This is a genomic window from Vogesella fluminis, assembly GCF_014652335.1.
Classification (GTDB): Bacteria; Pseudomonadota; Gammaproteobacteria; order Burkholderiales; family Chromobacteriaceae; genus Vogesella; species Vogesella fluminis.
Genome location: NZ_BMYP01000007.1, coordinates 1 through 112255, shown reverse-complemented (window position 1 = coordinate 112255; position 112255 = coordinate 1). Strand labels below are relative to the sequence as shown.

113 protein-coding genes, 1 tRNA gene and 1 riboswitch (1 of these 115 cut by a window edge) are annotated in these 112255 nt (G+C 64.2%); of the genes, 46 read left to right on the top strand and 68 right to left on the bottom strand.

The annotated features are described in order from the left end of the window. The 3 genes from IE083_RS04200 to IE083_RS04190 all read left to right on the top strand — a co-directional run. Positions 1-1423: the 3' portion of a malate synthase G gene (locus tag IE083_RS04200; protein WP_189352376.1), read on the top strand. The gene continues 749 nt to the left of window position 1, outside the view; only the last 1423 of its 2172 coding nucleotides appear in the window; the start codon falls outside the window, past its left edge; its stop codon occupies positions 1421-1423. A gap of 133 nt (positions 1424-1556) precedes the next feature. Next, on the top strand, positions 1557-1967 hold the full coding sequence (locus IE083_RS04195; protein WP_189352375.1) for a hypothetical protein: 411 nt from the start codon (positions 1557-1559) through the stop codon (positions 1965-1967). Positions 1968-2138: 171 nt separating this feature from the next. Then, positions 2139-3443 (top strand): nucleotide sugar dehydrogenase, encoded by a 1305-nt coding sequence (locus IE083_RS04190; RefSeq protein ID WP_229799593.1) that lies wholly within the window; start codon positions 2139-2141, stop codon positions 3441-3443. A gap of 151 nt (positions 3444-3594) precedes the next feature. Here the strand turns inward: IE083_RS04190 and IE083_RS04185 are convergent, their stop codons facing one another. From IE083_RS04185 to IE083_RS04165, 5 genes are read right to left on the bottom strand one after another with little or no spacing between them, the layout of a single operon-like run. Then, positions 3595-4026, bottom strand: a complete 432-nt coding sequence (locus IE083_RS04185) for a type IV pilus modification PilV family protein (protein WP_189352373.1) — start codon at positions 4024-4026, stop codon at positions 3595-3597. Then, the gene (locus IE083_RS04180; protein ID WP_189352372.1) at positions 4026-5081 is read right to left on the bottom strand and encodes a hypothetical protein; all 1056 of its coding nucleotides are present in this window, start codon (positions 5079-5081) and stop codon (positions 4026-4028) included. Before IE083_RS04180 ends, IE083_RS04185 begins: the two co-directional genes overlap by 1 nt. 55 nt (positions 5082-5136) lie before the next feature. After that, positions 5137-5727 carry a PilW family protein gene (locus tag IE083_RS04175; protein WP_268245113.1) on the bottom strand — a complete coding sequence of 197 codons (591 nt, stop codon included), beginning with the start codon at positions 5725-5727 and terminating at the stop codon, positions 5137-5139. After that, on the bottom strand, positions 5721-6278 hold the full coding sequence (locus IE083_RS04170) for a GspH/FimT family pseudopilin (protein ID WP_189352370.1): 558 nt from the start codon (positions 6276-6278) through the stop codon (positions 5721-5723). Before IE083_RS04170 ends, IE083_RS04175 begins: the two co-directional genes overlap by 7 nt. A gap of 1 nt (position 6279) precedes the next feature. Beyond that, the gene (locus tag IE083_RS04165) at positions 6280-6672 is read right to left on the bottom strand and encodes a type IV pilin protein (RefSeq protein WP_189352369.1); all 393 of its coding nucleotides are present in this window, start codon (positions 6670-6672) and stop codon (positions 6280-6282) included. 270 nt (positions 6673-6942) lie between these two features. Here IE083_RS04165 and IE083_RS04160 point away from each other — a divergent pair, with 270 nt between their 5' ends. Continuing rightward, positions 6943-7704, top strand: coding sequence for a pseudouridine synthase (locus IE083_RS04160; protein WP_189352368.1), 762 nt, complete (start codon positions 6943-6945; stop codon positions 7702-7704). A gap of 98 nt (positions 7705-7802) precedes the next feature. Further along, positions 7803-8651: a 23S rRNA (adenine(2030)-N(6))-methyltransferase RlmJ gene (locus IE083_RS04155; protein WP_189352367.1), complete on the top strand. Its 849-nt coding sequence runs from the start codon at positions 7803-7805 to the stop codon at positions 8649-8651. 199 nt (positions 8652-8850) lie between these two features. Here IE083_RS04155 and IE083_RS04150 read toward each other — a convergent pair whose 3' ends face one another. After that, positions 8851-9780, bottom strand: coding sequence for a pseudouridine synthase (locus IE083_RS04150; protein WP_189352366.1), 930 nt, complete (start codon positions 9778-9780; stop codon positions 8851-8853). An 83-nt stretch (positions 9781-9863) separates the two neighbouring features. Here IE083_RS04150 and IE083_RS04145 point away from each other — a divergent pair, with 83 nt between their 5' ends. The 5 genes from IE083_RS04145 to IE083_RS04125 all read left to right on the top strand — a co-directional run bounded on the left by IE083_RS04145 (position 9864) and on the right by IE083_RS04125 (position 16296). Continuing rightward, on the top strand, positions 9864-10277 hold the full coding sequence (locus IE083_RS04145; RefSeq protein ID WP_189352365.1) for a hypothetical protein: 414 nt from the start codon (positions 9864-9866) through the stop codon (positions 10275-10277). A 215-nt stretch (positions 10278-10492) separates the two neighbouring features. Further along, on the top strand, positions 10493-11107 hold the full coding sequence (locus IE083_RS04140) for a UPF0149 family protein (protein ID WP_189352364.1): 615 nt from the start codon (positions 10493-10495) through the stop codon (positions 11105-11107). 543 nt (positions 11108-11650) lie between these two features. After that, positions 11651-13612, top strand: a complete 1962-nt coding sequence (gene acs / locus IE083_RS04135; RefSeq protein ID WP_189352363.1) for an acetate--CoA ligase — start codon at positions 11651-11653, stop codon at positions 13610-13612. A 72-nt stretch (positions 13613-13684) separates the two neighbouring features. Next, positions 13685-15586, top strand: a complete 1902-nt coding sequence (locus IE083_RS04130) for a DUF294 nucleotidyltransferase-like domain-containing protein (RefSeq protein ID WP_189352362.1) — start codon at positions 13685-13687, stop codon at positions 15584-15586. Beyond that, positions 15583-16296, top strand: a complete 714-nt coding sequence (locus IE083_RS04125) for a 3'-5' exonuclease (protein ID WP_189352361.1) — start codon at positions 15583-15585, stop codon at positions 16294-16296. Before IE083_RS04130 ends, IE083_RS04125 begins: the two co-directional genes overlap by 4 nt. A 39-nt stretch (positions 16297-16335) precedes the next feature. Here IE083_RS04125 and IE083_RS04120 read toward each other — a convergent pair whose 3' ends face one another. From IE083_RS04120 to apaG, 3 genes are all read right to left on the bottom strand, one after another. Next, positions 16336-17100, bottom strand: a complete 765-nt coding sequence (locus IE083_RS04120) for a substrate-binding periplasmic protein (RefSeq protein WP_189352360.1) — start codon at positions 17098-17100, stop codon at positions 16336-16338. An 83-nt stretch (positions 17101-17183) separates the two neighbouring features. Beyond that, a complete protein-coding gene (locus IE083_RS04115; RefSeq protein ID WP_189352359.1) occupies positions 17184-18977 on the bottom strand; it encodes an ABCB family ABC transporter ATP-binding protein/permease in 1794 nt (597 codons plus the stop codon). A 51-nt stretch (positions 18978-19028) separates the two neighbouring features. After that, positions 19029-19406 (bottom strand): Co2+/Mg2+ efflux facilitator ApaG/CorD, encoded by a 378-nt coding sequence (apaG, locus tag IE083_RS04110; protein ID WP_189352358.1) that lies wholly within the window; start codon positions 19404-19406, stop codon positions 19029-19031. Between the two features lie 141 nt (positions 19407-19547). Here apaG and rpe point away from each other — a divergent pair, with 141 nt between their 5' ends. Together rpe and IE083_RS04100 are read left to right on the top strand one after the other, a co-directional pair. Beyond that, a complete protein-coding gene (gene rpe / locus IE083_RS04105) occupies positions 19548-20234 on the top strand; it encodes a ribulose-phosphate 3-epimerase (RefSeq protein ID WP_189352357.1) in 687 nt (228 codons plus the stop codon). Beyond that, the gene (locus IE083_RS04100; RefSeq protein WP_189352356.1) at positions 20231-20959 is read left to right on the top strand and encodes an SDR family NAD(P)-dependent oxidoreductase; all 729 of its coding nucleotides are present in this window, start codon (positions 20231-20233) and stop codon (positions 20957-20959) included. The genes rpe and IE083_RS04100 overlap by 4 nt, the downstream gene beginning before the upstream one ends. A gap of 80 nt (positions 20960-21039) precedes the next feature. On the opposite strand, the gene IE083_RS04095 is transcribed toward IE083_RS04100, so the two are convergent. Then, positions 21040-22221 carry a hypothetical protein gene (locus tag IE083_RS04095; RefSeq protein ID WP_189352355.1) on the bottom strand — a complete coding sequence of 394 codons (1182 nt, stop codon included), beginning with the start codon at positions 22219-22221 and terminating at the stop codon, positions 21040-21042. Between the two features lie 178 nt (positions 22222-22399). On the opposite strand from IE083_RS04095, the gene IE083_RS04090 reads away from it, so the two are divergent. Further along, positions 22400-23095, top strand: a complete 696-nt coding sequence (locus IE083_RS04090) for a phosphoglycolate phosphatase (protein ID WP_189352354.1) — start codon at positions 22400-22402, stop codon at positions 23093-23095. Positions 23096-23277: 182 nt separating this feature from the next. After that, a complete protein-coding gene (trpE, locus tag IE083_RS04085) occupies positions 23278-24744 on the top strand; it encodes an anthranilate synthase component I (protein ID WP_229799597.1) in 1467 nt (488 codons plus the stop codon). A gap of 73 nt (positions 24745-24817) precedes the next feature. Here the strand turns inward: trpE and IE083_RS04080 are convergent, their stop codons facing one another. Next, a complete protein-coding gene (locus tag IE083_RS04080; protein WP_189352352.1) occupies positions 24818-25402 on the bottom strand; it encodes an RBBP9/YdeN family alpha/beta hydrolase in 585 nt (194 codons plus the stop codon). Between the two features lie 136 nt (positions 25403-25538). Beyond that, a riboswitch (cobalamin riboswitch) is annotated at positions 25539-25754 on the top strand. A 98-nt stretch (positions 25755-25852) separates the two neighbouring features. On the opposite strand from IE083_RS04080, the gene IE083_RS04075 reads away from it, so the two are divergent. The 11 genes from IE083_RS04075 to IE083_RS04025 all read left to right on the top strand — a co-directional run bounded on the left by IE083_RS04075 (position 25853) and on the right by IE083_RS04025 (position 36739). After that, the gene (locus tag IE083_RS04075; protein ID WP_189352351.1) at positions 25853-26881 is read left to right on the top strand and encodes a FecCD family ABC transporter permease; all 1029 of its coding nucleotides are present in this window, start codon (positions 25853-25855) and stop codon (positions 26879-26881) included. Next, complete coding sequence (locus tag IE083_RS04070; protein WP_189352350.1) at positions 26881-27630, top strand: ABC transporter ATP-binding protein; 750 nt, start codon at positions 26881-26883, stop codon at positions 27628-27630. Before IE083_RS04075 ends, IE083_RS04070 begins: the two co-directional genes overlap by 1 nt. Continuing rightward, a complete protein-coding gene (gene cobO, locus IE083_RS04065) occupies positions 27627-28244 on the top strand; it encodes a cob(I)yrinic acid a,c-diamide adenosyltransferase (RefSeq protein ID WP_189352349.1) in 618 nt (205 codons plus the stop codon). The genes IE083_RS04070 and cobO overlap by 4 nt, the downstream gene beginning before the upstream one ends. A gap of 176 nt (positions 28245-28420) precedes the next feature. Continuing rightward, on the top strand, positions 28421-29725 hold the full coding sequence (locus tag IE083_RS04060) for a cobyrinic acid a,c-diamide synthase CobB (protein ID WP_189352348.1): 1305 nt from the start codon (positions 28421-28423) through the stop codon (positions 29723-29725). Next, positions 29719-30618 (top strand): adenosylcobinamide-phosphate synthase CbiB, encoded by a 900-nt coding sequence (gene cbiB / locus IE083_RS04055; RefSeq protein ID WP_189352347.1) that lies wholly within the window; start codon positions 29719-29721, stop codon positions 30616-30618. Before IE083_RS04060 ends, cbiB begins: the two co-directional genes overlap by 7 nt. Further along, positions 30615-31628, top strand: a complete 1014-nt coding sequence (gene cobD, locus IE083_RS04050) for a threonine-phosphate decarboxylase CobD (RefSeq protein ID WP_189352346.1) — start codon at positions 30615-30617, stop codon at positions 31626-31628. Before cbiB ends, cobD begins: the two co-directional genes overlap by 4 nt. Then, on the top strand, positions 31625-32488 hold the full coding sequence (locus IE083_RS04045) for a cobalamin-binding protein (RefSeq protein WP_189352345.1): 864 nt from the start codon (positions 31625-31627) through the stop codon (positions 32486-32488). Before cobD ends, IE083_RS04045 begins: the two co-directional genes overlap by 4 nt. A gap of 237 nt (positions 32489-32725) precedes the next feature. After that, complete coding sequence (locus IE083_RS04040) at positions 32726-34210, top strand: cobyric acid synthase (protein ID WP_189352344.1); 1485 nt, start codon at positions 32726-32728, stop codon at positions 34208-34210. Between the two features lie 159 nt (positions 34211-34369). Continuing rightward, positions 34370-35071, top strand: a complete 702-nt coding sequence (locus IE083_RS04035) for a glutamine amidotransferase (RefSeq protein ID WP_189352343.1) — start codon at positions 34370-34372, stop codon at positions 35069-35071. After that, positions 35068-35751: an MOSC domain-containing protein gene (locus IE083_RS04030; RefSeq protein ID WP_189352342.1), complete on the top strand. Its 684-nt coding sequence runs from the start codon at positions 35068-35070 to the stop codon at positions 35749-35751. The genes IE083_RS04035 and IE083_RS04030 overlap by 4 nt, the downstream gene beginning before the upstream one ends. 379 nt (positions 35752-36130) lie before the next feature. Continuing rightward, positions 36131-36739: an SAM-dependent methyltransferase gene (locus IE083_RS04025; protein ID WP_189352341.1), complete on the top strand. Its 609-nt coding sequence runs from the start codon at positions 36131-36133 to the stop codon at positions 36737-36739. 75 nt (positions 36740-36814) lie between these two features. On the opposite strand, the gene IE083_RS04020 is transcribed toward IE083_RS04025, so the two are convergent. The 10 genes from IE083_RS04020 to IE083_RS03975 all read right to left on the bottom strand — a co-directional run bounded on the left by IE083_RS04020 (position 36815) and on the right by IE083_RS03975 (position 47623). Further along, complete coding sequence (locus tag IE083_RS04020; protein ID WP_189352340.1) at positions 36815-37567, bottom strand: DsbC family protein; 753 nt, start codon at positions 37565-37567, stop codon at positions 36815-36817. Positions 37568-37585: 18 nt separating this feature from the next. Next, positions 37586-38740, bottom strand: coding sequence for a UbiH/UbiF family hydroxylase (locus IE083_RS04015; protein WP_189352339.1), 1155 nt, complete (start codon positions 38738-38740; stop codon positions 37586-37588). Between the two features lie 54 nt (positions 38741-38794). Beyond that, entirely contained in the window at positions 38795-39961 is a 1167-nt protein-coding gene (locus IE083_RS04010) for an FAD-dependent oxidoreductase (protein WP_189352338.1), read from the bottom strand. A 35-nt stretch (positions 39962-39996) separates the two neighbouring features. Then, positions 39997-41289: an aminopeptidase P N-terminal domain-containing protein gene (locus IE083_RS04005; protein WP_189352337.1), complete on the bottom strand. Its 1293-nt coding sequence runs from the start codon at positions 41287-41289 to the stop codon at positions 39997-39999. Positions 41290-41421: 132 nt separating this feature from the next. Next, positions 41422-42378, bottom strand: a complete 957-nt coding sequence (locus IE083_RS04000) for a PA2778 family cysteine peptidase (protein WP_229799592.1) — start codon at positions 42376-42378, stop codon at positions 41422-41424. Positions 42379-42389: 11 nt separating this feature from the next. Next, positions 42390-42785: a PA2779 family protein gene (locus IE083_RS03995; protein ID WP_189352336.1), complete on the bottom strand. Its 396-nt coding sequence runs from the start codon at positions 42783-42785 to the stop codon at positions 42390-42392. Between the two features lie 253 nt (positions 42786-43038). Continuing rightward, positions 43039-44244: an SEL1-like repeat protein gene (locus IE083_RS03990; RefSeq protein WP_189352335.1), complete on the bottom strand. Its 1206-nt coding sequence runs from the start codon at positions 44242-44244 to the stop codon at positions 43039-43041. A gap of 258 nt (positions 44245-44502) precedes the next feature. Next, positions 44503-46506: a helicase-related protein gene (locus IE083_RS03985; protein WP_189352334.1), complete on the bottom strand. Its 2004-nt coding sequence runs from the start codon at positions 46504-46506 to the stop codon at positions 44503-44505. Between the two features lie 125 nt (positions 46507-46631). After that, positions 46632-47294 carry a YecA family protein gene (locus IE083_RS03980; RefSeq protein ID WP_189352333.1) on the bottom strand — a complete coding sequence of 221 codons (663 nt, stop codon included), beginning with the start codon at positions 47292-47294 and terminating at the stop codon, positions 46632-46634. Positions 47295-47428: 134 nt separating this feature from the next. Then, complete coding sequence (locus tag IE083_RS03975; protein WP_047965996.1) at positions 47429-47623, bottom strand: (2Fe-2S)-binding protein; 195 nt, start codon at positions 47621-47623, stop codon at positions 47429-47431. An 87-nt stretch (positions 47624-47710) separates the two neighbouring features. Between IE083_RS03975 and IE083_RS03970 the strand changes: the two genes are divergently transcribed. Genes IE083_RS03970 through mnmA form a run of 3 tightly spaced genes read left to right on the top strand, consistent with a single transcriptional unit; the run spans position 47711 to position 49800 of the window. Next, complete coding sequence (locus tag IE083_RS03970; RefSeq protein WP_189352332.1) at positions 47711-48172, top strand: NUDIX hydrolase; 462 nt, start codon at positions 47711-47713, stop codon at positions 48170-48172. 3 nt (positions 48173-48175) lie between these two features. Then, complete coding sequence (locus IE083_RS03965) at positions 48176-48727, top strand: hypothetical protein (RefSeq protein ID WP_229799591.1); 552 nt, start codon at positions 48176-48178, stop codon at positions 48725-48727. Next, positions 48724-49800, top strand: coding sequence for a tRNA 2-thiouridine(34) synthase MnmA (gene mnmA, locus IE083_RS03960; protein WP_189352331.1), 1077 nt, complete (start codon positions 48724-48726; stop codon positions 49798-49800). The genes IE083_RS03965 and mnmA overlap by 4 nt, the downstream gene beginning before the upstream one ends. A gap of 196 nt (positions 49801-49996) precedes the next feature. On the opposite strand, the gene IE083_RS03955 is transcribed toward mnmA, so the two are convergent. Next, a complete protein-coding gene (locus IE083_RS03955; RefSeq protein ID WP_189352330.1) occupies positions 49997-50542 on the bottom strand; it encodes an NADPH-dependent FMN reductase in 546 nt (181 codons plus the stop codon). 201 nt (positions 50543-50743) lie between these two features. On the opposite strand from IE083_RS03955, the gene bfr (IE083_RS03950) reads away from it, so the two are divergent. From bfr (IE083_RS03950) to sbcB, 4 genes are all read left to right on the top strand, one after another. Next, positions 50744-51214 carry a bacterioferritin gene (gene bfr / locus IE083_RS03950; RefSeq protein ID WP_189352329.1) on the top strand — a complete coding sequence of 157 codons (471 nt, stop codon included), beginning with the start codon at positions 50744-50746 and terminating at the stop codon, positions 51212-51214. An 11-nt stretch (positions 51215-51225) separates the two neighbouring features. Next, positions 51226-51696: a bacterioferritin gene (gene bfr / locus IE083_RS03945; RefSeq protein ID WP_189352328.1), complete on the top strand. Its 471-nt coding sequence runs from the start codon at positions 51226-51228 to the stop codon at positions 51694-51696. Positions 51697-51928: 232 nt separating this feature from the next. Continuing rightward, on the top strand, positions 51929-52861 hold the full coding sequence (locus IE083_RS15990; RefSeq protein ID WP_308426733.1) for a VC0807 family protein: 933 nt from the start codon (positions 51929-51931) through the stop codon (positions 52859-52861). Then, complete coding sequence (gene sbcB / locus IE083_RS03935) at positions 52783-54177, top strand: exodeoxyribonuclease I (RefSeq protein ID WP_229799595.1); 1395 nt, start codon at positions 52783-52785, stop codon at positions 54175-54177. The genes IE083_RS15990 and sbcB overlap by 79 nt, the downstream gene beginning before the upstream one ends. Positions 54178-54198: 21 nt before the next feature. Here sbcB and IE083_RS03930 read toward each other — a convergent pair whose 3' ends face one another. From IE083_RS03930 to IE083_RS03895, 8 genes are all read right to left on the bottom strand, one after another. Continuing rightward, positions 54199-55401 (bottom strand): sugar MFS transporter, encoded by a 1203-nt coding sequence (locus IE083_RS03930; protein WP_189352326.1) that lies wholly within the window; start codon positions 55399-55401, stop codon positions 54199-54201. Positions 55402-55596: 195 nt separating this feature from the next. Beyond that, positions 55597-55803 (bottom strand): hypothetical protein, encoded by a 207-nt coding sequence (locus tag IE083_RS03925; RefSeq protein WP_189352325.1) that lies wholly within the window; start codon positions 55801-55803, stop codon positions 55597-55599. Then, entirely contained in the window at positions 55797-57176 is a 1380-nt protein-coding gene (locus IE083_RS03920) for a NarK family nitrate/nitrite MFS transporter (RefSeq protein ID WP_189352324.1), read from the bottom strand. Before IE083_RS03920 ends, IE083_RS03925 begins: the two co-directional genes overlap by 7 nt. Before the next feature lie 52 nt (positions 57177-57228). Further along, complete coding sequence (locus IE083_RS03915) at positions 57229-58482, bottom strand: MFS transporter (protein ID WP_189352323.1); 1254 nt, start codon at positions 58480-58482, stop codon at positions 57229-57231. A gap of 241 nt (positions 58483-58723) precedes the next feature. Then, a complete protein-coding gene (locus IE083_RS03910; RefSeq protein ID WP_189352322.1) occupies positions 58724-59332 on the bottom strand; it encodes an alpha/beta hydrolase in 609 nt (202 codons plus the stop codon). Further along, the gene (locus IE083_RS03905; RefSeq protein ID WP_189352321.1) at positions 59332-59640 is read right to left on the bottom strand and encodes a (2Fe-2S) ferredoxin domain-containing protein; all 309 of its coding nucleotides are present in this window, start codon (positions 59638-59640) and stop codon (positions 59332-59334) included. Before IE083_RS03905 ends, IE083_RS03910 begins: the two co-directional genes overlap by 1 nt. A 57-nt stretch (positions 59641-59697) precedes the next feature. After that, the gene (gene dnaB, locus IE083_RS03900) at positions 59698-61101 is read right to left on the bottom strand and encodes a replicative DNA helicase (RefSeq protein ID WP_189352320.1); all 1404 of its coding nucleotides are present in this window, start codon (positions 61099-61101) and stop codon (positions 59698-59700) included. A gap of 109 nt (positions 61102-61210) precedes the next feature. Further along, positions 61211-62380 (bottom strand): BaiN/RdsA family NAD(P)/FAD-dependent oxidoreductase, encoded by a 1170-nt coding sequence (locus IE083_RS03895; protein ID WP_229799590.1) that lies wholly within the window; start codon positions 62378-62380, stop codon positions 61211-61213. A gap of 115 nt (positions 62381-62495) precedes the next feature. Between IE083_RS03895 and sodB the strand changes: the two genes are divergently transcribed. After that, positions 62496-63077, top strand: a complete 582-nt coding sequence (gene sodB / locus IE083_RS03890; RefSeq protein ID WP_189352380.1) for a superoxide dismutase [Fe] — start codon at positions 62496-62498, stop codon at positions 63075-63077. Between the two features lie 62 nt (positions 63078-63139). Here the strand turns inward: sodB and IE083_RS03885 are convergent, their stop codons facing one another. The 7 genes from IE083_RS03885 to IE083_RS03855 all read right to left on the bottom strand — a co-directional run bounded on the left by IE083_RS03885 (position 63140) and on the right by IE083_RS03855 (position 71851). Beyond that, complete coding sequence (locus IE083_RS03885) at positions 63140-64972, bottom strand: SurA N-terminal domain-containing protein (RefSeq protein ID WP_189352318.1); 1833 nt, start codon at positions 64970-64972, stop codon at positions 63140-63142. Between the two features lie 189 nt (positions 64973-65161). Next, positions 65162-65431 carry an HU family DNA-binding protein gene (locus IE083_RS03880; RefSeq protein WP_189352317.1) on the bottom strand — a complete coding sequence of 90 codons (270 nt, stop codon included), beginning with the start codon at positions 65429-65431 and terminating at the stop codon, positions 65162-65164. 175 nt (positions 65432-65606) lie between these two features. Continuing rightward, positions 65607-68024 carry an endopeptidase La gene (gene lon, locus IE083_RS03875; RefSeq protein ID WP_189352316.1) on the bottom strand — a complete coding sequence of 806 codons (2418 nt, stop codon included), beginning with the start codon at positions 68022-68024 and terminating at the stop codon, positions 65607-65609. 145 nt (positions 68025-68169) lie between these two features. Further along, entirely contained in the window at positions 68170-69447 is a 1278-nt protein-coding gene (gene clpX, locus IE083_RS03870; protein ID WP_189352315.1) for an ATP-dependent Clp protease ATP-binding subunit ClpX, read from the bottom strand. Positions 69448-69463: 16 nt separating this feature from the next. Further along, positions 69464-70096, bottom strand: coding sequence for an ATP-dependent Clp endopeptidase proteolytic subunit ClpP (gene clpP / locus IE083_RS03865; RefSeq protein WP_189352314.1), 633 nt, complete (start codon positions 70094-70096; stop codon positions 69464-69466). 26 nt (positions 70097-70122) lie between these two features. Further along, a complete protein-coding gene (tig, locus tag IE083_RS03860; RefSeq protein WP_189352313.1) occupies positions 70123-71430 on the bottom strand; it encodes a trigger factor in 1308 nt (435 codons plus the stop codon). A gap of 336 nt (positions 71431-71766) precedes the next feature. Continuing rightward, positions 71767-71851, bottom strand: a tRNA-Leu gene (locus IE083_RS03855). Positions 71852-72008: 157 nt separating this feature from the next. On the opposite strand from IE083_RS03855, the gene IE083_RS03850 reads away from it, so the two are divergent. The 3 genes from IE083_RS03850 (at position 72009) to IE083_RS03840 (ending at position 74223) form a co-directional block, all read left to right on the top strand. Further along, a complete protein-coding gene (locus tag IE083_RS03850; protein WP_189352312.1) occupies positions 72009-72698 on the top strand; it encodes a Bax inhibitor-1/YccA family protein in 690 nt (229 codons plus the stop codon). Between the two features lie 164 nt (positions 72699-72862). Beyond that, positions 72863-73534 carry a hypothetical protein gene (locus tag IE083_RS03845; protein ID WP_189352311.1) on the top strand — a complete coding sequence of 224 codons (672 nt, stop codon included), beginning with the start codon at positions 72863-72865 and terminating at the stop codon, positions 73532-73534. A gap of 107 nt (positions 73535-73641) precedes the next feature. Then, the gene (locus IE083_RS03840) at positions 73642-74223 is read left to right on the top strand and encodes an HD domain-containing protein (protein ID WP_189352310.1); all 582 of its coding nucleotides are present in this window, start codon (positions 73642-73644) and stop codon (positions 74221-74223) included. A gap of 52 nt (positions 74224-74275) precedes the next feature. Here IE083_RS03840 and IE083_RS03835 read toward each other — a convergent pair whose 3' ends face one another. From IE083_RS03835 to IE083_RS03820, 4 genes are all read right to left on the bottom strand, one after another. Further along, entirely contained in the window at positions 74276-75136 is an 861-nt protein-coding gene (locus IE083_RS03835; protein WP_189352309.1) for an HD-GYP domain-containing protein, read from the bottom strand. Between the two features lie 11 nt (positions 75137-75147). After that, positions 75148-75402: a hypothetical protein gene (locus tag IE083_RS03830; RefSeq protein WP_189352308.1), complete on the bottom strand. Its 255-nt coding sequence runs from the start codon at positions 75400-75402 to the stop codon at positions 75148-75150. 153 nt (positions 75403-75555) lie between these two features. After that, positions 75556-75903, bottom strand: a complete 348-nt coding sequence (locus tag IE083_RS03825) for a hypothetical protein (protein WP_189352307.1) — start codon at positions 75901-75903, stop codon at positions 75556-75558. Positions 75904-76004: 101 nt separating this feature from the next. Continuing rightward, positions 76005-76355 carry a YkgJ family cysteine cluster protein gene (locus IE083_RS03820; RefSeq protein WP_229799589.1) on the bottom strand — a complete coding sequence of 117 codons (351 nt, stop codon included), beginning with the start codon at positions 76353-76355 and terminating at the stop codon, positions 76005-76007. A gap of 64 nt (positions 76356-76419) precedes the next feature. On the opposite strand from IE083_RS03820, the gene IE083_RS03815 reads away from it, so the two are divergent. Next, positions 76420-77634: an alkaline phosphatase family protein gene (locus tag IE083_RS03815; RefSeq protein ID WP_189352306.1), complete on the top strand. Its 1215-nt coding sequence runs from the start codon at positions 76420-76422 to the stop codon at positions 77632-77634. Further along, entirely contained in the window at positions 77627-78091 is a 465-nt protein-coding gene (locus IE083_RS03810) for a GNAT family N-acetyltransferase (protein WP_189352305.1), read from the top strand. The genes IE083_RS03815 and IE083_RS03810 overlap by 8 nt, the downstream gene beginning before the upstream one ends. Positions 78092-78112: 21 nt before the next feature. Here IE083_RS03810 and IE083_RS03805 read toward each other — a convergent pair whose 3' ends face one another. The 10 genes from IE083_RS03805 to ald form a co-directional block, all read right to left on the bottom strand. Then, a complete protein-coding gene (locus IE083_RS03805) occupies positions 78113-79099 on the bottom strand; it encodes a hypothetical protein (protein ID WP_189352304.1) in 987 nt (328 codons plus the stop codon). A 70-nt stretch (positions 79100-79169) separates the two neighbouring features. Next, a complete protein-coding gene (locus IE083_RS03800; protein ID WP_189352303.1) occupies positions 79170-79901 on the bottom strand; it encodes a pseudouridine synthase in 732 nt (243 codons plus the stop codon). Between the two features lie 97 nt (positions 79902-79998). Then, positions 79999-80802 (bottom strand): TrmH family RNA methyltransferase, encoded by an 804-nt coding sequence (locus tag IE083_RS03795; protein ID WP_189352302.1) that lies wholly within the window; start codon positions 80800-80802, stop codon positions 79999-80001. 2 nt (positions 80803-80804) lie between these two features. Further along, positions 80805-82133 carry a histidine kinase gene (locus tag IE083_RS03790; RefSeq protein WP_189352301.1) on the bottom strand — a complete coding sequence of 443 codons (1329 nt, stop codon included), beginning with the start codon at positions 82131-82133 and terminating at the stop codon, positions 80805-80807. Next, positions 82120-82872 (bottom strand): class I SAM-dependent methyltransferase, encoded by a 753-nt coding sequence (locus IE083_RS03785; protein WP_189352300.1) that lies wholly within the window; start codon positions 82870-82872, stop codon positions 82120-82122. Before IE083_RS03785 ends, IE083_RS03790 begins: the two co-directional genes overlap by 14 nt. Further along, positions 82869-83765, bottom strand: coding sequence for a flagellar motor protein MotB (motB, locus tag IE083_RS03780; RefSeq protein ID WP_189352299.1), 897 nt, complete (start codon positions 83763-83765; stop codon positions 82869-82871). The genes IE083_RS03785 and motB overlap by 4 nt, the downstream gene beginning before the upstream one ends. A gap of 198 nt (positions 83766-83963) precedes the next feature. Beyond that, complete coding sequence (locus IE083_RS03775; RefSeq protein ID WP_189352298.1) at positions 83964-85343, bottom strand: aspartate aminotransferase family protein; 1380 nt, start codon at positions 85341-85343, stop codon at positions 83964-83966. 56 nt (positions 85344-85399) lie between these two features. Further along, positions 85400-86734 carry a glutamine synthetase family protein gene (locus tag IE083_RS03770; protein WP_189352297.1) on the bottom strand — a complete coding sequence of 445 codons (1335 nt, stop codon included), beginning with the start codon at positions 86732-86734 and terminating at the stop codon, positions 85400-85402. Positions 86735-86785: 51 nt separating this feature from the next. Then, entirely contained in the window at positions 86786-87538 is a 753-nt protein-coding gene (locus IE083_RS03765; protein ID WP_189352296.1) for a gamma-glutamyl-gamma-aminobutyrate hydrolase family protein, read from the bottom strand. A 17-nt stretch (positions 87539-87555) separates the two neighbouring features. Then, positions 87556-88680, bottom strand: coding sequence for an alanine dehydrogenase (ald, locus tag IE083_RS03760; protein WP_189352295.1), 1125 nt, complete (start codon positions 88678-88680; stop codon positions 87556-87558). Positions 88681-88891: 211 nt separating this feature from the next. On the opposite strand from ald, the gene IE083_RS03755 reads away from it, so the two are divergent. After that, on the top strand, positions 88892-89437 hold the full coding sequence (locus IE083_RS03755; protein WP_189352294.1) for a cupin domain-containing protein: 546 nt from the start codon (positions 88892-88894) through the stop codon (positions 89435-89437). A gap of 48 nt (positions 89438-89485) precedes the next feature. Beyond that, positions 89486-90973 (top strand): aldehyde dehydrogenase, encoded by a 1488-nt coding sequence (locus IE083_RS03750; RefSeq protein ID WP_189352293.1) that lies wholly within the window; start codon positions 89486-89488, stop codon positions 90971-90973. 186 nt (positions 90974-91159) lie between these two features. Here IE083_RS03750 and IE083_RS03745 read toward each other — a convergent pair whose 3' ends face one another. From IE083_RS03745 to IE083_RS03735, 3 genes are read right to left on the bottom strand one after another with little or no spacing between them, the layout of a single operon-like run. Further along, positions 91160-91972, bottom strand: a complete 813-nt coding sequence (locus IE083_RS03745; protein WP_189352292.1) for a crotonase/enoyl-CoA hydratase family protein — start codon at positions 91970-91972, stop codon at positions 91160-91162. 10 nt (positions 91973-91982) lie between these two features. Further along, entirely contained in the window at positions 91983-92480 is a 498-nt protein-coding gene (locus IE083_RS03740) for a DUF4442 domain-containing protein (protein ID WP_189352291.1), read from the bottom strand. Between the two features lie 51 nt (positions 92481-92531). Continuing rightward, positions 92532-93110 carry a TetR/AcrR family transcriptional regulator gene (locus IE083_RS03735; RefSeq protein WP_189352290.1) on the bottom strand — a complete coding sequence of 193 codons (579 nt, stop codon included), beginning with the start codon at positions 93108-93110 and terminating at the stop codon, positions 92532-92534. A gap of 122 nt (positions 93111-93232) precedes the next feature. Here IE083_RS03735 and dapF point away from each other — a divergent pair, with 122 nt between their 5' ends. From dapF to IE083_RS03720, 3 genes are read left to right on the top strand one after another with little or no spacing between them, the layout of a single operon-like run. Then, the gene (gene dapF / locus IE083_RS03730) at positions 93233-94063 is read left to right on the top strand and encodes a diaminopimelate epimerase (protein ID WP_189352289.1); all 831 of its coding nucleotides are present in this window, start codon (positions 93233-93235) and stop codon (positions 94061-94063) included. A 21-nt stretch (positions 94064-94084) separates the two neighbouring features. Then, positions 94085-94723, top strand: coding sequence for a DUF484 family protein (locus IE083_RS03725; protein WP_189352288.1), 639 nt, complete (start codon positions 94085-94087; stop codon positions 94721-94723). Then, the gene (locus tag IE083_RS03720) at positions 94720-95283 is read left to right on the top strand and encodes a hypothetical protein (protein ID WP_189352287.1); all 564 of its coding nucleotides are present in this window, start codon (positions 94720-94722) and stop codon (positions 95281-95283) included. The genes IE083_RS03725 and IE083_RS03720 overlap by 4 nt, the downstream gene beginning before the upstream one ends. Positions 95284-95331: 48 nt before the next feature. Here IE083_RS03720 and IE083_RS03715 read toward each other — a convergent pair whose 3' ends face one another. The 12 genes from IE083_RS03715 to IE083_RS03660 form a co-directional block, all read right to left on the bottom strand. Beyond that, positions 95332-95793 carry an OsmC family protein gene (locus IE083_RS03715; protein WP_189352286.1) on the bottom strand — a complete coding sequence of 154 codons (462 nt, stop codon included), beginning with the start codon at positions 95791-95793 and terminating at the stop codon, positions 95332-95334. 10 nt (positions 95794-95803) lie between these two features. Beyond that, a complete protein-coding gene (gene aroF, locus IE083_RS03710) occupies positions 95804-96823 on the bottom strand; it encodes a 3-deoxy-7-phosphoheptulonate synthase (RefSeq protein WP_189352285.1) in 1020 nt (339 codons plus the stop codon). A 49-nt stretch (positions 96824-96872) separates the two neighbouring features. Then, complete coding sequence (locus tag IE083_RS03705; RefSeq protein ID WP_189352284.1) at positions 96873-97460, bottom strand: LOG family protein; 588 nt, start codon at positions 97458-97460, stop codon at positions 96873-96875. A gap of 47 nt (positions 97461-97507) precedes the next feature. Then, complete coding sequence (gene pheA, locus IE083_RS03700) at positions 97508-98581, bottom strand: prephenate dehydratase (protein ID WP_189352283.1); 1074 nt, start codon at positions 98579-98581, stop codon at positions 97508-97510. Between the two features lie 3 nt (positions 98582-98584). Beyond that, positions 98585-99175 carry an O-methyltransferase gene (locus IE083_RS03695; RefSeq protein WP_189352282.1) on the bottom strand — a complete coding sequence of 197 codons (591 nt, stop codon included), beginning with the start codon at positions 99173-99175 and terminating at the stop codon, positions 98585-98587. Positions 99176-99295: 120 nt separating this feature from the next. Continuing rightward, positions 99296-100513 carry an MFS transporter gene (locus tag IE083_RS03690; RefSeq protein WP_229799587.1) on the bottom strand — a complete coding sequence of 406 codons (1218 nt, stop codon included), beginning with the start codon at positions 100511-100513 and terminating at the stop codon, positions 99296-99298. A 141-nt stretch (positions 100514-100654) separates the two neighbouring features. Next, a complete protein-coding gene (gene serC, locus IE083_RS03685) occupies positions 100655-101740 on the bottom strand; it encodes a 3-phosphoserine/phosphohydroxythreonine transaminase (protein ID WP_189352281.1) in 1086 nt (361 codons plus the stop codon). Positions 101741-101765: 25 nt separating this feature from the next. After that, positions 101766-102212 (bottom strand): PaaI family thioesterase, encoded by a 447-nt coding sequence (locus IE083_RS03680; RefSeq protein ID WP_047966320.1) that lies wholly within the window; start codon positions 102210-102212, stop codon positions 101766-101768. Beyond that, positions 102209-102679 carry a PaaI family thioesterase gene (locus IE083_RS03675; protein WP_189352280.1) on the bottom strand — a complete coding sequence of 157 codons (471 nt, stop codon included), beginning with the start codon at positions 102677-102679 and terminating at the stop codon, positions 102209-102211. Before IE083_RS03675 ends, IE083_RS03680 begins: the two co-directional genes overlap by 4 nt. Beyond that, on the bottom strand, positions 102676-105333 hold the full coding sequence (gene gyrA / locus IE083_RS03670) for a DNA gyrase subunit A (RefSeq protein ID WP_189352279.1): 2658 nt from the start codon (positions 105331-105333) through the stop codon (positions 102676-102678). Before gyrA ends, IE083_RS03675 begins: the two co-directional genes overlap by 4 nt. A gap of 117 nt (positions 105334-105450) precedes the next feature. Beyond that, positions 105451-106194, bottom strand: coding sequence for an amino acid ABC transporter permease (locus IE083_RS03665; RefSeq protein WP_189352278.1), 744 nt, complete (start codon positions 106192-106194; stop codon positions 105451-105453). Between the two features lie 67 nt (positions 106195-106261). Further along, the gene (locus IE083_RS03660) at positions 106262-107077 is read right to left on the bottom strand and encodes a basic amino acid ABC transporter substrate-binding protein (protein ID WP_189352277.1); all 816 of its coding nucleotides are present in this window, start codon (positions 107075-107077) and stop codon (positions 106262-106264) included. A 508-nt stretch (positions 107078-107585) separates the two neighbouring features. Between IE083_RS03660 and IE083_RS03655 the strand changes: the two genes are divergently transcribed. After that, entirely contained in the window at positions 107586-107960 is a 375-nt protein-coding gene (locus IE083_RS03655) for a hypothetical protein (protein WP_189352276.1), read from the top strand. Between the two features lie 95 nt (positions 107961-108055). On the opposite strand, the gene IE083_RS03650 is transcribed toward IE083_RS03655, so the two are convergent. Together IE083_RS03650 and IE083_RS03645 are read right to left on the bottom strand one after the other, a co-directional pair. After that, positions 108056-109414, bottom strand: a complete 1359-nt coding sequence (locus IE083_RS03650) for an aspartate aminotransferase family protein (RefSeq protein WP_189352275.1) — start codon at positions 109412-109414, stop codon at positions 108056-108058. Positions 109415-109494: 80 nt separating this feature from the next. Next, entirely contained in the window at positions 109495-110832 is a 1338-nt protein-coding gene (locus IE083_RS03645) for a glutamine synthetase family protein (protein ID WP_189352274.1), read from the bottom strand. Between the two features lie 291 nt (positions 110833-111123). On the opposite strand from IE083_RS03645, the gene IE083_RS03640 reads away from it, so the two are divergent. Together IE083_RS03640 and IE083_RS03635 are read left to right on the top strand one after the other, a co-directional pair. Continuing rightward, positions 111124-111777, top strand: a complete 654-nt coding sequence (locus IE083_RS03640) for a GntR family transcriptional regulator (protein ID WP_189352273.1) — start codon at positions 111124-111126, stop codon at positions 111775-111777. 264 nt (positions 111778-112041) lie between these two features. Continuing rightward, positions 112042-112255, top strand: a 214-nt coding sequence (locus IE083_RS03635) for an alpha-crystallin domain-containing protein (protein WP_506016859.1), incomplete at its 3' end; no start/stop codon positions are given.

Here is a 112255-nt window from a genome sequence, read left to right as displayed (position 1 = left end):
CGGCGCGCAGGATGGCGCCGGGGTCAAGGACATCGTAATGGAAGCGGCCATCAGCACCATCATGGACTGCGAGGATTCCGTCGCCGCCGTCGATGCCGACGACAAGGTGGTGGTGTACCGCAACTGGCTGGGGCTGATGCTGGGTACACTGGTGGAAGAAGTAGAAAAAGGCGGCAAGACCTTCACCCGCCGCCTGAACGCCGACCGCCAGTACCAGACACCGGCTGGCGACACGCTGAGCCTGCACGGCCGCAGCCTGCTGTTCATCCGCAACGTTGGCCACCTGATGAGCAACCCGGCGATCCTCGATGGCGAAGGCCGCGAGATCCAGGAAGGCATCATGGACGCGGTGGTGACCACCCTGATCGCGCTGCACGACCGGCAGCGCCGCGGCAACTCGCGTACCGGCTCCATCTACATCGTGAAGCCGAAGATGCACGGCCCGGCGGAAGTGGCCTTCGCCGACGAGCTGTTCGGCGCGGTGGAAAGCCTGCTCGGCCTGCCGCAATACACCGTGAAGCTGGGCATCATGGACGAGGAGCGCCGCACCAGCGTCAACCTGAAAGCCTGCATCGCCGCCGCCCGCCACCGCGTCGCCTTCATCAATACCGGCTTCCTCGACCGTACCGGTGACGAGATGCACACCGCAATGGAAGCCGGCCCGATGATCCGCAAGGGCGACATGAAGACCAGCAAGTGGATCGCCGCCTACGAGCGCAGCAATGTGCAGGTCGGCCTCGCTTGCGGCCTGCGCGGCCACGCGCAGATCGGCAAGGGCATGTGGGCGATGCCGGACCTGATGGCCGAAATGCTGAAGCAGAAGATCGGCCACCCGAAAGCCGGCGCCAACACCGCCTGGGTGCCGTCGCCGACCGCCGCCGTGCTGCACGCGCTGCACTACCACCAGGTCAACGTGCAGGACGTGCAAAAAGGGCTGGAAGGCCAGGAAATCGACGTGCTGGACGACCTGCTGACCATCCCGGTGGCGGCCGACCCTCAATGGTCTGCCGCCGAGATCCAGCAGGAGCTGGACAACAACGCGCAGGGCATCCTCGGCTACGTGGTGCGCTGGATCGACCAGGGCGTCGGCTGCTCCAAGGTGCCGGACATCCACAACGTGGGCCTGATGGAAGACCGCGCCACGCTGCGCATCTCCAGCCAGCACATCGCCAACTGGCTGCGCCATGGCATCACCAGCGAGGCACAGGTGATGGAAACGCTCAAGCGCATGGCCGCAGTGGTGGACCAGCAGAACGCCGGCGATCCGGCCTACCGCAACATGGCCGGCAATTTCGAGACGTCCGTTGCCTTCAAGGCCGCCTGCGACCTGGTGTTCAAGGGCTGCGCGCAGCCGTCCGGCTACACCGAGCCGCTGCTGCACGCCTGGCGCCAGGTAGCCAAGGCACAGGCCAAGGCTCAGTAAGCGCCACCGCCAGCCGCCCCGCAAACGCGCCATCACCGATGGCGCGTTTTTTCATGCGGACACGCCGCGCAACAAGGCCGGCGCCCGCGGCGGCGCGAACTATACTGCACTGTCGCTTATCCGGGAGGACACCATGAAGCAACTGATCATCCTGCTTGGCCTGCTGGCGGCGCCGGCCATGGCGCTGGACGTCAACGACGCCAGCTACGACGAGCTGGTCGCCGCCGGTTTCAGCACTACCGACGCGCAGCACATCATTGACGCACAGCTGACCACCACCTTTAGCAGCAGCCGTGACCTGCTGGCAATCAAGGGCATCACCCAAGGCGATCTCAACCGCGTGCGCTCGTCACTGACCATCAACGGCGAGCCGGTCACCACCCGCTCCGGCACGGCACCAGCCATCCCCGGCGTACGTGCTGCCATTCCGGCTGGCAAGAGTGCTGCAGGCGATACGGCCAGCCCGGGCAAAAGCAGCAGCCGCGGCAAGAGCGGCGACAGCCAGCGCGGCGGCAACGGCGGCGGTGCCGGCAAGGGTAACTGAGCCGGCCCGGTCCGTCGCGGCACGCAATCCGTCAACGACAACCTGTTCAAGGTTGGCCGCAACGCTGCGGCACTTGTCCTTTTCAGGAGCTGGTAGCACAATTCGGGACTGACTTTTTCCGCTATTTAGACAGTGTCCGTAATGGGCACAGCTTTGTGTATTGGACTCTTGGTGAAACAGAATTTTCTCTCCCGCATTCAGGACAAATCTGCCGTGATCGGCATCGTCGGACTGGGTTATGTCGGCTTGCCACTCATGCTGCGCTTTGCCGAGGTCGGCTACAAGGTTCTCGGTTTCGACATTGACGGCAGCAAGGTCGACAGCCTGCAGCAAGGAAAAAGCTATATCGAACACATCAGTGCCGACAGCATCCGGCAGGCACGCGAGCGCGGTTTCGAAGCCACCACCGATTTCAGCCGCGCACCGGAAGCCGACGCGCTGATCCTGTGCGTGCCGACGCCGCTGAACAAGTACCGCGAGCCGGATCTGTCCTTCGTGCTGAGCACCATCGACAGCCTGGTGCCACACCTGCGTGCCGGCCACCTGGTATCGCTGGAATCCACCACCTATCCCGGCACCACCGACGAAGAACTGCTGCCGCGCATCGAATCGCGCGGTTTCAAGATAGGAGAAGATGCCTTCCTGGTGTTCTCGCCGGAGCGTGAGGATCCGGGCAATCCCGACTTCACCACCCGCACCATCCCCAAGGTGTGCGGCGGCGTGACCGAGGCCTGCCAGGAAGTCGGTGTCGCCCTGTACAGCGCGGTGATCGACAAGGTGGTGCCGGTGTCGTCCACCCGCGCCGCGGAAATGACCAAGCTGCTGGAAAACATCCACCGCGCGGTGAATATCGGCCTGGTCAACGAGATGAAGATCGTGGCCGACAAGATGGGCATCGACATCCACGAAGTGATCCGCGCCGCCGCCACCAAGCCGTTCGGCTTCGTGCCCTACTACCCCGGCCCGGGCCTGGGCGGTCACTGCATCCCGATCGATCCGTTCTACCTGACCTGGAAGGCGCGCGAATACGGCGTGCACACCCGCTTCATCGAGCTGGCCGGCGAGGTCAACTCCTCGATGCCGGATTACGTAATCAGCAAGGTGGCAGCGGCACTGAACGAGCGCAAGAAGGCGATCAACGGCAGCCGCATCCTGGTGCTGGGCATTGCCTACAAGAAGAACGTGGACGACATGCGCGAAAGCCCGTCGGTGTTTCTGATGGAAAAACTGCGCGACCTGGGTGCCGACATCAGCTACAGCGACCCGCACGTGCCGGTGTTCCCGAAGATGCGCGAGCATCACTTCGAGCTGTCCAGCGTACTGCTGAGCGCCGAAACGTTGGCCGCATACGACTGCGTGCTGCTGGCCACCGACCACGACAAGTTCGACTACGCACAGCTGCAGCAGCATGCACAGCTGATCGTGGACAGCCGTGGCAAGTACCTGCAGCCTGCGGCCAACGTGGTCAAGGCGTAAGCCGATAAACCAGATCGCAGCCTGCATTTTCCCCGGGTATTACGGTGGCAAGATGCAGGCAATAAAACAGGGCGTAACACAAAGTTACGCCCTGTTTTCATGATGGCCAATAATTCCGGACATCCTGCGGCAAGCAGAAGCCAATATCGGCTCAAGGAATCATTACCGGCGTGGCACTGACATTGCTGATCCTGGTTGACAGCACAATATCCTGCGACTGGTTTTTACTGTCCGTCCACGTTACCGTAATACTGGCATCCTTGTAATCCAGCCCGCTGCTGGCCACTGCGATTGACCAGCTGCGCTGGTAATTGGCACTACCGCCGCTGGAACTGGCGGCAGCGATGGTTTCACTCCCCGAAACCAGGCTGGCGTAGGACTGCGCCCTGAGTTCTTCCAGTTTTTTCTCACCCAGCACCACTGCCTCGCTACGCTGTTTGGACAAGGTATTGGCGTTCATGATTGCGCCGTACATGCTGCCGATGGCAAGCAGGCCGCTGGCCAGCACGATAATGGTGATCAGCATTTCCAGCAGGCTGAAGCCGGCTTGTCCTTGCTGCCGCCGGTGTCCAATACGGGCCATCAGAAGTCTCTCCATGATGCGGCCAGCTTGGCAAAAGTCTGGGCAGTGGTGGTGGTAATGGTAGGAGGCAAGGTAATGGTGCCGGTGCCACTATTTACGGACCAACCGGAAAACTCGGCATTGGCATTGAGCTTGGTAATCGACATATCTGCAACCATGCTGCCGTAAATGGTTGCCCCGCCCCAGCCATTATCCGCACAACTGCTGCCGTAATAGACCAGACCATAAATCGTGACACTGCCATTCACCTTCGGACAGCCGGCACCAATATCAAAAATCAGGATAACCGGATCACTGGCCGTGCCGATACTCTGGTGCCAGGGGCTGGGCGGTAAAACCGCGGCATCATAATAGAAAATCTTTTGATAATCGGCCGCCGCTTTCATCTGCGCCTTGGTCACGTCCGGAAATATGTAATCCCACGCGGTCCCGGCAAACGCACCATAACTGATGGTGCCGCCATGCAAATCCAAATGCCCGGTATCTATCTGGGATGAAGTAGTCGAAGACGTCACGATGGCAGCACCACCTGCGGTACTGGGATAAACATCAGGGGTACCGGTTACGCCACTCAACCCGCCATTGATCACGATTGGCGCTACCGTGGCAATATTCAGCGTATTCGGTGTGCTCGTTGATACTGTGGTAGTCCCCAGGCGGATACGCTGGCGTATGGTGGCACTGGCATCGCCGCTGGCGGTTGCGCTGACTTCCAGGATCGTCGGCACGGCAGAGTTGCGCCACAAGGATACCGCTACCGCATGATCACCGATGGTCTGGTCGCTCACCGTGGACGGGAACGACGCCGCCGTTGCTTTCTGGTTGGTGCCGCTCGGCCCCGTGGCATCCGTTACCCACGCCAGGCTGCTGGTATTGCTGCCGTTCACCAGCCACGCCATGGAGTGCTCCACGCCACCACGGGCTGCTTCCAGAGCTTTCGACTGGTATAGCTGGTTGTTGCCGGTTTTGATCTCGAACAGCATGCCGGAGCTGGTATAGAACACCATCAGGCTGGCAATGAACAATACCACCAGCGACATGGTCAGTGTGGCCATGCCCTGCTGCCGTCCTGGTTTGTCAGTCATGATCGCTTGATGCATAGTGCAGCCCTCAATTGAAGGTAAGCGGGCCATTTTCCAGCATAACCGTCTCCGTCAGTGCCTGCTTCACCTCACTGGCATTTTTCAGCTCGCCCGCAAGGGTAATGGCGATGGTGCCGGAGGCGCTGTCGGGCGCAAAGCTCAAGGCCGTGATATTGACAACGGCATCATCGGTCACCGCCTCCCAGACATTGTTTGCCCCGGGCGTGCAGCTGTAGCTCGAACCGCTACTGCGCATGTAGACTGCGCCACTCGCCTGCAAGAAGCCGTACTTTACATTATCGGGCACCGTGGCCGATGCCGTAGACCAGCGGTCATAGCTGTACAGCACGCAGCCGGCAGTGGATGTGGTCATGGTCTGGAACGGGTTGGTGGCGGACGCGGTGCTGGCCCAGTAGCCGGCCCGCCGCAGTTCGCGGCTCATCAGCATCATGGTAGAGCGCATCTCCTGATTCAGGCGGATCGCCTTCAACGTATCGCTATTGTTGCGGATATTGTTGATCAGGAAGGTGGTCAGCCCCAGCATCAGCACCAGGCCGATCACCAGCGCCACCATTAGCTCGATCAGGGTAAAACCGTGCTGCCGAACAGGTTTCAACATGCCGGATAGGTCCCCGCTAGTCCGATGCTCGCCGGTGCGCAGACACTGATGCGGCCCAGCAGCGCCAGATTCACTCGCGCCTGTTTGCCCAGCGCCGACTCCATGATCACATAACCACTTTCCGATGCCACGCCGCGCACCGGATCAAAACTGGCTTTATTGCCGCTAAAGCTGATTCCTCCCGACGCCGGGATCGACACCTTCGGGAAATCCAGATAATCGACCCGTTTTCGGTCGCAATAACCGGGGCCACTAGCTACTACCGAGCAATCACAAGCCGCCGTCCCCAGAATCATGCCGTAGCACCAGCTGGCGCCACCGCTGAAGCTGATCTGTACGTCCTGATTGCTGCGGATAGCCTCCGAGCGCGCATATTGCATGTCACCATAAATGGCATCAACCACCGCCACCAGGCGCCGCTTGTCGATCTGCTCGTTCAGCACCGGCACCGCCATTACCAGCAGGATGCCGGTAATTACCAGCGCCACCACCAGCTCGATCAGGGTAAAGCCCCGGCCAACATCTGCTGCCGTACAAGCCGGACGCTTCATGTCACTTGCTCCAGCATGCGCTTGGCGTGGCGCTGATGCTGCCTGCCGCCTGTAGCAGCTGGATCGCGGTGCAGCCGGTATCCGAGGCCTGCGATTTGCCGGAAACCGCCGTGGCCGTCACCAGATAGCCGGTGGCCGTGGCACTGCTGACCGCGATGGTGTAGTAACCACTCTCGGTCGTCGCCGGCATGCCGATATCGCTCAGTGATCCATAACTGGTGTGATTGCCGCGATACTTCTCCTGGGCAAACTGGACCGCGCGAATCGCCACCATCGCATCGGTACGCCGGCTTTTCTGGATGTAACCGGAATAAGCCGGGATGGCAATGGCGGCCAGAATGCCGACAACAGCAGTCACGATCAGCAATTCAATCAGGGTAAAACCTTTATTCATTAGCCTTGATCCGTTTATATCCGTCATGAATTGCAATGCCCCCTTTGTTGAATAGAAGCATCATGCCGCAAATAATTACAGCAGAAATCAGCATCGCAATAAAACAATACCCCTGCCGGCTAGTTTACTGTTTTTTACCGGGCCAAGCCCACCTTTCCAGCCTAGCCGTCACGACATCATTGTCAAACGGCAACCCGGACCACACACTTGACAATCGGCCCGGCGTGGCCGCGGCGCTGTTAGAATGCGCGCTTTTCGCCGGCCCCGCCCATGCTCACCATCCTCTATCGTGACCAGCACCTGATCGCCATCGACAAGCCGTCCGGCCTGCTGGTGCACCGCAGCGAGATCGACCGCCGCGAAACCCGCTTCGCGGTGCAATTGCTGCGCGACCAGATCGGGCAGCAGGTGTTTCCGGTGCACCGGCTGGATCGCGGCACCAGCGGCGTGCTGCTGTTCGCGCTGGACAGCGACACCGCACGGCTGCTGAACCAGGACTTCGCCGCCAAACAGCCGGCCAAGACCTACCTCGCGGTGGTGCGCGGCCATCCGGCCGACAGCGGCGACATCGACCACGCCATCACCCGCCAGCCGGACGAGCGCGAATACGTGCACGGCAACGCGCAGCTGAATGCGCAACCGGCCTTCACCCGCTACCGCACGCTGGCGCGCTGCACCCTGCCCTATGCCGTGGACCGCTATCCGCAAAGCCGCTACGCGCTACTGCAGCTGATGCCGGAAACCGGCCGCCGCCACCAGCTGCGCCGCCACCTGAAACACATCGCCCACCCGATCATCGGCGACGCCACCCACGGCAAGGGCGTGCACAACCGCTTCTTCCAGACACAATTCAACGTTGGCCGCATGCTGCTGCACGCGGTGGAACTGAGCATCCGCCATCCGCACAGCGGCGAGGCGCTGACCATCACCGCGCCCGTTAGCGGCGACTTTGCGCGGCTGCTGCACGAACTGGGCTGGGCCGAGGCGCTACCGGCGGCGTGGCTGGGCGACGCCGGCAGCGACCCCGGCTGACAAGGCCAGCGCACCTTGCGGCCAACGTTGGCCGCAACGGTGCAGGACGGGCGGCGAATTGCGCTACAATGTGCGGCTATTTTGTCCGAACGACCGCCATGCTTAGCTATCGCCACGCCTTTCACGCCGGCAACCACGCCGACGTGCTGAAACACCTGATCCAGGTGCAGATCATCGACTACCTCGGCCAGAAGGATAAGCCGTTCTGGTACATCGACACCCACGCCGGTGCCGGTGCCTACAGCCTGACCGAGGGCTACGCCACCAAGACCGCCGAGTACGTCGATGGCGTGGCGCGGCTGTGGCAGCGCGACGATCTGCCGCCGGCGGTGGCGCGCTATCTGGAGGTGGTGCGCAGCATCAACCCGGACGGCGAGCTGCGCCACTACCCCGGCTCGCCGTGGTTCGCCGCCGAGACCATGAACCGCAGCGAGAAGCTGCGCCTGTTCGAGCTGCACCCCAGCGATTTCCAGCTGCTGGGCGAGTGCTTCGCCGACGCCGGCCGCCGCATCAAGGTGGAGAAAAACAACGGCTTCGAGGCGCTGAAGTCCATCCTGCCGCCGCCGCCGCGACGCGCACTGGTGCTGATCGACCCGCCGTACGAGGACAAGGGCGACTACCAGCGGGTGGTGAACGCGATGCAGGAATCGCTGAAGCGCTTCGCTACCGGCACCTACGCCATCTGGTACCCGCTGCTGCAGCGCCCGGAGATCAAGGACATGGTGGCGCAGCTGAAGGCGCTGCCGTGTCACAGCTGGCTGGACACGACGCTGACGGTGCGCACGCCGTCGAAGGAAGGCTTCGGCATGCACGGCAGCGGCATGTTCATCGTCAACCCGCCGTGGACGCTGCCAGCGACGCTGAACGACACCCTGCCGTGGCTGACCACGGCGCTGGCGGTGGACAAGGGGGCTTGGCACAGCGTGGAATACCGCGAGAACAACTAAGCGCCACTGACAAAACCCCTGATCCTGCGTTGCGCCTCCTTGCCCTACCAAGTGTACTGTCTGCGTCGGCGCGCCCTGGCTCAGGTAGGCTGCGAGGTTTTGTTAGCGACGCCGAGGTAGATCGGCTGACATGAAAATGGCCCTGCACACGCAGGGCCATTTGCTTGCGGCCAACCTTTTGAAGCGGGCGGGCCGGCGGTCAGGCTTGACCGCCACCCTGCTCCGGCGCCAGCAGCAGCCGGCGTTCGCTGCTGAACTGGCGCGCCTCGCCGCTTACCGGATCGGTAAAGGCAATGCTGCGTGCCAGCAATTGCAGCGGCTGGCTGAAGTCGTCCACCGCCTTGTCCGGCAGCAGCGCCGGGTACCACGGGTCGTTGACGATGGGGATGCCCAGCGCGGTCAGGTGCGCGCGCAGCTGGTGCTTGCGCCCTGTCAGCGGCGACAGCCGGTAGTGCGCCAGCGCGCCGGCACGGGCGATCAGCTCGACGCGCGTCTCGCTGTTGGCCTCGCCGGCCACCTCGTGCATGCGGAAGCAGTCGTCGCGCTCCAGCAGGCGGCTGCGGTGTACCAGCGGCAAGACGAGATCGTCGCGCCACGGCGCGATGGCCTCGTAGGTCTTGCGCACCTCGCGCGTCTGGAACAGCCCCTGGTAGGCGGCGCGGTGCGCCGGATCGATGCAGAACAGCATCACGCCGGCGGTTTCACGGTCGAGACGGTGGATCGGCATCAGCTGCGGCAAGTCCAGCTCGCGGCGCAGGCGGCCCAGCAGCGTCTCGCGCAGGTGGCGGCCGCCGGGAATGCAGGCGAGAAAGTGCGGCTTGTCGGCGACCAGCAAGCGTTCGTCGCGATACAGCACCGTGGCCGCAAACGGCACCGGCACCTCGTCCGGCACGTCGCGGTAGTACCAGATGCGGCGGTTGGCCGGATACGGGCTGTCGAGGCGGTGCGGGCGGCCCTGGTGATCGAACACCTCGCCGTTCTGCAGCCGCGCGCGCCAGACGGCGGCGGGGATGTGCGCGAAGCGCTCGATCAGGAAGCTGCACAGGTCCGGCCAGTCGCCGGCCGGCAGTTGCAGGAAGCTCGGCGCCACACCGGCGCGCTCGGGGATGGGGGAAATGCGTTGATTCATCGCGCGATTGTAAGGCGATGCGCGCCAGTTGGCAGCAGGCGCGTTAAAATGCCGGCTTCACCGCATCGCGAAAGCGCAGAAACATGGCTGTAAAGAAGAAACCGGCCGCCGCCAAGCCGAACAAGGAAGAAAACGCGCAGCTGGCCAAACGCCTGGCGCGCGCCGATGTCACCGTCAACGCGGTGTGGTCGCTGCTGGACAGTCTGCTGGCCGACGACGGCCTCGCCGCGCAGCCGCTGGCCGAGAAATACGCGCAGATGAGCGGCGTCTATTTTCGCAAGATCCGCAACGGCCGCGTGCTGAGCCTCACCGACTACGCCATCGCCGTCGATCTGTGCACCGCCGCACGCCGTGCGCTGCGCAGCATGGACGACAGCCTGCTGTTTGCCGACCACCCGCGCGGCGAAACGCTGCGCAACGTCGCCGAACAGGCGCACCAGGTGCTGATGGAACACTACCACCTGTCCACCAAGCCGGGCCGGCCACTGCCGCCCTGAACCGGTTCACGATCTGCTGCAACTGATCTCACAGGGCGATACAGCGTTGAAAACGACTTCGGCATGCGGGTTTATATCTGGTTTAACGCCGCTTCCTCTGCCGTTTTTGCCTTGTCTCGCGTGAGCGCGCGAGATCGTGAGCACGCCCTGAACCACCGCCCTGCGGCCAACGTTGGCCGCACGCCACCCCTACCGCTTACCGCCAAGGCCAGACCATGAAATTCAAACCGATGACCGAACAAGACTACCAGCGCCTGGGCGAAACCCTGAGCCGGCTGGCACCACAGGGCGCGATGTCGCTGGAAAAGCTGGACGGCTTTTTCGCGGCGCTGCACGCCGGGCCGGAGGCGATCAAGCCGGTCGACTGCCTGCCGACCATCCTCGGCGCCGCCTTCGACGACGAGGCTGCCTTTGCCTCGCCCAAGGTGCTGGAGAAGTTCGTGACGCAGGTGATGGGCCACTGGCTGGAAATCGCCCGCACGCTGGCCAACGGCGAGGACTTCTACCCGTGGCTGGACGCCGACGAGCACGGCGTGGTGCACGGCAACGATTGGGCCGAGGGCTTCAGCGAAGGCATGCAGATCCTGTACGACGACTGGACGCTGCTGTTCGACGACGCCGAGGCCGCCGGCGCGCTGGCGCCGATCATGGCGCTGGCGTTCGAGCACCATCCCGATCCGGAAATGCGCCCCTTCCTCGACGGCGCCAGCGCCGAGCAGAAGGCGGAATGGCTGGGCGAGATCTCGGCCTCGGTAGCGCAGATCTACCGTTTCTTCGCCGTACTGCGCCAGGAAATGGAAGACGCGGAAAGCGAAGCCAACGACGACTGACCGCGGCCGCCGCAACCCTCCAGGCCGCCGCCGGCATCTGCCGCGGCGGCCTTTTCCGTTTCCGCCGCTGCCGCCGTTGCAGCGCATCATCGCCCCGCCCCGGCCGGCACTGCCCAGCCAGCCGTCGCCGCCGTGACGGCCGCCGTCCCGCCTTGCGGCCAACCCTGGTCCGACGCCGCCCTTTTCGCCCCGCAGCCGGCGCTTTGCCGGCACGTTCGCCACCGCAACGCACCATCCCCCGCAAAAACAACAGCCCGCCGGCCCCCGCCGCGCACTATTTTCACGCCGTACCGGCAGCGAAAAAATAGCAAAAACTCTAACGCAAATCACTGATAAATATCGTTTTTTGCAGTGCAACATCGCTCGGGTTGATTTTTGCTATCAGAATTTGCGATTGGTCAGCCGCCGCCCGCTTTCGTACATTCTGAAGCCATGACAAGCCCACACTGTTTTCAGGGCCATAACAAGTAAGACTGACCCGACGCGTCGAACAAACAGCCTCACCCGCTCGACCTCACTCTGCAAAGCAAAAGGAAACCAACGATGTCAGCAATCGAATCCGTGCTCAAAGAAACCCGCAGCTTCCCTCCATCCGACGCTTTCCGTGCCAAGGCCACCCTGTCCGGCATGGAAGCCTACAACGCCCAAGCCGCACTTGCCGAAGCGGACTACGCCGGCTTCTGGGGCAATCTGGCACGCGAGCTGCTGACCTGGAGCAAGCCGTTCACCACCGTGCTGGACGACAGCAATGCGCCGTTCTTCAAGTGGTTTGCCGATGGCGAGCTGAACGTTTCCTACAACTGCATCGACCGTCACCTGGCCACCAAGGGCAACAAGACCGCGATCATCTTCGAAGCCGATGACGGCAGCGTCGAAAACATCAGCTACCAGCAGCTGCACGAGCGCGTGTCGCGCTTCGCCAACGGCCTGAAATCGCTGGGCGTCGCCAAGGGCGACCGCGTGGTGGTGTACATGCCGATGGTGGCGGACGCGGTGGTGGCGATGCAGGCCTGCGCCCGTATCGGCGCCATCCACTCGGTGGTGTTCGGCGGCTTCTCCGCCGGCGCCGTGCGTGACCGCATCCAGGATGCCGGCGCCAAGATCGTGATCACCGCAAACGAAAGCGTGCGCGGTGGCAAGCAGATCCCGCTGAAAGCCACCGTCGACGAGGCGCTGACGCTGGGCGGCTGCGAATCGGTAGAAAAAGTGGTGGTCCTGCAGCGCACCAATGGCCAGGTGGCCTGGGGCGAGCGCGACATCTGGTGGCACGAGCTGACCGCCAGCCAGTCCGCCGACTGCCCGCCGGTGACCATGAACGCGGAAGACCCGCTGTTCATCCTCTACACCTCCGGCTCCACCGGCAAACCGAAGGGCATCCAGCACAGCAGCGCCGGCTACCTGCTGGGCGCACTAAGCAGCTACCGCTGGACCTTCGACGCCAAGGACGACGACGTGTTCTGGTGCACCGCCGACGTGGGCTGGATCACCGGCCACAGCTATGTCGCCTACGGCCCGCTGGCCTTCGGCGCCACCCAGATCATCTTTGAAGGCGTGCCAACCTACCCGGATGCCGCCCGCTTCTGGCGCATGATCGAAGCGCACAAGGTCAGCATTTTCTACACCGCGCCGACCGCGATCCGCTCGCTGATCAAGCTGGGTGCCGACCTGCCGAAACAGTTCGACCTGTCCAGCCTGCGCCTGCTCGGCACCGTGGGCGAGCCGATCAACCCCGAGGCATGGATGTGGTACCACGAAGTGGTTGGCGGCGGCCGTTGCCCTATCGTCGACACCTGGTGGCAGACCGAAACCGGCAGCCACATGATCGCGCCGATGCCGGGCGCGGTGGCCACCAAGCCGGGTTCGTGCACCCTGCCGCTGCCGGGCATCATCGCCGACATCGTCGATGAAGCCGGCGGCCCGGTGGAGGCCGGCAAGGGCGGTTTCCTGGTGATCAAGAAGCCGTTCCCGTCGCTAGTACGCACCATCTGGAACGACGCCGACCGCTTCAAGAAGACCTACTTCCCGGAAGAGTTCAACGGCCAGTACTACCTCGCCGGCGACTCCGCCAACCGAGACCAGGACGGTTACTTCTGGATCATGGGCCGCGTGGACGACGTGCTGAACGTGTCCGGCCATCGCCTGGGCACCATGGAGATCGAATCGGCACTGGTGGCCAACCCGCTGGTGGCGGAAGCCGCGGTGGTCGGCAAGCCGCACGAGGTGAAGGGCGAGGCGGTGGTGGCCTTCGTGGTGCTGAAGGGCGAACGCCCGACCGGCGAGGACGCGAAGAAAGTCGCCGCCGAGCTGAAGGCCTGGGTCGCGCACGAGATCGGCAAGATCGCGCAGCCTGACGACATCCGCTTCGGCGAGAACCTGCCCAAGACCCGCTCCGGCAAGATCATGCGCCGCCTGCTGCGCTCGATCGCCAAGGGCGAGGAAATCACCCAGGACGTATCGACGCTGGAAAACCCGCAGATTCTGCAACAGCTGCAAGAACCGCAGTAAGCCTCGCACGCTGTGCAGCCTCAGTCGCCCCGGCCCCGCCGGGGCGTTTTTTCGCCAGACGGGAACCGTCCCATGAGCCGTACCGCCAACGCGACACTGGTCAGCGCCACCGTTGAATTCCTGCGCAAGCACTCACCGTTCGACCGCATGGAAGACGCGGCGCTGGCCTTCCTCGGCCAGCACGCCAAGCTCGCCTACTACCCGAAAGACAGCCTGATCCTGACCCCGGACATGGGGCCGCCGCCGCACTTCTTCGTGGTGCAGCGCGGCAAGGTGCTGTCGCGCGAAGACGGCGAGAGCGCCTCCGGCAATGTCATCATCAGCAGCGGCGAGTGTTTCCCGATCGGCGCCGCCAGCGGCCAGCGCGCCACCATCTGCACCTACAGCGCCGTGGATGACGTGTTCTGCTACCAGTTGGACAACCAGGACTTCCAGCAGCTGCTGCTGATCAGCCCGGTGTTCAACCGCTTCTGCGCCAGCCACATTTCCACCCTGCTCAGCCAGTCGCGCAAGCAGATGCAGGCGCAGTTCTCGCAACGGGCGCTGGAACAGCAGTCGATGGCGACCAAGCTGCACGAGCTGTGCAAGCGGCCGCCGGTCACTGCCCGCGCCGACGATCCGCTGGAAGCGGTGCTGACGCTGATGGGCGAAACCGGCATCGGCTCCATCGTCATCGTCAGCGAGACCGGTGTCGCGCAGGGCATCTTCACCCAGTCCGACGTGCTGAAACGGGTGGTGCTGCCGAAGCTGGCGCTGGACTGCCCGATCTCGCAGGTGATGTCGCGCAAGCCGCACACCCTGCCGCAGGATGCCACCGCCTACGACGCGGCGCTGGCGATGGCGATGCACGGCATCCGCCACGTGCTGGCGGTCGACGACGACAATCTGGTGCTGGGCGTAATTTCGGAACGCGACCTGTTCGCCATGCAGCGCGTCGGCCTGCGCCAGCTGCGCTACGCGGTGGAAACCGCCGCCGACATCGACACCCTGCAACAGGTTGGCCGCGACCTGCGCCAGTTCACCATGAACATGCTGGGCCAGGGCGTCGGCGCCGAGCAGCTGACGCAATTCATCTCCGCGCTCAACGACGGCATCACCCGCCGCGTGATCGAGCTGAACCTGCAGCGGCACGACCTGTATGGCGTCGACTGGGCGTGGCTGTCGTTCGGCTCCGAGGGGCGCGAGGAGCAGACCTTCAGCACCGATCAGGATAACGGCATCATCTACCTGTGCCCGGAGGCGACGGACAAGGACCAGCTCAACATGCGGCTGCTGGATTTTGCCCGCGACGTGAACGCCGACCTCGACCGCTGCGGCTTCCCGCTGTGCAAGGGCAACATCATGGCCGGCAATCCGGAGTGGTGCCTGACGCTGGAAGAGTGGCAGGAAAAGTTCGCGCGCTGGATCCGCGCCCCGGACCCGGTGGCGCTGCTCAACGCGTCGATCTTCTTCGATTTTCGCCCGCTGTACGGCAAGCGCTACCTCGCCAACCAGCTGCACAAGCGCCTGCTCGCGCTGAGCCAGGACAACAGCGTGTTCCAGCGCATGCTGGCCGCCAACGCGCTGACGGTGGCGCCGCCGCTGGGCCTGCTGCGCGACTTCAGTACCGAGGAATACCAGGGCCAGGGCGGCTACATCGACCTGAAAAAATCGGCGGCGCGGCTGTTCGTCGACGCCGCGCGCGTGCTGGCGCTGGCCAAGGGCATCGCCGCCAGCAGCACCATCAAGCGGCTGGAACGCGCGGCGAAACAGACCGGCTCGGCACCGGAGGAAACCGCCGCCATCATCGACGCCTTCAACTTCATCCAGATGCTGCGCCTGCGCCACCAGCACCTGGAAGACGAGCACGGCCGCCCCGGCGACAACCTGATCCAGCCGGACAAGCTGAACCCGCTCGACCGCCGCATCCTGAAGGAGTCGTTCCGCCAGGCACGCAAACTGCAACAGAAACTGAAGGTGATGTACCAACTATGAACTGGCTGAGCGGCTGGCTGGACCGTTTCCGCCCTGACGGCAAACCGCAGCTCAGCGACGAGCAGCTTGAGCGGTTGCGGCACTGGCAGGCGCTGCCGGCGCACGACTGGCAGCAGGACAGCCGCAGCACGCGCTATCTGGTGGTCGATGTCGAGGCCAGCGGCCTGCAGATCCGCCGCGACCACCTGATCTCCATCGGCGCGGTGGCACTGGATCGCGGCGTGATCAACCCCGCCGACGCCTTCGAGGCGGTGCTGCGCCAGGATACGGTGTCCTCCACCGAGAACATCCTGATCCACGGCATCAGCGGCTCGGAACAGCGCGAAGGACTGGAACCGGCCGAGGCGCTGCTGCGCTTTCTGGAATACAGCCGCCACACGCCGCTGGTGGCCTACCACGCCTATTTCGACCAGGCGATGATCGCGCAGGCGATGCGCCGCTTTCTGGGCATCCGCTACCAGCCGAAGTGGCTGGATCTGGCGTGGCTGATGCCGGCGCTGTTTCCGGATCGCTACTGCAACACGGTGGCGCTGGACGAGTGGCTGGACACCTTTGGCATCGAGAACTTCCAGCGCCACAACGCGATCTCGGACTGTCTGGCGACGGCGCAATTGCTGCAGGTGGCGCTGCAACGGGCGGCGGAACGCGGCATCGACACGCCGCAGGCGCTGGCCGCCAGCGAAAGCCTGCGCCGCCGCAACAGCTGGTAAGGCCGGGCCTGTAACCCTTATTTAATCGTGGTGCGGGCCCTAGTCGCCGCTATTGGTCTGCCAGCGGCTTTCCAGCTGCCGCAACTGGCCGCTCTTGCGCAGCTGCGCCATGCCTTCGTCAAAGCGGCTGACCAGGCGCTCGACATCGGGATGCGCCCTGGAGAACGACACGTATACCGGCCCTGGCGCCAGCTTGCCCACCGGTTGCACCCAGCCGCGCAGATCGGGGTTCTGTTGCAGCATGTGGTTGACGGTGCCCTCCCACGCCACCACATAGGGGATGCGCCCGGCCTTCAGCTTGCGAAAGGCATTGATCTCGCGGGTGGAATACTCCTTGCGGATTGCGGTATTGGCATCGAATTCCTTGCCGTAGCCGTAGCTGAGCACCACGCCGACCTCCTGACCTTCCAGCGACTTCATGTCCAGATCACGCTCCGGACGGTTGCTGCGGCTGTAAATGCGGATCTGCCCCTCCAGCAGCGGCAGCTGCGCGTAGCGGTAGTAAGGCTCGTAGAAGTCGTTGCGCGAGGTGGTGAAGCAGCCGGCATAGCGGGCCGTGCGGGCCACTTCCATGCAGCGGCTGTAAGACAGCGGCTGGAAGCGCACGCTCACTCCCGGCCGCTGATAGATGGCACGCATGATGTCGACGGTCAGACCGACAGCCTCTCCGTTACGGACACCGGAATAGGGATACCAGTCGTCCTCGCTGGCGAACAGCAGCTCGCACGGTGCCAGATTCTTGGCCACCACCAGGGAGGAAACTCCGATCAGAACCACCCACACCGTCAACTGCAATCGAGTCATGACAAAAGCCTGAATTGTTTAATAACTTTATACCAAAAATATTATATCGCAATTATCTGCCCGCTATTTGACACTGGACGCAATCAGTTCTCAAGCAGCTCGTTTTCCTGCTGCAGGCGCCACATCTCCGCGTAACGGCCGCCCGCCGCCAGCAGCTGACGGTGGTGGCCGCGCTCGATGATGCGGCCGCTCTCCAGCACGATGATGATGTCGGCATCGGCAATGGTGGACAGCCGGTGTGCGATGATCAGCGTGGTACGGTTGGCCGCAATGCTCATCAGCTCGGCCTGGATCGCCTTCTCGGTACGCGAATCCAGCGCGCTGGTGGCCTCGTCGAAGATCAGCACCGGCGGGTTTTTCAGGATGGTGCGTGCAATCGCCACCCGCTGCTTCTCGCCGCCGGACAGTTTCAGCCCGCGCTCGCCGACGGTGGTGTCGTAGCCGTCCGGCAGGCTGGTGACGAAGTCGTGGATGTGCGCCGATTTCGCCGCCTCGATCACCTCCTCGCGGCTGGCGCCGGGGCGACCGTAGGCGATGTTGTAGTAGATGCTGTCGTTGAACAGCACCGTGTCCTGCGGCACGATGCCGATGTGCGCGCGCAGGCTGTCCTGCGTCAGTTCGCGGATGTCGGTGCCGTTGAAGCGGATCGCGCCGCTGCCGACATCGTAGAAGCGGAACAGCAGCCGCGACAGTGTCGACTTGCCGGCGCCGCTGGCGCCGACCACCGCCACGGTGTGGCCGGCGGGAATATCGAAGCTGACATCATGCAGAATCTGGCGCTTGGCGTCGTAGCCGAAGCCGATATTGTCGAAACGGATCGCCACCTGCTTTGCGGCCAACGTTTGCGCGGCGGGATGGTCGTCGACCTCGGCACCGACGTTCAGCAGCGTGAACATGCGCTCCATGTCGGCCAGTGAGTGCTTGATCTCGCGGTAAACGAAGCCGAGGAAGTGCAGTGGCGCCCACAGCTGGGTGATGAAGGTGGCCACCAGCACCACGTCGCCGACCGTCATCTCGCGGCTGACCACGCCGCGCGCCGCCAGCCACATGATCAGCGTCACGCCGGTGGCGATGATCACGCCCTGGCCGGCGTTGAGCATGGACAGCGACACCTGGTTCTTGATCGCGGAGCGCTCCCACGACGCCAGATTGCCGTCGTAGCGTTCGGTCTCGTAGCGTTCGTTGCCGAAGTACTTCACCGTCTCGTAGTTGATCAGCGCGTCCACCGCCTTGCTGTTGGCCTTGGAGTCGAGGTCGTTCATGGTGCGGCGGAACACGGTGCGCCATTCGGTGATGGTCAGCGTGAAGGCGATGTAGATGGCGATAGTGGACAGCGTCACCACCGCGAACCACACGTTGTAACGGTACAGCAGGATGCCCAGCACCAGCACGATCTCCACCAGCGTCGGCAGGATGTTGAACACGGTGAAGTTGAGCAGGAAGCCGATGCCCTTGGTGCCGCGCTCGATATCGCGGCTCATGCCGCCGGTCTGGCGATCCAGGTGGAAGCGCAGCGACAGCCGGAACAGGTGCGCGAACACCGCGCGCGCCACCTGTCGCACCGCGCCCTGGATCACCCGCGCAAAGATCGCGTCACGCAGTTCTCCCAGCACGCTGGACAGCAGGCGTGCAAAACCGTAGCCGGCCAAGGCCAGCACCGGTACCGCCAGCAGCGTGGCCGGAACCGATAGCTGATCGACGATATCCTTCAGGAACAGCGGCGTGATCACGCCGGCGATCTTGGCCGTCACCAGACAGGACAACGCCAGCAACACCCGCCACTTGAAGCGCCACAGGTAGGGCAGCAGGGTTTTCAGTGTTTTCAGGTCATCCCGGTCGGTCGGGGGCGGGGTATTGCTATGGGCGGCTGGTCGCATTCGGCTGGTCTTGATCGGGTACAGGGGGGCGGGTGCAGGAATAAAGGTGTCTCAGTGCAGGGTGCGCGGCGCGATCAGGTGGAATTCCGCAATCGGCGCCTCGAAGCGCGTGCCGTCATCGGCCTGCATCTGGTAGCTGCCGCGCATGCTGCCATACGGGGTACGCAGCGTGGCACCGCTGGTATAGCTGTAGCTCTCGCCCGGCTGCAGGTGCGGATGTTCACCGACCACGCCCATGCCGCGCACTTCCTGCACGTCGTTGTCGGCATCGGTGATAAACCAGTGCCGCGACAGCAGCTTGGCCGGCTGGCGTCCGGTGTTGCGCAGCGTGATGCGGTAGGCAAACACGTACTGGCCGGCACCGGCATTGGAGTATTGCGGCTGATACAAGGCTTCGGCCTCGACCACGATCTGGTAATCGTCGTTCATGGATGGCAATTCCGGCATGATGCAGGGCAACACGCCCGGCGATAGGGGGCGATTGTAGCGCCGATCCGGCGCACACGTCGCCGTCCGGCGGGGCAATGTCGTACAATGGCGGGCATTTCCAGCCCCGCCCCGAATAAAGCCATGAGCCAATTCCGCATTGCCCCGTCCCTGCTGTCCGCCGACTTCGCCCGCCTGGGTGAGGAAGTCCGCAACGTGATCGCCGCCGGTGCCGACATCATCCACTTCGACGTGATGGACAACCACTATGTGCCGAACCTGACCATCGGCCCGCTGGTGTGCGAGGCGATCCGTCCGCACACCACCGCCCCGATCGACGTGCACCTGATGGTGACCCCGGTCGATGCGCTGGCCGCCAGCTTCGCCAAGGCCGGCGCCGACATCATCACCTTCCATCCGGAAGCGTCGCACCACATCGACCGCACCCTGGGCCTGATCAAGGACGCCGGCTGCAAGGCCGGCCTGGTGCTGAACCCGGCCACCTCGCTGTCCCACCTCGACCACGTGATGGACAAGCTGGACATGATCCTGCTGATGTCGGTCAACCCCGGCTTCGGCGGCCAGAAGTTCATCCCGCAGACACTGGACAAGGTGCGCGCAGTGCGCCTGCGCATCGACGAGTACACCGCCAAACACGGCGGCGAAATCTGGCTGGAGGTGGACGGCGGCGTCAAGGTCGACAACATCGCCGAGATCGCCGCCGCCGGCGCCGACACCTTTGTCGCCGGCAGCGCCATCTACGGCCAGCCGGACTACAAGGCGGTGATCGACGCGATGCGCGCCGAGCTGGCCAAGGTTGGCCGCAAGTGAACGGCTACGTCGTCACCGGCGCCTCGCGCGGGCTGGGCGCGGCGCTCACCGCGCAGCTATTGCGTGACGGGGGTCGCGTGGTCGCCGTCGCGCGCGACTGCAGCGCGCTGCCGGCACACCCACAGCTGATCACGCTGGACGCCAACCTGACCGACAGCAGCCTGCTGCCGCTGGTCATGGAGCGCGCGCTGGCGGCGCTGGGCGACTGCACCAGCCTGACGCTGATCAACAATGCCGGCACGGTGCAACCGATCGCGCAGGTCGGCGCCTATCCACCCGGCGCGGCGGAACAGGCGATCGCGCTGAACCTGACCGCGCCGCTGCTGCTGTGCGACGCCTTTGTCGCGCACAGCGCCGGCCACGACGGCGTGCGCCGCGTGCTGAACATTTCCTCCGGTGCCGCGGCCAACCCCTACCCCGGCTGGAGCGTATACTGCGCCAGCAAGGCCGGCATCGATCACTTCACCCGCACCCTGGCCGCCGAGCAGCAAGGCGCCGCCAGGCCGCTGCTGGCGGTGTCGCTGTATCCCGGCGTGATCGATACCGGCATGCAGGGCGAGATCCGCGCCGCCGATCCGGCGCAGTTCCCGCACAAGCCGCGTTTCGACACGCTGAAGGCCGACGGGCAGCTGACTTTGCCCACCGCCGCCGCGGCGGCGATTGTCGCCTACCTGCACAGCGCGGCATTCGGCAGCGTGCCGGTGCTGGACATTCGCCAGCTGTAGGCGGGCCTCCCGTCCAAAAGGTTGGCCGCAATGCAAAACAGCCCGTCACCATGGTGACGGGCTGTTTTGCTATTGCCGTATTACTGGGCGCGGGCGACCGGTTTCGGCTTGCGCTTCGCGACCGGCTTGGCCTTTGGGGCGGCTTTTGCCGGTTTCTTGCTCGCCGGCGCCGCAACAGCGGCTTCCTCGGCCGCTTCCGCCGCCAACGCGGCCTCGTCCAGCGGTGCCTCGTCGTCACCCTCGACCGCTTCTTCCTCGTCATCGCTCGGGCGCTTGCCACCCAGCCACGACGGCGGCTGCAGCTCGGTGAAGCTGACCACATTGTTCACCGTCGGCTGCATGCTGAACACCGGCTGCTCGTGGTTGCTCAGGCGCACCGTGGACGCCATCGTCACTGCCAGTTCCTTCGCCTTGGGCAGCGAGAACTCGCGCAGCTCGCTGATGCCCAGCAGCTTGCCGCTGCGGCTGACCAGCAGGTCGGTCTGTGAGCTGGTCTGCAGCTCCTCCTGCGACGCGTCCAGCAGCGGGCCGACGGCGGTGGCGAACTCCTCCACCTCCTTCTGGTGTTCGCCGGCATGACGGCGCGCCAGCTGCAGCAGCTCCTGCACCGCCTGCTTGCTCATCTTCGCCTCGGCCAGCGGGTCCAGCGTCAGGCGGATGCGATAGCTGGCGCCGGCCTTGCGCGCCGCCTCGTCCAGCGGCTGGAAGGTGTAGGCCTTGCTGTCGACGGCGGCGTAGATGTTCTTCGCCACCTGCGGCAATTCCGCCAATACCGCGTCGATCGGCAGCTTCCTGGCCTTGTCCTGCGGCGCCTGGAACATCACGTACTTGCCCTTGTGCTCGCCGCGCAGCGCCGGGATCGCCAGATCCAGCACCGAGGCGTCCACCCACAGCGTCAGCGTGTTCAGCTCGGCCAGCATCGGCAGGCGCAGCCAGGTCTCGGCGTTCGGCCGGCTGAAGCGGAAGGTCGGCGTCATCTCGACACGACTCTTGCTCATGTCCACCGCGCCGCGCAGCTCCAGGCTGAACGATCTGGCCATTTCGCCGATCACATCGCCCGCCACCACGTTTTCCAGCTTTGCCGGCAGGCGGATGGCCTTGACGCGCACCTCGCCGTCGAAGTTGTAACGTGCCTGCCGCGCGTTCTGTTCGATGGTGTGGATCGCCGCGGCATCGGCGGTCTTGTTGGCCAGCGGCGAGGCGCAGCCGCCCAGCAGCAGGCCGGATAGCGCCACGGCAACAGCCAGTGCACGAGGTTTCATGATGTCCTTTCGATGGAAACCGCCAGCCACGCCGGCCGACAAAACCATTCATGCTACGGGTTTGTCATTTTCGCTGCAAGCAAGGCATGGCGGCGGCGGACGGGGCTTCCGGTATAATCGGCCACCATCTTCAACCCGTGGCGCCCGCCGTCACCACACCGTCCGCCCACGCCGAATCATGAATCTGACACATATCAAGGCCGTCGCCTTCGACCTCGACGGCACCCTGGTCGACTCCATCGCCGACCTCGCCGCCAGCGCCAACGCCATGCGCGCCGAACTCGGCCTCGCCCCGTTGGCCGCCGAACGCATCCAGTCCCACGTCGGCGACGGCGTCGCAAGCCTGGTGCACCGCGCGCTGACCGACAACCGCGACGGCCAGGCCGACGCGGCGCTGTGGGAAAAAGGCTTTACCTTCTTCATCCAGCACTACCACCGCCACCTGACCGTGCACACCCGCATGTACCCCGGCGTCGCCGAAGGCCTCAAGCTGCTGCACGGCTTCGGCCTGCCGCTGGTGGTGGTCACCAACAAGTCGGAACGGCTGGCGGTGCCGCTGCTGGCGCAGCTGGGCATCGACAGCGCCTTCAGCCTGATCCTCGGCGGCGACAGCCTGCCCGAGAAAAAACCGTCGCCGCTGCCGCTGCAGCATGTTGCCGAGGTGCTGGGCATCACGCCGCAGCAGATCGTGATGGTCGGCGACTCGGAAAACGACGTGCTGTGCGCCCGCGCCGCCGGCGCGCTGCCGGCGGCGGTCAGCTACGGTTACCGCGATGCGGCCAACCTGCACGCCGATCTGGTGATCGACAGCCTGGTCGAGCTGTACGCGCTGCTGAAAAAATCAGCCGAACAGCCGCAAAACCTGCGCGTATAAACGCCGCCACGCCTGCTACCTCTGTACGGCGCAGGCGTTTTTGCGCAAGAATAGCCGTTCCGTATCCGCATCGACCCTTGATAAAGCCTGCATCATGAGATTCCAGCCCGATCGTGCCAGTTGGCGATGGCGACGCTAAACGCCGCCCCGCCCCGCTCCTTTTGACCTGACACTCTGGAACCATCATGACACCGCAACAATTTGCCGAACTGGCCAGCGCCGGCTACAACCGCATCCCCGTCACCCTCGAACTGTTCGCCGACCTCGACACCCCGCTGTCGGTGTACCTGAAGCTGGCCAACCAGCCCTACTCCTACCTGCTGGAATCGGTGGTCGGCGGCGAGCGCTCCGGCCGCTACTCCTTCATCGGCCTGCCGGCCACCACCCGGCTGCGGGTGCAGGGCCTGAGCGTGCAGGTGGAATACGGCGACAAGGTGATCGAGCGCCACGAAGGCGACCCGCTCGCCTTCATCGAGGCCTTCAGCCAGCGCTTTAACACCCCGCCGATCGCCGGACTGCCGCGCTTCACCGGCGGCCTGGTCGGCTACTTCGGCTACGACACCGTGCGCTACGTCGAGAAAAGGTTGGCCGCAACGCACAAGCCGGACCCGGTCGGCACCCCCGACATCCTGCTGATGCTGTCGGAAGAGCTGGCGGTGGTCGACAACCTGTCCGGCAAGCTGTACCTGGTGGTGTACGCCGATCCGGCGGTGCCCAACGCGCTGCAGAAGGCCAACGCCCGCCTCGGCCAGCTGCGCAGCAAGCTGCGTGAGGCGGTGGCCATCCCGCTGTCGCTGCCGTCGGTCGCCACCGAGGCGGTGTCGGAATACGGCGAGGCCGCATTCAAGCAGGCGGTCAGCGACGCCAAGAATTACATCTTGGACGGCGACATCATGCAGGTGGTGCTGGCGCAGCGGCTGAGCATGCCGTTCGCCGAATCACCGCTGGCGCTGTACCGCGCGCTGCGCAGCCTGAATCCGTCGCCGTACATGTTCTTCTACCACTTCGACGATTTCCACGTCGTCGGCGCCTCGCCGGAAATCCTGGTGCGCCGCGAGAACGACACCGTCACCGTGCGCCCGATCGCCGGCACCCGCCCGCGCGGCAAGACGCGCGAAGAGGATCTGGCGCTGGCGGAAGACCTGCTGGCCGATCCGAAGGAAATCGCCGAGCACGTGATGCTGATGGATCTCGGCCGCAACGACGTTGGCCGCGTCGCCGACACCGGCAGCGTGGCGATCACCGAGAACATGATCATCGAGCGCTACTCGCACGTGATGCACATCGTGTCCAGCGTCGAAGGCAAGGTACAGCCGCAGGTGTCCAACATCGACATCCTGAAGGCCACCTTCCCGGCCGGCACCCTGTCCGGCGCGCCGAAGGTGCGCGCGATGGAGATCATCGACGAGTTCGAGCCGACCAAGCGCGGCGTGTACGGCGGCGCCGTCGGTTATCTGGGCTTTACCGGCGACATGGACCTGGCGATCGCGATCCGCACCGCGGTGATCAAGAACGAGGTGCTGTACGTGCAGTCCGGCGCCGGCGTGGTCGCCGACTCGGTACCGGAATCGGAATGGCTGGAAACGCAGAACAAGGCGCGCGCGGTGATCCGTGCCGCCGAACTGGTGCAGCACGGCCTCGACGCCTGATTCTTACCCGCTGAAAAACATTGCGGCCAACCTTGATCCAAGGTTGGCCGCAATGTTTTTCAGCGGATGAGGCTCAGGCACATGCCGGAGTGCGCAGCCGCGCCGACTGGCGGATATCGGCCAGCAGCGCCGCCAGATGGGCGAGGCCGTCCGGCCACAGTTCATGGCCGGAGGCGACATTGACATGGCCGGCATCGCGCAGCCAGTGCAGCGGGCTTTGCCACAGCGCCGCCATCCGCGCCGAGCGCAGCGGCAGGCTGAACGGGTCGCTGTCGCTGGCCACCACCCGCGCCGGAAACGGCAGCGCCAGCTCCGGCAACGGCGCAAACGGCTGCAGCGCAACCGGAGCGCCGGCGCGCTCGACATCGGCCGGCGCCACCAGCAGCGCACCGGCAAGCTTGTTGCCGTAGCGCGCCGCGTAGTGCGCCACCGTGGCGCAACCGAGGCTGTGCGCGATCACGATCACCGGCTGTGCGGCAGACGCCACCGCTGCATCCAGCGCCGCCAGCCAGTCGTCCAGTTGCGGCGTCCCCCAGTCGTGGTTAGCCACCCGCGTTGCGGCCAACGTTTGCTGCCAGTGACTCTGCCAGTGTTCGGGACCGGAATTGTTCCAGCCCGGCTGGATGATGTAGTCGAAGCCGGAAAAATCGTGCGCCATGCTGCTGTCCCCCCAAGGCATTGAAAGATTCTGCCGTCAGCATAACTGCGCCTTTATATTTCCAAAAATAATTAATTTTTGTTTTGTTATTCTTCTTGAGCATATAAAAACCGCCAGCACCAGGCAGCGATCTGCTAAAATCGCCGCCTGCCTTGGTGCTTCGCCGGTACACGCCGGCAAGTTAAACGGGAAGCAGGTGATGCCTGCGCTGCCCCCGCAACGGTGCGTTTCCATATCAGGTCTGGCGGCCCCGCCGCCACGACCGCCCTGCCCATCGCCACTGTGCATCGTCACGGGAAGGCGGGCAGACGGCGAAACCAGCCCGGATACCGGCCACGGCGAACGCACGCACTGCCCGGCGGTGCGTCCCGACACATGCTGCGGAGGGCGGCATCCGGCCAGATTCCCGATCCGTGCGCCTGCCCCTTCCGCGATTCCGATATCGCGCCCATGTCCCACAGCCTGACGCTGGACCGCCCGCTACGCGGCGCCCTGCGCTTACCCACCCTGCCCCTGTTGACGCTGCTGACACTGCTCAGTGGCGGCAGCCTGCTGCTGGCCTGCAGCAGCGGCTCCATCGCGCTGGGCGCCGGCGAGCTGTGGCTGGCCGCCAGCGGCCACGGCAGCCAGCTTGCCGATACCCTGCTCAGCCTGCGGCTGGAGCGGGCGCTGACCGCCTGGGTCACCGGCGGCTCGCTGGCGCTGGCCGGCGTGCTGATGCAGTCGCTGCTGCGCAACCCGCTGGCCGATCCTTACGTGATGGGCGTGTCCGGCGGCGCCTCGGTCGGCGCCTTGCTGGCGCTGTGGCTGGGGCTGGCGCTGTGGCAGGTGGACAGCGCCGCGGTCGCCGGCGCGCTGACGCTGTCGGCACTGCTGTTCCTGCTGGCACGCCGCGATTTCGCGCGCAGCAGCGGCACGGTGCTGCTGCTGCTCACCGGCGTGCTGCTATCCGCCGCCTGCGGTGCGCTGATCTCGCTGCTGCTCACCATCGCGCCGGACGCGCAATTGCGCGGCATGGTGTTCTGGCTGGTCGGCGACATCGCCGGCACGCCGCTGCGGCCGTGGCCGTGGCTGGCCCTGCTGCCGGCCGCGCTCTTGGCGTGGTGGCAGGCGCCGGCGATCAACCTGCTGGCGCTGCACGGCGACCACGCGCTGACGCTGGGCGTGCCGGTGGCCATGCTGCGCCGCCTGCTGCTGATACTGGCAGCCATTCTCACCGCCAGCGCCGTCAGCCAGGGCGGCAGCATCGGCTTCGTCGGCCTGATGGTGCCGCACGCCTGCCGCCTGCTGTGCGGCCCGGACCTGCGCCGGCTGATCCCCGCCGCCGTGCTCAGCGGCGCCGCGCTGCTGGTGCTGGCCGACACCCTGGCGCGCACCGTCGTCGCGCCGATGCAGCTGCCGGTCGGCGTGCTGACCGCGCTACTGGGCGTGCCGGTGCTGTTCTGGCAGCTGCAACGCACCCGCCGGAGGCTAGCCTGATGCTGCACTGTGACCAGCTCACCCTTCGCCAGGGCCGCCGCACGCTGCTTCAGCCGCTCACCTGGCAGGTCCGCGCCGGCGAATGCTGGTGGATCGCCGGCCGCAACGGCTGCGGCAAGAGCACGCTGCTGGCCACGCTGGCGGCACTGCGGCGCGCCGACGGCGGCCACATCCGCCTGTGCGGCCAACCTTTGCCGCAGCTGACGCCGCGCCAGCGCGCGCAACGCCTCGCGCTACTGCCACAGGCCAGTCACGACGCCTTCGATTACGCGGTGCAGGATGCCGTCGCCGCCGCGCGCTTTGCCTGGCCGGACAGCGGCGACACCCCGCAGCGCGTCGCCGCCGCGCTGGACGCCTTCGACCTTGGCCGTCTTGCCAGCCGCCCGCTGCAGGCACTGTCCGGCGGCGAGCGCCAGCGCGTGGCGCTGGCCAGCGTGATGGCGCAGGACGCGCCGCTGATCCTGCTCGACGAGCCGTCTAATTCGCTCGACCTCGCCCACCAGGCCGCGCTGCAGCAGCAGATCGGCCGCTGGCGTGCCGAGGGCAAGGCGGTGTTGCTGGTCAGCCACGACCTGCAGCTGGCCCCGGCCTGCGCCAGCCACGCGCTGCTGCTCGACGAGCACGGCGCGCACCGCCAGTACCCGCTGGCCGAACTTAACGCCGAACACCTCGCCGCCGTGCTCGGCTACCCGCTAACCCGACTCCACCACGCAGGCCACCCCTGCTTCTTACCCGGACACCCCTCATGAGCCACACCGACGACCAGGGCCGCACCGAGCGCCACAACGAGCGCATGGCGCGCAAGAAAGAAATCATGGATGCCAGGATCGCTGCCGCCAGCGAACACCGCGGCGTGTTCATCGTCAACTGCGGCAACGGCAAGGGCAAAAGCTCTAGCGGCTTCGGCATGGTGATGCGCGGCCTCGGCCACGAGATGCAGGTCGGCGTGGTGCAGTTCATCAAGGGCGCGATGTCCACCGGCGAAGAACGCTTCCTGCGCCGCTTCCCCGACGAGGTGCAGTTCCACGCCATGGGCGAGGGCTACACCTGGAACACGCAGGACCGCGAGCGCGACGTCGCCCGCGCCGGCGAGGCGTGGGAAATAGCGCGCCAGATGCTGCAGGACCCGGCCATCGGCCTGGTGCTGCTGGACGAGCTGAACATTGCACTGAAGTACAAATACATCGACGTGGAGCAGGTACTGGCCGACATCGCCGCGCGCCCGCCGCAGCAGCACGTGATCGTCACCGGCCGCGGTGCGCCGCAGGCCGTCATCGACGCCGCCGACACCGTCACCGAGATGACGCTGGTGAAACACGCCTTTGCCGCCGGCATCGCCGCGCAGCCGGGCGTGGAGTGGTAAACCCGATTTTTTAGCCACAGAACCCACAGAAAACACGGAAATAAAGACGGACCACCACAAACAAGTCCGTCCCAAAGAGCCGCGTGGATTGCCTCGGTTCTGTCTGTGTTTTTCCGTGGGTTCTGTGGCAAAAAGGTTTTCGCGGCACAAAAACCAACCCCATCCAGAAAGCAACCATGAGCTGCAAAGCCCTCCTCCTCTCCGCCACCGCCTCCGACCAGGGCAAGACCACCGTCACCGCCGCCCTCGCCCGCAAGCTCGCGCGTGCCGGCCAGCGGGTGCGGGTGTTCAAGACCGGTCCCGATTTCATCGACCCGATGCTGCTGGCTGCCGCCAGCGGTGGCGATGTGGACGTGCTGGACCTGTGGATGTGCACCGAGGCGCAGTGCCACGCGCTGCTGGCCGAGGCGGCGCGGGAGTGTGACTACCTCCTGATCGAAGGCGTGATGGGGCTGTACGACGGCCAGCCGTCCAGCGCCGATCTGGCCCGCCACTTCGGCGTGCCGGTGCTGGCGGTGCTGGACTGCTCGGCCATGGTCGGCACCGCGCTGGCCATCGCCCGCGGCCTGCGCGATCACGGCCGGCTGCCGTGGGCGGGGATGCTGGCCAACCGCGTCGCCAGCCCCGGCCACGCCGACATGATCCGCGCCTGTGGCACGGCGGAGTTGCCGGTGGTCGGCCACCTGCCGCGGCAGGCCGAGTCACTGCCGGAGCGCCACCTCGGCCTGCACCTGCCGTCCGAGCTGCCCGATCTTGCCGCGCGGCTGGACGCGCTGGCCGACGCGCTGCAGCTGAACGACGCGGTACTGGCGTCGCTACCGGCCTTTGCGCCGGTACCGCAGGCGCAGCCGGCCTTGCCGCCGCTACTGGCCGGCCGCACCATCGCCATCGCCCGCGACGCGGCGTTTGCCTTCCTCTACGCGGCCAACCTGCGCACGCTGACCGGCATGGGCGCGACGCTCGCCTTCTTCTCGCCGCTGGCCGACGAGGCCATTCCGGCCGACGCCGACGCCGTCTGGCTACCCGGCGGCTATCCGGAGCTGCACGCGGCGACGCTGGCAAGCAACTTGCGCTGGCAACACAGCGTGCAGGCCTTCGCGGCCAGCGGCAAACCGCTGTGGGCGGAGTGTGGCGGCATGATGGCGCTGACGGACAGCCTCACCGACACCGACGGCCAAAGCCACGCGATGGCCGGCGTGCTGCCCGGCAGCGTGCGCATGGGCAGCAAGCTGGCGGCACTGGGCAGCCAAGGCTGGCCGCACGCCGCCGGCGAACTGCGCGGCCACACCTTCCACTACTCCAGCTTCGACACGCCGCTGGCGCCGCTGGCCCACTGCCAGCGCAAGGACGGCCGTGCCGGCGGCGAGGCGGTGTACCGCCACGGCAGCGTGCAGGCGTCGTACTTCCACGCCTACTTCGCCAGCAACCCGGCCGCCGCCGCCGCGCTGTTTCTGTCGCCATCCGGAACAGCACCATGCTGAGCGTTGCCGCGCTGATGGCGGCGGCGCTGCTGCTCGATCGCCTGCTGGGCGAGCCGCGCCGCCTTCATCCGCTGGTCGGCTTCGGCCATGCGGCCAACCTGCTGGAAAAAACACTCAACGTTGGCCGCGGCCGCATCGCGCGCGGCCTGTTCGGCTGGCTGCTGCTGGTGCTGCCGCTGCCGCTGGCCCTGACCTGGCTGCTGGCGCAACTGCCGCTGCTGGCGGCGGCCGCCGTCAGCGTGGCCGTGCTGTACTTCACCCTCGGCCGGCAGAGCCTGCTCGAACACACCCGCCCCATCGGCGCGGCACTGCTGGCCGGCGATCTGCCGCAGGCGCGCGCGCTGGCCAGCCGCATCGTCAGCCGCGACCTGCAACAGGCCGACGAGGCCGCCGTCACCCGCGCCGCCGCCGAATCGCTGCTGGAAAACGGCCATGACGCGGTGTTCGGCGCGCTGTTCTGGTTTGCCGTCGGCGGCGCCCCGGCCGCGCTGGCGTTCCGCCTCGCCAACACCCTGGACGCGATGTGGGGCTACCGCAACCCGCGTTTCGGACGCTTCGGCAAGGTCGCCGCCCGCGCCGACGACGTGCTCGGCTTCGTGCCGGCACGGCTGACCGCGCTGGCCTACGCGCTGGCCGGCCACACCCGCCTCGCGCTGCGCTGCTGGCGCACGCAGGCGCCGCAATGGGACAGCCCCAACGCCGGCCCGGTGATGGCCGCCGGCGCCGGCGCGCTGGCGATCCGGCTGGGCGGCGCGGCCAGCTACCACGGCCAGCTAGAGATGCGGCCAAGCCTGGGCGATGGCGCCACGCCCGCCGCCGTCGACATCGCCCGCGCCGCGCGCCTGCTGGACCGGGCGCTGCTGCTGTGGCTGCTGCTGGCGATCCCGCTATGAACACGCTCAAACCCGTGCACGGCGGCAATCTGCACGCCGCCATCGCCACTTACGGCGGCGAGCCGGCCGGCTGGATCGACCTGTCCGCCGCGCTCAACCCGCTTCCCTACCCGGTGCCGGCCGTGCCGCCCGCGCTGTGGCACACGCTGCCGCAGCCGGATGCCGGTTTCATCGCCGCCGCCTGCGCCTACTACGGTGCGGCCAACCTTCTGCCCGTCGCCGGCAGCCAGGCGGCGATCCAGGCGCTGCCGCGGCTGCGACCGCCCGGCAGCGTCGCCGTTGCCCACCCCAGCTACGGCGAACACGGCTGGCGCTGGGCGCGGCACGGCCACGCCATCAGCCGCCATGCCCACGCCAACCTCGGCGCGCAGGCCGGCCGCGTCGACGTGCTGATCCTGTGCAATCCGGACAACCCGTCCGGCCATGCCTACCCGGCTGCCAGCGTGCTGCAGTGGGCGCAGCAACAGGCGGCGCGCGGCGGCTGGCTGCTGGTGGACGAGGCGTTTGCCGATGTCTGCCCCGAGCTGTCGGTCACCGCTCACGCCGGCCAGCTGCCCGGCCTGATCGTGCTGCGCTCGCCGGGCAAGTTCTTCGGCCTCGCCGGCCTGCGCCTGGGCTTTGTCGCCGCCGAGGCCGCCATCCTGCAGCGGCTGGACGAGGAGCTGGGGCCGTGGACCATCCCCGGCGCGGTGCAGCACATTGCCACCGCCGCACTGCGCGATGGTGCCTGGCAGCAGCAGGCGCGGGCCGATCTCGCCGCGCGCCGCGCCAGGTTGGCCGCACTGCTGGCGGCCAACGCGCTGCCGCACGCCGGCTGCGACCTGTTCTCCGGCGGCGAGTACGCGCACGCCACCGCGCTGCAGCGGCACCTGGCGACACAACACATCTGGTGCCGGCTGTTTAGCGAGCCGGCGCCGCGCTTCCGCCTCGGCCTGCCGGCCGACGAACCCCACTGGCAACGGCTGGCCGCCGCGCTGGCCAGCTTTCGTGACAAGGATTTCACGACATGAAACGACTCCTCCCGCTACTGGCCTGCCTGCCGGCCCTGGCTGCACCGGTCAGCGTCATCGACGACCAGGGCAGCCGCGTCAGCCTGCCGGCACCGGCACAGCGCGTGATCAGCCTGGCGCCGCACGTCACCGAGCTGGCCTTTGCCGCCGGCGGCGGCGCGCGCCTGATCGCCGTCGACGACAACAGCGACTACCCCGAGGCCGCCCGCGCGCTGCCCAAGGCCGGCAGCTTCCGCGCCATCGACCTGGAGCGCATCATCGCCGCCAAGCCCGACCTGCTGCTGGTGTGGCTGCACGGCCCGTCGGCGCGGCAGCTGGAGCCGCTGCGCCAGCTCGGCATCCCGCTGTTCTACAGCCAGCCGAAGCGCTTTGCCGACATCCCGTCCAACCTGCGCCGCATCGGCCAGCTGCTGGGCAGCAGCGCGCAGGCAGAACAGGCCGCGCGCCGCTTCGAGCAGGAGCTGGCCGCGCTGCGCCGGCAGCAGCAGGGCAAGAGCAGGCTCAGTGTGTTCTACCAGGTGTGGGACAAGCCGCTGTACACCCTCAACGGCCAGCACATCGTCAGCGACGCCATCGCACTGTGCGGCGGCCGCAACGTCTTCGCCCGGCTGCCGGTCACCGCGCCGGTGGTCACCGACGAGGCGGTGATCGCCGCCAACCCGCAGGTGATCCTGTCCGCCGCCATGCGCCACAACGACGACCTGCTCAAGCGCTGGCAGCGCATGCCCGGCATCGCCGCGGTGCAAAACCGCCAGTTGCACCAGGTCAACGGCGACCTGCTCAACCGCCCGACACCGCGCATGATAGCCGGCACGCGCCAGCTGTGCGCCAAGCTCGACCTCGCCCGCCGCCACCCTTAACCGCCCCGAGTCAACGACAAAAACGGTTTAGCCACGGAAAACACGGACAAAACCAGATAACCTCGACACCGACTGTTGTGCTTTAACTGTATTGGCAGGCGGCCTTCGCCTTTGTTTTTCTTCCGTGTTTTCCGTGGATTCCGTGGCTAAATCGTTTTTAGTTTTTGTTCGTGTTTTTTCGTGGATTCCGTGGCAAAAACCCCATGCATTCCGCAGCCCGATATTGAAAGATTCCCCATGACCGTCAAACCCTGGCCCTACCCCACGCTGATGGTGCAGGGCTGCACCTCGGACGCCGGCAAGAGCACCGTGGTCGCCGCGCTGTGCAGGCTGCTGGCCGACCGTGGCCTGCGCGTCGCCCCGTTCAAGCCGCAGAACATGGCGCTCAACAGCGCCGTCACCGTCGACGGCGGCGAAATCGGCCGCGCCCAGGCGCTGCAGGCCGTCGCCGCGCGCGTACCAGCGCACAGCGACATGAACCCGGTGCTGCTCAAGCCCAGCTCCGACACCGGCGCGCAGGTCATCATCCACGGCCAGGTGCGCGCCGACATGAACGCGCGCGACTACCACCACTACAAGAGCACCGCGATGCAGGCGGTGCTCGAATCCTACGACCGCCTGAGCCAGCAGTACGACGCGGTGATGGTGGAAGGCGCCGGCAGCCCGGCCGAGATCAATCTGCGCGAGCGCGACATCGCCAACATGGGCTTTGCCGAGGCGGTGGACTGCCCGGTGATCCTCGTCGCCGACATCGACCGCGGCGGCGTGTTCGCCCACCTCACCGGCACGCTGGACTGCCTGAGCCAAAGCGAGCGCGACCGCGTGATCGGCTTCGTCATCAACCGCTTCCGCGGCGACATCAGCCTGCTGCAAAGCGGCCTCGACTGGCTGGAAGCCAAGACCGGCAAGCCGGTGCTGGCGGTGCTGCCCTATTTGCACGGCCTGATGCTGGACGCCGAGGATGCGGTGCAGACGCAGCAGCAAAAAGGCGACTTCAACATCGTGGTGCCGGTGCTGCCGCGCATCAGCAACCACACCGACTTCGACGCGCTGCGCGCCCACCCCAGCGTCAACCTGCACTTCGTCGGCCCCGACGCGCCAAAGCCGCCGGCCGATCTGGTAATCCTGCCGGGCAGCAAGAACACCCGCGCCGACATGGCCTTTCTGCAGGCGCAAGGTTGGCCGCAATACCTGCAGCGCCACCTGCGCTACGGCGGCAAGCTGCTCGGCATCTGCGGCGGCTACCAGATGCTGGGCCAGCAGATCCACGACCCGCTGGGGATGGAAGGCAAAGCCGGTAGCAGTACGGGCTTAGGCTATCTCGCCATCGACACCATACTGGCCGCCGCCAAGACCCTCATCCGCCGCGAAGGCCGCTTCGTCCACGCCGACGCGGCGGTCAGCGGCTACGAAATCCACATGGGCGCAAGCAGTGGCGCCGACTGCGAGCGGCCGGTGTTCCTGCTCGACGACGGCAGCACCGACGGCGCCGTCAGCCCCGACGGCCAGATCATGGGCAGCTACCTGCACGGCCTGTTCGACCACCCCGATGCATGTCAGACACTATTGCGGTGGGCTGGCATGGACAATGCCTACGGCGTAGACTTGGCTGCGCTGCGCGAGGCGAGCATTGCGAGGTTGGCGGAGGCGAGTGAGGGCTTGTACGGGAGACTGGCGGGGATGCCGGGCCGGCCTGCCGCCGGGCGGGTTGGCGCTGGATGAAATGGCGCCCGACGCTCACCGTGGATTCAAACATGTACCGGACTTGACGATATGGTCTCTTGCCCGGTGAACACTGGGCCTCACAGGTGCCGCCCGACCTGCGGTCCTCTTGTTGCCACCCCGTGTTGGCGGCACATTTTCTGCGAAGGAGATTCCTGTATGAAATGCTTGGCGTTACGACATGTAGGTTTCGAGGACCTGGGTATCTTCGACACCGTCCTGAAACAACATGGCTATGCCATCGAATACCGCCAGGCAGGCATCGACCGGCTATCCGCTGGCGACTGGCTGGACAGCGATCTGGTGGTGGTGCTCGGCGGCCCGATCGGCGCCTACGAACAAGAGCATTATCCTTGGCTGGGCGGGGAGATCGAAGGCGTGGCGCAACGCCTGGCCAAGGGACTGCCGACGCTGGGCATCTGCCTTGGCGCACAGATCATGGCCACGGCGCTCGGAGCCAGGGTCTATCCGGGCAAGGCCAAGGAAATCGGCTGGGGTGCCGTGACGCTCACCCCTGCCGGCGCCCGGTCCAGCCTGTCGGCCTTGCAGGGAGCCCCCGTGCTGCACTGGCATGGCGACACCTTCGATCTGCCAGCCGGCGCCCACTTGCTGGCCTCCACTGAATTGACCCCGCACCAGGCTTTCGCCTACGGCAATCACGCCCTGGCACTCCAGTTCCACCCCGAGGTCGACGGCCGCCGGATCGAGACATGGCTGATCGGACATAGCTGCGAACTGCAACACGCCGGCCTGTCGGTAACCGGATTGCGTGCCGCCAGCAGCCGGGTCGCCGATGAGGCAGCCCAGGCCGGCACCCGTATGCTGGCCTCCTGGCTGGAACAGCTGGGAGCGGCCGGATGAAGGCGAGAATCGATGCGATCCTGACCGGTCTTGCCGTGCCACTGGCGGATACGCCCCACCAGAGCGGCATCCACAAAACACCCGTCACCACGCCGCTGTGGCTGTCGGTGGAAGGCCTGGCCGGAGACGAGCAGGCAGACCGGAGGGTGCATGGCGGACCGGAAAAGGCTGTCCATCATTATCCGCGGGAGCATTACCACCACTGGCGTGAGCATCTGGGCGCATTGCCCTTGCTGGCGGCACCCGGCGCCTTCGGCGAGAACCTGTCAACAACCGGCCTGACCGAAGAGCATGTCTGCGTGGGCGACATATTCGAACTGGGCGAGGCGGTGGTACAGGTATCGCAGGGGCGCCAGCCGTGCTGGAAACTGAATGCCCGTCTGGGCCACAAGGGAGCGGCCCGGCTGATGCAGGACATGGGCCGCACCGGCTGGTATTACCGCGTGCTGGAACCCGGCTTCGTGACTGCAGGTGATGCGCTCACCCTCATCGACCGGCCCGAGCCGGACTGGACCTTGAGCCGGCTGCTGGGCTTGCTGTTCCGGCGCGATCCGGGCCTTGCCGCCGAGTGGGCGGCCGCGGCAGAGCTGGCACCGCTCGCCGAGAGCTGGAAGCGCACGTTCCGGCGCCGGCTCGACACCGGGGCAGTGGAAGACTGGTCAAAGCGGCTGGAAGGCTGACGTCTGCTGTATCTGGTGCTTCCGCGCGGTGGACGGGGAAAGGGGCTGCCGCCATCCCTTTTCAATCCCCGCTCTCTCCGACGGCGCGAGACGGGGCGCGTCGCTCCGGTTCTGGCTGGCAATACGGCCGATCCCGTTACCACAGATCAGGTTGGCGCAGCGTAACCCGACATGCCTGCGGCCAACCTTGGTGTCTTTTGCTGTCGTATTTTTCGTAACCAATATCGCTTTGCCTTTGTCCGTGCCTGCCGTGTGCTTCCGTGGCAAAAAATCAGGACGCCTGTTCGCGACAACGTTGGCCGCAACGTCTTGCCTCTCCTCGCCCATCCCGCTACCGTAGCGCCACCACATCCACCGTTACCTTCTCCAAGGAGCCCCGATGAGCGATACCGCCGATTTCTGGAATACCCGTTTTGCCGTCAGCGAATTCATCTACGGCGAGGCGCCGAATGATTTTCTGCGCGAACAGTCGCCGCGCCTGGCACCGGCCAGCCGCGTGCTGAGTCTGGGCGAAGGCGAAGGCCGCAATGCGCTGTTTCTGGCCAGACAGGGCCACGCGCTGACGGCGGTGGATGCCTCGCACGAGGGGCTGGCCAAGTTACTGGCGCGCGCGTCGGCGGCCGGGGTGGACATCACCGCGGTGCTGGCCGATCTGGCGCGTTTCGAGCCGGGCGAGGCGCAATTCGACGCGGTGGTGTCGGTGTTCTGCCACTTGCCGTCGGCCTTGCGCCGCACGGTGATGGCGCGCGCGGTCGCGGCGCTGAAACCGGGCGGGCTGCTGATCATGGAAGGCTACACCCCGCGCCAGCTGGCGTTCGGCACCGGCGGGCCGAAGGATGCGGACATGCTGCTGGAGGCGGATATCGTGCGCGGCGAGCTGGCGGGGCTTGAGCTGCTGCACTTTGTCGAGCGGGAGCGCGAGGTGATCGAGGGCAGCTACCACACCGGCATGGCCAGCGTGCTGCAGGTGGTGGCGCGCAAGCCGTAAACCGTTGCGGCCAACGTTGGCCGCAATCTGTACGGCCGGCTCATGCCGGCCGATCCTGCACCGGGGAACGCTGCCTCATTTGGCCGCCAGGCGACGTTCGATCTCCGCCAGCGGAATGGCGCCGGCCACCAGCTCGCCGTTCGGGAATATCAGCGCCGGGGTGCCGCTGATACCGAGGCGCTCGCCCAGCGCCGCGATTTCGGCCAGCGGCGTCGCGCACTTGTCGCTGCCGCTCAGCGCCTTGCCCTGGCGCATGAAGCCCAGCCAGCTTGCGGCACGATCGCTGCTGCACCAGATCTGGCGCGCTTTGCGCGGTGCGTCCGGGTGCAGCTGTGCCAGCGGGTAGAGGAAGTTGTACACCGTCACGTTGTCCAGCTGGCTCAGCGATTCGCGCTCCAGCTTCTTGCAGAACGGGCAGTCCGGATCGGAGAACACCACCAGCTTGCGTTCACCCTTGCCGCGCACCTCCTTGATGGCCTTGTCCAGCGGCAGCTTGGCCCAGTCGACGGTGACCTTGTTCAGCTCTGCCAGGCGCTCTTCGGTGACGCTGGTGCGAGTCTTGGTGTCGATCAGGTCGCCGGTGATCAGGTGGTCTACGGTGGCATCGGTATACACCACGCTGTACTGCGCGCGCGCACCCTGCTTCATTTTCACCACCACCTCGAACAGCCCCGCCACCGGCGCCGGCTGCACGCTGCTGACTTCGTGCTGCGGAAACTTGCTCTTGAAGGCGGCGCGCACCTGGTCCGGCGTCTCGGCAGAGGCGGAGCAGGCCAGCAGGGGCATCATCAGGGCGGCGAGGGCAAGACGGCGCATAGGCAGATTCATGATTGTGCTTTCTTCCGGTTAAAAACCCACCGCGTGGCGGGCCAGTTGTTTTTTGATCAGGGGCAGGCGGTTGGTCAGGTTGAGGCCGGCGTTGCGCAGCCAGGCAAGACCGGGCGTCTGTTTGGCATGGAACAGCTGAAACAGCGCATCGCAGGTCAGCTGCATGGTTCTGACCGCTTCCTTGCGCGTTCGTTCGTAGCGGCGCAGCGTCAGCCATTCGCCGCAATCGCGGGTACCGGCCAGCACTGCGGCCAACCTTGCCGCATCCTGGAAGCCGAGGTTGACGCCCTGCCCGGCCAGCGGGTGCACGGTATGGGCGGCGTCGCCCACCAGCGCCACCCGCTCCGCAATCACGTTGTCCGGCGTGATCAGGCGCAGCGGGAAGGCCGCCGCCGGCGACAGCAGCGTCAGCTCGCCCAGCGCATGGCCCCCGGCCGCGGCCACTACCGCCGCCAGCCGTGCGCCATCCAGCGCCAGCAGCGGCTCCGGCTGGCTGGTCGACCACACCATCGAGATACGGTTGCCCGGCATCGGCAGCCAGGCGAGGATACCGTCGCCGAGGAACCACTGCCGCGCGATATTGCCGTGTGGCTTCGCGCAGGCAAAGTTGGCCACCACCCCGCTGTGACCGTAGGGCTTGATGCTGGCGGCGATGCCGCTCTGCTGCCGCACCCACGAGTTGGCGCCGTCGGCACCGACGACCAGCTGCGCCTGCAGCTCGCGGCCGTCGTCGAGCACGATCGCCGCCTCGCGCGCGCTGTGGCGCAGCTGCTGCGGCCGCACCCCGCTCAGCAGCGTCACGCCGCTGGCCTGCTGCAGCCGCTGCCAGATCGCGGCCAGCAGCCAGCGGTTTTCCGCGATCCACGCCAGCGCCTCGGCGCCGGCATCGGCGGCGGAAAAGGCGATCTGGCCACCCTGGTCGCCGCGCACATCCATGCTGGCGATCACGCCCAGGCGCGAGGCGTCCGGCCACGCGCCCAGCTGCTGCAAGAAGGCGCGGTTGGCGGGGCTGACCGCGTAGATGCGCGCGTCCCAGCCCTGTTCCAGCGCGTCAAAGCGTTCGGCCTGGCCTTCGACCAGCGCCACCCGTTTGCCCTGTTTATCCAGCGCCAGCGCCAGCGCGGCGCCGACCAGCCCGCCACCGACCACGATTACGTCAAACTTGTCCGACATGTTTCTCTTTCAGTTGTGTCCGGCGGCCGATGCGTGCGGCCAACGTTGGCCGCATCAGACGCCGACACCGAATACCAGATGCCCGGCGAATGCCTTGCGCAGCGGCGGCAGCGCGTCGATGGCGCTCATGCCCAGCCCGCGCAGCGCCTTCACCGCGACGCCCTGGCCGTCAAACAGCCGCACCAGGCCGTGGGTGAAACCGACCACCGCGTGGCTGTCGACGCGGCGCGCGGCACCGTAGCGGCGCAGCAGTGCGGCATCGCCCGGATCGGCGGCACCCTCTAGCGCCGCCACCAGCCCCACCGCGTCGCGCAGGCCGAGGTTGAAACCCTGCGCCGCCACCGGATGCATGGTCTGCGCCGCATTGCCTATCATCACCACGCGGCCGCTGTGAACGCTGTTGAGCTGGCGCAGCGCCAGCGGGAACACTGCGCGTTCGCCGACGCTGACGAAGCGGCCCAGCCGCTCGCCGAAGGCCTGCTGCAGCTCGGCCAGCAGTACGCTGCCATCGGCGGCGTGCAGTCGTGCCGCCTCCTCGTGGCTGCGCGTCCACACCAGCATCATCTGCTCGCCGTGCGGCAACAGCGCGAACGGCCCCTGCGCCGAGAAGCGCTCGTACGCGACATTGCGGTGCGGCTGGCTGGCCTCGACCATCGCCAGCACCGCGCTTTGCTGATAATCGTGCACATGGCGCTGGATGCCGGGCAGCGATTCCGCCAGCACCCCGCCCTCGGCCAGCACCAGCAGCCGGCAGGTCAGCAGATGCTGCCGTTCGTTCAGGGTCAGCGTCACGCTGGCGTAGCGCGCCAGCGACGCGACCTTGCTCACCCGCGCCTGCCACAGCACGCGCACGCCGGCCTGCTCCAGCGCCGTCGCCAGCGCCGCGGTCAGCGCCGGGTAGTCCACCACCGCGCCCAGATGCGGCAGGCCCAGATCCTGCTGCGTCAGCACGGTGCGGCCGAAACCGCCCTGCTGCGACACGTGCACGCTGTCGATCACCGTCGCCGGCAGCTCGTCCGGCCAGGCGCCGGCGGTGGCCAGCTGCTGGCGGCTGTACCACGACAGCGCCAGCGCGCGCGCATCGCGCAGCGGCGCATCCTTGGCCCGCGCCTCGATCAGCGTCACGTCACGGCCGGCCTGCGCCAGCCGCAATGCCGCCAGCGCGCCGACCGGCCCGCCACCGACGATGACAATCTCACTATGTTCGGGTACGCCTTGCATGCTCGTTCCGCCTGTCGCGGCGGCCTCGTTCGGAGTCAATGTTGTTTCATCAGCGCTTCGATGTCGTCGATGCGCTTCGGTACGTCGTCGGTGTACACCTGGTGCCCGTCGTCGGTCACCAGCACGTTGTCTTCGATGCGGATGCCGATGTTGTGGAACACCGCCGGCACGCGATCGTCCGGACGGATGTACAGCCCCGGCTCAATGGTGGTGCACATGCCGCTCTCGAAGCTGCGCCACGGCCCGCCCGGACGGCGGGCGCCGACATCGTGCACGTCCAGGCCGATGAAATGGCCGATGCCGTGCATGTAGAAGCGGCGGTAGTCACCGGATTCGATCACCCCGTCCACGCTGCCGGCCAGCAGTTTCAGATCCAGCATGCCCTGCACCAGCACCCGCAGCGCGGCGTCGGCCGGCGCATCGAGCCGCGCGCCGGGTTGCACCGCGGCAATCGCCGCCAGCTGCGCCGCCAGCACCACCTCGTACACGTCGCGCTGCGCGCCGCTGAAACGGCCGTTGACCGGAAAGGTGCGGGTGATGTCTCCAGCGTAGCCGTTGAACTCGCAGCCGGCATCGATCAATAGCAGATCGCCGTCGTTGAGGCGGGCATTGTTGGCCGCGTAGTGCAGCGTGCAGGCGTTGGCACCGCCGGCGACGATACTCTCGTACGCCGGCTGCCGCGCGCCATTGCGCACGAAGTGATGCAGCAGCTCGGCCTCGATCTGGTACTCCATCATGCCAGGGCGGCAGGCCTGCATCGCGCGGACATGCGCTTCGGCAGAAATGCGGCCGGCCTGTTGCAACACGGCGATCTCGCGCTCGTCCTTGAGCAGGCGCATCTCGTCGATCAGTGCCAGCAGGTCGCCGTACTGCTGCGGCGCATCCTTGCCGACGCGCGCCTGCTGCCGTGCCTGCTGCAGATAGCCGGCGATGCGCGCGTCCCAGCCGGTGTCGCGCCCCACCGCCCAGTACAGCGCCGCGTGCTCGGCCAGCAGCGGCGGCAGGCGCTGGTCCAGCTCGACTATGCTGTACGCCTCGTCAAAGCCGAACGCCTCCGCCGCCGCCGGACCGTAGCGGAAACCGTCCCAGATCTCGCTGTCCGGATTCTTGTCGCGGCAGAACAGCAGCGCCTTGCCGGCCTTGCCGTCCAGCACCAGCACCGCTTCCGGCTCGCTAAAACCGGTCAGGTACAGGAAATGGCTGTCGCCACGATAGGGATAGTGGGCATCACCGTTGCGGATCACTTCCGGCGCGGTGGGCAGGATGGCGATGGCGTCGCCCAGTTGCGCCAACAGGCGTTGGCGGCGGTGTTGAAAGCTGACATGCATGACGATCACGTCCGGCAAGGTGGAAATCGCGCTAGTTTAGCAGAACAGGCGCGCCACGCCTGCCTGCTGCCGCAGGAGGCAAGGCAGCAACGGTGATGCGGTCATCACGCTGCATGACATGGCGGTGGCGAATCAGGAGCCAGGTTGCGATATGGCCTCGATGTCACGCAGCGTGTCCAGCAGGGTGGCATGCAGCGGACCGGCCAGCACCAGGCCGCGCGCCGCCGCCTGCCTGGCCTCGGCGACATGGCCCTGTTGCAACAGGATGCGCGCCAGGTTGTTGTAGGCGGCCGCCAGCCGGTGCGTGACGGCAGCATCGCGGAACACCTGCGCCGCGGCCGGCAAGTCACCGGCGCCGTACAACGCATTGCCCAGCCCCATCGCCAGCGTGGCGTTGTGCGGCCAACGTTGCAGCGCCGCGCGATAGGCGGTGACCGCCGCCGCCGGCTTGGCATTGCGCTCGAAGGCCACCAGCGCCCGTGTCGCATCCGGTTCCGCGACACTCGCCGGCAGCCGCCCCGGCGGCAGCGCGACGAACGCCCAGTACTGGCTGCGCTGCCAGGTATGGCCGAAGGTGCGCAGCGTCATCTCCTGCCGTCGCATCGGCCCCGAGCGCAGCAGCAGCAGCTCCCGCTCAAGGTCGTAGCCGACCACCACCGCGTAGTGCCAGGACGGCGCCCACGACAGGCCCAGGTTCTGCAGCACCACTACCGGATGCCCGGCGTCGATCTCCTGTTTCAGCGCCGTCAGCGTGCCGGGGATGACCATCGCCACCGCGCCCTGCCGCCGTGCACCGCTCAGCATCTCGATCTGCAGCGTGCCCTCCCGTCCCGGCAGGAACACCTGCCCCACCAGCTGTGCCGGCGTGATCGCCAGCCCGACGGCGGACAGGCTGGTCGCCAGCGCCGCCGGGCCGCAGAAGTGGCTGTCGTCGGGGAAGAACGGGGTATCGGCCAGTTCGGCGCGGGTCGACGCACCGGGCGTGAGCGCGACCGGCTGCAGCGGCGTGCTGGCACAGGCGGCCAGCAGCAGCGTGACAAGTAGCGCCAGCCACAGCGCCCGCAACGGCCGGATCAGCATCGCCAGCATCGGCTTGCCGCTCAGCGCACGGAGCGGGTGAACGGGAACACCTTGGTCAGGCCGAGAATGTCGGTGACCAGCAGCACGAAGAACACCAGCAGGATGGCGCCGATGATGCCGCCGGCCGGCGCCTTGTCGATCTGGTCGGCGAGGCTGGCCGCTTCCTCGTCGGTCAGCGCGGCGACGCGCTCCTGCGCGCTGGCCGGGTCGATGCCCAGCCGTTCCATTTCACTGCGCACATTGTCGCGCGCCAGTACCGCGGCCAGCCGGGCGTGACCGGGGTCAGGCGCACCGGTGACCGCCAGGCGGGCCACTTCCTCGGTGCTGACCATGACGGCGTGGGCGGACTGCAGCAGGCTGAGGTTGAGCATGGAGCAGCAGACGACAAGAGCGAGCGTGCGCTGAAAGCGTTTCATGATGTGTTCCTCGTGCAGGATTAAGAAGCAAAAGACGCCGCGTCGCATGCCGTAACTCATGGGGAGGACCAGCGTTGAGCCATTATAGACAGCGCATTAGCATGGCCCGGCCCATTGCATGCCCGGGTGTAAATGCCGGCGCGGACGAAACGGAGCGGCCAAGGTTGGCCGCAACATGGCGTCATCCGCCGCGATGAGCGGCACCAGTTTCCGGGTCCGGCTTCCGCCTGGCGTAATAAAATCGGGATACGGTCTATTTCTTCAGCTTGCTTTTCGCGCTGGCCAGCCCCTGTTCGGCGGCCTTGCGGTACCACTTCCAGGCCTCTTGGGTGTTCTTGCTCACCCCCGTACCTTGCTCATACATCAGACCAAGGTGGTATTGCGCAACGGCGTGTCCCTGCTCTGCGGCTTTGCGGTACCAGTTGGCCGCCTGCGCCAGATCCTGTGGCAAGGCGTCGCCCTGCTCATAGAGCGTGGCCAGATCATATTGCGCGTCAGGATAACCTTGCCCGGCGGAGCGGTGCAGGAGTTCGAGCACCTGCGACTGGCTGCCGCCCATCATCGACAGGTAGTAAGCCATTTCATACTGTGCCTTGGCATCTCCCCGACCTGCGGCCCTGGACTGTTCTGCCAGTGCCAGCTGGTTTATTGCAGGCTGATATCCCTGCCTGGCAGCCATGCGTAACCACTTGATGGCCTCATCCTCGTTCTTGGCAACGCCCCGACCACGCAGGTACATATTGCCCAACAGCATTTGTGCACCGGGAACCCCGTTGCCGGCGGCCGCCCCGTACCACTTCACCGCCAGAGTGTCGTCCCTGCCGACACCACGGCCAGAGTGATACATATCGCCCAGATACAGTTGAGCCCTGGCATTGCCCTGCAGCGCCGCTTTACGGTACCAGCCGACCGCATCGGCCGCATCCTTGGCGACACCTTCCCCCTGTTCGCTCATCACGCCCAGGTTTAACTGCGCATCGGCATCCCCCTGTGCGGCCGCCTTCAGATACCACTCGTGCGCCAAGGCGTAACTCCGGCTGACACCCCTGCCGTGCAGATACATATCACCCAGGGCGGACTGGGCGGCGGCAAATCCCTGTTCCGCAGCAGCACGGTACCACTCGACGGCCTGCACATAATCCTGCGCCATGCCCCGTCCGTACTGGTACAGGTTGGCAAGGTCATACTCTGCCTTGGCAAATCCCTGATTTGCTGCCCGCCGATACCACTTGGCAGCCTCGGCATAATCCCGGGCAACACCTTGCCCGTGCTCATACAGCACGCCCAATCCAGTCTGTGCCCGGGCATTGCCTTGTGCCGCCAGCGGCATCAACTCCTGTAATACCACCGCATATTCGCCACGCTGGTAGGCTTCGGTCGCCTCCTCCACCCCGCCGCTGGCAGCAAGCGGGAACAGCACCAGCCCTAAAGCGATAACGGCAAACCCGGGTTTCACCATGACACCTCCGCAACATCCGGATTTCAAATACCGCAGATGGGTCGCCATCACCATTAAGAGCCTGTTCAAGGTCTTTTTGCAGCTGCGGCCGCGACACTACAATTCATTCACTATTGAACAAAATGGCCGGATTTACCGGGGAGTTTGATGCCCGGGAAGATACGCCGTCCGGTTGCCGGCAACCTGATTTGGCATACCAAAGAAAAACGCCTGCCGGATGACTCTGGCGGGCGTTTTGCGGGGCTCAGCACGGCGACATCAGCTGCGCGGCTTGCGGCCAACCTTGGGCTGACCGCTGCGGTGTGGCGGCGTGATGTGGGTCGGCTTGTGCGCCGGCTTGCGCTGCTGGCGGTGGCGGGTGTTCTGCACCTGCAGCAACGCGTCGATCTTCTCCGACGTCGACTGCATCAGGCTTTGCGCCAGCTCGCCGTGCGGGAAGGTTTCCGGCATGCGGTAGCTGAGCCAGGCGTAGGCGGAGTACAGCTTGCAGGTGTCCTCGAGGAACTGCAGCTCGTTGCGGCCGCCGCGGCCTTCCATGCGCAGCAGCGACGCCTGCTTGCCCTTGGCGCGGCACTCGGCCCAGTCCTGCAGCGCGTGTTCCAGCATCGCGATCTTGGTCGAGACCGGGCACAGGCTGAACAGGAAGCGGTCGTCCAGCGGCAGCTTCAGCGTGTCCAGCCACTTCGCCTTCTCGATCTGGTCGCTGAGGTTGGCCGGCAGGAAGAATTCGTCGTGCACGTTGATGTGCTTGGCGAACAGCTCCAGCAGTGCCTGCAGCCGCTCCTGGCCGCTGGCCTCGGCGATCTGCTGCAGGTAGGACGGGTTGGGCGCCACGTAGAAACCGGTGCTCGGCAGCGGCTCCAGCTTTTGCTGCAGCAAGGCGGCGATCACCTTGTGCGTCTTGCCGTCGAAGCCGGCGACATAGCCGGTCTCGTGCTGGCCGAAACGGCCGGCGCGGCCGGCGATCTGCTTGGCCAGCGCGGCGGCGATGGTGCCTTCGGCGTAGCCGTCCCACTTGCTGGAGGTGGTGAAGATCACCCGCCGCGCCGGGGTGTTCAGCCCCATGCCGATGGCGTCGGTGCCGACCACCACCTGTGTCTCGCCGTCGATGAAGCGCTCGGCCTGCGCCTGGCGCACTTCCGGCGACAGGTTGCCGTAGATCGCCGACACGCTCAGGCCCTGCGCGATGGCCTGGTCGCGCCAGTTCAGCACTTCGCGGCGCGAGAAGGCGATCAGCACGTCGCCGGCGCGCAGGTTTTTCAGGCTGCCCAATGGCGCCTTTTCCATTTCCAGCGGCGACTTGCGCTGCAGCTCGCGGATTTCCAGCGTGCCGCCGACGCGCTTGACCAGCGACTGGATCGCTTCCTTGGCTTCCAGCGCGCCGAGCAGGTACACCGTCTGCGCCGGCACGCCGCACACCGCCGCCGTCCACGCCGCGCCGCGATCCGGGTCGTCCAGCAGCTGGATTTCGTCGATCACCGCCACGTCCACCGCGCGGTTGGGGTTGAGCATTTCCACGGTACTGGCCACGTGGCTGGCGTGCGGGTGCAGCTTGCGCTGCTCGCCGGTAATCAGGCTGACCGCGACGTTGGCATTCAGCAGGCGCTGGTAGTTTTCCATCGCCAGCAGCCGCAGCGGCGCGAGGTAGACGCCGGTTTTCGCCTGCGCCAGGTGCTCCATCGCGGCGTGGGTCTTGCCGGAGTTGGTCGGGCCCAGCACCGCGATGAAGTGGCGCTGCATGCCGGCGGCGAGGGTGAACGACTCCGGGTACAGCGACAGGTTGATCGCGTTGCGGGTCTTCTCCGCCTGGCTGGCGGCGGCACGGGTCGCCACCAGCGCCGCGATACGGTCCAGCGCCAGCTCGCAACGCAGCCGCGCCAGCTCGTACTTGGCCTGCAGCGCGTTGAGCGCACTTTGCGGATCGACGCGGTGCTCGTTCGCCAGCGTCATCACCTGGCCGGCGCAGCGCAGCAGCTGTGCTTCGAGGCGTTCGCGCGCCTCGTCGTTCCAGCGCAGCCGGACCAGCGCCAGCCGTTCGGCGGCATCGAGCTTGCGCCACTTGCCGGTTTTGCCGAGGAAGCCGGCGTCCGGTACCAGGTGGTAAGGCACGGTGCGCTTGCCGACCTTGATCTGCCCCTGTACCGAGACGGCGTAGCTGCCCTCGGTGGTCACCAGCGTGGCGTGGTATTGCTGCAGATAGGCGTTCAGCGCGCCGATGGCGTCTTCGGACGCGGTGTCGGGGGCAATCGTGGGTTCGGTCATGGGTATCCGTCGGGGAAAATCAGCGCGCGATGCGCCAGGTGGCAAGGGCGGAACGAGGCGCCGCCGGCAAACAAAAACCGCCTGCGGGCTGCGCGCAGTCCGTCAGGCGGCGTGTTCCGGCGCGATCAGTTCTGGCCGCAGCAGGCCTTGTACTTCTTGCCGCTGCCGCACGGGCACGGATCGTTGCGGCCAACCTTGTCGCCTTCGCGACGCATGGTCACCGGTGCCTGCTCCTTGGCACGCCAGTAGCCGTACACCGCCAGTACCGCTTCGTCCAGCTCGCTCTTGAAGCTTTCCAGCTCGGCGGCGGTGAATTCCATCATCGCCGGCTCGTCGCCGTCGGCATCGAACATGCCGCCCAGCGCCATCACCGGCATCAGCAGCTCTTCGAAGCCTTCGTCGTCGGCGGCGTCGAACCAATCGGTCGGCACCACGTCCAGCGCGTACATGAAGGCATTGCACCACGGGCGGAAGTCCGGCGCTTCGCCCTCTTCCTCGCTGTACAGCGTCAGTTCCGGCAGGTCGCCGTCGGCCAGCGCCTCGGCGGTAGCATCGTAGTACTTCTGCAGCAGCGTCTTGATCTCGGCCTTGCTATCGGCGCTTTCAAAAGCCGGCACATCGCCAAGTACGTCTTGCAGCCAGTCGTCGATGGTGAGCTTGTCCGGGCCGCACGCCAGCGCGCAGAAGAAGCCCTGCACTTCGTCCGGGCGCATGGTGGTGCCGGCCTGCGACAGCGGGGTCAGCAGCGTTTCCAGACGCTCCAGATCTGCTTCATTGAATTCGGTCATGTTCGTTCTCCGTAAGGTTTGGCGCGCATTGTACGCGTGTTCCCCGGCACTGGCAGCAGGCGTGCTGTATTCAGCATAGCAAAAAGCCCGTCAGGTGCTTGACGGGCTGTGGCGACTGCGGGAGATTGCCGGACTCAGGCGGCGGCCAGTTCCGGCTCGCTGATCTGCAGCAGCGTCTGCTTGCGGATCTGGTTGGCCTGGCAGGCACAGCTGCCGCACTCGGTGGCGACCTTCAGTTCGCGCGCCAGATCGCTCATGCGCGTGGCACCATTGCAAACGGCGGCGCGGATATCGCGATCGGTTACTCCGTGGCAAAGGCAGACGTACATGGCATGAATCCTGAATAAGAATTGATCTTGATTGCCATACTAGAAGACAATGATAACGATTGTCAATTGAGGAAAGGCAAATCCGCGATGAGCAGCCCGCAATGGAAACCGAATACCACAGTCGCCGCCATCATCGAGCGCGACGGCCGCTTCCTGATGGTGCGCGAGCAGACCGACGACGGCGTCCGCCTCAACCAGCCGGCCGGCCATCTGGAGTACGGCGAAACCCTGCTGCAGGCGGTGGTGCGCGAAGCGCGCGAGGAAACCGCTCACGCCTTCACGCCGCGGGCGCTGGTCGGCATCTATCTGGCGGACAAGGCCGACAGCGACATCACCTATCTGCGCTTCACCTTCTGCGGTGACGCCGGCGCGCACGACCCGGCGCAGCGGCTGGACGACGGCATCCTCGCCGCGGAATGGCTGAGCGCGGACGAGATCATGGCCAGTGCGGCGCTGTGGCGCAGCCCGCTGGTGGGGCGCTGCCTGCAGGACTACCTGGCCGGCCAGCGCGCCAGCCTCGACCTGATCCACCACCACTTGCCGGGCTGAGCGATGAGGCCCGTCGTGCGCTGGCTGTCGATTGCGCTACTCGCGGCGCTGCCGGCCGTGGCCGCCGGTGCGGAGGTGCTGACGCTCTGTTACCATTACGGCTGCGATCGCAACCGCCGCATTGAAGTGGACGACACTGCCCAGATATGGTTCAGACAGCGGCTGGATGACGCCGCCGACGCCGACGCCGAGCGCGCGGCACTGCAGGACATCGTGTTGTCCTATTACCAGCGCGCGGCGCGCGAGGCGCCGATCGCCAGCGACCGCGGCGGCAATCAGGAGGACGCAACCAACGTTGGCCGCATGGATTGTCTCGATCACAGCCATAATGTGCTGGTGCTGTTACAGCTGCTAGCCGCCAAGGGCTGGCTGCGCCACCACCGGCTGCTGGGCCAGGTGCATCGTGCGCCGCTGCTGTTCGACCATCACGCGGCGGTGGCCGTGCGCGATGTGACATCAGGCCAGGACTGGGTAATCGACAGCTGGTTCCGGGATTTCGGGGCACCGCCGGTGGTGGTGCCTCTTGCTATTTGGAAGGAAGGATTTTCTCCGTGACGGGTAAAAAGCGTATTGTCGTCGGCATGTCCGGCGGCGTGGATTCGTCGGTCACCGCCTGGCTGCTGAAGCAGCAGGGGCACGAGGTGATCGGCGTGTTCATGCAGAACTGGGAAGACGACAACGACGACGAATACTGCTCCATCAAGCAGGACGCGCTGGACGCGATGAGCGTGGCCGACATCGTCGGCATCGACATGGAGATCGTCAACTTCGCCAAGGAATACAAGGACCGCGTGTTCTCCTACTTCCTGAAGGAGTACTCCGCCGGCCGCACCCCCAATCCGGACGTGCTGTGCAATGCCGAGATCAAGTTCAAGGCCTTCCTCGACTACGCGCTGGAGCTGGGTGCCGACTGCATCGCCACCGGCCACTACGCGCGCAAGCTGGAGCAGGACGGCGTGCACTACCTGATGAAGGGCGTCGACCACACCAAGGACCAGAGCTACTTCCTGTACCGCCTGCAGCAGCACCAGCTGGCAAAGGCACTGTTCCCGCTCGGCGACATCCACAAGACCGAGGTGCGCCGTCTTGCCGAGGAAGCCGGGCTGCCGACCGCTGCCAAGAAGGACTCTACCGGCATCTGTTTCATCGGCGAGCGCCCGTTCCGCGAGTTCCTGCAGCGCTACCTGCCGACCAAGCCGGGCGAGATGATCACCCCGGACGGCAAGACCGTCGGCGAGCACGTCGGGCTGATGTTCTACACTCTCGGCCAGCGCAAGGGCCTCAATATCGGCGGCAACAAGGACGGCAACGGCGAGCCGTGGTTCGTCGCCGGCAAGGACATTCCCGGCAACAAGCTGATCGTGGTGCAAGGCCATGACCACCCGCTGCTGCTGAAGTCGACGCTGGCGATGGACGACCTATCGTGGACGCTGCCACAGCCGCCGGCCGCAGGCGACTACGCCGCCAAGAACCGCTACCGCATGGCCGACGCGCCGTGCAGCCTGTCGCCTATCGTCGACGGCCGTGCCACGCTGACCTTCCACGACAAGCAGTGGGCGGTCACCCCCGGCCAGTCTGCGGTGCTGTACGACGGCGACATCTGCCTGGGCGGCGGCATCATCCAGTAAGAGCCACTAACAAACCCCCTGATCCTGCGTTGCGCCTCCTTGCCGTACTACTTGTACTGTCTGCGTCGGCGCGCCTTGGCTCAGGCGCTCTGCGAGGTTTTGTTAGCGGCGCTAAGCCCGGCCCTGCGGCCAACGTTGGCCGCAACGACGACACCCCGCCGCAGCGGGGTGTTTTGCTTTTGTGCCGTCGCGTGACTCAGCCTTTCAGCTGCAGATGCCAGGCCTGCAAGGCTGCCAGCAGCAGGCGGATCTTCTCCTGGATCGCGGCGTCCACCAGATTGCCGTCGCCGTCAAAGGAGGCGCTGAACGCGTTGGCGAACACCTCCGGCTGGTTCAGGACGTGCAGGTTGAGGAACACGCAGCTCTGGCGCAGGTGGTGCTGCGCGCGCGAGCTGCCCATGCCGCCGGCCGCGCCCATGATCGCCGCCGGCTTGCCGCTGAGCAGCGTGTTGTCCGGCTCGCGCGATGCCCAGTCCAGCGCGTTTTTCAGCGCCGGCGCCATCGAGTAGTTGTACTCCGGGCACACCAGCAGCAAGGCATCGGCGGCGGCAAACTGCTGCAACAGCGTCACCACCGATGCCGGCTTGACCGTGATGTCGGCATTGTAGAACGGCATTTCCGACAGATCGGCGACCACGATCTGCATGCCCGCCGGCGCATTGGCCACCGCATAACGCATCAGGCCCTTGTTGGTGGATTTCTGGCGCAAGCTGCCACATACGGCAAGTACATTGAGGCTCATCTGCTCACTCCCTGGCAAGAATCGGATATGGTGTTACCGGTATAGGCGCCAGGCCGGCAAATTGCGACTTCTGCATGTCATGACTGGCGACGGATCAAAAGGAAAATAACAAATCCGGATTCATGCCGGATTAACATCTTGCTCTTGCCGGATATTGAATTAAAATATACCAATACGATTCCAGACGAAGGAGCTCCACCCATGCAAGGCGACAAGGCCGTAATCAAGGCACTGAACAACGTGCTGTGCAACGAACTGACCGCCATCAACCAGTTCTTCCTGCACGCCCGCATGTGCAAAAACTGGGGACTGAACGGCCTCAACAAGCGTTTCTACCACCAGTCGATCAAGGCGATGAAACGTGCCGATGACCTGATCGAGCGCATCCTGTTTCTGGAAGGCCTGCCCAACCTGCAGCAGCTGGGCAAGCTGTCTATCGGCGAGAATGTCGAGGAAATGCTTGCCAGCGATATCGCACTGGTGAACGGCCACATCAGCGAGCTGCGCAAAGGCGTCACCCTCAGCGAGAAAGCGGAAGATTACATTACCCGCGAAGAGCTGACCGAACTGCTGGAGGCGGAAGAAGAATACGTGGACTGGCTGGAAACCCAGCAAACCCTGATCAGGGACGTCGGCCTTGCCAACTACCTGCAATCGCAAATGGAAGACTGAGGAGCCGCACCATGCAAGGCAGCAAGAAAATCATCGATACCCTGAACACCCTGCTGACCGCGGAAATGACCTCGGTTGACCAGTACTTCATCCACAGCGAGATGTATGGCAACTGGGGCTACAGCAAGCTGTACGAACGCCTGAGCCATGAGCGCGACGAGGAAATGGGTCACGCCAAGATGCTGATCGAACGCATCCTGTTCCTCGACGGCGTGCCGGATATCGCACCACGCAACAAACTGCGCATCGGCAAGGACGTACCGGCCATGCTGGCCAACGACCTGGAAACGGAATATGAAGTCGCCGCTGCGCTGAAAAAGGCCATCGCACTGGCAGAGAAGGAGCACGACTTCGTCACCCGCAGCATCCTGACCAAGCTGCTGGACGATACCGAAATGGACCATGCACACTGGCTGGAGCAGCAGCTACACCTGATTGAGGCCATGGGCCTCAACAACTACCTGCAATCGCAAGCCGGCTGATCGCACGATACGCCACGGCCCTGCCTGCCACCATTCAGCGGTGGCCGGCAGGGCCTGTTTTTTTTGGCCCGCGCCATCCCCAGCCACGGCAACAAGCGCTAGAATTGCGCGACCGTGCCCACCAACAGCGCGAACCATTGCCACCGCACGCACTCTAACTTTCTCGTAACCAAATACGCCCCCCCTGCGCCCCGAGAACGGCTGCAGGCTTGCCCATTGCCACAGGACAACCATGGCCGCAGCAAAGAAGAACAACCAGCTCCTCGAGCTGATCATCAACATCGTGATTCCCTCGCTGGTCCTGATGAAGCTCAGCGCGGAACAGTATCTCGGCAGCGCCAATGCACTGCTGCTGGCCTTGGCCTTTCCGCTGGGCTGGGGGCTGTACGACCTGCTGCGCAACCGCAAGACCAACTTCATTGCCATCCTCGGTCTGGTCAGCATTCTGCTCACCGGCGGCATCGGCCTGCTACACCTGGACGCGCAGTGGCTGGCGGTGAAGGAAGCCGCCATTCCCGGCCTGATCGGCATCGCGGTGCTGGTCTCGACCCGCACCCGCTACCCGCTGATCAAGACCGTGCTCTACACCCCGGCGGTGATCGACGTCGCCAAGGTGCAGCAGCACCTGGAGCAGCGCGGCAACACCCGCCAGTTCGAGGCGCGCCTGCTGAAGGCGACCTACCTGCTCAGCGCCACCTTCTTCTTTTCCTCGGTGATGAACTACGTGCTGGCGAAGTGGATCGTCACCAGCCCGTCCGGCACCGAGGCCTTCAACGAGGAGCTGGGCCGCATGACGCTGCTGAGCTACCCGATGATCGCCATCCCGTCGCTACTGATGATGATGGCGGTGCTGTACTACATCTCGCGCGGCATGCGCGAGCTGGCCGGGCTCAGCTTTACCGAGGNACGCCCGTCACCACTGGTGACGGTCGTTTTGTCGTCATGCTGCGCACAGCCGCACCATGCATCGGCACCGCGCAAGGTTGGCCGCAAGCAGCCGCAGTGCGACAATCACGTTTTCAGTGATGCGGAACCAGCATGTCAGCCCCGACCTTCTTCTGGCACGACTATGAAACCTTTGGCGCGGTGCCGCGCAGCGACCGCCCGGCGCAGTTTGCCGGCATCCGCACCGATGCCGAGCTCAACGAAATCGGCGAACCGGTGATGCTTTACTGCCAGCCGACCCGCGACTACCTGCCGGCGCCGGAAGCCTGCCTGCTCACCGGCATCACACCGCAGCGCTGCGCCGAGCTCGGGGTGCCGGAACAGCAGTTTGCCGCCGCCATCGAACGCGAGCTGGCCGAGCCGGGCACCATCGGCGTCGGCTACAACTCGATCCGCTTCGACGACGAGGTCACCCGCTTCCTGTTCTGGCGCAACCTGATCGACCCCTACGCCCGCGAGTGGCAAAACCGCTGCGGTCGCTGGGATCTGCTGGACGTGGTGCGTGCCACCTACGCGCTGCGCCCGGAAGGCATCAACTGGCCGCGCCACGACAACGGCCTGCCCAGCTTCAAGCTGGAGCACCTGACCGCGGCCAACGGCCTTAGCCACGACGCCGCCCACGATGCACTGTCCGACGTGCGCGCCACCATCGCACTGGCGCGGCTGATCCGTGACAAGCAGCCGCGGCTGTTCGCGTTCTGCCTCAGCCTGCGGCAAAAGGACGCGGTGCGCCACCAGCTGCAGTTGCACCAGCCGGTGCCGCTGATCCATGTTTCCGGCATGTTCGGCAGCGAGCGCGGCAACCTGGCGCTGGTGTGGCCGCTGGCGGAACACCCGAGCAACAAGAACGAGGTGCTGGTCTGGGATCTGGCACACGATCCGCGCGAACTGCTGGTGCTGAATGCGGCCAACGTTCGCCGCCGGCTGTTCACCAAAAGCAGCGAGCTGGCGGAGGGGGAAAACCGGCTGCCGATCAAGAGCATCCACGTCAACAAGTCGCCGTTCGTGGTCAGCGACCTGCGCGTGTTGCGCGCGGAACGGGCGCAACAGCTGGGCATCGACATGGACAGCGTGCAGCGCCACGCCGCCCACGCGCAGGCGCTGCCCGATCTGGCGCCGCTGTGGCGCGAGGTGTTCCGCCGCGAGCCAGGCGAGACGCCGGATGTCGATGAAAACCTGTACGGCGGCTTTGTCTCCAACCAGGACCGGCGCACCCTCAACCGCCTGCGCGGCCTGTCGGCACCGGCGCTGGCGGCGGCGCGCGAAAGCTTCGACGACCCGCAGCTGCAGCGCCTGCTGTACCGCTACCGCGCGCGCAACTTCCCCGACAGTCTCAGCGCGGAAGAACGCCAGCACTGGCAGCAGTGGTGCGCGCGCAAGCTGCACCTGGGCACGCCGCCGGGGCGCACCTTTACCGCGTTCCGGCAGGAAATCGCCGACCTACGCACCGGCGCCGATGCGCAGCAACTGCAGATCCTGGACCAGCTGCAACAGTGGGGAGAGCAGCTTGGCGCCCTCCTCCCGTCGCCGGCCTGACGCAGCCACGACAGGCGCCGCTCAGCGCGGTTTGTGGCCGGCAATGCCGTAATAGAAGATGAACAGGTAGCACAGCAGCGGCACCATGAATGAGAGCAGCAAACCGAGGCTGTCTGCCAGTGCCGCCTGTAGCAGCGGCATCAGCGCCCCGCCGACAATCGCCATGCACAGCACACCGGAGCCGGCGCTGGTGAAGCGCCCCAGCCCGTTGAGCGCCAACGAGAAAATGGTCGGGAACATGATCGAATTGCACAGCCCGACCGCCAGCAGGCTCCACATCGCCAGCTGGCCGCCACACAGCACCGCAGTGGCGATCAGCAGCACGCTCAGCAGCGCGTTGCAGGCCAGCACCTTGCTGGCGGCGACATGGCGCATCACCACACTACCCAGGAAGCGGCCAACCATGGCACAGCCCCAGTACACCGCCAGCAGACGGCCGGCCGCAGCCGGACTCAGGCCGCCGATGTCCGGCTGCTCCATCAGACTGACCAGGAAGCTGCCGATGCCGACCTCGGCGCCGACATAAACGAAGATCGCCACCGCGCCCAGCAGCAGATGGCGGTACTGCCACACGCTATGGGTAGCCGCCGCCGGCTGCGGATGCTCGTCCTTGATTGCCGGCAGGCGCAGCAGCGCAAACACCACCGCGATGGCGAACAGCAGGCCGGCCAGCACCAGATATGGCAACTGCACCGCACTGGCCTCGGCTGCCACACCGTCACGGCCGTCCACCAGGATCAGCACCGCACCCAGCAGCGGCGCCACAGTGGTGCCCAGCGCGTTGAAGGCCTGGGTCAGGTTGAGGCGGCTGGACGCTGTCTTCGCCGGCCCCAGCCGCGTTACGTAAGGGTTGGCCGCAACCTGCAACACGGTGATGCCCGCCGCCAGCACGAACAGCGCGCCGAGAAAAGCCGGATACGACAGACTGGCCGCCGCCGGGTAAAACAGCAGGCAACCAATGCCGGCAGTGCACAGCCCGGCAACAATACCGCGCTGGTAGCCACAGGTTTGTACCAGACGGCCCGCCGGCAGCGATACGATGAAATAGGCGGTAAAGAAACTGAACTGCACCAGTGCCGCTTGTACATAGCTCAGTGCGAATACGCCCTTGAGATGCGGCACCAGAATATCGTTGAGCGAGGTGATCAGACCCCACATGAAGAACAGGGAAGTCAGCACCGCCAGCGGCTTCCCGTATTGTTGTGCTTGGTCATGCTGTGGCATGTGACTCAGGCTCCGTATGTTGTTATGCATGGGAGCGGTAGTCTAATGACAATACGGTTTGTACTCGATTACTTTCATTATTCTTACAGAAAATGCATACCACCAAACAGACATGCAAAAATTTTTCTTTTTATTTTCAATATTTTAACGATAAACCATAATTCATACGCCAAAGGGAGCAAAAAATTGCCATCATTACATGTAAGTTTCATGTAAGAAAATTACCACGACCTGCCAGAGCCCCGTGGCAAACGGCAACACCATCTGCCAGCCCTGGCCGCACGGGTGCCACATCCCGGCAAACATTGCATTTGCCATTGCCCTGAAAATAAAAAACGCCCCGAAGGGCGTCAAGAAAGATTGCAGAGAAAGTCCGCAAACTTGGAGAAAACCTGTCAGCACGGCACTTCCGCATTCTTGCGGGCGTAGAACCAGCCGTTGATCAGCAGGCAGCTGACATAGAAGCCGATAAAGCCGTACAGCGCCGCTTCGACACCGCCAGTCAGCGCGATCGAGGTACCGTAGCTCTTCGGGATGAAAAAGCCGCCATAGGCACCGATGGCACCGGAAAAGCCCAGTACCGCTGCCGCTTCCTTGGTGGCATCGGCAACTGCCTTTTTCTGCGCCGCCTCGTTCTTGCCTGCCATGCGCTGATGCAGGGTCAGGAAGATGGTCGGCACCTGCATGAAGGTGGAGCCGTTGCCGATACCGGTCAGCACGAACAGACACAGGAACATCGTGAAGAAGCCCTGGAAGCTGCCGCCCTGGCCGCCATGCGGCAGGAAGCTGAGCACGCCGAACACGGCGGCAATCATCAATACAAACACGACCTGCGTCACCTTGGCACCGCCGACCTTGTCCGCCAGCCAGCCACCGACCGGACGCGCCAGCGCGCCGACCAGCGGGCCGAAGAATACATACTTGCTCGGATCAATATCCGGAAACTGGCCTTTCATCAGCAGCGGGAAACCGGCAGCAAAGCCGATAAAGGAACCAAAGGTGCCAATGTACAGCCAGCACATCAGCCAGTTGTGCTTGCGCTTGAAGATCACCGCCTGGTCAGCGAACGATGCCTTGGCCGAAGCGATGTCGTTCATGCCGAACCATGCGGCCAACGTTGACAGCACGATGAACGGCACCCAAACGAAGCCGGCGTTTTGCAGCCATACCTGCTTGGTGACATCCCCTTTTACCCAGGTCTGCGGTTCGCCGCCCAAGGCGCCGAACAGGCCCAGGGTGATAACGATAGGCACCACGAACTGCACCAGCGATACGCCCAGATTGCCCAGGCCGGCATTCATGCCAAGTGCGGTACCCTTTTCCGCCTTTGGATAGAAGAAGCTGATGTTGGACATCGAGGAGCTGAAGTTACCGCCGCCAAAACCGCACAGCAACGCCAGGATCAGCATGGTGACGTAACTGGTGTTCGGATCCTGTACCGCAAAACCGATACCGATTGCCGGGATCAGCAGGCTGGCCGTAGAAATCGCCGTCCAGCGGCGGCCGCCGAAGATCGGCACCATGAACGAGTAGAAAATGCGCAACGTGGCACCGGACAGCGCCGGCAGTGCCGCCAGCCAGAACAGTTGGTTGGGCGTGTAGTTGAAGCCGATGTTGGGCATATTCAGCACTGCCACGCTCCACACCTGCCAGATGGCGAAAGCCAGCGTCAGTGCCGGAATCGACAGCCACAGGTTGCGGCGGGCAACAGCCTTGCCTTCGTTTTGCCAGAACCCGGGATTTTCCGGTTCCCAGCGCTCAAGTACTTTGGACATATACAGTCTCCAGAGGGCCGTCTTCGCGGCCCGGATTTCAGGGAATCAGAACTCAAGCCTCGGCGCTGGCCAGGCGGGCTTCCGCCGCACGCGCCACCGACTTGAACGAGAAGTGCATCCACACCAGGGATACGCAAACAGTGCCGTACAGCAGCATGAAGGAGCTGGAACGAACCCCGGTCATGTCAACCAGCGCACCGAACATGATCGGCAGCAGGAAGCCACCCAGGCCGCCGGCAAGGCCGACCACGCCGGATACGGCACCAATATTGTCCGGAAATTCGTCGGCAATGAACTTGAACACCGAAGCCTTGCCGATCGCCATGGCCACACCCACGGCAAACAGGATCAGGGTGAACATGGTGGAGTTAAGGCCGATATCGAAACCTTGCGGGCCCTTGACGGTCTGGATGATGAAGTGTGTTTGCGGGTAGGACAGAATGAAGAATGCCACCCAGCATACCCACATCACACCCCAGGTAACCCGGAACGGACCCCACTTGTCGGACATCCAGCCACCCAGGGCGCGCAACACGCCACCCGGCAACGAGAAGCAGGCCGCCAGGAAGGCCGCATGCTTGATGTCAAAACCGTATTCGCCAACGTAGTACTTGGTCATCCACAGCGCCAGCGCCACATAGCCGCCGAATACTACCGAGTAGTACTGGCAATAGCGCATTACAGCCGGATTCTTGATCAGCGCCAGCTGCTCCTTGAAGCTTGCCTTGCTGGATACCACGTGCTTGGGATTGTGGTAGGAGAAAACCCAGAACAGGATGGCTGCAGCCAGCATCACTGCCGCGTAGACATTCGGCACCAGCTGCCAGCCGCCGATGGCAATCAGCGACGGAGCAATCAGTTTGGTCAGCGAGGAGCCGGCATTGCCGGCACCGAACACACCCATCGCCATGCCCTGCTGCTCCTTGCGGAACCAGCGCGCCACGTAAGGCGTACCGACCGAGAAGGAACCGCCAGCCAGGCCGACACAGAGGCCGATGGCAAGAAAGTGCCAGTATTCAGTGGCAAACTGCATCGCATAGATCGGAACCACGCAGGAAAGCATCAGCAGGAACAGCACGATGCGGCCGCCAAAGCGGTCGGTCCAGATGCCCAGTGGCACCCGTACCAGAGAACCGGTCAACACCGGCGTTGCCGCCAGGATACCGAACTGGGTTTCCGACAGGCCGAGCTGCTCCTTGATCGGAATGCCCAGTACGGCGAACATCATCCAGATCATGAAGCACAAGGTAAATGCCAACGTACTGGAGGCCAGTACGGCATATTGCTTGTAAGTATCCGAAGCCATGAGGAGCCACCAGTGCGATTAGTACGGCTCACACATTACGCCACTCACCATGCGGTCAACATTCGCCACAGGGGTAAACCCCGCGACAATTAAGGGCTAGCCACCTACGCCATCCTGCCTAGCGCAACTAGTTCAAAAGTAGGGTCGTCGTGTGGCACAAGCCCGTGCCCACTGCGACAAAAAGGTTGGCCGCAATCGCGAGATTGCGGCCAACCTTTTGTCTTGTGGCAAACCGCACGGCTTACCAGCAGCGCTTGATCACGCTCGCCAGCTGCACCAGGCGGCCGTGGAAGAAGTGACCGGCCTCCGGCAGCACGATCACCGGCAGATGCTGTGGCCGCGCCCACACCATCACGTTTTCCAGCGGGATCACCTCGTCCGCCTCGCCGTGGATCACCAGCGTGTCGGCCGGCACTTCCGGCGTCGGAATCGCGTACTTGCCCACCGCCGGCCCCATCAGCAGCAGCTTGTCGGCCTCGATACGCGCGCGGGTGCGCGCCGCGACGAAGCCGCCGAAGGAGAAACCGGCCAGCGCCAGCGGCAGTGCGCCGTGTTGCGCGCGCGCGTAGTCGACCACCGCGATCACGTCGTCAACCTCGCCGATGCCGTGATCGTGCTCGCCGCCGCTATTGCCGACACCGCGCAGATTGGGCAGGTAGCAGGTATAGCCCAGCTGCGACAGCGCCTTGGCTGCGGTCTGGATCACCTTGTTGGTATTGGTGCCGCCCTGCGTCGGGTTGGGGTGGCACACCACCGCGATGCCGGTCTGCTCGCCGACGGCAGGGATGACGATGGTTTCGAGCGCGCCGGCCGGGCCGGCGATGTCGATCTTCTGCATCGCTTTGAGCATCAGATTTTCAGCCTTTCCACGACGCGGCCATTGACCATGTGCTCTTCGACGATCTCGTCGATGTCATCCTTGTCGATGAAGGTGTACCAGGTCTCCTGCGGGTACACCACCAGCACCGGGCCCTCGTCGCAACGGCCGAGACAGCCGGCCTTGTTGACGCGGATCTGGCCGCTGCCGTTAAGGCCGCGCGCCTTGATCTGGTCCTTCATGTAATCCAGCAGTGCGCTGGAACCGTAGTTGTTGCAGCACGTCTCGCCTTCGGCGCGCTGGTTACAGCAGACAAAAACGTGTTTGTCGAAAAAGCTCATCGGGATTCCCTGTCTAGACCTGCGGCCAACCCTGCAAGATTGGCCGCAACAAATTGCTTAACCGTCGGCGTCGGCCCAGCCGGTGACGCCGTGTATCGCCGCGTTGTCGAACTTGGCGTAGTGGCCGAGGAAGGCCAGCCGCACCTTGCCGGTGGGGCCGTTACGGTGCTTGCCGATAATGGCCTCGGCCAGGCCCTTGTCCGGTGAATCGGCGTTGTAGTACTCGTCGCGGTACATGAAGATGATGATGTCGGCGTCCTGCTCAATGGCGCCGGATTCGCGCAAGTCGGACATCATTGGCCGCTTGTCGGTACGCTGTTCCACGCTACGCGACAGCTGCGACAGCGCGATCACCGGCACCTGCAGCTCCTTGGCCAGGCCCTTCAGGCCGCGCGAGATCTCGCCCAGCTCGGAGGCGCGGTTGTCGCTGCGGCCGGAGCCCGACATCAGCTGCATGTAGTCGATCACGATCAGGCCGAGCTTGCCGCCGTGCTGGCGCGCCAGTCGCCGTGCGCGCGCGCGCAGCTCCAGCGCGGTCAGTGCCGGGGTCTCGTCGATATACATCGGGGCATCGGACAGCTTGCCGATGGCGTAGGTCAGCTTCTGCCAGTCCTCGTCGCCCAGCTTGCCGGTACGCAGGATGTGCTGGTCCAGCCGGCCGACCGAGCCCAGCATCCGCATCACCAGCTGGGTGCCGCCCATTTCCATCGAGAACACCGCCACCGGCAAGCCGGCCTCGATCGCCACGTGCTCGGCGATGTTCATCGAGAATGCGGTCTTGCCCATCGACGGACGCCCGGCGACGATCACCAGGTCGCCCGGCTGCAGGCCGGAGGTCTTGGCGTCGAGATCGGTAAAGCCGGTCGGTACGCCGGTGACTTCGTCCGGGTTGTCGCGGCTGTACAGCATGTCGATGCGCTCGACCACCTCTTTCAGCAGCGCCGGCATTTCCAGGAAGCCCTGCTTGGACTTGGCGGTGGATTCCGCGATCTGGAACACCTTACCCTCGGCCTCGTCCAAGAGCTGCGCCGCGTCGCGGCCCAGCGGGTTGTAGGCCGATTCGGCGATCTCGGTGCCGACCAGCGCCAGCGAACGCATCACCGAGCGCTCGCGCACGATCTCGCCGTAGCGGCGGATGTTGGCCGCCGACGGCGTGTTCTGCGCCAGCATCGCGAGGTAAGCCAGGCCGCCGACGCTGCCCAGCTCGGCATTCTTGTCCAGGCTTTCGGACACGGTCACCACGTCCGCCGGACGCGCGATGTCGACCAGTCTGGCGATGTGCTTGAAGATCACGCGGTGATCGTGGCGGTAGAAGTCAGCCTCGGTCAGCAGGTCGGCAATCTTTTCCCAGGCGCTATTGTCCAGCAGCAGGCCGCCCAGTACCGATTGCTCGGCCTCGATCGAGTGTGGCGGCGTACGGATAGCCGCCACCGAGGAGTCGTTGAAATCGTAATCGCTCATAAAGCTTGGGGTATCCGGTGATGCCAGTTAGCCGTGGCGCGGCCAACCGCTGGCGTGCGCCGGCGCACGCGACAAGGTTGGCCGCAGCCAGGCAGGAGAGAGCGTGATTCTAACAGTTTTTGCCGGCGACAAAGCCGGAAGACCACGCCCACTGGAAGTTATAACCGCCCAGCCAGCCGGTGATGTCGACCACCTCACCGATGAAGAACAGCCCCGGCACGTCGTTCGCCATCATCGTCTTGGATGACAGCGCCCTGGTGGACACGCCGCCACGGGTGACCTCGGCCTTCTTGTAGCCCTGGGTGCCATTGGGCAGCACGCGCCAGTTGTGCAGCGCCTGTGCCAGCTGGCTGCGCTTTTTCGGTGCCAGATCCTTGCCGCGCACATTGGCACCCTGCCCGTCCAGCCACGCCTCGGCAAAACGCTTCGGCCAGCCCAGCTCGGCCATGGCGTTGGCCAACAGTTGTTCGCTGCTAGCACGCTCTTCCAGCCACGCCTCGGCATCCAGATCCGGCAGCAGGTCGATCACGATCTCCTGCCCCGGCTGCCAGTAGCTGGAAATCTGCAGGATGGCCGGCCCGGACAGGCCCTTGTGGGTGAACAGCACGTTCTCGCGGAAGCGCACCTTGCCGATGCGGACTTCGGTATCCAGCGACACCCCGGCCAGCGGCGCAAAGCGCGCGGCGTCCTCCACGTGGAAGGTCAGCGGCACCAGCGCCGGATCGAGCTTTGTTACCGGCAGGCCGAACTGCTCGGCGATCTGGTAGCCGAAGGCGGTGGCTCCGATCTGCGGAATCGACAGCCCGCCGGTGGCGATTACCAGCGACTCGCAACTGAAATCGCCGGCGCTGGTTTCCAGCTGGAACATTTCATTGCGGCCAACCTTGTGCACGGCCACGCCCATGCGCCGCTCAACGTTGGCCGCACAGCACTCGGCATCCAGCATGTCGATCAGCTGCTGGCTGCTGTCGTCACAGAATAGCTGGCCCAGTTTCTTTTCGTGATAAGCGATACCGTAGCGCTGCATCAATGCAATGAAATGCTGCGGCGTGTACTGTGCCAGTGCCGAGCGGCAAAAATCCGGGTTCTCCGATATATAGCAGTCATGACGGACATGCAGATTGGTGAAATTGCTGCGCCCGCCTCCGGAAATGCGGATTTTCTCTGCCAGCCGGACAGCATGATCCAGCAACAGTACGCGGCGGCCGCGCTGGCCGGCAGTAGCGGCACACATCATGCCGGCAGCGCCGGCACCGATCACGATTACGTCGTAATGCACAAAATGAACCTTTGGTATAGCGGTTTGGTCAAGAATTGGCGCATTCGCACAATTACAGTAAACTTCATTGGTCAAACAGCACATGCTGTTTGACCTCTTAACCCTGGAGAGCATGATGGAACACAAACTGCCTGAACTGCCGTACGCGCTGGATGCACTGGCACCGGTCATTTCCAAAGAAACCCTGGAATTCCACTACGGCAAGCATCACCAGACCTATATCACCAACCTGAACAACCTGATCAAGGGCACTGAGTTCGAGAATGCATCCCTGGAAGAAATCGTCAAGAAATCCTCCGGCGGCATTTTCAACAACGCCGCCCAGGTGTGGAACCACACTTTCTACTGGTTCGGCCTGGCACCGAATGCCGGTGGCGAGCCGACCGGTGCACTGGCTGACGCCATCAACGCCAAGTGGGGCTCCTTCGACGAATTCAAGAAAGCCTTCGCCACCTGTGCCGTTGGCACCTTCGGCTCCGGCTGGGCCTGGCTGGTGAAGAATACCGATGGTAGCCTGGATCTGGTTTCCACCAGCAACGCCGCCACTCCGCTGACTACCGACAAGAAAGCGCTGCTGACTTGCGACGTGTGGGAACATGCTTACTACATCGACTACCGCAACAGCCGTCCGAACTATCTGGAAGGCTTCTGGAAGCTGGTGAACTGGGACTTCGTGGCGAAAAACTTCGCCGCCTGATCCTCGCCCCGAGGGCAAAACCGGAAAAGGCCCCTTGCGGGGCCTTTTTGCTGGCTGGCGGTTTACTGATCCGCCGGCTGCTGGCTGATCATCACCTTGTCGCGATTGCGCAGCTCGTCCAGATAGGAAACCAGCACCGTATTGGCCGACATCTCGCCCAGCATGCCCTTCAGTTGCGCCAGCTCCGGTGCCGAAGCCGCCAGCGCCTTGTCGACGCTGTCGATGCGATAGATCACATAGTCGCCATTATCACGGTGGGCACCGGCAAATGCCGGCAGCTTGCCAACGTTGGCCGCAAACACCGCACGCAGTTCCGGCACGGCCATGCCGTTGGCGGCACGGCGCGACACCTTGCGCAGCGCACCCCAGGTCTGGACATCCACCCCCTTGCCGGCCTTGAAATCGGCCACCAGCTGCTGGCCGCGCTTCTCGGCACGGTTGGCCGCCTCGCGCGCGGTCAGCTCGGCACGGACTTGCGCCTGCACCTCGGCCAGCGGCCTCTGGCGCTGCGGCTGGTACTGCTTGACGCGCAGTACCACCGCATTGCCGGCCGACAGCTCCACCGGTTCGCTGTTGTGCTTCTTCTTCAGCACATCGTCGCCGTATGTCGCCTCCAGCACCTTGGCATTGCCCAGCACCGCATCGCCGGCGATACCGCTACGGCCCATCGCCGCCCCGGTTTTCACGGTCAGGTTCAGCTGTCCGGCCAACGCCTGCAGCGAATCCGGCTGCTGATAGGCCAGATCGCCCATCTTCTCCAGCTGTGCACGATAGATGGCACCGGCCTTGTCGCGCTTCAGTTTCTCGATCACCGCCGCCTTCTGGCTGGCGAAATCGACTGCCTTCACCTCGTCCAGTTTCAGGATATGGAAGCCGAATTCGGTTTCCACCACGCCGCTGATCTGGCCCGGCTGCAGTGCAAAGGCGGCCTCCTCGAATGGCTTGACCATCGCGCCGCGGGCAAAGAAACCGAGATCCCCGCCCTGCTCAGCAGAACCCGGATCCTGCGAACGGGTTTTGGCCAGTGCGGCAAAACCAGCCGGATTGGCCTTGACCTGCTGCAGCAGCGCTTCCGCCTGCGCCTTCACCACCGCCTTGGCCTCCGGCTTGGCCGCCGCATCCACAGTCAGCAGGATGTGTGATACGCGGCGTTCTTCGCTGCCGAATTCTGCCTTGTGCTTGTCGAAGTAGGCCTGTGCCACGGCATCATCGACCACCTGCGCCGCCGCAACCTCACTCAGCGACAGTGACACATACTCAATCACCGCAGATTCCGGTTCCAGGTAGCGCGTCTTGTTGCTGTCGTAATAAGCCTTGACGGCCGCATCATCAATCTTGACCTCGGCGGCAAAACCGGCCGGCGAAATCAGCACTTCGCGCACGTCACGCGATTCGCCAAACAGCGCGCCCATGCGGGCAACAATGCTGGACGATACGAAATGGGTGTTCAGGTACGGCGTGATCTGCGTCTGCAGCATCAGATCGCGGCGGACATCAGCCTCGAAATCCTCTGCTGAGCGATAGCGACTCTTGATGAAATCGGCATAGCGCGCCTGGCTGAACTTGCCGTTCTCCTGGAATGCCGGGATCGTGGCAATCGTCCGCCGCAGCTGCTCCACGCTCGGTGCGATACCGTTGCGCTCCGCAGCAGCAATCAGCAATTGCTGACGAATCAGGTTTTCCAGTACCGCCTGCCGCGTTGCAGCATTGGCCGGTTGCCCCTCCAGCTGGCGCTCGACGTCGCGCGAAAAAATCTTGCTGTCGCCGACTTTGGCCAGGAATGGCTCGTCAACGGCAGCGGTATAGCTACCAACACCAAAGCCGACAAAGGTTAGCGCCACGGCACCAAGTATGACCTTGATCGCCGTTTGATTGCTCTGGACGAAATTGAACATGGATTCGGTTTGTTACCAAAAAAACAAGGTGAACGGTTTTGCCGTTCACCTTGCTGTTTGTCTGGCGGAGCCTGCGGCCGGAGCCGCGGCACTTGGGCTCGAACTTCCAAGTGCACTCCCCTTATCACAACACGACAGGACGGGAACCAACCTGTCTCCCGGCACCTCCGGGAATGTGCACCCTTAGAGTTAGAGTGCGTCTTTCAGTGCCTTGCCGGCACGGAATTTTGGAGACTTGGCCGCGGCAATAGTAATGGTCTCACCCGTTTTCGGGTTGCGGCCACTGCGCTCTGCGCGCTCGCCAACATAGAAAGTACCAAAGCCTACAACAGTGACTGTATCGCCAGCCTTCAGCGCATCAGTTACGGCATCAACCATGCCATCCAGCGCCTTGCCAGCAGCTGCTTTAGAAATGTCTGCTTTGGCAGCAATAGCGTCAATCAGTTCAGACTTGTTCACGTTTAAGTCCCCTTTCGTCGTTCTCGGTGTGCGGAGCACTGAAATAAACCGCTAGCTTTATAACAAGGCTAAAAACCTTGTGTCAAGCGGCTTCCAGCAAGGGCCGTACCTCATTTCACCCCTTCTGGAAGCCGATGCTAGCGCGCTTTTCCGGCCAAATCAAAACAAAGCGTCATCAGTGCGTTACAACAGGGGCATTTTGCACATCATCCGCCACCGGATTTGCAACAGTTGGTGCGATGCCAGTCAACGGCTCCGGCATATGTTCCAGCGCCAATGCCAATACCTCGTCAAACCACTTCACCGGATGGATATCCAGCTTGCTCTTGATGTTGGCCGGGATCTCGGCCAGATCCTTGACATTGTTCTTCGGGATCAACACATGTTTGATGCCGCCACGTTGCGCCGCCAGCAGTTTTTCCTTGAGACCGCCGATGGGCAGCACTTCGCCACGCAGGGTGATTTCGCCGGTCATGGCAACGTCGGCACGCACCGGAATACCAGCCAGCACCGAAACCAGTGCCGTAGCCATGGCCGCACCGGCAGACGGCCCATCCTTGGGTGTTGCTCCTTCCGGTACATGGATATGCATGTCGTGCTTCTCGTAGAAGTCCGGACGGATGCCCAGTTGTGCAGCCCGGCTGCGCACCACGGTCAGGGCCGCAGTGATCGACTCCTGCATCACCTCGCCCAGCTGACCGGTACGGATGATGTTGCCCTTGCCCGGCAAGGCCGCCGCCTCGATGGTCAGCAATTCACCGCCAACTTCAGTCCATGCCAGACCGGTGACCTGCCCAATGCGGTTCTGCTCTTCGGCAACGCCATACTCGAAGCGCTGCACGCCCAGATACTTGTCCAGGTTCTTTGGCGTAACCGTAACCTTGCCGGTCTTGCCATCCTTTTTCAACGATTGCTGCGTCACCACCTTACGGCAAATCTTGGCAATCTCGCGATCCAGACTGCGCACCCCGGCTTCGCGGGTGTAGTAGCGGACGATGTCGCGGATCGCAGCTTCCTGGATCACCAGTTCGCCTTCGGCAACGCCGTTAGCCTTCATCTGCTTGTCGACCAGATACTTGACGGCAATACTGACCTTCTCGTCCTCGGTATAGCCTGAAAGACGGATGATCTCCATGCGGTCCAGCAGGGCTGGCGGAATGTTCAGCGAGTTGGCGGTCGCCACGAACATTACGTCGGACAGGTCGAAATCTACCTCGGCGTAATGATCGACGAAGGCATGATTCTGTTCCGGGTCCAGTACCTCCAGCAGCGCCGACGACGGATCGCCACGAAAATCAGCCCCCATCTTGTCCACTTCGTCCAGCAGGAATAACGGGTTCTTCACGCCGGCCTTGCTCATGTTCTGCAGCACTTTGCCCGGCATGGAACCGATATAGGTACGGCGGTGGCCGCGGATCTCGGACTCGTCACGCACGCCGCCCAGCGCCATGCGCACGAACTTGCGATTGGTGGCGCGGGCAATCGACTGTCCCAGCGAGGTCTTACCCACACCGGGCGGCCCGACCAGGCACAGGATCGGCGCCTTGAGTTTATCGACACGCTTCTGCACCGCGAGGTATTCCAGGATCCGTTCCTTGACCTTCTCCAGGCCGAAGTGGTCCTCATCGAGAATGGCTTCGGCGGCATCAATTTCCTTGCTGACCTTGGTCTTCTTTTTCCACGGCAGATCGAGCAAGGTCTCAATGTAGTTGCGCACCACAGTGGCTTCAGCGGACATCGGCGACATCATCTTGAGCTTTTTCAGCTCAGCCATCACTTTGTCCTTGGCCTCTTTCGTCATGCCGGCCAGCTTGATTTTTTTCTCAAGTTCGTCGATCTCGCTGGCCTCATCGTCCTCACCCAGCTCTTTCTGGATCGCCTTGACCTGCTCATTCAGGTAGTACTCGCGTTGGCTCTTTTCCATCTGGCGCTTGACGCGACCACGGATGCGCTTCTCCACCTGCAGGATGTCGATCTCGCTTTCCATCAGGCCCAGAAGGTGCTCGATGCGAACCTGGACGTCAAACATTTCCAGGATTTCCTGCTTCTGCTCCAGCTTCAGCGGCAGGTGCGCGACGATGGTATCGGCCAGACGGCCGGCGCGGTCGATACCGTTGAGTGATGACAGTATCTCACTCGGAATCTTCTTGTTCAGCTTGACGAACTGCTCGAACTGGGCGAGTAGCGCACGGCGAAGCGCCTCCACTTCGCTGGTATCGACACCGTCCAGTGCCACCGGGGTGATGTCGGCCGTAAAAAATTCATCGGCATCGCCATGCACCAGATCAACCTTGGCTCTCTGCCGTCCCTCAACCAGCACCTTGACCGTGCCATCGGGCAGCTTGAGCATTTGCAGAATGGTCGCCACGGTACCGATGGCATGCAGATCCTCGGCTGACGGCTCGTCCTTGGAGGCAGAACGCTGCGCTACCAGCAGGATTTGCTTGCCATCTTCCATGGCCTTTTCCAGCGCACGGATAGACTTGGCACGCCCGACAAATAACGGGATGACCATGTGGGGAAAGACAACGACATCGCGCAGCGGCAGCAATGGCAGCGTGGCTTTATCAGTGAGTTCGGTGGTTTGGGGCATATCACCTAACCTTAACAGGGAGGAATTCAGTTGCGATTACAGATAAGGGCATGTTGACACTTATCAAGCATGCTAATGCAGATCGATGTACTTTAAAAATAAAAAACCGCCGGCAACGGCGGTTTTTCAGGGATCAGCCAGAAGATCAAGCAGACTGCGCCGCCTGCTCATCCGGGTCCTGATAGATGAACAGCGGCTTGTCGCCCTTCTCGATCACCTTTTCGTCGACCACCACGCGGGCTACGCCATCCAGCGACGGCAGCTCATACATGGTGTCCAGCAACGCACGTTCCAGAATTGATCGCAGGCCGCGGGCGCCGGTCTTGCGGATCAGCGCCTGCTTGGCGATGAGGCGCAGCGCGGAAGGACGCACTTCAAGATCAACCTTCTCCATCGAGAACAGGCGCTGGTACTGTTTGATCAGCGCATTCTTTGGCTGGGTCAGGATGTTGACCAGCGCCTCTTCATCCAGCTCCTCCAGCGTCGCCACTACCGGCAGACGGCCGATCAGCTCCGGAATCAGGCCGAAACGAATCAGATCTTCCGGTTCGACATCCTGAAACAGAGCCGACAGCGACTTGCCATCATCTCTGGAGGTCACTTCGGCACCAAAGCCGATACCACCCTTTTCCGAACGACGACGGATGATCTTTTCCAGACCATCGAACGCACCGCCGCAAATGAACAGGATATTGGTGGTATCAACCTGGATGAATTCCTGGTTCGGATGCTTGCGGCCACCCTGTGGCGGCACCGAGGCCACCGTCCCCTCGATCAGCTTCAACAAGGCCTGCTGTACGCCTTCACCCGATACGTCACGGGTGATGGACGGATTTTCGGACTTGCGCGAAATTTTGTCGATCTCGTCCAGATACACGATGCCACGCTGCGCCTTTTCAGGGTCGTAGTCGCACTTCTGCAGCAGCTTCTGGATGATGTGCTCGACGTCCTCACCCACATAACCGGCCTCGGTCAGAGTAGTGGCATCGGCGATCACGAACGGCACGTCCAGCAGCCGCGCCAGCGTTTGCGCCAGCAGCGTCTTGCCGGAACCGGTCGGACCGATCAGCAGGATATTGCTCTTCGCCAGCTCGACGTCATCCTTGGTACTCGCCGTATACAAACGCTTGTAGTGGTTGTACACCGCGACCGACAGGGTTTTCTTCGCCTGCTCCTGGCCGATGATGTGCTGATCCAGACTGGCACGTATTTCCTGTGGTGTCGGCAGCTTGACCGCCGCTTCCTCCGGCGTAGCCGTATCACCCAGCTTGGCTTCCAGCTCCTCATGAATGATATCGGTACACAGATCGACGCATTCATTGCAAATGTAGACCTGGGGCCCGGCAATCAGGCGCTGCACTTCATGCTGGCTCTTGCCGCAGAAAGAGCAATAAAGCAGTTTTTCGCTGTTCTTGTCAGCCATTCACACCATTCCTGAGTTAGGCTGCCACTTCGGCACGCGAAGTCAGCACTTTGTCGATCAGACCGTAGGCCAGTGCCTGCTCCGCAGACATGAAATTGTCACGCTCAGTATCCGCTTGAATCTGCTCCAGGGTCTGGCCGGTATGCTTGGCCAGTAACTCATTCATCAGCAGCTTGGTTTTTACCAACTCGCGGGCATGTATCTCGATATCGGTCACCTGGCCGCTCAGACCGCCGCCATACAGCAGCGGCTGATGGATCATTACCCGGCTGTGCGGCAGTGTAAAACGCTTACCCTTGGCGCCGGCAGACAGCAGGAATGCGCCCATGCTGGCAGCCTGACCAATGCAGAGGGTTGAAATGTCCGGCTTGATGAAATTCATCGTGTCGTAAATCGACATGCCGGCGGTAATCGATCCGCCAGGGGAATTGATGTACAGATAGATGTCCTTGTCCGGGTTTTCCGATTCAAGGAACAGCATCTGCGCAACCACCAGATTGGCCGATTCATCGGTGACTGGCCCGACCAGGAAAATGATGCGCTCCTTGAGCAGGCGGGAGAAAATATCATAGGCGCGCTCACCGCGACCACTCTGCTCCACCACCATGGGTACCAGCCCCAAGCCTTGCGGTTCAATCATCGATTTCATCGACCTCTCCGGATTGCGATTCATTATTAGCCGTTGTTGCCCATCAAGGCATCAAACGACAGCTCCTTCTCGACAACATTGGCCCGAGACAACACAAATTCAACCACATTGTCTTCCAGAACCATGGAAGTCGGGCCTTCCAGACGATCCGGACTGGCGTAGTACCAGCTCAGCACATCTTCAGGCTGCTCGTAGCTATCGGCAAACTCTTCAATCATGGTCTTGACCTGCTCAGGTTTGGCCTCCAGCTTGTTGGCATCCACCACTTCTGCCAGGATCAGACCCAACGCCACACGACGCTCGGCTTGCTCGGTGAACAGATCATCCGGCAGCGGCATATCTTTGATTGCCATGCCGCGCTGCTCCAGGTTCTTGCGAGCCTGATCCACCAAGCGACCAACCTCCAGTGCCACCAGTGATTTTGGCAGTTCGATAGTCGTTGCATCCAGCAGCGCCTGCATTACGGCTTCCTTGTTCCGGGCAGACAGGCGGCGCTTGACTTCACGCTCTACATTCTTGCGGATTTCCGCACGCATTTTGCCAACATCGCCGTCGGCAATACCCAGCTGCTTGGCCAATTCTTCGTTCACTTCCGGCAGCTGAGCCTCGGCCACGCTTTTCAGTGTGATTTCGAAAACTGCAGTTTTGCCGGCGACATCCTTGCCATGGTAATCGTCTGGGAAGCTCACCGTTACAGTAGCCGTTTCACCTTCCTTCAGGCCCTTTACGCCGTTTTCGAAATCGGCCAGCATCTGCCCTTGGCCGATCATGAACGGGAAGTTCTCGGCAGAGCCGCCCTCAAAGGCTACATCGTCGATGCTGCCCTTGAAATCGATGATCACGCGGTCACCCTCTGCTGCAGCACGATCCACGTGATTAAACCGGGTACGTTGCTTGCGCAGGATGTCGATAGTCTTGTCGATCTCGGCATCGGTCACCGGCGTATTTGCCTTTTCGATGTCCTTGCCGGCCAGATCACCCACCACGACTTCCGGATAAACCTCGAAAGTGGCGGCAAACTTGAAGCTTTCGGCATCACCGGCAGCATCGAGCGACTCGAAGCGCGGGTAACCGGCCACACGCAGCTTCTGCTCGATCACTGCCTTGTAAAAACCTTGCTGCACCTGCTCCCCCAGCACTTCATCGCGAATTTGCGGGCCATAATTGATTTCAACGATCTTGGCCGGGGCTTTGCCTGGACGGAAACCCTGAATTTTGGCTGTGCGTGCCACGCGCTTCAGGCGCTCGGCAACTTGTGCGTCGATTGCTGCCATTGGCAAGGCAATGCTCATGCGACGCTCAAGGCCGCTCAACGTTTCCAGTTGTACTTGCATGTCCAATCCTTAGATTTAAAGGTGTGGGAGGTTAAAGCCAGAGACAAAAGGCAAGATGGCGGAACATTTCACAAGAACCGGCTGAGTCTGCCTTTTGCACCAATTCATGAGGCACTGCCAAGCGGACCAATCAGGCATTAGCCTGCCTGCGCGCGCTCTGGCAACAAAAGCAAGGGATGAGTATAGCACGCAGCAACCAAATGAACAGCGCATTGCACTTGCAGCCCTGCCTCGCATATCCAGAGGCACTCGCAACATGCCCAAAAAGGCAAAAACCGCCAAACCTTTGCTGTGCTTGGGTTTGAGCGGTTTAGTGTTTTCCATGAAGCAATGTAGTGGTGCGAAAGGAGAGACTCGAACTCTCACGCCTCGCGGCGCTGGAACCTAAATCCAGTGCGTCTACCAATTCCGCCACTCTCGCGACTCACTGCCTTGCTTCAGCAGAGTGCGCATATTAGTGGACAAGCCCAAGCCAGGCAAGGTGCCGCTTCAAATATTTTTCATCAGGAAACTATCCGGCAGGTATATTGTCCATGACCTGCATTATCCGAATTACAACAGCAAGGAGCCCCTTCGCCATGCAACCCGATTTGCACACTGCCTACCAAAGCACCGCCCTGAGTGACAGCCACCACAAAGTGCTGCGCAATACCTACGCCCTGCTCGGTCTGTCGATGGTACCGACCGTCATCGGTGCGGCGGTGGGCGCCAATATGAGCTTTGCCTTCATGGCAGGCAGCCCGATCATCAGCATGATTGCCATTCTGGCGATTTTCTACGGCCTGACCTTTGCCATCGAAGCCAACCGCAACAACGCCCTGGGCGTACCGCTGATGCTGCTGTTTACCCTGCTGATGGGCGTACTGCTCGGCCCCTTGCTGCAGGCTGCATTCAAACTGGCCAACGGCCCGCAACTGATCATGGTTGCCGGAGGTGCGACCACGCTGGTCTTTGCCGTGATGGCCGGCATCGCCACCACTACCAAGCGCGATCTGAGCGGCATGGGCAAGTTCCTGATGGTTGGGGCCATCGTGCTGATGGTGGCCGTGATTGCCAACATCTTCCTGCAGCTGCCACTGATGTCGCTGGTAATTTCCGCCGCCTTCGCGCTGTTCAGCTCGCTGATGATCCTGTGGCAAGTCAAAATCATCGTTGATGGTGGCGAAACCAGCTATATCTCTGCGGCACTGGGTATTTACATCAGCATCTACAACCTGTTCACCAGCCTGCTACACCTGCTGATGGCCTTTGCCGGCGATCGTGACTGACATCCGGACAGGACACCACCACCCCTCGCAAACGCCGAAACCCGACTCCGTTTCGGCGTTCTTGCATCAAGCCCCATCCACAACCAGCCCGGACCGTTGCATGCAACAGCGCATGGCGTCAGAGCGCCTATAAATCAACTATCCAGCCCGTGATGGAGGCAGGCATGAAGCCGGTCCGGCGCAAGCAGTTTGTCAAATTCGGTAGCGACTCGCCGTGGCCACAGACCACGCCGTCGGCAATCGCCGCTCCGCTCTCGACCACGCTCGCCCGACCACAGCTGGGAGCGGAGTATCTGGCATGGGCACACTGGCTGGATGCGCTGCACAAGCGGGCCAGCCAAGGCAACGAGGCTGATGCCTGGGCCCTGGCCGAAGGCAAGCTGGCTTTCGTGCTGCGCCGCAGCCTGCTGCTGCGCGAAAAGCTCATGCTGGGCGGCAGCCCGTCCCGCGCAGTAACTGCGGAAACTGCGGTACTGGTGCAGGAACTGGAACAGGTTATCGGCGAGCTGACCGGGCGCGAGATGACTGCCGTGGATGACTGGCCGCTGCCATACCGGCTCTACCGCCGCCAGGGCGAAGCCAGCCGGCCGGCCGTCACCTCCGGTTCCAATCATGACCGGCGCCAGGGCAGCCGTCAGCGCAAGAACCTGTTATCCGCACAGGCGCAGCAGGATTGCCAGCAAGCGGTGGGCTGCCTGCGGCTGGCACTGGAAATCCTGCATCGCCAGCCGGCACTGGCCAAATCCGATGCCTGGCAGGCTGCCAACCTCGGCTTGGCGCGGGTGATAGTGCTTGGCCACCTGAGCAGCCTGCCGGGGCACAAGCTGGCCGGCTGACCTGCCCCTTGGCTTGCTTGCGGCCAACCTTGCCTCCTGCGCTGCTCATGATTCGACCGCCACCTCACGCGGCGCTAGAATCACGGGCCGTTCATGAGGAAAGTGCCATGCAGCAAATCATCGATTTCATCCTGGAGCTGGACAAACTGAAAGGCATTACCCGCAAGACGCGGCCGCTGGGTCTGGAGCGGCAGGAAAACTCTGCCGAGCACAGCTGGCAAATTGCAATGCTGGCAGCCTCACTGGCACCATACGCCGCCGGGCCGGTCAAGATCAGCCACGTAGTGGCCATGCTGCTGGTGCATGATATCGGTGAGATTGATACCGGCGACACCATCGTGTATGCCGAAGACGGCTGGGAAGAACGCAAAGCAGCAGAGCTGGCGGCGGTGACACGGATTTTCGGCCTGCTGCCCGCTACACAGGCACAGTATTTCATGGCGCTATGGCAGGAGTTTGAGGCCGGCGAAACCGCCGAGGCGCGCTTTGCCAATGCCGCCGACCGGGCAATGCCGGTGCTGCTGAACCTGGCCAACAACGGCCAGAGCTGGCGCGAGAACGGCATCAGCCATGAACGTGTGGTGCAGCGCATCGGCCCGCCAATCCGGAGCGGCTGTCCGGCGCTGTGGGACTATCTGGTCGAGCGGCTGGCGCATGCACAACAGCAGGGCTGGTTCGGCGCACCGTAGAAAGGAAAAGCATGCCGTTGCGGCCAACGTTGGCCGCAACGGCACGTCTTGCTCAGGCCCAGATACGGCGTATCACAGCCTCGACATTACGGCAATTGTCATAATCGACCCGCCCCTGAATACCGTAATCCGGCAATGCCGTATTACGTGCATCGGGCGACGCCATCGGCATACCCTGCCGGTTGTACAGGCAGCAGACTTGCGGCGCATTACCGGTGCTGCGTTTTTTCACCACGGCAATTTCACCATTTTTCAGCTTGACGATGGTGCCAGGCGGAATCAGCCCCAAGGCCTTGATCAGTTTCTGGATCAGCGCATTATCCAGCTGCTGGCTCTGCCCGACATACAAATCGCGCATGGCCGCCATCGGGAAATAGGCCTTTGGCCGGTATGGCCGGGGCCGCGTCATCGCGCAATAGACATCCGCCACGGCCAGCAGGCTGCCATGCAGCGAGATCGCACTTCCGGACAGGCACAATGGATAGCCGCTGCCATCCAGCCGCTCATGATGCTGCAGCACGGCTTCCAGCCATAGCCCATCATCGACGCCGACATCCTTGAGAGCGGCGCAGCTGGTAATGGGATGCTGATTGATCTCGCGCCGCTTTTCCTCGTTCAATCCGCCATCATGATTGGCGAGGCTGTAGATGCTGATATCGTGGGTGAGCGCCGCACAGATCAGCGAGTGCTGCTGTGCCTTGTCCAGGCGGCCATCAGCCTCGGCCAGCAGCGCGCTGACCACCGCCACCGACAAATGGTGGCGAAATGCGTACTCACCCTCGTGAAACAGGTGTATGGCCGCGATGGCCGCTTCCGGATCCCGCTGACAAGCAGCCTGCAAACGGCTAGCCAGCGAACGGATCCGTGCAACAAACTGGTCCCGGTGGATATCGGCCTGCTGGTCAAGCAGCATCGCATTCAGCGTTACCGCTGCTGCTGCACCAGCGCGAATACCGGTTCGCGCAACTGATCCGCACGCGGGGCGCTTGCCACACTCGTGGCGGTAGCAGCCCCGGCCAGCACCTCCTTGTGCCCCATGGCCAGCAACTTTTGCTTGGCACCGGGATCATCCAATACCGAACCCTTGTTCAGCAGCAGATGTCCATCCGCGTTATATACCGCCTGCTCCAGCGGCTTACCCAGCAGGACATCCGTGGGCGAAAGCTGTTTGAGTGCCATGGCAGCCACTTCCTGTCAAAGTAAAGCGGCATTATTAGCTCATGAATGGCATGACCTGCTTGATTTGCATCAGACACATAGCTGCAGTGTTGCGACATGGCAATGCGCTAGACGACTCTGCAGAAATCCCGCCTTGCGGCCAACCTTGCCGCTTCAACGCTGGCGGCGCTTGCTGCTGCGCTCGCCCGGGAAGGCCGGATCAAGATCGAACAGCATACCGGTACGCCCGGTCTGCGACTGGCAGGCAATGAGCATTGCGCGGTTGATGGCTTCTTTCTTGCTGACGCCCCACCACTCTATCATCTTGTCGAGTGCCTTTTGCGCATCGCGCGACAGCTCCACCGTCACCGACAGTTCCTGCAGGCGATTGCGACGCAACTCGCGCGAACGGCGCTTGCGCTCGGCGGCCGTCATGGCGCGCTCTCCCAGCGGCTTGCGTCCGGGCTTGGCGCGGCAGCCGCCGATCAGGTCCATGGTGTAGTGGTCGCAGGGGTCTCGCATGCCGGGGCGGGTAATTTGAAAGGGGCGCAAGGATACCATGAAGCCTGCCGTCTGTGCGAATGCCCGGATTTTGCAACTCTGGGCGCATCCTTGACGGTTACTCAGTCGTCCACCGGCAGCGGCGGCAGGCCGTGGCGCGCGCGGGCGCGGTTGCAGGCGCGCTCGTAGATGCCGACATCGGCCAGCGCGCCGAATTCGCGGCACGGCGACGGCCGGTCGGCGTAGATGCTGCAGCTGACCGACTCGCCGACGGTGCCCTGCAGCGCGACGCAGCGCAGGGTGTGCTCGTCGGTGCCGCACATGCGCATGGTGTTGCCGACCTCGACCACCGCCATGGCCGGCGGCACGCCGCGGCGCTCGGGGCCGGCCAGTTCGGCGCGGTGAAACGACACCCGGAACGCGGCGCAACAGGCGCCGCAGCTGGTACAGGAAACAGGATAAGCCGCCATCATCTATCTGGATTACCATGAAAATGGTAAAAATACAGCCATTATCGCAACCTGGCTATCGCCGCAAGTGACGCAACCGACCCGATCACAGCTGAGTGCCGCCGGCCTGGTGTTTCCGCATCCGGAGCACGGCATCGCCAACCTTGCCGCCCGCCTGCACGGCAGCGACAGCCCCTGCCCGCCGCTGCAGCACCCGTCGCTGGCACGGCTGGAGCAGGCGCAAACCATCATCCTGCTGGTCATCGACGGCATGGGCTGCCGGCAACTGGCCGAGCTGTCACCCGGTGGCTGGTTGCGGCAGCAACAAACGCTGGTGCTGACCTCGGTATTTCCCAGTACCACCACCAGCGCCATCACCACTTACCTTACCGGGTTGCCACCCAGCGTGCACACCCTCACCGGCTGGCATCTGGCGGCGCCGGAGGTCGACGCCGTGGTCACGCCGTTGCCGCTGACGGTGCGCCACCGCGGCAGCCACACCCCGGACGACCCGGCCGAACTGGCACGCCGCGTGTACCAGACGCCCTCGGCGCTCACTGGGCCGCGGCGCCAGATCATGCTGCAGCCGAACTACATTCTCGATTCCGCCTACAGCCTGCACCACGGCGGCAGCGCAGCGCGCCAGGGCTGGAGCTCCTACGAGGACCTGTTCCGCCAGCTGGACACGCTGCTGCACGAGGCGAGCGCGCCGCAGTTCGTCTACGCCTACATTCCGGACCTGGATTCGATCATGCACCACAAGGGCACCACGCACCCGCGTTGCCGCCAGCTGTTGCAGCGTATCGAGGCGCACTGCGCCGCCTTCGCCGCCGCGCTGACCGGCCGCGACGCCGTGCTGTGCATCAGCGCCGATCACGGCCAGATGGACATCCCGCCGCCGCGCCTGCTGCAGCTGCGCGATTTCCCGGAGCTGGCCGCCTGCCTGCGCCAGCCGCTGTCCGGCGAGCCACGGGTGGCGTTCTGCCACGTCAGGCCGGAGCGGCTGGCGGACTTCCCGCTGCTGGCCGAACGCCTGCTCGGCCATGCCGCCTGGTGCCTGCCGGCGGCGCAGCTGCTGGACGAGGCCTGGTTCGGCCCCGGTGCCGACGCAAACGACCCGAGGTTGGCCGCACGCGTCGGCGACTATGTGCTGCTGCTGAAAGAGGACTGGGGACTGCTGGATACACCGGTCGACGCCCCGCTGCCCAAACTGCTGGGCAACCACGGCGGGCTGTCTGCCGCCGAGATGATGGTGCCGCTGATCGTGATTGACGGAAAAGAAGGAGTAGCAAGTGATGAGTGACCCGACGATACGCCGCGCCGGACACAACGACCTGACCGCACTGGCGGTGCTGTTTGACGAATACCGCCAGTTCTACGGCGAAAGCAGCGACCGCGAGCTGGCACGGCGCTTCCTGCAGGCACGCATGACCAAGAACGAATCGGTGATCTTCCTGGCGGAACACGGCGACGGCGAGGTGCTTGGCTTCTGCCAGCTGTACCCGTCGTTCTGCTCGCTGGCGGCAGCGCCGATCTACGTGCTGTACGACCTGTTCACCCGGCCGCAGGACCGTCAGCGCGGCATTGCCAGCGGCCTGCTGGGCCACATCGAACGCTACGCCCGCGACAATGGCTTCGCTCGGCTGGAGCTGTCTACCGCCCGCGACAACCAGGCTGCGCAAAAGCTGTACCGCAATAAGGGCTGGACGCGTGACGAGGTATTCCTGCACTACAGCAAGACCGTCCAGCCACAGGGATGAGGTGCCGATGCAGCAAGCTGCCTATTGCGGCCAACGTTCGTGCCATTGCCGCAGATCGCGGCGGGTGACGCAACCCGGAAACACCACCCGTTCGCGCACGTCGTCTTCCTCGCCCAGCTTCATCAGGCCAAAGTCCAGCTGTGCGCCGCCTTGCTCCGGCGGCGTCACCACTCCCATGCGATCCAGCCACGTCGACTCCAGCCCGGCCTTGAGATAATGCTGTGGCTGGCGCAGCACCTGGCGCAGGTAATCCAGCTTGCCCGGCAGCGACAGTTGCTTGCCCATCACCGCCAGCTCGGCATCCAGTTGCTGCCGCCGCTGCGGCAGCTCGGCATCCTTGACATCACCATGATCACGCAGTGCGGCAGCATTGATCAGCGTCTGGCCACCTGCCGCCAGCCGTAACAGCACGCGTTGCCGCTCGGCCTCCAGTTGCTGGCGGCGGGCATCGAACAGCGCCACCCGCCGCGAGAGGTCACGACACAGGGCGTTGAACGCCTCCATACCGGCCAGTTGCTGCAAGTTTTTCAGGCTGTCGTAGGCCGCCACTATACGGTGCTGCTCGAAGCTGATCACCTGCTGCGGCACGTCGTATCGCACCTGTCCGTCGGGCAGCAGCTGACTGCCGAGACGCCGCCGCGCCTGCGGCTGCATCACCAGCAGCAGGTAGGCGGTGTCGGGATTGGCAGGACGGGAGAAGTACTGCCCCAGCACTTCGCTGTGATGCAGCATATGACACAGGCTTTCCGGCGATGAGAACAACAGGCCGACGCGGCGGTCGGTAGTGTAGCCGGCGGGGCTGAGATCCAGCGGCGCCGGCAGATGCCCGATCAGCTCGCTGGCATAGCGCAAGGTATCGCGCACGCCGCGCTGCAGCTGTTGCTGGCTGTGCGGCAGCAGCCGCACTTTGGGATCGACTTCGTCGATCAGCCGCTCTACCGCCTGCGACACCTCCTGCCGCCCCCAGGGGCCGCCGCCGCCCAACCACCGCTGCCAAAAGAAGCTCATCGCCCTGCCCGCTTTATCGTGACTGTGTGCCTGAAATGGCGGCCGACAAGGTTGGCCGCAAGGCCAGGAATCAGGAGAACTGCTCGTCCGCCGCCAGGTAGCGCCACTTGCCGGTCGGCAGGTCGCCCAGCATCACCTTGCCGATGCGGATGCGCTTGAGGCCGACCACGTGCAGGCCGACGGCCTCGCACATGCGGCGGATCTGGCGCTTCTTGCCTTCCTTCAGGATGAAGCGCAGCTGGTCGTCGTTCTGCCACCACACCTTGGCCGGGATCAGCGCCTTGCCGTCCAGTGACAGGCCGTGGTTGAGCAGGCGCAAGCCTTCGTCGGACAGCTCGCCCTCGACGCGCACCAGGTACTCCTTTTCCACGTCGGAGTTTTCGCCGATCAGCTCTTTCGCCACGCGGCCGTCCTGGGTCAGCACCAGCAGGCCGACCGAGTCGATGTCGAGGCGACCAGCCGGTGCCAGCCCTTTCATGTGGTCGCGCGAGAAGCGCAGCCCGGACTTGTCGTCTTCCCAGTGGTTGTCCGGCGTGATCAGCGCCGCCGCCGGCAGGTAGCCCATCTCAGCCTGGCCGGAGACGTAGCCCATCGGCTTGTTGATCAGGATGGTAACGCGGCGCTCCTGCGCCTGGGTCATTTTCTTGTCGAGCTGGATGTCGTCGCCGGTCACCACCTTCTGCCCCAGCACCGCCACGCTGCCGTTGACCTTGACCCAGCCCTGCTCGATATAGCTGTCGGCCTCGCGGCGAGAACAAAGCCCCATTTCAGCCATGCGTTTTGAAAGTCGTACGGGTTCCATTCTTCACTCCGGAGTAGCGTCAGGCCGCAGGCGGCGCCGCGCGTGTAATAACAGGCCGCGTATTGTAGTGAGCGCCGCCCGATTGGCAAAGCGCTGATTACGCAGCGCCGGGAGCCGCCGCCTCGCCCTGGCGCACGCGTTCGAACAGGCAGACCGTGGCCGCCATCGCCACGTTCAGCGACTCGGCGTGGCCGGGCATCGGGATGCGCACGCGGCGGTCGCAGGCGGCCAGCACCGGTGCCGACACACCCTTGCCCTCGTTGCCGAACACGAAGGCCACCGCACCGCGCAGGTCTTCGCTATACAGCGACACGCTGCCTTCCAGATGCGTCGCCAGCCGGGGGCCAGTCCAGCGCGCCAGCTCGGCGGCAAGATCGGCCTGCTCGTGGATCTGCAGCACGAAGTGGGCGCCCATGCCGGCGCGCAGCACCTTGGGCGAATAGACGTCGACGCAGCCCTTGGACAGATACACCTGGCGCACGTTGGCCGCAGCGGCGCAGCGCAGGATGGTGCCCATATTGCCCGGGTCCTGCACGTCGTCCAGCAGTACCGCCGCCTCCTGCCGCGCGGCGCTGCCCTGTGGCCGCGGACACAGCACCAGCACCTCTGCCGGCGTTGCCAGCGCGGTGACCTTGGCCAGCACCGCGGCGCTGACCAGGCTGCACGGCACGGCACGGTCGATGCGGCTGTGCAGCACCAGCCATTCCGGGTGCTGCTGCGCCGCCTCGTTGACGTACACCGCGTGCAGCGGCAGCCCGGCGTCCAGCACGGCCTGCAGCAGGTGCAATCCTTCCAGCACCAGCAGTTGTTGCTTGCGCCGCTCGCGGGCGTTGTCCAGCAGCCGCGCCAGCGATTTCATCTCGTCATTGGCGGTCGAGGTAATGATTTTATGGAATGTCATGCCTAGAAAGTGAGTTGCGACACCCGGAATACCGTTTCCTTGAAGCGGTGGTAGCTGTCGTCGTCGATCGCCTTGTTGCTGCGATAGTTGTCCACAAAGAAGACGCCGGCCAGCTTGTGACCGGAGAACACCGACATGCAGGCGAAGTGGCCTTCGCCGAGATGGGTGAAGAATTCGTCCTGGTATTTGCGTGCCAGCTGCGCGCACGTCGAGGCCGGCGCGTGGAAACTCTGCGGCCGGCTGGTGAGCAGCGCGAAGAATGAGCCCGGCTCCAGCGCCACAATGTGCTTGCGCAGCGGGTGCTTGTCTTCCAGCCCGATCTGGTAGCGCATTTTCAGCGAATGGCTGGGCTGGTCGTAACGCAGGAACATGATGCGCTCGAACTGGATGTCGTTGGCGAGGTGGCGCAGCGACTCCAACAGCGCCTTTTCCAGCTGCTGCTCGCCGGTGAGGGTGGCAACCTCGTCCTGTCTGTTTCGCTGCGGGAACGGGCCGGGAATGTACAGGTAGGCCCGCGCCGGGTAGGTGTAACCCGGCGCGCGCGGGTGGCGCGCCACCTGCAGGATCGCCTGCTGCACCACCTGCTGTGCGTTGTCGACCCGGCAGCCGATCAGCTTGGCCGCCGCCTCGATGCCGATATTCCACTGCGGCCGCCACCAGCCCTGGTCCACCGCATTGGCGGTGGCAATCGCCAGCTTCAGCAGCTGCTTGCGGCGGTTGACCGGCCCGGCGCCGAGGGTATCGAGCAAGCCGGACGGCAGCGGCATGCGCTGGATGAACTGCTCGACGATCTTGGGGTAGTCCAGCGCGAACACGTCCGCCACCTCGTGCAGCAGCGGCCCGGCCGGCAGGCGGTTGCGGTAAATCAGGTACAGGCAGGCCGGCAGGTTGTACACCAGCGCGGCGATGAAGCAGTCCTCGACCTTGTATTCACCGGTGATCGCCAGCCACTCCTTGATGATGAAGGCGGCGACCCGCGAACGGCCCAGCCAGTCACCGACCGCATCGACCACCTCCTGGTCCAGCTTGCCGTGCACGGTGGAGAGCGCCGGGATCTGGCGATAGCGCGCGGTGATCACCTCCAGCCCCAGCAGCATCAGCATCTGCTCGACGGTAGGATGCGCCTCGCTGCGCTGCAGTGCGCGCGAGGCGCCGACCAGGCGCATCAGGTCCAGCAGCAGGAAGGGGTCGGACAGGGTCAGGTTGGACAGCTCGGAAAACACGATGCGATCGCCAGGCAGCGACAGCATCTGCCGCACCTCGACCGCAGTGGCGGGCAGGATGGGCCAGCGGTTTTCCGACAGGGATGACAGCCAGTTAGCGATGTCCATGATTGTGTCCCCAGATGAGGAGTTCTTTTTGTAATGGCCCGTTCAGTGGCAGCCGTTGCTGCGGCAGCACCGCCGCGATCCCGAAGCTGTTGCTCACCAGCTGCGCATGGTTGGCCGCATGCTGCCGGAAATGCGCCCACACCCGCGCCATCGGCGCCGGTGACAGGAAGGCATGGATCACGTCGAAACGTGACCAGTCCATATCCCAGAAATTGCCGTAGCGCAGGCTGACATTGGCCGGCCGCCCGGCGCGCAGGTAGCGCCAGCGCGACCACAGCCACGGCAGCAGCGCGTTCTCCACACCGCACAGCTGCAGATCGGCACGTTGTCGCGCCAGCTGCAGCACCACCCGGCCGTCGCCGCTGCCCAGATCCAGCACCGCAGCCCCCGGCGGCAGCCATTGCGCCAGCGTGACAATGCTTTCCTGCGACGACAGGTACAAGGGCACCCGCTCGGTCAGCGCATTGCGGCTAAGGGCAAACAGCAGCACGAAGCCGCCCAGATACAGCCACGATGCCCACTGCTGCCACAGTGCCAGCACCACCAGCGGCATGAACAGCAGGTGCAGCAGGCGCTGCGGCAGCGAGCAGCGCAGCACGCCGGCCAGCAGTAGCGCCAGCAGGCACTGCGCCACGAGCCAGGGCAGCGGCGTAGCCAGCGGCGCCCAGAATACCCAGGCCAGCAACACCGCCAGCAGCTGGATACCGGCATGGCGCAACAAGGCAATCAGCCGTGTCATGGTGCTGCCGGCGCTCCCGCAGGCGCAGCTGCCACCGGCGCCGCTTCCGCCACCGGTTCCTGGCCGCGAATCTGGCTCTCGGTCTCCTCGTTCAGGATCACGATGGCGATACGGCGGTTTTCCGGGCTGAACACGTTCTGCTTGTTCAGCGGGTCCGCCGACGCCAGCCCCACCACGCGCAACACTTTCTCATCCAGCATGCCGCCGCCGATCAGCTCGCGGCGCGCGGCATTGGCCCGGTCGGCCGACAGCTCCCAGTTGGTATAGCCGGTGGCCGCCCCGGCAAAGCGGGTGGCGTCGGTATGACCGGAAATGCTGATCTTGTTGGTCACTTCGTTCAGCTCGCGGCCGATTTCCTGCAGCAGCACCCGCGTGTGCTCCATCGGCAGCGCGCCGCCGGACTGGAACATCGGCCGGTTCTGCTCGTCGATCAGCTGGATGCGCAGCCCTTCCGGCGTCATCTCCAGCTTGATCTGGTCCTTGAACGACTTCAGTACCGCACTCTGTTCCATCTTCTGCTGCAGCTTTTGCTGGATGCGCTGCTGCAGCTTGCTCAGTTCTGCCCGCTTCTGCCCGCTGGCCGGATCCGGATTGCCGCGTTTGACCTGGCCGGATTGCCGGGTCAGGTCGGTACCGCCACCGGGAATCGCCGCGGTGGCGTCGCCGGCCCCCTCGCCGCCCTGCAGCGCCAGCTTCAGCGGCATCTGGAAATACTGGGAAATCCCGCTAAGGGCACCGGCCGAGGTCGAGCCCAGCAGCCACATCAGCAGGAAAAACGCCATCATTGCCGTTACGAAGTCGGCATAGGCGATCTTCCAGGCACCGCCATGGTGGCCGCCGTGGCCTTTCTTGATGCGTTTGATGATGATGGGGCGTTGTGATTCGTCAGCCATTGTCAGTCGTGGCCTCGTTTTGAGTCTGGAGTATCAGGAAAGCAGCATGCCGTATCAGCATAACCAAAGCTGCCGGTGCTTGCCAGCCGCACAATCACGCCACGGGCATCATGGCCGGCCGGCAATAAAAAAGCGGGTTGATTGTATAATCAAACCCGCTTTGCTGCTTGCAAAAGCCACGCCGTCGCGGCTACGGCCTCAGGCCAGTCCGCGTTCCTTCAGTTTCTGCTCGAAGATTTCCATGCACTCGACCGCGGTGGCGATCATCTCGTCGATCTGGTCCTTGCTGATGATCAGCGGCGGCGCCGATACGATGTGATCGCCGCAGGCACGCATGATCAGGCCATGCCGGAAGAAGATGTCGCGGCACATCAGGCCGATCTCGCCCCAGTTGTCAAACAGCGTCTGGCTGGCCTTGTCCTTGACCAGGGTGAACGCCTGGATCAGGCCGACACCGCGCACGTCGTCGACATGCTCGAAGCGGGAGAACGCCTCGCGCCAGCGTTTTTGCATGTACGGGCCGGTGTCCTCGTGCACGGCGGCGACGATACCCTCGTCACGCAGCGCCTTGACGTTGGCGTGGGCCACCGCCGCCGCCACCGGGTGACCGGAGTAGGTAAAGCCGTGGTTGAAATCGCCGCCTGCGGCCAACGTTGCCGCTACCTCGTTACCCACGAATACGGCGCCGATCGGCAAATAGCCGGACGACAGGCCCTTGGCGGTGGTGAAGATGTCCGGGGTGAAGCCGAATTGCTGCTGGCCGAACCAGTGGCCGGTACGACCGAAGCCGCAGATCACCTCGTCGGCGACCAGCAGGATGTCGTACTTGCGGCAGATGCGTTCCACTTCCGGCCAGTAGCTGGCCGGCGGGATGATCACGCCGCCGGCACCCTGGATCGGCTCGCCGACGAAGGCGGCCACCTTGTCGGCACCCACTTCCAGAATCTTGTCCTCGATCCAGCTGGCGGCAAGCAGGCCGAACTCGTCGGCGCTCATGCCCTTGCCGTACTTGTAGTGCCACGGCTGCTGCACGTGCACGATGCCCGGAATCGGCAGGTCGCCCTGCTCGTGCATATAACTCATGCCGCCCAGGCTGGCGCCACCGATGGTGGAGCCGTGGTAGCCGTTCCAGCGCCCGATCAGGGTTTTCTTCTGCGGCTTGCCCTTCACGTCCCAGTAGCGGCGCACCATGCGGATCATGGTGTCCACCGACTCCGAGCCGGAGTTGGTGTAGAACACGTGGTCAAAGCCCTTGGGCGCCACTTCCGCCAGCAGGTGCGACAGCTCGACCACCGCCGGGTGCGAGGTCTTGAAGAAGGTATTGTAATAAGCCAGCTCTTCCATCTGGCGCTTGGCAATCTCCGGCAGGTCCTTGCGGCCGTAGCCGATATTGACGCACCACAGGCCGGCCATGCCGTCGATGATTTTGTTGCCCTCGCTGTCCCACAGGTAGATGCCGTCCGCATGGGTAATCATGCGTACCCCCTGTGCGTTCAGGGAGGCGGTGTCGGTAAACGGGTGCAGGTGGTGTGCGGCGTCCATTTCCCGCCATTGGGCGGTGCTGCGCTGATGCTTCATGAAATCTCTCCTGATTTGGATAACGGGAGGTCTGCGCCTCCCGCTTGCGGCTCGATTTAAACGTGTAACAGCAGGAACTTGCGTTCCCACGGGCTGATGACGCGGAAGTATTCGGCGAATTCCTTTTCCTTCATGCCGACATACATCTCGACGAAGCGCGGCCCCATCACCTCGGCCACGTCGCTGCAGGCCTTGAGGCGAACCAGCGCCTCCTCGGTGCCATGCGGGAACTGGAACGGCAGCTCGTAGGCGTCGCTGGCCAGCGGATCGCGCGGCTTGATCTGGTTCATCATGCCGAGGTAGCCGCAGGCCAGGGTGGCGGCCATCGCGATGTACGGGTTCACGTCCACGCCCGGCACCCGGTTTTCCACGCGGCGCGCAACCGGCGACGAGTGCGGCACGCGCAGGCCGACGGTACGGTTGTCGTAGCCCCACTCCACGTTGGTCGGTGCCGCGGTGTACGGCGACAGGCGACGGAAGGAGTTCACGTACGGTGCAAAGAACGGCATGCACTCCGGCAGGTAGTGCTGCAGACCGCCGATGAAGTGGAAGAAGTGCTCGGTCGGCTTGCCATCCGCTGCGGAGAACAGGTTCTTGCCAGTGTGCTTGTTCAGCACGCTCTGGTGAATGTGCATCGCACTGCCCGGCTCCGCCTCCATCGGCTTGGCCATGAAAGTGGCGTACATGCCGTGACGGAAGGCGGCCTCGCGCACGGTACGCTTGAACAGGAACACCTGGTCGGACAGGTCCAGCGCATTGCCGTGCATGAAGTTGATTTCCATCTGCGCGGTGCCGATTTCGTGAATCAGCGTGTCGACTTCCAGGTTCTGTGCGTGGCAGTAGTCGTAGATGTCCTCGAACAGCGGATCGAACTCGTTGACCGCGTCGATGGCGTAGGAACGGCGGCCGAATTCGGCACGGCCGGTACGACCGATAGGCGGTGCCAGTGGAATATCAGGATCAGGGTTGGGCGACAGCAGGTAGAACTCCATCTCCGGTGCCACCACCGGCTCCCAACCTTGGGCCTCATACAACGCCAGCACGCGCTTGAGCACGTTGCGCGGGGCGACCTCCACCATCGAGCCATCCGGACGCAGCGCATCGTAGATCAGCTGTGCGGTCGGATCGGTGGCCCACGGCACGAAGCGCATGGTGTTCGGATCCGGCATCAGCACCATGTCCGGGTCGGTCAGGTCCAGCATGCTGTCGTCGGGATAATCGCCGGTGACGGTCTGGATCAGCACGGCTTCCGGCAGGCGCATTTCCTGATCGGAAACAAACTTGTCTTTTGGGACGATCTTGCCGCGGGCGACGCCGGTCATGTCCGGAACGATACATTCCATTTCGGTGATGCGGTTGTCGCGCAGCCATTCAAACAATTGGTGATTCATGATGCATTTCCTCTTTTTTACCGGTCTTGCCGGCGGTTTTGCCGAGTACGTCTATTGGTTGCGACGCATACGGCGCTCCCGGCAAGCTGTGCCGAAAGCCTCGAAAATTGCTTGGGACACGTCGTTCTCCCAGTACTTCCATTCTGGATGCCACTGCACGGCATAGGCAAAGTTGCTGGCGCTGCCGACACGATAGGCCTCGATCAGCCCGTCCTCGGCCACCGCCTCGGCGATCAGGCCGTCGGCCAGCCGCTTGATGCCCTGCTGATGGATGGAATTGACCCGGGCGCCGTCGCGGCCTAGCCAGTGCTGCAGCCAGCTGCCGGCGGTGAACTGCACGCTGTGCGCCGGGCCGTACATCAGATCCAGATCCTCAGTCTGCGGCTCGCGGTGGTCATTCAGCCCCGGCTGCTCCTGCACGTGCTGGTGCAACTCGCCGCCCAGCACCACGTTGATCTCCTGAAAGCCGCGGCAGATGCCCAGGAGCGGGATGCCGGCGTCGATCACCCGCCGCACCAGCGGCAGCGTGGTGGCGTCGCGCGCCTTGTCGTGCAGGGTGCCGGGACGGCTGGGCACGCCCTGGTAGTGGTGCGGCTCGATATTGGACGGCGAACCCGGCAGCAGGATGCCGTCCACCAGGTTAATGATCGCGTCCAGTTGCGCCGCATCGCCCAGCGACGGGATCAGCACGGCCACGCCGCCGGCCGCCCCCACCGCCGCGGTGATGTACTTCTCGCCCACCGCGTGGAAGGGAAACAGGCCTATGGTTTTGACATCGCAGGGGATGCCGATAATCGCTTGCATGGTTACCTCGGTTGGTTTTACAGCGCCGCTTTCAGCGCGGTCAGCGGATCGACGTAGTCGTAACCGAGATCGCGCGCCACCGCCGCATGAGTCACTTTGCCACAACAGATGTTCAGACCGTGACGCAGGTGCGCGTTGTCCTGCAGGGCCTGCGGCCAACCTTTATCCGCCAGCTCCAGAGCATACGGCAGCGTGGCATTGGTCAGCGCCATGGTGGCGGTTCTGGCGACACCACCGGGCATGTTGGCAACGCAATAGTGCACGATGCCGTCAACAATATAGGTCGGGTGCTGGTGCGTGGTCGGCCGGCTGGTTTCAAAGCAGCCTCCCTGGTCGATGGCGACATCCACCAGTACCGCTCCGGCGCGCAGCTGTTTCAGCATCGCGCGATTGAGCAGTTTCGGCGCCGCCGCGCCCGGCACCAGCACCGCGCCGATGATCAGATCCGCGTCGCGCACCGCCTCTTCAATATTGCTGCTGTTGGACATCAGCGTCTTGATGCCGCTGCCGAACAGCATGTCGATCTCTTTCAGCCGCGCCAGCGACTTGTCCAGCAGGGTCACGTCCGCGCCCAGCCCCAGCGCCATCCGCGCCGCATTGAGGCCGACCACCCCGCCGCCCAGCACCACCACCCGCGCCGGCGCCACACCGGGCACGCCGCCGAGCAGCACGCCACGGCCACCCTGCGCCTTTTCCAGCGCGTGGGCACCGGCCTGCACCGCCATGCGACCGGCCACTTCTGACATCGGCGCCAGCAGCGGCAGGCCGCCGCGCTCGTCGGTCACCGTCTCGTAGGCGATGGCCACGGCGCCGGATTCCAGCAACAACTGCGTCTGTTCCGGATCCGGCGCCAGATGCAGATAGGTGAACAGCAACTGCTCCGGGCGCAACATGCGACACTCGGCCGGTTGCGGCTCCTTGACCTTGATGATCATCTCGGCCGTGGCAAAGATTTCTTCCGGCCGTGACACGATGGTGGCGCCGGCCTGCAGATACTGCTCGTCGGCAAAGCCGATGCCGAGCCCGGCCTGGCTTTGCACCAGCACCTTGTGGCCATGTGCCACCAGTTCACGCGCACCGGACGGTGTCAGGCCGACACGGTACTCATGATTTTTGATCTCCTTCGGAACGCCGATTAACATAGCACTCTCCTTTGGGTGATGTCGTGAAGCTCTGAGCCACAGTTGTTTAAAAAAATATACAACAAACTTGCATTCACACACTAATTTTGACTATAAAATGCACGGGTTGCAAAGAAATTTCGTTATTGCGGCGCAACAGACGGGCTCAAAGTAGTCAAAATCCTCATCGTTGTACGTCTAAAATTATTAACATACAGATTGGACAGGAAGCATGGATGTTGGAGCACGATTAAGGATGGTTCGCGAACGCATGGGTCTTTCGCAGCGTGAACTGGCCAAAAGAGCGGGCGTTACCAACGGTACGATCTCGCTGATCGAGCAGAACCGCGTCAGCCCGTCGATCAGTTCGCTGCGAAAAGTGCTGGAGGGTCTGCCGATGACCCTGTCCGACTTTTTCACCTTCGACGCAGACCCGCAAGCACCACGCGTGTTCTACGACAAGGACGAACTGCCCAACCTCGGCAACGACCAGATCCAGTTGCTGCTGGTCGGCACCTCGCACGAGCGGCGCGACATCGCCATCCTGCGCGAAGTGTACGAGCCGTTTGCCGACACCGGACCGGACATGCTCACCCATGACGGCCAGGAGGGCGGCGTGATCATTCGCGGCCAGATCGAGATCACCGTCAATAACGAAGCACGCATCCTCGGCCCCGGCGACGCCTATTACTTCGACAGTCGCCAGCCGCACCGTTTCCGCAACGTCAGCGACGAGTGCTGCGAGATCGTCAGCGCCAGCTCTCCGCCGACGTTCTGAACCGCCTCCTGCTACGGGGCGGACCCGACACAACAAAGGAGAAACACCATGGCTCGCACCCATGCAGAATGGCAGGCATTTGCCCGCACGCTCACCATCGAAGGCCGCGCCTTCATCGACGGCCAGTATGTGGCAGCAGCAGACGGGCGCACCTTCGACTGCATCAACCCGGCCAACGGCCAGCACCTGGCCAGCATCAGCTGGGCCGGCGCGCCGGAAGTAGAACAGGCGGTCAAGGCCGCGCGCCGCGCCTTCGACAGCGGCAAGTGGTCGGAGCTGGCACCGCTGGCCCGCGGCCGCATCCTGAAGCGCTTCGCCGCGCTGATCCGCGAGCATGGTGACGAGCTGGCACTACTGGAAACCCTGGACGCCGGCAAACCGATCGGCGATACCACCAGTGTAGACGTACCCGGTGCCGCCTACTGTGTGGAGTGGTTCGCCGAGGCCATCGACAAGATCGGCGGCGAAGTCGCCCCGGTGGACCCGAAGATCGTCGGCCTGGTCACCCGCGAAGCCATCGGCGTGGTCGCCGCCGTGGTGCCGTGGAACTTCCCCATCCTGATGGCGAGCTGGAAATTCGGCCCGGCGCTGGCCGCCGGCAACGCCGTAATCGTCAAGCCGTCGGAAAAATCGCCGCTGACCGCCATCCGCCTCGCGGCTCTGGCCAAGGAGGCCGGCATGCCGGACGGCGTGTTCCAGGTGTTACCGGGTGCCGGCGACGTCGGCAAGGCGCTGGCGGAACACATGGATATCGACTGCATCGCCTTTACCGGCTCCACCGGCGTCGGCAAGCTGATCGCCACAGCTGCCGCGCAATCCAACCTCAAGCGCGCCTGGCTGGAGCTGGGCGGCAAGTCGCCCAACATCGTGCTGCCGGACTGCCCGGACCTGGCCAAGGCAGCACGCGCGGCCGCCGGCGCCATCTTCTACAATATGGGCGAGATGTGCACCGCCGGCTCGCGCCTGCTGGTGCACCAAGACATCAAGGACGCCTTCATCACCGAGTTCAAGAAGGCGGCCGCGCACTACCAGCCGGCCGATCCGCTGGACCCGGCCACCAGCATGGGCGCCATCGTCGACCGCGTGCAGTACGACAAGGTGCTGTCCTATATCGACAAGGGCCTGACCGAGGGTGCGGAACTGGTGTGCGGCGGCAAGGCCGCGCATACCGACAAGGGCCTGTTCATCGAGCCGACCGCCTTTGTCTGCACCGGGCCGGACATGACCATCTGCCGCGAGGAGATCTTCGGGCCGGTGCTGGCCATCATCACCTTCAAGGACGTGGACGAGGCGATCCGCATCGCCAACGACAGCGAATACGGCCTCGCCGCCGCGGTGTGGACCAGTGACCTGAGCACCGCGCACAAGGTGTCGCGCCGCCTGCGCGCCGGCACGGTGTGGGTGAACTGCTACGACGAGGGCGGCGACATGAACTTCCCGTTCGGCGGCTTCAAGCAGTCCGGCAACGGCCGCGACAAGTCGCTGCACGCACTGGAAAAGTACACCGAGCTGAAATCGACGCTGATCAAGCTGTAACACCGGCGCGACGCCGGCAACGACAACGGGCCTTCGCGGCCCGTTTTTCATTGGCCGGCCGTAGCCGACACCCGCCCCAAAAGCATTGCGGCCAACCTTGGCGACAAGGTTGGCCGCAAGCCGTGAACGGCGCTGGCCGCGACGCGCAGACTGCTGCCGCGCTACGCCGGACGCTACCCCGCGCAGCTAGTCGCGGAACACCGGCCGCTCGCCGCTGACCGCCGCCATCACCGCCACCTGGATGTCTTCCGACATCAGCATCGCCGCGTTCCAGGTCGCCACGTAGTTCAGCCCTTCGGCCACGCTATGGTCGCGGCTGTAGTTGAGGATTTCCTTGGTGCCTTGCACCGCCAGCGGCGACTTGGCCGCGATCTGTAGCGCCATCGCCTCCGCCGCCTGCAACAGCGCTTCGCGATCCGGCAGCACGCGATTGACCAGCTGCATCGCCCGCGCCTCGTCCGCCGGCACGTCGCGTGCGGTCAGCGCCAGCTCGCGGGCATTGCCCTCGCCCACCACCCGCGCCAGGCGCTGCAGACTGCCGACGTCGGCGACCATGCCGACATCGACCTCGCGCACGCTGAACACGGCGCCCTCGGCGGCCAGGCGGATGTCGGCGGCCAGCACGATGTCCAGCGCGCCACCGACACAGGCGCCGTGGATGGCGGCAATCACCGGCTTGCGGCACAGCTCCAGGCTGCTGACATTGGCTTGCAGGCCGACGATCAGTCGCCGCAACTTGTCGCGCTTGCGCGCCTCGCAGCTATCCTCGATGGCGCGCTGCATGTTCATCAGCATCGCAAGGTCGATGCCAGCGCAGAAATGCTTGCCGTTGCCGGACAGCACCACGGCGCGTACCTGCGGCTCGGCGTCGCACCATTCCATCGCCTGCTGCAACTCCTGCCACATCGCCTCGTTCAGCGAATTGGCCTTGTCCGGGCGGTTCAGCGCCACGTGGGCGACCTGTTGCCGTACCTCGACGGTGATCGTGTCATAGCTCATCGTGTCGTCCTCAGTTGCGCTTCTTGGGCACCCACGCCCACACCATCTCGCAGCGGATCGGGGATTCGCCGGACTCGTCGGTCACCACCACATCCACCAGCACGTCGCCCTTCTCTTCCGTCGCCATGCGGCCAACCTGGTCGCGCCCCAGCGTCGCGACCGCCTTCATGTCGCCCTGCGCCCGCTTCAGGTACTCGACCTTCATCGATTTCAGCAGCATCAGCTTGTCGTCCGGCACGTTCATGCCGACCACGAAGCCGGTCGCCGTTTCCGCCAGCAGCGCCATCGCCGCCGCGTGCAGGCCCTTGATGTGGTTCTGCACCTTCTTGCGGTTACGGATGCTGACCACCATGCGCTCGCGGCTGACCTCGTCGAAACGCAGGCCAGCGGTCCCCAGGAACGGGACGAAGTTGCCGAATAGCTTGGTGATCGCCCAGGAGCGCAACCCGCCCGGCAGCGCCGCGGTCTTGTCCACCATGCGGCACATGCTGTTTTTTTGTTGTTCCATCAAACCCTCTTCTCGTGTTGTCGTGTTGTTATTTGCTTGTTGTTTGAATGACTACTGGCAGCCCAGCAGCTGCCGTATCTGCAGCTTGACCGATTGCAGCGCCTGCTGGTCGAAGCGCGCCAACTGCAGCGCGCCCTGCATCGCGGCGAAGACCACGTCGCCCATGCCCTCGGCGCTACCGGGATAGTGCATCACGCCGACGTCGCGGCCACGGCGCACGATGTCCGCCGCCCAGCCACGCATCAGCGCGACAAAGGCCTGCGTCTGCTGCCGCATGTCGTCGGGCAGGGTCTGCAGCTCGGCCGACAGGATGCCGCTCGGGCAGATCTGCTGCTGCCCGAAGTAGCGGTCGGCCAGCTCGAAGTACTGCTCCAGCTGCTCGCTCGGTGACAGTTCGGCCTGCGCCTGGGTGAAGCGCTCGAAGCGGCGGCAGTAGCGCTCGATCAGTGCCACGCCCAGATCGCTCTTTTTCGGGAAGTGGTAGTGGATGGCGGCATTGCGCACTCCCAGCTCGGCACTGATGTGCTGGTAGCTGAAGGCGTTGAACCCGCGCGAGAGCATTAGTGCTTCCGCCAGGTCGAGGATTTTTTTGCGCGTATCGGTAATACGGGCGTCGGTTTCAGGCTTCATTCCGCGACTCTACTTACTGGTCAGTAAGGTGTCAATGCACGCCATGTCGTGCTGCTGTTTGCTGCCAAATTATTCGGTTATGATGGCCTTTTACTTTGCCGTACCTCACACGCGTACCTCCCATGAAACTCAAGTTCAGCAAAATGCACGGCCTCGGCAACGACTTTGTGGTGGTGGATGGCATCCGCCAGACGGTAGGCCTGACGCCGGAACGCCTGCGCCAGCTTGGCGACCGCCACCTGGGCATCGGCTTTGACCAGTTGCTGCTGGTGGAAGCCCCGCACGACGGCACAAACGACTTCCGCTACCGCATCTTCAACAACGACGGCAGCGAAGTGGAACAGTGCGGCAATGGCGCCCGCTGTTTCGTGAAGTTCGTCACCGAGCAGAAGCTGACCAACAAGCGCGCCATCCGCGTCGAGACCGCCAAGGGCGTGATCGTGCCGGAATACCACGGCAACGGCCAGATCACGGTGGACATGGGCGTACCGCGGCTGAAATCGTTGGAGGTACCGTTCATCGCCGACGGCGACGCCATCACCCACCCGCTGGCCATCGGCGACGACTCGATCGACGTCACCGTGGTGTCGATGGGGAACCCGCACGCGGTTTGCGTCGTCAATAACGTGGACAGCGCACCGGTGGCCCAGCAGGGCCCGCTGGTGGAATCGCACCCACGCTTCCCGGAAAAGGTCAACGCCGGCTTCATGCAGATCGTGAACCGCGGCGAAATCCGCCTGCGCGTGTACGAACGCGGCGCTGGCGAAACCCTGGCCTGCGGCACCGGCGCCTGCGCCGCGGTGGTGGCCGGCATCCAGCGCGGCCAGCTCGACAGCCGCGTACTGGTGCATACTCGTGGCGGCGACCTGAGTATCGAATGGGGCGGCCCCGGCCATCCGGTGAAGATGACCGGCCCGGCGGTGACCGTCTTTACCGGTGAAATCGAAATCTGAACCTGACAGCGGAGTCGCAGCGTGCAAAACGACGATGTTCTTGCCTTTCTTGATGCCCATCCTGACTTCCTCAACCAGCACGCACCGCGCTTCGGCCTGAAAAGCAGCCACGATCGCGTGGTGGTGTCCTTCGCCGAGCGCCAGCTGCTGGAGATAAAAGACCAGAACCGCCAGCTGGAGGCACGACTGGTGCAGCTGGTCCGGCACGGCGAGCAGAACGACCTGATCCTGTCGCGCTGTCACCAGCTGAGCCTGGCGCTGATGCAGGCCGACACCCTGGAACAGGCTGCCGACGCCATCGTGCATACCTTCGACAAGCAGTTCGGCCTGCAGCGCGTGGCGCTGCGGCTGTGGCACGATGCGGCCAACCCCAGCCCGTTCTACAACGCCAAGCAGGACATCCGCCTGCTGGCCGGCAACCTGTGCGCACCGTACTGCGGCCCTTACGTCAACGACGAGATCCTGAGCTGGTTCCCGACCCAGCCGGTACTGCAATCCTTCGCCACCATCGCGCTGCGCCAGCAGGGTGAGGCCTTCGGCCTGCTGGTACTGGGCAGCGAGGACAGCCAGCGCTTCTCGCAGGACATGCAGACCCATTACCTGGCGCAGATGGGCGAGCTGATCGCCGTGGCGCTGCAACGGGTGTTGGCCGCGGCATGACACCCTCCCTCCCCAGCCTGATCCTGCTGTCGCCACTGCTGCTGTACCTGCTGCACGCGCTGTGGCGGCTGATCGCCAGCGACAGCATGACCGCCGTACTGGCCGTGGTGTCGGCCTACGTCATCAGCGCCGTCTTTTTCCGGCTGTACCTGCCGTCGCTGGCGCTGGTGCCGGTGTGGCTACCGCTGCTCTACGCCTATCTGTGGCTGGGGCTGGCCGGCGCACTGGCGCTGCTTGGCTGCGGCGAATTCCGCCGCTCCGGCATACTGTTGCGCGGGCTGCCGCTGAACATGGGCAGCTACTTCCTCAGCCAGACCTGCCTGCTGGCCGGCATGCTGCTGCTCAACCCGCTGCTGGCCGGACGCCCGCTGCAGGCACTGGCCACGCTGCCGCCGTTTGTCGCCCTTACCGGCTACGCGCTGTACCGCACCCTGCTCGCCATCAGCCGGCCGCAACAGCGCACGCCATGGTGGGGCATCCTGTTCGCGCTGCTGGTGCCGCCACTGCTGCTGGGCTGGATCGCCGAGATCCTGGTGCCGCTGTTCCTGCGCTACCTGTAAATGCAAAAAACCGGATGGTGACCATCCGGTTTTTTGTTGGCTCGCCATTCAGACGGCGGGCGACTTCAGTACCGTGCCGTCCGGATCCAGCACCGTCAGCGCGATGGTGATGCTCTGGCCGATGCTCTGCGACACGGTGCAAAAATCCTCGAAGCTGCCCAGCAGCCGCTCCAGATTGGGCTGCCCCTGCAGCGGCTTGCCACACTGCAGCGTGACATCGATGCGCGTCACCCGCAGCCGCTTGCGCTCGTTGCGGCTGACGGTGGCCACCGCCTCGCACGACAGCGGCGCGACATCGAGGTGGTACTTACGCGACGAGAACAACAGGCTGGCACACAGACAGTTGGCCGCCGCGGCCACCAGCAATTGCGCAGGTGACGGCCCGCTATTGTCGCCCAGCGGCGCCGGCTCGTCGGTCAGCAGCCGGTAGTCCCCGCCCTCGAAGCGATTGTCGAAGCGGTAGTTGTCGATCTGGGTCAGCCTTACGATTTCCTGCTCTTGGTCACTCATCACGCCCCCCTTATGCCAAGCTGCGGCCCAGCACCTGGGCCAACGGGCGCAGCTGCGCCATCAGACTGCCAAACGCCGCGCCATCCAGCGCCTGGTCACCGTCACACCACGCCTGCGCCGGATCCGGATGCACCTCCAGCATCAGGCCGTCGGCGCCCGCCGCCAGCGCCGCGCACGACAGCGCCGGCACCAGCCAGGCCTTGCCACCGGCATGACTGGGATCGACGATCACCGGCAGGTGCGTCTCGCGCTTCAGCAGCGGAATCGCGGTCACGTCCAGCGTGTTGCGCGCCGCCGGATCGAAGCTGCGCACGCCGCGCTCGCAAAAGATGATGTTGTGGTTGCCACCGATGGCAATGTACTCGGAGGCCATCAGCCACTCGCTGACCGTCGCCGACAGGCCGCGCTTGAGGATCACCGGCTTGTTGATGCGGCCAACCTCTTTCAGCAGGTTGGTATTCTGCATATTGCGCGCGCCGATCTCGATCACGTCGATGTCGTACTCGAGGAAGGTATCCAGCAGGCGGATGTCCATCAGTTCCGACACCACCGGCAGCCCCTGCTGCTGCGCCGCCTCCTGCAGATAGTCCAGTCCGGCCACGCCCAGCCCCTGGAATCTGTACGGGCTGGTGCGCGGCTTGAAGGCGCCTGCGCGCAGCAGGCGGGCACCACCCTCGCGCACCAGCCTGGCCGCCTGCTGCATCTGCGGCGCGGTCTCCACCGCGCACGGCCCGGCGATAATCTGCACCGCCGCGCCGCCGATGGCCAGCCCGCGCACGTGCACCACCGTATTGTCCGGCTGCACCTCGCGCGACACGATGCGATAGTCCTTCAATACCCGCAGTGCGCGCTCCACGCCCGGCATCATCTCGAACATGCTCGGCTGCAGCGAGCGCTCGTCGCCGACGGCGCCGATAATGGTGCGCTCGGTGCCGCGCGAGACGTGCTCGCTCAAGCCCGCCGCACGGATCTTGCCGATCACGTCGTCAATGCTTTGCGCACTGGCGGCTGGCGACATCACGATAATCATGAAAACCGTCCCCGTATAAACAGAAAAGCCGGCGAGGCCGGCGACAAACTCAGATGCGGTCGTGCGACAACCACTTGTTGACCGGTGCCGGCCGGTAGGCGTTCATCCTGACCAGCAGCTCGTCGATGGTTGCCGCCACCACGAACAGCTGCAGATTGCCTTCCGCGACAAAGCCCTCGGCCACGCCGTGGCGGATCATCGCCAGTAGTGGGTCGAAGAAGCCGTCCACATTCAGCAGCCCGATCGGCTTGCTGTGCACCGACAGCTGGCCCCAGGTCAGCATCTCGAACAGCTCGTCGTAGGTGCCGAAGCCGCCGGGCAAGGCGACAAAGCCGCCGGACAGGTCTTCCATCAGCGCCTTGCGCTCGTGCATGGTTTGCGTGACATGCAGCTCGGACAGGCCCTGGTGCGCCAGTTCCTTCTCGCGCAGAAAGCCCGGAATCACGCCGATCACGCGGCCACCGGCGGCCAGTGCCGCATCCGCGGCCGCCCCCATCAGGCCGACGTTGCCGCCACCGTACACCAGCGCGATGTCACGCTGCGCCAGCGTCCGACCCAGCTCGACCGCCGCCTGCTCGTAAGCGGCGCGCGTGCCCTTGTTGGAACCACAAAACAGGCAAACAGACTGGATAGTCATGGAAGGTCATCCATCAACGGCCGGCGCAATGCCGGCCTGGCAATATTTCAGAGAACGGCTTGCGGGTAGGCGCCGAGTACCTTGACGAAGGAGGTGCGCTCCATCAGCCCTTGCAGCGCCCTGGCGACATTCGGGTCGTCGTGGTGGCCTTCGACGTCGATGAAGAACACGTAATCCCACAGCCCGGCGCGCGATGGCCGCGATTCGAACTTGGTCATCGACACGCCGTTGTCGGCAATCGGTGCCAGCAGGTAGTGCACCGCGCCGGGACGGTTCGGCGCCGACACGATCAGCGAGGTCTTGTCCTGGCCGGTCTGGCCGACATCCTGATGCCCCAGCACCAGGAAGCGGGTGGTGTTGTTCGGCTCGTCCTCGATGTTTTCCGCCAGTTTCAGCAGATTGAAACGTTCCGCCGCCGCCTGGCCGGCGATCGCGGCACAGCTGCCATCCTCTGCGGCCAACCTTGCCGCCTCGGCATTGCTGGCCACCGACACCCGCTCGACATCGGCCGGCAGGTTCTTGTTCAGCCATTCGTGACACTGTGCCAGCGCCTGGGCGTGGGCGTAGACGCGGCGGATGCCGTCGATGCCGGCGCTATTGCGCAGCAGATGGTGGTGAATGCGCAGCACCACTTCGCCACACACCTTCAGCGGCGTGCTGACCATCAGGTCCAGCGTGCGGCCAACCGCGCCCTCGGTGGAATTTTCCACCGGCGCCACCACGTAATCCAGCGCCCGCGCTTCCACCAGCCGGAAGGCTTCGTCGATGGAGGAACAGGCGACGGTGCGTGCGGCATGGCCGAAGTGCTTCAGCGTCGCCAGCTGGCTGAAGGTGCCCTCCGGGCCGAGATAGGCAATGGACAGCGGCTTTTCCAGCGCCAGGCATTCCGACATGATCTCGCGGAACAGGCGTGCCACGGATTCGCCGGGCAGTGGCCCGGGGTTCTGCTCCTTGATGCGGCGCAGCACCTGCGCCTCGCGCTCCGGACGGTAGATGATGCCGCCCCCCTTGATCTCGCCGATTTCACGGGCGTGCTGGGCGCGCTGGTTGAGAAGGTGGAGAATCTCGATGTCGATGCGGTCGATGGCATCGCGGTGTTGCTTGAGCTGTTGTTCCGACACGATTTACAAGTCTTTCAGTATGACAAACTGGCCTTTTCCGATGGGGTAAGTTTCCGCGAGATAGCCACGCGTAGCAAGCACTGCTTGTACAAAAGGCGCACATTCTTCGACATGGGACAAGGCGTTGTCCATCACCAGCAAGGCACCGGGCGCCAGGATGCGCGTGATCTCCGGCCAGTAACCGGGATAACGCTGCCGGTCGGCGTCGAGAAACAGCAGATCGACCGATTCGTCGGCGGTATTGGCCAGCACCGCGAACGCATCGTCGGTGTGCAGCGTTACCACCGGCTCCAGCGCGAATGCCTGCAGGTTGGCGTGCGCCAGTGCGATCTTGTGCGCGGAATGATCGACCGACACCACCTGCCCCTTGTGCGCCTGCGCCGCCAGCGCCAGCCACAGCGTGGAATAGCCGCTGGAGGTGCCGATTTCGAGGGTGATGCGCGCACGGCGGGTACGTGACAGCTGGTACAGGAAACGCCCGGTCTGCGGCGTAATGGTCAGCCGCTTCTCGGCACGCGCGGCCGCATGGCGGTCGTGCGCCTCGTTGCCTTCCCACAATTGCTGCAGCCGAGCCAGCCGCTCCCCAGTCAACATGTCATCCCTTTCAGAAACAGGCGGCAATCAGGTTTGCCGCATCGACCACGAAATCGGGGCGCAGGTACGCCCACAACCCCGCCGCCAGCACCAGCATGCCACACGCCGCCGCCAACCAGCTCATGACTGAGTCGCTACCGCCGGCACCGGCTGCTCGCGCACCGGAAGGTTGGCCGCAGCCGCCAGCAGGCCCAGCAGCACAGTCAGCCACCACACCACGTCGTAGCTGCCGGTACGATCATACAGCAGCCCGCCCAGCCACACCCCGAGGAAGCTGCCGACCTGATGCGAGAAGAATACCGCGCCCGACAGCATGCCCAGGTGGCGCACGCCGAACAGGCTGACCAGCACGCCATTGGTCAGCGGCACCGTCGACAGCCACAGGAAGCCCATGGCGGCGGCAAACAGCGCCACCGACCACGGCGTCAGCGGCGCCAGGATAAAGGCGGTGACCACGATGCTGCGCAGGAGGTAGATCCCGGCCAGCAGCATCGGCTTGGGCCGGCTGCTGCCAAGGTGACCGGCGACGTAGGTACCGCCGATATTGAACAAGCCGATCAGCGCCAGCGCCAGACTGGCCACCTCGCCGGACAGGCCGTGATCGCGCAGATAGGCTGGCAGGTGCACGCCGACGAACACCACCTGGAAACCGCAGACAAAATAGCCGGCCATCAGCAGGCGGAACGAGCGCTGCTGCCAGGCCATGGCGAAAGTGTCGCGCATACCGCGCAGCATGCTGCCCTGCAAGACCGGCAGCGCCGGCGCCCGGCGGTAGGCCTTTTCCAGCGGTGCCGCCAGCGGCAGCAGCAAGCCGGCGGTGACCGCCAGCACCAACAGCGCCGGCATCCAGCCCAGACCGTCGATCAGGCCGCGCTCGATCGGCACCATGATGAACTGGCCGAAAGAGCCGGCCGCCGCCGTCAGCCCCATGGCGCGGGAGCGAAATTCCGGCGCCACCGCCCGCACGATCACCGAGAACACCACGCTATAGGTGGTACACGACAGGGCAAGGCCGATCAGCACGCCGGCGGAACCGGAAAGCAGCACCCCGCTGCTGGACAGTGTCATCAGCGCCAGCCCGGCCGCGTACAACACGCCACCGGCCAGCAGCACGCGCCCGGGGCCGTGCCGGTCGGCCAGCGCCCCGGAAAACGGCTGCGCCAGCCCCCACACCAGGTTCTGCAACCCCAGCGCGAAGGCAAAGGTTTCACGGGTCCAGCCGAAGGACTGCGTCATCGGCGGCAGGAAAAAACCGAAGCCGTGGCGGATACCCATGCTGAGGGTGACCACGGTGCCGGCGGCAAGCAACAGGAACATCAGGGGACGGTTGGCTGTCATGGAAAACTCCGGGGCAAGAACGACATGATGCGTGCTTAAGGCGGCAGCGACCAGTCGTCACGGCAAAAACACTGATCCGGATCGCGAACAATGAAAAAACCCGTCCGGAGACGGGTTTTGCGTTGCGGCCAACCTTGTCGCTCAGCCGTGCTGGCGGGCGAAGTCTTCCATGAAGTGCACCAGCGCCTTCACGCCTTCGATCGGCATCGCGTTGTAGATCGAGGCGCGCATGCCGCCGACCGAGCGATGGCCCTTGAGCTGCATCAGGCCGTTCTTTTTCGCCTCGGACAGGAACACGTCTTCCAGCGCTTCGTCCTTCAGGCGGAACACCACGTTCATCTTCGAGCGGTACGGCGCCTGCACATGGCTGAAGTAGAAGCCGTTGCTGCTGTCGATCATGTGGTAGAGCAAGCCGGCTTTTTCGTCGTTGCGCGCCTGCATGCCCTTGATGCCGCCCCGCGTCTTCAGCCACTTGAACACCAGGCCGGCGATGTAGATCGGATAGGTGGCCGGGGTATTGTACATCGAGTCGGCGTCGGCGTGCACGCGGTAGTCGAGCATGGTCGGCGTCTGCGCCTGGGCATGACCGAGCAGGTCTTCGCGCACGATGACCACGGTCAGGCCGGACGGGCCGATGTTCTTCTGTGCGCCGGCGTAGATTAGGCCGAATTTGGACACGTCCACTTCGTGCGACAGGAAGTCGGACGACATGTCGCACACCAAAGGGGTATCGCCCACTTCCGGCACGAACGGACACTGCAGGCCGCCGATGGTCTCGTTGGAGGTGTAGTGGAAGTAGGCGGCATCCGGCGTGCGCTGCCAGCTGGCGACATCCGGCACCACGGCGTAGTTGCTGTCGCTGCTGCTGGCCACCACGTTGACGCCGGTATAGCGGCGTGCCTCCTTGACCGCCAGCTTCGACCAGTGGCCGGTATCCAGCACGTCGATATGGCCATCCACCGGTGCCAGGTTCAGCGGCACCATGGAGAATTGCTGCGAGGCACCGCCTTGCAGGAACAGCACCTTGTAACCGGCCGGGATCGCCATCAATGCGCGCAGATCCTGCTCGGCATCGTGGATGATCTCCATGAACTCCTTGCCGCGATGGCTCATTTCCATCACGCACATGCCGGAGCCGTGCCAGTCCAGCATTTCCGCCTGGGCGGTTGCCAGCACTTCGTGGGGCAATACGGCAGGACCGGCTGAGAAGTTGTACACCTTGGCCATGACTATCCTCTATTTCTCGTCAAAATCAGGAAGGAGTGCTGAGCAGGAAGTGCGCACGGGCGACAGCGACCGGCTTGCGGCGATCTTCCTGCCAGGCCTCGATCAGCACGTGCGCCACGCGCTTGCCCTGCTTGGTGATTTCGCACTGCGCATACAGCGTGGTGGCCTTGCCGGAGCGCAGGTAATCCAGCGAGAAGTCCACGATCTTGGGCGCTTCCAGCGACTCGCGGTTCCACATCAGGTGCAGCAAGGCTGCATTCTCCAGAAAGCCGCCGATCAGGCCGCCATGCAGCGCCGGCAGCGTGGTGTTGCCGACGTTGCGCTCGGCGAACGGCAGCGAGAACAGCAGCTCGCCGTTCTCGTCTTCGCCGCACGCCACGCCCATCAGCCGGGCGTACGGCACCGCGGCGATGATGTCGGCGAAGCGCTTCTCGTCGCGTAGCGCGAGAAAGGTTTCCATGAACTGGCTCATGCCGCGCCCTCCGCCAGCATCGGTTTCGGGTTGGAGTCGCGCATGAAGGTAGCGACGCCGTGGGCGATCGGGTCATCCGGGCTGTCGTGGTAGCACACGGCACGGGTGAACGCGATCTGGCTGGCCAGCCGGTAGCACTCGGCGGTGCAGTAGATGGCCTTGCCCGGCGTGGCCGCCTTCAGGTAGTCGATGCGCAGGTCCAGCGTGGCAATGGTTTCCAGCTCGGTCATGTGCGCGATCACCGCGATGGCGCTGCAGGTGTCGACGATGGAGGTGATCACCCCGCCATGCAGCACGCCACTGGCCGGATTGCCGACCAGATCGTCGCGCCAGTCCACCTTCAGCGTCGGCTTGCGGCCAACGCTGCCGAGGTATTGCATGCCCAGCGTCACGCAGTGCGGGAAGGACACGAACAGCGCGCCCGCCGTTGCCAGCAGCTTTTCGTTGGCCGGTGCCTGCTCCGTCATTCTGCCGCGCCCTCGCCCGCCTCAAGGTTGGCCGCAGCCTCGTCGCCCTCTTCCGCGGCGTCGTCTTCGCTTTCGGCCACCTTCACCAGGCAGATCAGCTTCTCGCCGTCGTCCAGGTTGATCAGGCGCACGCCCTGCGCCGAGCGGCCGGTTTCGCGCACCTGGTCGACCTTGGTACGGATCAGCACACCACCGGTGGTGATCAGCATCACGTCGTCGCTGTCTTCCACCAAGCTGGCGGTCACCAGCGCCAGGCCGGTCTTGTCGGTCAGGTCCATGGCGATCACGCCCTGGGTGCCGCGGCTGGTGTGGCGGAACTCGCCGACACGGGTACGCTTGCCGTAGCCGCCGTCGCTGGCGGTCAGCACCTGCTGCTCGTCGCTGTTGGCCACCAGCAGCGAAATCACCTGCTGGCCTTCGCCCAGCGCCATGCCGCGCACACCGGTGGCGTTACGGCCCATGGCACGCACATCGCTCTCGTCGAAGCGCACCGCCTTGCCGGCATTGGAGAACAGCATGATCTGGTCGTTGCCGCTGGTCAGCGCCACACCGACCAGCTTGTCGCCCTCGTCCAGCTTGACGGCGATGATGCCGGCCGCGCGCGGACGCGAGAACGCTTCCAGTGGCGTCTTCTTCACGGTGCCGTTGGCTGTACACATGAACACGAACGGGCCCTTGACCTTGTCGCTGACCTCGATGTCGTCGTCCAGCTCGGCCTCGTTGCCGGTAAACGCCTTCACCGGCAGCATGGCGTTGATCTTCTCGCCTTCCGCCAGTGGCAGCACGTTGACGATCGGCTTGCCGCGACTGGTACGGCCGCCCTGCGGCATGTCGTAGACCTTGATCCAGTAGCAGCGGCCGAACGAGGAGTAGCACAGCACGTAGTCGTGGGTATTGGCCACGAACAGCGTGTTGATGAAGTCGTCGTCCTTGGTCGCCGCCGCCTGCTTGCCGCGGCCGCCCCGGCGCTGCGACTGGTAGTCGTCGACCGGCTGCGCCTTCAGGTAGCCGGTGTGCGACAGGGTTACCACCATTTCCTGCGGCGTGATCAGGTCTTCGATATTGATGTCGCCGCCGAACGGTTCGATCTCGGAGCGGCGCTTGTCGCCGTACTGCAGTTTCACTGCGGTCAGCTCGTCATGGATGATCTGGTTGATGCGTTCCGGACGCGCCAAGATGTCGATCAGGTCCAGGATGGTGTCCATGATCTCGCGGTATTCGCCGACGATCTTGTCCTGCTCCAGCCCGGTCAGGCGCTGCAGGCGCAGGTCCAGAATCGCCTGGGCCTGCACTTCGGACAGGCGGTAGCCGTCGCCGTGCAGACCGTACTCGGCCGCCAGGCCATCCGGACGGGCGTAGCTCTGGTCGACGCGCGACAGCATGCCTTCCACCAGCTCCGAGCGCCAGGCGCGACCCATCAGCGCGGCCTTGGCCTGCGGCGGGGCTTCGGAGGCCTTGATCAGCGCGATGATCTCGTCGACGTTGGACAGTGCCACCGCCAGACCTTCGAGGATGTGGCCGCGTTCGCGGGCCTTGCGCAATTCGAAAATGGTACGGCGCGTCACCACTTCGCGGCGGTGGCGCAGGAATTCGTCGATGATCTGCTTCAGGTTCAACAGGCGCGGCTGGCCGTCGACCAGTGCCACCATGTTGATGCCGAAGCTGTCCTGCAGCTGGGTCAGCTTGTACAGGTGGTTGAGCACCACCTCCGGCATTTCGCCGCGCTTGAGCTCGATCACCACGCGCATGCCGGACTTGTCCGACTCGTCGCGCAGGTCGGAAATGCCTTCGATCTGCTTCTCGCGCACCAGCTCGCTGATGCGCTCCAGAAGGCGCGACTTGTTCACCTGGTACGGGATCTCGTCGACGATGATGGCCTGACGGTCACCCTTGCCGATGTCCTCGAAGTGCACACGGGCGCGCATGATGGCGCGGCCGCGACCGGTGCGATATGCCTCCTTGATGCCGGCGGTACCGTAGATGATGCCGGCGGTCGGGAAGTCCGGCGCCGGGATGATGTCGATCAGCTCGTCGATGGTCAGCTCGCTGTTGGCCAGCAGCGCCAGGCAAGCGTCGACCACTTCGGTCAGGTTGTGCGGCGGGATATTGGTGGCCATGCCCACCGCGATGCCGGAGCTGCCGTTGATCAGCAGGTTCGGGATGCGCGTCGGCATGATCAGCGGTTCCTGCTCGGAGCCGTCGTAGTTGGGGCCGAAATCGACGGTTTCCTTGTCGAGGTCGGCCAGCAGTTCGTGCGCGATGCGCGCCATGCGGATTTCGGTGTAACGCATCGCGGCGGCGTTGTCGCCGTCGATGGAGCCGAAGTTGCCCTGACCGTCCACCAGCGGGTAGCGCAGCGAGAAATCCTGCGCCAGACGCACGATGGTGTCGTACACCGCGGTATCGCCGTGCGGGTGATACTTACCGATCACGTCGCCGACAATACGCGCCGATTTCTTGTAGGCACGGTTCCAGTCGTTGGAAAGCTCATGCATGGCGTACAGCACCCGGCGATGCACGGGCTTGAGGCCATCTCGGACATCAGGAAGGGCGCGGCCGACGATCACGCTCATCGCGTAATCGAGATAGGAACGGCGCATCTCCTCTTCCAGGCTAATCGGGAGTGTTTCCTTGGCAAAAAGCTGGTCGGTCATGGAAATCCGTAATCATGGCAAAATATTCGATATTCTAACACGAAATGACACCAAGACGCCCGCCAGACAAGCAAAAAGGCCGCTGTCGCGGCCTTTTTACCAAGCAGCAGGAAACGCTCAGCGCGCGCCGATCTGCAGCTTTTTCTCCAGACGGGAAATCCCCCACGCCATCAACATCGTCAATGCCAGATAGATGAAGGAAATGGTCAGATACGGTTCCCAGTAGCGCGAGTACACCCCGGCCACGGTGCGCGCGGCGAACGCCAGCTCCGCCAGACCAATCGCCGACACCAGCGAGCTGTCTTTCAGCAGCATGATCGCCTCGTTGCCCAGCGGCGGCAGCATGCGGCGGAACGCCTGCGGCACGATCACGAACTTCATGGTCTGGCCGTAGGAGAGCCCCAGCGAACGCGCGGCCTCCATCTGCCCCTTGTCGATGGACTGGATGCCGGCACGGAAGATCTCGGTGATGTAGGCGCCGGCATTCAGCGTCAGTGCCAGCAGGCCGGAAATGAAGGCGCCGTAATTCTGACGGATGTCACGGGCGATATCGCCATTGATCACCAGACCGTCCACCGGGTGGATCAGCAGCGGCATCAGCGCAAAGTGCACCAGCAGGATTTGCACGAACAAGGGCGTGCCTCGGAAAAAGGTCACGTAGGCACCCGCCGGCATGCGCACCAGATAGCGCACAAGATAGCGGCCAAGCCCGTGCGGCGCATCCGCCAGCCGCGCCATGCCCATGAACAGGCCGATCAGGGTGCCGAATACTACCGCCACCAGCGTAATGATGATCGTCATTTGCACGCCTTCCACGAACAGTGGTGCGTAGTCGACGATCATTCCCCAGCGAAAATCCATATTGCTTCCCCCTGCAAAAAAACCGGGCCGGCTCGAGGCGGGCCCGGTTCTTCATGCAGCCAATTGATTACTTGGTGCCAAAATACTTGTTGAAGATCTGATCGTAGGTACCGTCGGCCTTGATTGCCTTGATGCCGGTATTGATCTTGTCCAGTAACTCCTGATTACCCTTCTTCACTGCAAAGCCATAATATTCCGGCGCGAAGCTCTGCAGGTCTTCCACCGTGGCCATGCCGTGCTGCGGGTTGTTCTTCACGTAGTTGATCACCACGCCGTTGTCACCCACCGCCGCGTCGACACCGCCGGTTTCCAGCTCTTTCAGCGCCAGCGGCATGCTCTCGAAGCGCTTGATGCTGGAGCTGGTCTTGCCCAACAGCTTCTGCACCACTTCGTCGCCGGTGGTGCCGGTCTGCACCGCCACCTTCTTGCTCTTCAGATCCTGGAAGGTCTTCACACCGGTCACAGCCTTGCCGACCGCGATCAGCTGGCGCGCCTCAAAGTATGGCTCGGAAAAATCCATGCTCTGCTTGCGCTCGTCGGTGATGGTGATCGCCGATGACAGGATGTCGCGGTCGCCCTGTGTCAGGGTGGCGAACATGCCTTCCCACGGCGTATTGACGAACTTGACCTTGAAACCGCCCTTGTCCGCTACCGCACTCAGCACCTCGACATCGAAGCCGACGATCTGGCTCTGGTCGTTCTGGAATTCGAATGGTGCGTAGCTGGCGTCGGTGCCCACCACATATTCGGCGGCCTGCGCCACTGCCGGTGCCGCCTCGCTGGCCGCCGATGCAGCCGGCTCTTCCGCTTTCTTGCCGCAACCCACTACGGCAAAAGCGGACAACAACATCCCCGCAAGCAGCGTTCTTCTCATGTTCTTCATGCTTGTAATCTCCGTTGACCCTTGTCTTGACCGTTCGTCCTCTGGATACGGTGCGCGTGTTAATATAACAAGCCCGTTCCGGTGCCACAACGCACCGCAGCCGGTTATTTTCATGGATCCCATTTAGCCAACGACATTACCGACCATGCCATTGTCCCGTTTTTGCGCTGCAGCACTTGGTGCCATCATGCTGATTTGCGCCGGCAACAGTTTTGCCACCGGCGAAGACGCCCCGCTGCCGGGCGACTTCCAGCCGCCACGCCAAGGCAAACCCGCCAGCAAGACACTCCCTGCCACTGGTGGCAGCAACAAGGCAAATGACGTGCCTGTGCGCAATATTCAGCCTGAATCTGCGCCCCGCACTGAAGATAGCGCCCGCAAGCGGCAAGCCCAGCCCCATCGCGACAGGGCCGGATTACGCCGCGGCAAGCACGGCAAAGCCCTGTCGGCAGGCAGGAAAGCATCACGCCAGTCAAAACTGGCGACCGCCGCGAAACGTACCGGCAAGGTGCGCAAGCAGTTGCATGACGGCAAGCAGAGCGTGCGCAGCAACAAGGTGGCGCGCATCAGCAAAAAAGCCGCAATCCGCCAGCGTGCGGTGAGCAAACGCACCAAGGCCGGCAAGGTGCTCAGCAGCCGCAAGGCCGGCACCGGCCAGCGCAGCCTCGCCGCCCGCAAGCGCCAGAAAGCGGCCGCGAACACCGCCAAACGCGGCACCCACGCAAAGACCAAGGCCAGCCGTACCGGCAGCAAGCAAACCCTCAAGCAGCGCAAGGCACGCAAAACCGCATTGACCGCCAGCGGCAAGCGCGGCCGCGTCGCCAAAGCCAAGCGCAACAAAAGCAGCGCCAAGGTGCGTCGTCACAGGCAACCGGCACACTGAGCCGACCGGAAATAGCAGACAGACGGCCCGCCAACAGGCGGGCCATTTTCATTTCGCGCCATCCGCGCCAAGCTGCCCCAGTGTGTGCCGCGCGCTCAACACACCTGCCGCACGAAGTCGCCGAATGCCGCCACCAGCCGATCCACATCCGCCGCGGTGGTGTCCGGGCACACCAGGATCATGTTGTGGAACGGGGTGATCAGCAGGCCGCGGTTGAGCAGGAACAGGTGCACGATGTGCTCCAGCTCGCCGTCCAGAATCTTGTCCGCCTCGCTGCCGTTGACAGGTGGCATGGCGGTGAACTGGAACTCGGTACGCGCGCCGATCTGTGTCACGCACCACGGTAGCCCGTGCTGCGCGATCACGCCACGCAAGCCTGCGGCCAACCTTTCCGCCAGCCCGAACATGTACTGGTAAGCGCTGTCGGTCATCACCTCGGCCAGATTGGCGCGCATCGCCGCCATCGCCAGCAGATTGGCGGTGAGCGTGGTACCGATGCCGCTATGGCCGGGTGGCGCGCTGCGCTTGGCATCTTCGGCGCGGCAGGCCACTTCGGCGCTGAAGCCGTACACCGCGCACGGCACGCCGCCGGCCACCGGCTTGCCGACCACGAACAGGTCCGGCTGCAGGCCGTGGGCGCGGGTGTAGCCGCCGGGGCCGCTGCTAATGGTGTGGGTTTCGTCGATCAGCAGCAGCGTGCCGTAACGCTGGCACAGCGCCTGCGCCGTCTGCCAGAAGCCCGGCTGCGGCAGCACCATGCCGATATTGGTCATCGCCGGCTCGGCCAGCAGGCAGGCTACCTCGCCATCCTGCAGCGCGGCTTCCAGCGCCGCCAGGTCGTTGAACTCCACGCTGCGGGTGTGTTGGGTGATGTCGTACACCTGGCCCAGCAGGCTGTCGCGGGTCTGCGGCTGGCCGTCCACCAGATCAACGAATACATCGTCCACCGTGCCGTGGTAGCAGCCGTTGAAGATCAGTACCTTGCTGCGCTTGGTAATCGCCCGTGCCCAGCGGATGGCAAAGCGGTTGGCGTCCGATGCCGACAGCGCGAACTGCCAGTACGGTAGGCCGAAGCGGCGCGCCAGCTCCTGCGCCACCCACACGCCGTCCTCGCTGGGCAGCATGGCGGTGTAGCCGCGCTGCGCCTGGCGGGCGATGGCCTCGGCTACCGGCTTGGGGCTGTGGCCGAACATGGCGCCGGTGTCGCCGAGGCAGAAATCCACGTAGTCGTGGCCGTCGGCGTCGGTGAAGCGCGCGCCCTGCGCGGCTGCCACGTACAGCGAAAACGGTGTGGACCAGTCGTTCATCCAGTGCAGCGGCACGCCGAACAACAGGTGGCCGGCGGCGCGCGACGACAGTTCGCGCGAGCGTGGCATGCGGCCGATGAATGCATTGCGTTCGGCGTGGTACAGCGCCTGGGCCTTGTCCCAGTCGATGCCGTGGCGGGTGGTCATGGGTGTCTCCTTGTCTTTCTAGATCTGTTGCGGCGGCGGCCAACGTTGGCCGCGCGCCGGATGCCTGGCATATGGTCGCGTTATACGTGCAGTTGCAGGTGCTCGCGCTCCCAGGCGGTAATGCCGCGATTGAAGGTTTCGAATTCCTTCTCCTTCACCGCGCAGAACGCCTGCACGAACTCCTCGCCCAGGATCTCGGCCAGCTCCGGGCAGTCCTGCATCAGCTCCACCGCGTCTTCCAGGCTGCGCGGCAGCTCGTAGTCCAGGTCGTAGGCACTGTCGTTCATCGGCGCGGAAGGCTCGATCTTGTTCACCATGCCCAGGTAGCCGCAGGCCAGGGTGGCGGCCATTGCCAGATAGGGGTTCACGTCCACGCCGGGTACGCGGTTTTCCAGCCGGCGCGCGGCGGGGCCGGACGGCGGAATGCGGATGCCGCAGGTGCGGTTGTCGTAGCCCCAGCGCACGTTGATCGGCGCGGCGGTGTGGCGGCTCAGGCGGCGGTAGCTGTTCACATACGGCGCCAGCATCGGCATCGCCTGCGGCAGGTATTTCTGCATGCCGCCGATGTGGTGGAAGAACAGCTCGCTGGCACTACCATCGGCGTTGGAGAAGATGTTGTCGCCACTTTCGCTGTGCACGATGCTCTGGTGGATGTGCATGGCGCTGCCCGGTTCGCCCTCCATCGGCTTGGCCATGAAAGTGGCGAAGATATTGTGACGGTAGGCGGTTTCACGCACCGCGCGCTTGAACAGGAATACCTGGTCGGCCAGCGCCATGGCGTCGCCGTGGCTGAAGTTGATCTCCATCTGGCAGGCACCCACTTCGTGGATCAGCGTTTCCACATTCAGCTTGGCCGCCTCGCAGAAGGCGGACAGCTCCTGAAAGAAGGGGTCGAAATCATTTACCGCGTCGATGGAGAACGACTGGCGGCCAACCTCGGAGCGGCCGGCGCGGCCGGATGGCGGGCGCAGCGGCTCATGCGGGTTGTTGTTCTGGCGGATCAGGTAGAACTCCATCTCTGGCGCCACCACCGGGCGCCAGCCGCGGTTTTCGTACAGCTTTAGCACCTTGCGCAGCACCGCGCGTGGCGAGATGCCCACCGGGCGGCCATCGAAATCCTCGCAGTCGTGAATCACCACCGCCACCGGCTCGATCGCCCACGGCACCAGGCGAATGGTGGACGGGTCCGGGCGGCACACCATGTCCGGGTCGTTGGCGCCAGCAAAACGCTCGAACTCGGCAAATTCGCCGTTGACGGTGATGGTCAGCACCGCCTTCGACATTTTCATGGTGTCCTCGGCCAGAAACAGCCCCTTGGGCACGATCTTGCCGCGCGCCATGCCGGTCATGTCCGGTATCACGCACTCCACTTCGTGAATGTTGTGCTCGCGTATAAACGCGGCCAGTTGCTCGTTCATGGTCGTTCTCCTGCGGGCTGTCCCGATTATTTGTAGCCTGTCCCCCGCCGTTCTTGCCCGCTTCGCTCATCGCCATGACGGCCAGGAACGCCGCAGTAAAACGCAGCTCATGCCGCGCATCGTAAATTTGATCAAATATCCATGTCAACATTTGATCAAATATTTGCAGTAGCCACAAAAAAGGCCGCACCCTTGCGGCCAACCCTGCGCCAGAACGGCGACATCGGACCCGCACCCAGGCCACAGCCGCCTTCTGCTATGCTTGCCGCCAATTTGTCCTGACTGCGCACCATGAAAACCAGCACCGCCTCCACCCTGCAAGACGAGACCTACGACACGCTGCGCCACTGGCTGATGCTGGGGCGATGGCTGCCGGGCGAGCGGCTGAAGATCCGCCAGCTGGCCGAGGAGCTGGGCGTCAGCCAGATGCCGGTGCGCGCCGCACTGCAAAGGTTGGCTGCCGAAAAGGCGCTGCTCAACATCCCCAACTGCGGCGTGCAGGTGCCACAGCTGACGGAGACCCAGTTCGACGACATCCTGGAAAACCGCATCCTGCTGGAAGGCGAAGCCGCCTTCCGCGGTGCGCAAAGGTTGGCCGCAACGGAGCGCGAGCAGTTGCTGCAGCTGTGCCACGCCATGGACAGCGCCATCGCCGCGGACGACATCAAGGGCTACCTCGACGCCAACGAGCTGTTCCACCTGCAGCTGTACCGCGCCAGCGGTTCGCCGCTGCTGCTGTCGCTGATCGAGACGGTGTGGCTGCACGTCGGCCCGATCTCCAACCAGCTGCATCAGGATCTGGCTGTGTGGAAGACCATGAACGACGCCCACCACGCGCTGCTGGACGCGCTGCAGGCCGGCGACGCCGACGCGGTGCACCGCGCTATCGAGCAGGATTTGCGCACCGCCGGCAGCTACCTGCGCCTCAGCTGCCGCCCCGGCTGAGAGCCACGAACAAAACCCCTGATCCTGCGTTGCGCCTCCTTGCCGTACTACGTGTACTGTCTGCGTCGGCGCGCCTAGTCTCAGGTGCGCTGCGTGGTTTTGTTAGCGGCGCTAAGCACCGTATTTGCCGTGGCCGGCGGCGGCGCTTGCGCCAGATCAAGCCGGCCGGCCAGCCCTCCTTGTCGTTTGCGCCAACGGGCACTATACCGTGGGTGAGCAGCCACCTCGGCCGCCCTAAGCATCTGATTATCCAAGGAGAGTACGATGAGCCTGCTTCCTTCCCGCAGCACCCTGTTTGACGACCTGTTCCGCGACTTCAGCGGCCACGGCTTCTTCATCAAGCCCCTGCACGGCGATGCGCTGCCATCGCAGATCAAGCTCGACGTCAAGGAAACCGACACCGGTTTCACCGTGCTGGCCGAGCTGCCCGGCGTCTCCAAGGACGACATCCACGTCGAAATCGAGGGCGCCCAGCTGA

What these genes read in the sequence shown, in the direction of transcription:
- IE083_RS03720 (WP_189352287.1), top strand. Translation starts at nt 94,720, where the DNA reads ATGACACCCTCCCTCCCCAGCCTGATCCTGCTGTCGCCACTGCTGCTG.
- tig (WP_189352313.1), bottom strand. Translation starts at nt 71,430, where the DNA reads ATGCAAGTACAACTGGAAACGTTGAGCGGCCTTGAGCGTCGCATGAGC.
- IE083_RS03765 (WP_189352296.1), bottom strand. Translation starts at nt 87,538, where the DNA reads ATGCAAGCGATTATCGGCATCCCCTGCGATGTCAAAACCATAGGCCTG.
- IE083_RS03820 (WP_229799589.1), bottom strand. Translation starts at nt 76,355, where the DNA reads ATGATGGCGGCTTATCCTGTTTCCTGTACCAGCTGCGGCGCCTGTTGC.
- IE083_RS03985 (WP_189352334.1), bottom strand. Translation starts at nt 46,506, where the DNA reads ATGACCGAACCCACGATTGCCCCCGACACCGCGTCCGAAGACGCCATC.
- clpP (WP_189352314.1), bottom strand. Translation starts at nt 70,096, where the DNA reads ATGAAATCGATGATTGAACCGCAAGGCTTGGGGCTGGTACCCATGGTG.
- IE083_RS03770 (WP_189352297.1), bottom strand. Translation starts at nt 86,734, where the DNA reads ATGAATCACCAATTGTTTGAATGGCTGCGCGACAACCGCATCACCGAA.
- IE083_RS04125 (WP_189352361.1), top strand. Translation starts at nt 15,583, where the DNA reads ATGAACTGGCTGAGCGGCTGGCTGGACCGTTTCCGCCCTGACGGCAAA.
- IE083_RS03735 (WP_189352290.1), bottom strand. Translation starts at nt 93,110, where the DNA reads ATGAAGCCTGAAACCGACGCCCGTATTACCGATACGCGCAAAAAAATC.
- clpX (WP_189352315.1), bottom strand. Translation starts at nt 69,447, where the DNA reads ATGGCTGACAAGAACAGCGAAAAACTGCTTTATTGCTCTTTCTGCGGC.
- IE083_RS03990 (WP_189352335.1), bottom strand. Translation starts at nt 44,244, where the DNA reads ATGGTGAAACCCGGGTTTGCCGTTATCGCTTTAGGGCTGGTGCTGTTC.
- IE083_RS04160 (WP_189352368.1), top strand. Translation starts at nt 6,943, where the DNA reads ATGCTCACCATCCTCTATCGTGACCAGCACCTGATCGCCATCGACAAG.
- IE083_RS04035 (WP_189352343.1), top strand. Translation starts at nt 34,370, where the DNA reads ATGAAATGCTTGGCGTTACGACATGTAGGTTTCGAGGACCTGGGTATC.
- IE083_RS03755 (WP_189352294.1), top strand. Translation starts at nt 88,892, where the DNA reads ATGGATGTTGGAGCACGATTAAGGATGGTTCGCGAACGCATGGGTCTT.
- IE083_RS03885 (WP_189352318.1), bottom strand. Translation starts at nt 64,972, where the DNA reads ATGTTCAATTTCGTCCAGAGCAATCAAACGGCGATCAAGGTCATACTT.
- aroF (WP_189352285.1), bottom strand. Translation starts at nt 96,823, where the DNA reads ATGATTATCGTGATGTCGCCAGCCGCCAGTGCGCAAAGCATTGACGAC.
- bfr (WP_189352329.1), top strand. Translation starts at nt 50,744, where the DNA reads ATGCAAGGCGACAAGGCCGTAATCAAGGCACTGAACAACGTGCTGTGC.
- IE083_RS03835 (WP_189352309.1), bottom strand. Translation starts at nt 75,136, where the DNA reads ATGCTGCTTGACCAGCAGGCCGATATCCACCGGGACCAGTTTGTTGCA.
- IE083_RS04060 (WP_189352348.1), top strand. Translation starts at nt 28,421, where the DNA reads ATGAGCTGCAAAGCCCTCCTCCTCTCCGCCACCGCCTCCGACCAGGGC.
- IE083_RS04010 (WP_189352338.1), bottom strand. Translation starts at nt 39,961, where the DNA reads ATGCAAGGCGTACCCGAACATAGTGAGATTGTCATCGTCGGTGGCGGG.
- IE083_RS03980 (WP_189352333.1), bottom strand. Translation starts at nt 47,294, where the DNA reads ATGACCGAATTCAATGAAGCAGATCTGGAGCGTCTGGAAACGCTGCTG.
- IE083_RS03745 (WP_189352292.1), bottom strand. Translation starts at nt 91,972, where the DNA reads ATGAGCTATGACACGATCACCGTCGAGGTACGGCAACAGGTCGCCCAC.
- IE083_RS04115 (WP_189352359.1), bottom strand. Translation starts at nt 18,977, where the DNA reads ATGCGACCAGCCGCCCATAGCAATACCCCGCCCCCGACCGACCGGGAT.
- cbiB (WP_189352347.1), top strand. Translation starts at nt 29,719, where the DNA reads ATGCTGAGCGTTGCCGCGCTGATGGCGGCGGCGCTGCTGCTCGATCGC.
- IE083_RS03785 (WP_189352300.1), bottom strand. Translation starts at nt 82,872, where the DNA reads ATGACACGGCTGATTGCCTTGTTGCGCCATGCCGGTATCCAGCTGCTG.
- IE083_RS04005 (WP_189352337.1), bottom strand. Translation starts at nt 41,289, where the DNA reads ATGCATGTCAGCTTTCAACACCGCCGCCAACGCCTGTTGGCGCAACTG.
- IE083_RS03695 (WP_189352282.1), bottom strand. Translation starts at nt 99,175, where the DNA reads ATGTTGACTGGGGAGCGGCTGGCTCGGCTGCAGCAATTGTGGGAAGGC.
- IE083_RS03665 (WP_189352278.1), bottom strand. Translation starts at nt 106,194, where the DNA reads ATGGATTTTCGCTGGGGAATGATCGTCGACTACGCACCACTGTTCGTG.
- acs (WP_189352363.1), top strand. Translation starts at nt 11,651, where the DNA reads ATGTCAGCAATCGAATCCGTGCTCAAAGAAACCCGCAGCTTCCCTCCA.
- IE083_RS03840 (WP_189352310.1), top strand. Translation starts at nt 73,642, where the DNA reads ATGCAGCAAATCATCGATTTCATCCTGGAGCTGGACAAACTGAAAGGC.
- IE083_RS04070 (WP_189352350.1), top strand. Translation starts at nt 26,881, where the DNA reads ATGCTGCACTGTGACCAGCTCACCCTTCGCCAGGGCCGCCGCACGCTG.
- cobD (WP_189352346.1), top strand. Translation starts at nt 30,615, where the DNA reads ATGAACACGCTCAAACCCGTGCACGGCGGCAATCTGCACGCCGCCATC.
- IE083_RS04150 (WP_189352366.1), bottom strand. Translation starts at nt 9,780, where the DNA reads ATGAATCAACGCATTTCCCCCATCCCCGAGCGCGCCGGTGTGGCGCCG.
- IE083_RS03810 (WP_189352305.1), top strand. Translation starts at nt 77,627, where the DNA reads ATGAGTGACCCGACGATACGCCGCGCCGGACACAACGACCTGACCGCA.
- IE083_RS03825 (WP_189352307.1), bottom strand. Translation starts at nt 75,903, where the DNA reads ATGCGAGACCCCTGCGACCACTACACCATGGACCTGATCGGCGGCTGC.
- motB (WP_189352299.1), bottom strand. Translation starts at nt 83,765, where the DNA reads ATGGCTGACGAATCACAACGCCCCATCATCATCAAACGCATCAAGAAA.
- IE083_RS03690 (WP_229799587.1), bottom strand. Translation starts at nt 100,513, where the DNA reads ATGACAGCCAACCGTCCCCTGATGTTCCTGTTGCTTGCCGCCGGCACC.
- serC (WP_189352281.1), bottom strand. Translation starts at nt 101,740, where the DNA reads ATGGCCAAGGTGTACAACTTCTCAGCCGGTCCTGCCGTATTGCCCCAC.
- IE083_RS04180 (WP_189352372.1), bottom strand. Translation starts at nt 5,081, where the DNA reads ATGGCCACACTGACCATGTCGCTGGTGGTATTGTTCATTGCCAGCCTG.
- IE083_RS04090 (WP_189352354.1), top strand. Translation starts at nt 22,400, where the DNA reads ATGAATCTGACACATATCAAGGCCGTCGCCTTCGACCTCGACGGCACC.
- IE083_RS04020 (WP_189352340.1), bottom strand. Translation starts at nt 37,567, where the DNA reads ATGAATCTGCCTATGCGCCGTCTTGCCCTCGCCGCCCTGATGATGCCC.
- IE083_RS03750 (WP_189352293.1), top strand. Translation starts at nt 89,486, where the DNA reads ATGGCTCGCACCCATGCAGAATGGCAGGCATTTGCCCGCACGCTCACC.
- IE083_RS03660 (WP_189352277.1), bottom strand. Translation starts at nt 107,077, where the DNA reads ATGAAGAACATGAGAAGAACGCTGCTTGCGGGGATGTTGTTGTCCGCT.
- IE083_RS03715 (WP_189352286.1), bottom strand. Translation starts at nt 95,793, where the DNA reads ATGAGTGACCAAGAGCAGGAAATCGTAAGGCTGACCCAGATCGACAAC.
- IE083_RS04075 (WP_189352351.1), top strand. Translation starts at nt 25,853, where the DNA reads ATGTCCCACAGCCTGACGCTGGACCGCCCGCTACGCGGCGCCCTGCGC.
- dnaB (WP_189352320.1), bottom strand. Translation starts at nt 61,101, where the DNA reads ATGAGCGATTACGATTTCAACGACTCCTCGGTGGCGGCTATCCGTACG.
- IE083_RS03680 (WP_047966320.1), bottom strand. Translation starts at nt 102,212, where the DNA reads ATGAGCCAGTTCATGGAAACCTTTCTCGCGCTACGCGACGAGAAGCGC.
- IE083_RS03705 (WP_189352284.1), bottom strand. Translation starts at nt 97,460, where the DNA reads ATGACTATCCAGTCTGTTTGCCTGTTTTGTGGTTCCAACAAGGGCACG.
- IE083_RS04130 (WP_189352362.1), top strand. Translation starts at nt 13,685, where the DNA reads ATGAGCCGTACCGCCAACGCGACACTGGTCAGCGCCACCGTTGAATTC.
- bfr (WP_189352328.1), top strand. Translation starts at nt 51,226, where the DNA reads ATGCAAGGCAGCAAGAAAATCATCGATACCCTGAACACCCTGCTGACC.
- apaG (WP_189352358.1), bottom strand. Translation starts at nt 19,406, where the DNA reads ATGAACGACGATTACCAGATCGTGGTCGAGGCCGAAGCCTTGTATCAG.
- IE083_RS04170 (WP_189352370.1), bottom strand. Translation starts at nt 6,278, where the DNA reads ATGAAGCGTCCGGCTTGTACGGCAGCAGATGTTGGCCGGGGCTTTACC.
- IE083_RS03850 (WP_189352312.1), top strand. Translation starts at nt 72,009, where the DNA reads ATGCAACCCGATTTGCACACTGCCTACCAAAGCACCGCCCTGAGTGAC.
- IE083_RS04015 (WP_189352339.1), bottom strand. Translation starts at nt 38,740, where the DNA reads ATGTCGGACAAGTTTGACGTAATCGTGGTCGGTGGCGGGCTGGTCGGC.
- IE083_RS03905 (WP_189352321.1), bottom strand. Translation starts at nt 59,640, where the DNA reads ATGAGCTTTTTCGACAAACACGTTTTTGTCTGCTGTAACCAGCGCGCC.
- IE083_RS03910 (WP_189352322.1), bottom strand. Translation starts at nt 59,332, where the DNA reads ATGCTCAAAGCGATGCAGAAGATCGACATCGCCGGCCCGGCCGGCGCG.
- lon (WP_189352316.1), bottom strand. Translation starts at nt 68,024, where the DNA reads ATGCCCCAAACCACCGAACTCACTGATAAAGCCACGCTGCCATTGCTG.
- IE083_RS03795 (WP_189352302.1), bottom strand. Translation starts at nt 80,802, where the DNA reads ATGACATTCCATAAAATCATTACCTCGACCGCCAATGACGAGATGAAA.
- IE083_RS04185 (WP_189352373.1), bottom strand. Translation starts at nt 4,026, where the DNA reads ATGGCCCGTATTGGACACCGGCGGCAGCAAGGACAAGCCGGCTTCAGC.
- IE083_RS04140 (WP_189352364.1), top strand. Translation starts at nt 10,493, where the DNA reads ATGAAATTCAAACCGATGACCGAACAAGACTACCAGCGCCTGGGCGAA.
- cobO (WP_189352349.1), top strand. Translation starts at nt 27,627, where the DNA reads ATGAGCCACACCGACGACCAGGGCCGCACCGAGCGCCACAACGAGCGC.
- IE083_RS04030 (WP_189352342.1), top strand. Translation starts at nt 35,068, where the DNA reads ATGAAGGCGAGAATCGATGCGATCCTGACCGGTCTTGCCGTGCCACTG.
- IE083_RS04040 (WP_189352344.1), top strand. Translation starts at nt 32,726, where the DNA reads ATGACCGTCAAACCCTGGCCCTACCCCACGCTGATGGTGCAGGGCTGC.
- IE083_RS03845 (WP_189352311.1), top strand. Translation starts at nt 72,863, where the DNA reads ATGAAGCCGGTCCGGCGCAAGCAGTTTGTCAAATTCGGTAGCGACTCG.
- IE083_RS03640 (WP_189352273.1), top strand. Translation starts at nt 111,124, where the DNA reads ATGAAAACCAGCACCGCCTCCACCCTGCAAGACGAGACCTACGACACG.
- IE083_RS04155 (WP_189352367.1), top strand. Translation starts at nt 7,803, where the DNA reads ATGCTTAGCTATCGCCACGCCTTTCACGCCGGCAACCACGCCGACGTG.
- IE083_RS03790 (WP_189352301.1), bottom strand. Translation starts at nt 82,133, where the DNA reads ATGGACATCGCTAACTGGCTGTCATCCCTGTCGGAAAACCGCTGGCCC.
- IE083_RS04095 (WP_189352355.1), bottom strand. Translation starts at nt 22,221, where the DNA reads ATGAAACCTCGTGCACTGGCTGTTGCCGTGGCGCTATCCGGCCTGCTG.
- IE083_RS04195 (WP_189352375.1), top strand. Translation starts at nt 1,557, where the DNA reads ATGAAGCAACTGATCATCCTGCTTGGCCTGCTGGCGGCGCCGGCCATG.
- dapF (WP_189352289.1), top strand. Translation starts at nt 93,233, where the DNA reads ATGAAACTCAAGTTCAGCAAAATGCACGGCCTCGGCAACGACTTTGTG.
- ald (WP_189352295.1), bottom strand. Translation starts at nt 88,680, where the DNA reads ATGTTAATCGGCGTTCCGAAGGAGATCAAAAATCATGAGTACCGTGTC.
- IE083_RS03970 (WP_189352332.1), top strand. Translation starts at nt 47,711, where the DNA reads ATGAGCAGCCCGCAATGGAAACCGAATACCACAGTCGCCGCCATCATC.
- IE083_RS03830 (WP_189352308.1), bottom strand. Translation starts at nt 75,402, where the DNA reads ATGGCACTCAAACAGCTTTCGCCCACGGATGTCCTGCTGGGTAAGCCG.
- IE083_RS03965 (WP_229799591.1), top strand. Translation starts at nt 48,176, where the DNA reads ATGAGGCCCGTCGTGCGCTGGCTGTCGATTGCGCTACTCGCGGCGCTG.
- IE083_RS03740 (WP_189352291.1), bottom strand. Translation starts at nt 92,480, where the DNA reads ATGGAACAACAAAAAAACAGCATGTGCCGCATGGTGGACAAGACCGCG.
- IE083_RS04165 (WP_189352369.1), bottom strand. Translation starts at nt 6,672, where the DNA reads ATGAATAAAGGTTTTACCCTGATTGAATTGCTGATCGTGACTGCTGTT.
- gyrA (WP_189352279.1), bottom strand. Translation starts at nt 105,333, where the DNA reads ATGACCGACCAGCTTTTTGCCAAGGAAACACTCCCGATTAGCCTGGAA.
- IE083_RS04145 (WP_189352365.1), top strand. Translation starts at nt 9,864, where the DNA reads ATGGCTGTAAAGAAGAAACCGGCCGCCGCCAAGCCGAACAAGGAAGAA.
- IE083_RS04120 (WP_189352360.1), bottom strand. Translation starts at nt 17,100, where the DNA reads ATGACTCGATTGCAGTTGACGGTGTGGGTGGTTCTGATCGGAGTTTCC.
- IE083_RS03645 (WP_189352274.1), bottom strand. Translation starts at nt 110,832, where the DNA reads ATGAACGAGCAACTGGCCGCGTTTATACGCGAGCACAACATTCACGAA.
- IE083_RS03650 (WP_189352275.1), bottom strand. Translation starts at nt 109,414, where the DNA reads ATGACCACCCGCCACGGCATCGACTGGGACAAGGCCCAGGCGCTGTAC.
- IE083_RS03920 (WP_189352324.1), bottom strand. Translation starts at nt 57,176, where the DNA reads ATGTCCAAAGTACTTGAGCGCTGGGAACCGGAAAATCCCGGGTTCTGG.
- IE083_RS03805 (WP_189352304.1), bottom strand. Translation starts at nt 79,099, where the DNA reads ATGAGCTTCTTTTGGCAGCGGTGGTTGGGCGGCGGCGGCCCCTGGGGG.
- IE083_RS03800 (WP_189352303.1), bottom strand. Translation starts at nt 79,901, where the DNA reads ATGGAACCCGTACGACTTTCAAAACGCATGGCTGAAATGGGGCTTTGT.
- rpe (WP_189352357.1), top strand. Translation starts at nt 19,548, where the DNA reads ATGAGCCAATTCCGCATTGCCCCGTCCCTGCTGTCCGCCGACTTCGCC.
- IE083_RS04080 (WP_189352352.1), bottom strand. Translation starts at nt 25,402, where the DNA reads ATGGCGCACGATTTTTCCGGCTTCGACTACATCATCCAGCCGGGCTGG.
- IE083_RS04175 (WP_268245113.1), bottom strand. Translation starts at nt 5,727, where the DNA reads ATGTTGAAACCTGTTCGGCAGCACGGTTTTACCCTGATCGAGCTAATG.
- IE083_RS03995 (WP_189352336.1), bottom strand. Translation starts at nt 42,785, where the DNA reads ATGAAACGCTTTCAGCGCACGCTCGCTCTTGTCGTCTGCTGCTCCATG.
- sodB (WP_189352380.1), top strand. Translation starts at nt 62,496, where the DNA reads ATGGAACACAAACTGCCTGAACTGCCGTACGCGCTGGATGCACTGGCA.
- IE083_RS03915 (WP_189352323.1), bottom strand. Translation starts at nt 58,482, where the DNA reads ATGGCTTCGGATACTTACAAGCAATATGCCGTACTGGCCTCCAGTACG.
- IE083_RS03675 (WP_189352280.1), bottom strand. Translation starts at nt 102,679, where the DNA reads ATGACGGAGCAGGCACCGGCCAACGAAAAGCTGCTGGCAACGGCGGGC.
- IE083_RS03775 (WP_189352298.1), bottom strand. Translation starts at nt 85,343, where the DNA reads ATGAAGCATCAGCGCAGCACCGCCCAATGGCGGGAAATGGACGCCGCA.
- IE083_RS03930 (WP_189352326.1), bottom strand. Translation starts at nt 55,401, where the DNA reads ATGCCACAGCATGACCAAGCACAACAATACGGGAAGCCGCTGGCGGTG.
- IE083_RS04000 (WP_229799592.1), bottom strand. Translation starts at nt 42,378, where the DNA reads ATGCTGGCGATGCTGATCCGGCCGTTGCGGGCGCTGTGGCTGGCGCTA.
- IE083_RS04025 (WP_189352341.1), top strand. Translation starts at nt 36,131, where the DNA reads ATGAGCGATACCGCCGATTTCTGGAATACCCGTTTTGCCGTCAGCGAA.
- IE083_RS03955 (WP_189352330.1), bottom strand. Translation starts at nt 50,542, where the DNA reads ATGAGCCTCAATGTACTTGCCGTATGTGGCAGCTTGCGCCAGAAATCC.
- IE083_RS03975 (WP_047965996.1), bottom strand. Translation starts at nt 47,623, where the DNA reads ATGTACGTCTGCCTTTGCCACGGAGTAACCGATCGCGATATCCGCGCC.
- IE083_RS04045 (WP_189352345.1), top strand. Translation starts at nt 31,625, where the DNA reads ATGAAACGACTCCTCCCGCTACTGGCCTGCCTGCCGGCCCTGGCTGCA.